Annotated in this window: 113 protein-coding genes, 1 tRNA gene and 3 pseudogenes (1 of these 117 only partly in view); 48 read left to right on the forward strand and 69 right to left on the reverse strand. The window is 73.4% G+C overall.

The window, feature by feature from the left end:
* The 4 genes from ACVCAH_RS11515 to ACVCAH_RS11530 form a co-directional block, all read right to left on the reverse strand.
* A protein-coding gene (locus tag ACVCAH_RS11515; RefSeq protein WP_447136069.1) for a hypothetical protein crosses the window boundary here: on the reverse strand, positions 1-50 show its 5' portion. The gene continues 397 nt to the left of window position 1, outside the view; 50 of the gene's 447 nt are visible here — the first part of the coding sequence; its start codon is at positions 48-50; the stop codon falls past the left edge of the window.
* A 27-nt stretch (positions 51-77) separates the two neighbouring features.
* Positions 78-563, reverse strand: a complete 486-nt coding sequence (locus tag ACVCAH_RS11520) for a hypothetical protein (protein ID WP_447136070.1) — start codon at positions 561-563, stop codon at positions 78-80.
* Positions 564-583: 20 nt separating this feature from the next.
* Positions 584-949 carry a hypothetical protein gene (locus tag ACVCAH_RS11525; protein WP_447136071.1) on the reverse strand — a complete coding sequence of 122 codons (366 nt, stop codon included), beginning with the start codon at positions 947-949 and terminating at the stop codon, positions 584-586.
* A gap of 77 nt (positions 950-1,026) precedes the next feature.
* Positions 1,027-1,371, reverse strand: a complete 345-nt coding sequence (locus ACVCAH_RS11530; RefSeq protein ID WP_447136072.1) for a hypothetical protein — start codon at positions 1,369-1,371, stop codon at positions 1,027-1,029.
* An 81-nt stretch (positions 1,372-1,452) separates the two neighbouring features.
* Between ACVCAH_RS11530 and ACVCAH_RS11535 the strand changes: the two genes are divergently transcribed.
* Positions 1,453-1,665, forward strand: coding sequence for a hypothetical protein (locus ACVCAH_RS11535; RefSeq protein ID WP_447136073.1), 213 nt, complete (start codon positions 1,453-1,455; stop codon positions 1,663-1,665).
* A gap of 19 nt (positions 1,666-1,684) precedes the next feature.
* Here the strand turns inward: ACVCAH_RS11535 and ACVCAH_RS11540 are convergent, their stop codons facing one another.
* The 6 genes from ACVCAH_RS11540 to ACVCAH_RS11565 form a co-directional block, all read right to left on the reverse strand.
* Positions 1,685-2,017 (reverse strand): hypothetical protein, encoded by a 333-nt coding sequence (locus tag ACVCAH_RS11540; RefSeq protein WP_447136074.1) that lies wholly within the window; start codon positions 2,015-2,017, stop codon positions 1,685-1,687.
* 11 nt (positions 2,018-2,028) lie between these two features.
* Positions 2,029-2,283 carry a hypothetical protein gene (locus tag ACVCAH_RS11545; protein ID WP_447136075.1) on the reverse strand — a complete coding sequence of 85 codons (255 nt, stop codon included), beginning with the start codon at positions 2,281-2,283 and terminating at the stop codon, positions 2,029-2,031.
* On the reverse strand, positions 2,280-2,426 hold the full coding sequence (locus ACVCAH_RS11550; protein WP_447136076.1) for a hypothetical protein: 147 nt from the start codon (positions 2,424-2,426) through the stop codon (positions 2,280-2,282). The genes ACVCAH_RS11545 and ACVCAH_RS11550 overlap by 4 nt, the downstream gene beginning before the upstream one ends.
* 132 nt (positions 2,427-2,558) lie before the next feature.
* Complete coding sequence (locus ACVCAH_RS11555) at positions 2,559-2,714, reverse strand: hypothetical protein (RefSeq protein WP_447136077.1); 156 nt, start codon at positions 2,712-2,714, stop codon at positions 2,559-2,561.
* A 72-nt stretch (positions 2,715-2,786) separates the two neighbouring features.
* Positions 2,787-3,083 (reverse strand): hypothetical protein, encoded by a 297-nt coding sequence (locus ACVCAH_RS11560; RefSeq protein WP_447136078.1) that lies wholly within the window; start codon positions 3,081-3,083, stop codon positions 2,787-2,789.
* Positions 3,083-3,586 carry a hypothetical protein gene (locus ACVCAH_RS11565; RefSeq protein WP_447136079.1) on the reverse strand — a complete coding sequence of 168 codons (504 nt, stop codon included), beginning with the start codon at positions 3,584-3,586 and terminating at the stop codon, positions 3,083-3,085. The genes ACVCAH_RS11560 and ACVCAH_RS11565 overlap by 1 nt, the downstream gene beginning before the upstream one ends.
* A 165-nt stretch (positions 3,587-3,751) precedes the next feature.
* On the opposite strand from ACVCAH_RS11565, the gene ACVCAH_RS11570 reads away from it, so the two are divergent.
* The 4 genes from ACVCAH_RS11570 to ACVCAH_RS11585 all read left to right on the forward strand — a co-directional run bounded on the left by ACVCAH_RS11570 (position 3,752) and on the right by ACVCAH_RS11585 (position 7,701).
* Positions 3,752-3,994, forward strand: coding sequence for a hypothetical protein (locus ACVCAH_RS11570; protein WP_447136080.1), 243 nt, complete (start codon positions 3,752-3,754; stop codon positions 3,992-3,994).
* A 122-nt stretch (positions 3,995-4,116) separates the two neighbouring features.
* Entirely contained in the window at positions 4,117-5,232 is a 1,116-nt protein-coding gene (locus ACVCAH_RS11575; RefSeq protein WP_447136081.1) for a hypothetical protein, read from the forward strand.
* Complete coding sequence (locus ACVCAH_RS11580; protein WP_447136082.1) at positions 5,220-6,614, forward strand: DnaB-like helicase C-terminal domain-containing protein; 1,395 nt, start codon at positions 5,220-5,222, stop codon at positions 6,612-6,614. The genes ACVCAH_RS11575 and ACVCAH_RS11580 overlap by 13 nt, the downstream gene beginning before the upstream one ends.
* A gap of 709 nt (positions 6,615-7,323) precedes the next feature.
* Positions 7,324-7,701: a hypothetical protein gene (locus ACVCAH_RS11585; protein ID WP_447136083.1), complete on the forward strand. Its 378-nt coding sequence runs from the start codon at positions 7,324-7,326 to the stop codon at positions 7,699-7,701.
* 533 nt (positions 7,702-8,234) lie between these two features.
* On the opposite strand, the gene ACVCAH_RS11590 is transcribed toward ACVCAH_RS11585, so the two are convergent.
* On the reverse strand, positions 8,235-8,831 hold the full coding sequence (locus ACVCAH_RS11590; RefSeq protein ID WP_447136084.1) for a hypothetical protein: 597 nt from the start codon (positions 8,829-8,831) through the stop codon (positions 8,235-8,237).
* 107 nt (positions 8,832-8,938) lie between these two features.
* Between ACVCAH_RS11590 and ACVCAH_RS11595 the strand changes: the two genes are divergently transcribed.
* From ACVCAH_RS11595 to ACVCAH_RS11625, 7 genes are all read left to right on the forward strand, one after another.
* Positions 8,939-9,346 carry a hypothetical protein gene (locus ACVCAH_RS11595; RefSeq protein WP_447136085.1) on the forward strand — a complete coding sequence of 136 codons (408 nt, stop codon included), beginning with the start codon at positions 8,939-8,941 and terminating at the stop codon, positions 9,344-9,346.
* Between the two features lie 54 nt (positions 9,347-9,400).
* Positions 9,401-10,558, forward strand: a complete 1,158-nt coding sequence (locus tag ACVCAH_RS11600) for an ATP-dependent DNA ligase (RefSeq protein ID WP_447136086.1) — start codon at positions 9,401-9,403, stop codon at positions 10,556-10,558.
* A 106-nt stretch (positions 10,559-10,664) separates the two neighbouring features.
* The gene (locus ACVCAH_RS11605; RefSeq protein WP_447136087.1) at positions 10,665-11,891 is read left to right on the forward strand and encodes an AlbA family DNA-binding domain-containing protein; all 1,227 of its coding nucleotides are present in this window, start codon (positions 10,665-10,667) and stop codon (positions 11,889-11,891) included.
* Between the two features lie 45 nt (positions 11,892-11,936).
* Entirely contained in the window at positions 11,937-12,563 is a 627-nt protein-coding gene (locus ACVCAH_RS11610) for a DUF6401 family natural product biosynthesis protein (RefSeq protein WP_447136088.1), read from the forward strand.
* Positions 12,564-12,632: 69 nt separating this feature from the next.
* Positions 12,633-12,962, forward strand: a complete 330-nt coding sequence (locus tag ACVCAH_RS11615; protein WP_447136089.1) for a type II toxin-antitoxin system RelE/ParE family toxin — start codon at positions 12,633-12,635, stop codon at positions 12,960-12,962.
* 2 nt (positions 12,963-12,964) lie between these two features.
* On the forward strand, positions 12,965-13,279 hold the full coding sequence (locus tag ACVCAH_RS11620) for a helix-turn-helix transcriptional regulator (protein WP_447136090.1): 315 nt from the start codon (positions 12,965-12,967) through the stop codon (positions 13,277-13,279).
* 29 nt (positions 13,280-13,308) lie between these two features.
* Entirely contained in the window at positions 13,309-13,605 is a 297-nt protein-coding gene (locus ACVCAH_RS11625; RefSeq protein WP_447136091.1) for a hypothetical protein, read from the forward strand.
* Positions 13,606-13,680: 75 nt separating this feature from the next.
* On the opposite strand, the gene ACVCAH_RS11630 is transcribed toward ACVCAH_RS11625, so the two are convergent.
* Positions 13,681-13,995, reverse strand: coding sequence for a hypothetical protein (locus ACVCAH_RS11630; protein WP_447136092.1), 315 nt, complete (start codon positions 13,993-13,995; stop codon positions 13,681-13,683).
* 141 nt (positions 13,996-14,136) lie between these two features.
* Here ACVCAH_RS11630 and ACVCAH_RS11635 point away from each other — a divergent pair, with 141 nt between their 5' ends.
* The 3 genes from ACVCAH_RS11635 to ACVCAH_RS11645 all read left to right on the forward strand — a co-directional run bounded on the left by ACVCAH_RS11635 (position 14,137) and on the right by ACVCAH_RS11645 (position 16,351).
* A complete protein-coding gene (locus ACVCAH_RS11635) occupies positions 14,137-14,571 on the forward strand; it encodes a winged helix-turn-helix domain-containing protein (protein ID WP_447136093.1) in 435 nt (144 codons plus the stop codon).
* A 279-nt stretch (positions 14,572-14,850) separates the two neighbouring features.
* Positions 14,851-15,657 (forward strand): hypothetical protein, encoded by an 807-nt coding sequence (locus tag ACVCAH_RS11640; protein WP_447136094.1) that lies wholly within the window; start codon positions 14,851-14,853, stop codon positions 15,655-15,657.
* A 154-nt stretch (positions 15,658-15,811) separates the two neighbouring features.
* On the forward strand, positions 15,812-16,351 hold the full coding sequence (locus ACVCAH_RS11645; RefSeq protein WP_447136095.1) for a hypothetical protein: 540 nt from the start codon (positions 15,812-15,814) through the stop codon (positions 16,349-16,351).
* Here the strand turns inward: ACVCAH_RS11645 and ACVCAH_RS11650 are convergent.
* Positions 16,322-17,848 carry a recombinase family protein gene (locus ACVCAH_RS11650; RefSeq protein ID WP_447136096.1) on the reverse strand — a complete coding sequence of 509 codons (1,527 nt, stop codon included), beginning with the start codon at positions 17,846-17,848 and terminating at the stop codon, positions 16,322-16,324. The two genes, ACVCAH_RS11645 and ACVCAH_RS11650, sit on opposite strands and share 30 nt — an antisense overlap.
* A 32-nt stretch (positions 17,849-17,880) precedes the next feature.
* Between ACVCAH_RS11650 and ACVCAH_RS11655 the strand changes: the two are divergent.
* Positions 17,881-18,069, forward strand: a pseudogene (locus ACVCAH_RS11655) (MBL fold metallo-hydrolase); the annotation flags it as partial.
* A 118-nt stretch (positions 18,070-18,187) separates the two neighbouring features.
* Here the strand turns inward: ACVCAH_RS11655 and ACVCAH_RS11660 are convergent.
* Both ACVCAH_RS11660 and ACVCAH_RS11665 read right to left on the reverse strand, forming a co-directional pair.
* Positions 18,188-18,853: a DedA family protein gene (locus ACVCAH_RS11660; protein ID WP_447136097.1), complete on the reverse strand. Its 666-nt coding sequence runs from the start codon at positions 18,851-18,853 to the stop codon at positions 18,188-18,190.
* Positions 18,854-18,954: 101 nt separating this feature from the next.
* Positions 18,955-19,650, reverse strand: coding sequence for a class I SAM-dependent methyltransferase (locus ACVCAH_RS11665; protein ID WP_447136098.1), 696 nt, complete (start codon positions 19,648-19,650; stop codon positions 18,955-18,957).
* 170 nt (positions 19,651-19,820) lie between these two features.
* Between ACVCAH_RS11665 and ACVCAH_RS11670 the strand changes: the two genes are divergently transcribed.
* Positions 19,821-20,024, forward strand: a complete 204-nt coding sequence (locus ACVCAH_RS11670) for a cold-shock protein (protein ID WP_007072071.1) — start codon at positions 19,821-19,823, stop codon at positions 20,022-20,024.
* Between the two features lie 48 nt (positions 20,025-20,072).
* Here ACVCAH_RS11670 and ACVCAH_RS11675 read toward each other — a convergent pair whose 3' ends face one another.
* The 5 genes from ACVCAH_RS11675 to ACVCAH_RS11695 form a co-directional block, all read right to left on the reverse strand.
* On the reverse strand, positions 20,073-21,395 hold the full coding sequence (locus tag ACVCAH_RS11675; RefSeq protein ID WP_447136099.1) for an MFS transporter: 1,323 nt from the start codon (positions 21,393-21,395) through the stop codon (positions 20,073-20,075).
* Positions 21,392-21,967 carry an ArsR/SmtB family transcription factor gene (locus ACVCAH_RS11680; protein WP_447136100.1) on the reverse strand — a complete coding sequence of 192 codons (576 nt, stop codon included), beginning with the start codon at positions 21,965-21,967 and terminating at the stop codon, positions 21,392-21,394. The genes ACVCAH_RS11675 and ACVCAH_RS11680 overlap by 4 nt, the downstream gene beginning before the upstream one ends.
* 107 nt (positions 21,968-22,074) lie before the next feature.
* Entirely contained in the window at positions 22,075-22,959 is an 885-nt protein-coding gene (locus ACVCAH_RS11685; protein WP_447136101.1) for a hypothetical protein, read from the reverse strand.
* 158 nt (positions 22,960-23,117) lie between these two features.
* Entirely contained in the window at positions 23,118-24,779 is a 1,662-nt protein-coding gene (locus tag ACVCAH_RS11690; protein ID WP_447136102.1) for a CocE/NonD family hydrolase, read from the reverse strand.
* A 5-nt stretch (positions 24,780-24,784) separates the two neighbouring features.
* Entirely contained in the window at positions 24,785-25,297 is a 513-nt protein-coding gene (locus tag ACVCAH_RS11695; protein ID WP_447136223.1) for a MarR family winged helix-turn-helix transcriptional regulator, read from the reverse strand.
* Positions 25,298-25,443: 146 nt separating this feature from the next.
* Between ACVCAH_RS11695 and ACVCAH_RS11700 the strand changes: the two genes are divergently transcribed.
* Complete coding sequence (locus ACVCAH_RS11700; RefSeq protein WP_447136103.1) at positions 25,444-27,570, forward strand: MMPL family transporter; 2,127 nt, start codon at positions 25,444-25,446, stop codon at positions 27,568-27,570.
* Between the two features lie 46 nt (positions 27,571-27,616).
* On the opposite strand, the gene ACVCAH_RS11705 is transcribed toward ACVCAH_RS11700, so the two are convergent.
* Positions 27,617-28,492, reverse strand: a complete 876-nt coding sequence (locus ACVCAH_RS11705) for a transglycosylase SLT domain-containing protein (RefSeq protein ID WP_447136104.1) — start codon at positions 28,490-28,492, stop codon at positions 27,617-27,619.
* A 30-nt stretch (positions 28,493-28,522) separates the two neighbouring features.
* A complete protein-coding gene (locus ACVCAH_RS11710) occupies positions 28,523-29,926 on the reverse strand; it encodes a DedA family protein (protein ID WP_447136105.1) in 1,404 nt (467 codons plus the stop codon).
* A 136-nt stretch (positions 29,927-30,062) separates the two neighbouring features.
* On the opposite strand from ACVCAH_RS11710, the gene typA reads away from it, so the two are divergent.
* A complete protein-coding gene (gene typA / locus ACVCAH_RS11715) occupies positions 30,063-31,931 on the forward strand; it encodes a translational GTPase TypA (protein ID WP_447136106.1) in 1,869 nt (622 codons plus the stop codon).
* Between the two features lie 102 nt (positions 31,932-32,033).
* On the opposite strand, the gene ACVCAH_RS11720 is transcribed toward typA, so the two are convergent.
* Positions 32,034-32,699 (reverse strand): class I SAM-dependent methyltransferase, encoded by a 666-nt coding sequence (locus tag ACVCAH_RS11720; RefSeq protein ID WP_447136107.1) that lies wholly within the window; start codon positions 32,697-32,699, stop codon positions 32,034-32,036.
* A gap of 101 nt (positions 32,700-32,800) precedes the next feature.
* On the opposite strand from ACVCAH_RS11720, the gene ACVCAH_RS11725 reads away from it, so the two are divergent.
* Together ACVCAH_RS11725 and ACVCAH_RS11730 are read left to right on the forward strand one after the other, a co-directional pair.
* Positions 32,801-33,703 (forward strand): serine hydrolase, encoded by a 903-nt coding sequence (locus tag ACVCAH_RS11725; RefSeq protein ID WP_447136108.1) that lies wholly within the window; start codon positions 32,801-32,803, stop codon positions 33,701-33,703.
* A 72-nt stretch (positions 33,704-33,775) separates the two neighbouring features.
* Positions 33,776-34,477 (forward strand): lysoplasmalogenase, encoded by a 702-nt coding sequence (locus tag ACVCAH_RS11730; RefSeq protein ID WP_447136109.1) that lies wholly within the window; start codon positions 33,776-33,778, stop codon positions 34,475-34,477.
* Here ACVCAH_RS11730 and ACVCAH_RS11735 read toward each other — a convergent pair.
* The gene (locus tag ACVCAH_RS11735) at positions 34,443-35,240 is read right to left on the reverse strand and encodes a tyrosine-protein phosphatase (protein ID WP_447136110.1); all 798 of its coding nucleotides are present in this window, start codon (positions 35,238-35,240) and stop codon (positions 34,443-34,445) included. The genes ACVCAH_RS11730 and ACVCAH_RS11735 overlap by 35 nt on opposite strands.
* Positions 35,241-35,364: 124 nt before the next feature.
* On the opposite strand from ACVCAH_RS11735, the gene ACVCAH_RS11740 reads away from it, so the two are divergent.
* Positions 35,365-36,462 carry a mandelate racemase/muconate lactonizing enzyme family protein gene (locus ACVCAH_RS11740; protein ID WP_447136111.1) on the forward strand — a complete coding sequence of 366 codons (1,098 nt, stop codon included), beginning with the start codon at positions 35,365-35,367 and terminating at the stop codon, positions 36,460-36,462.
* Positions 36,463-36,521: 59 nt separating this feature from the next.
* Positions 36,522-37,439, forward strand: a complete 918-nt coding sequence (locus tag ACVCAH_RS11745) for a C40 family peptidase (RefSeq protein ID WP_447136112.1) — start codon at positions 36,522-36,524, stop codon at positions 37,437-37,439.
* Between the two features lie 102 nt (positions 37,440-37,541).
* On the opposite strand, the gene ACVCAH_RS11750 is transcribed toward ACVCAH_RS11745, so the two are convergent.
* The 3 genes from ACVCAH_RS11750 to pnuC all read right to left on the reverse strand — a co-directional run bounded on the left by ACVCAH_RS11750 (position 37,542) and on the right by pnuC (position 40,677).
* A complete protein-coding gene (locus ACVCAH_RS11750) occupies positions 37,542-38,540 on the reverse strand; it encodes a TerC family protein (protein ID WP_447136113.1) in 999 nt (332 codons plus the stop codon).
* Positions 38,541-38,926: 386 nt separating this feature from the next.
* Entirely contained in the window at positions 38,927-40,027 is a 1,101-nt protein-coding gene (locus ACVCAH_RS11755; protein WP_447136114.1) for an AAA family ATPase, read from the reverse strand.
* Positions 40,024-40,677: a nicotinamide riboside transporter PnuC gene (gene pnuC / locus ACVCAH_RS11760; RefSeq protein WP_447136115.1), complete on the reverse strand. Its 654-nt coding sequence runs from the start codon at positions 40,675-40,677 to the stop codon at positions 40,024-40,026. Before pnuC ends, ACVCAH_RS11755 begins: the two co-directional genes overlap by 4 nt.
* Before the next feature lie 100 nt (positions 40,678-40,777).
* Here pnuC and ACVCAH_RS11765 point away from each other — a divergent pair, with 100 nt between their 5' ends.
* Positions 40,778-41,071, forward strand: a complete 294-nt coding sequence (locus ACVCAH_RS11765) for an antibiotic biosynthesis monooxygenase family protein (protein ID WP_447136116.1) — start codon at positions 40,778-40,780, stop codon at positions 41,069-41,071.
* Positions 41,072-41,208: 137 nt separating this feature from the next.
* Entirely contained in the window at positions 41,209-41,967 is a 759-nt protein-coding gene (locus ACVCAH_RS11770) for an SDR family oxidoreductase (RefSeq protein ID WP_447136117.1), read from the forward strand.
* A 31-nt stretch (positions 41,968-41,998) separates the two neighbouring features.
* Here the strand turns inward: ACVCAH_RS11770 and ACVCAH_RS11775 are convergent, their stop codons facing one another.
* The 4 genes from ACVCAH_RS11775 to uvrB all read right to left on the reverse strand — a co-directional run bounded on the left by ACVCAH_RS11775 (position 41,999) and on the right by uvrB (position 46,432).
* On the reverse strand, positions 41,999-42,856 hold the full coding sequence (locus ACVCAH_RS11775) for a helix-turn-helix domain-containing protein (protein WP_447136118.1): 858 nt from the start codon (positions 42,854-42,856) through the stop codon (positions 41,999-42,001).
* Between the two features lie 116 nt (positions 42,857-42,972).
* Positions 42,973-43,341: a VOC family protein gene (locus ACVCAH_RS11780; protein WP_447136119.1), complete on the reverse strand. Its 369-nt coding sequence runs from the start codon at positions 43,339-43,341 to the stop codon at positions 42,973-42,975.
* A gap of 24 nt (positions 43,342-43,365) precedes the next feature.
* Positions 43,366-44,277, reverse strand: a complete 912-nt coding sequence (locus tag ACVCAH_RS11785) for a helix-turn-helix domain-containing protein (RefSeq protein WP_447136120.1) — start codon at positions 44,275-44,277, stop codon at positions 43,366-43,368.
* Between the two features lie 43 nt (positions 44,278-44,320).
* On the reverse strand, positions 44,321-46,432 hold the full coding sequence (gene uvrB / locus ACVCAH_RS11790) for an excinuclease ABC subunit UvrB (RefSeq protein ID WP_447136121.1): 2,112 nt from the start codon (positions 46,430-46,432) through the stop codon (positions 44,321-44,323).
* Between the two features lie 530 nt (positions 46,433-46,962).
* Between uvrB and ACVCAH_RS11795 the strand changes: the two genes are divergently transcribed.
* Positions 46,963-48,630, forward strand: coding sequence for a hypothetical protein (locus ACVCAH_RS11795; protein ID WP_447136122.1), 1,668 nt, complete (start codon positions 46,963-46,965; stop codon positions 48,628-48,630).
* A gap of 35 nt (positions 48,631-48,665) precedes the next feature.
* Here ACVCAH_RS11795 and coaE read toward each other — a convergent pair whose 3' ends face one another.
* Together coaE and rpsA are read right to left on the reverse strand one after the other, a co-directional pair.
* Positions 48,666-49,847, reverse strand: coding sequence for a dephospho-CoA kinase (gene coaE, locus ACVCAH_RS11800; protein ID WP_447136224.1), 1,182 nt, complete (start codon positions 49,845-49,847; stop codon positions 48,666-48,668).
* A 188-nt stretch (positions 49,848-50,035) separates the two neighbouring features.
* Positions 50,036-51,526: a 30S ribosomal protein S1 gene (gene rpsA / locus ACVCAH_RS11805; RefSeq protein WP_447136123.1), complete on the reverse strand. Its 1,491-nt coding sequence runs from the start codon at positions 51,524-51,526 to the stop codon at positions 50,036-50,038.
* Positions 51,527-51,916: 390 nt separating this feature from the next.
* On the opposite strand from rpsA, the gene ACVCAH_RS11810 reads away from it, so the two are divergent.
* From ACVCAH_RS11810 to ACVCAH_RS11820, 3 genes are all read left to right on the forward strand, one after another.
* Positions 51,917-52,720 carry a class I SAM-dependent methyltransferase gene (locus ACVCAH_RS11810; protein WP_447136124.1) on the forward strand — a complete coding sequence of 268 codons (804 nt, stop codon included), beginning with the start codon at positions 51,917-51,919 and terminating at the stop codon, positions 52,718-52,720.
* 121 nt (positions 52,721-52,841) lie between these two features.
* Positions 52,842-53,063, forward strand: coding sequence for a DUF2945 domain-containing protein (locus ACVCAH_RS11815; RefSeq protein ID WP_447136125.1), 222 nt, complete (start codon positions 52,842-52,844; stop codon positions 53,061-53,063).
* Complete coding sequence (locus ACVCAH_RS11820; protein WP_447136126.1) at positions 53,050-53,478, forward strand: DUF3140 domain-containing protein; 429 nt, start codon at positions 53,050-53,052, stop codon at positions 53,476-53,478. The genes ACVCAH_RS11815 and ACVCAH_RS11820 overlap by 14 nt, the downstream gene beginning before the upstream one ends.
* Positions 53,479-53,639: 161 nt before the next feature.
* Here the strand turns inward: ACVCAH_RS11820 and polA are convergent, their stop codons facing one another.
* The 8 genes from polA to ACVCAH_RS11860 all read right to left on the reverse strand — a co-directional run bounded on the left by polA (position 53,640) and on the right by ACVCAH_RS11860 (position 63,615).
* Positions 53,640-56,339, reverse strand: a complete 2,700-nt coding sequence (gene polA / locus ACVCAH_RS11825) for a DNA polymerase I (RefSeq protein WP_447136127.1) — start codon at positions 56,337-56,339, stop codon at positions 53,640-53,642.
* A 122-nt stretch (positions 56,340-56,461) separates the two neighbouring features.
* Positions 56,462-57,175 (reverse strand): ABC transporter ATP-binding protein, encoded by a 714-nt coding sequence (locus ACVCAH_RS11830; RefSeq protein ID WP_447136128.1) that lies wholly within the window; start codon positions 57,173-57,175, stop codon positions 56,462-56,464.
* Positions 57,162-58,103: an ABC transporter ATP-binding protein gene (locus ACVCAH_RS11835; RefSeq protein WP_447136129.1), complete on the reverse strand. Its 942-nt coding sequence runs from the start codon at positions 58,101-58,103 to the stop codon at positions 57,162-57,164. Before ACVCAH_RS11835 ends, ACVCAH_RS11830 begins: the two co-directional genes overlap by 14 nt.
* Entirely contained in the window at positions 58,096-59,253 is a 1,158-nt protein-coding gene (locus ACVCAH_RS11840) for a branched-chain amino acid ABC transporter permease (RefSeq protein WP_447136130.1), read from the reverse strand. Before ACVCAH_RS11840 ends, ACVCAH_RS11835 begins: the two co-directional genes overlap by 8 nt.
* A complete protein-coding gene (locus ACVCAH_RS11845) occupies positions 59,250-60,233 on the reverse strand; it encodes a branched-chain amino acid ABC transporter permease (RefSeq protein ID WP_447136131.1) in 984 nt (327 codons plus the stop codon). The genes ACVCAH_RS11840 and ACVCAH_RS11845 overlap by 4 nt, the downstream gene beginning before the upstream one ends.
* A gap of 62 nt (positions 60,234-60,295) precedes the next feature.
* The gene (locus ACVCAH_RS11850) at positions 60,296-61,444 is read right to left on the reverse strand and encodes a branched-chain amino acid ABC transporter substrate-binding protein (protein WP_447136132.1); all 1,149 of its coding nucleotides are present in this window, start codon (positions 61,442-61,444) and stop codon (positions 60,296-60,298) included.
* A 316-nt stretch (positions 61,445-61,760) separates the two neighbouring features.
* The gene (locus ACVCAH_RS11855; protein WP_447136133.1) at positions 61,761-62,939 is read right to left on the reverse strand and encodes a hypothetical protein; all 1,179 of its coding nucleotides are present in this window, start codon (positions 62,937-62,939) and stop codon (positions 61,761-61,763) included.
* Positions 62,940-62,994: 55 nt separating this feature from the next.
* A complete protein-coding gene (locus ACVCAH_RS11860) occupies positions 62,995-63,615 on the reverse strand; it encodes an ANTAR domain-containing response regulator (RefSeq protein ID WP_447136134.1) in 621 nt (206 codons plus the stop codon).
* An 83-nt stretch (positions 63,616-63,698) separates the two neighbouring features.
* Here ACVCAH_RS11860 and ACVCAH_RS11865 point away from each other — a divergent pair.
* The 4 genes from ACVCAH_RS11865 to ACVCAH_RS11880 all read left to right on the forward strand — a co-directional run bounded on the left by ACVCAH_RS11865 (position 63,699) and on the right by ACVCAH_RS11880 (position 65,314).
* Positions 63,699-63,781: transfer RNA gene (locus ACVCAH_RS11865), tRNA-Leu, on the forward strand.
* A gap of 31 nt (positions 63,782-63,812) precedes the next feature.
* Positions 63,813-64,262 (forward strand): hypothetical protein, encoded by a 450-nt coding sequence (locus ACVCAH_RS11870; protein WP_447136135.1) that lies wholly within the window; start codon positions 63,813-63,815, stop codon positions 64,260-64,262.
* 105 nt (positions 64,263-64,367) lie between these two features.
* Positions 64,368-64,562 carry a hypothetical protein gene (locus ACVCAH_RS11875; protein WP_447136136.1) on the forward strand — a complete coding sequence of 65 codons (195 nt, stop codon included), beginning with the start codon at positions 64,368-64,370 and terminating at the stop codon, positions 64,560-64,562.
* Between the two features lie 101 nt (positions 64,563-64,663).
* Entirely contained in the window at positions 64,664-65,314 is a 651-nt protein-coding gene (locus ACVCAH_RS11880) for an NAD-dependent epimerase/dehydratase family protein (RefSeq protein ID WP_447136137.1), read from the forward strand.
* A gap of 40 nt (positions 65,315-65,354) precedes the next feature.
* Here the strand turns inward: ACVCAH_RS11880 and ACVCAH_RS11885 are convergent, their stop codons facing one another.
* The gene (locus ACVCAH_RS11885) at positions 65,355-66,533 is read right to left on the reverse strand and encodes a trans-sulfuration enzyme family protein (protein WP_447136138.1); all 1,179 of its coding nucleotides are present in this window, start codon (positions 66,531-66,533) and stop codon (positions 65,355-65,357) included.
* An 83-nt stretch (positions 66,534-66,616) separates the two neighbouring features.
* Here ACVCAH_RS11885 and ACVCAH_RS11890 point away from each other — a divergent pair, with 83 nt between their 5' ends.
* Both ACVCAH_RS11890 and ACVCAH_RS11895 read left to right on the forward strand, forming a co-directional pair.
* The gene (locus ACVCAH_RS11890; protein WP_447136139.1) at positions 66,617-67,096 is read left to right on the forward strand and encodes an Lrp/AsnC family transcriptional regulator; all 480 of its coding nucleotides are present in this window, start codon (positions 66,617-66,619) and stop codon (positions 67,094-67,096) included.
* 46 nt (positions 67,097-67,142) lie between these two features.
* Complete coding sequence (locus tag ACVCAH_RS11895; RefSeq protein WP_447136225.1) at positions 67,143-68,147, forward strand: LLM class flavin-dependent oxidoreductase; 1,005 nt, start codon at positions 67,143-67,145, stop codon at positions 68,145-68,147.
* 349 nt (positions 68,148-68,496) lie between these two features.
* Here ACVCAH_RS11895 and ACVCAH_RS11900 read toward each other — a convergent pair whose 3' ends face one another.
* The 6 genes from ACVCAH_RS11900 to ACVCAH_RS11925 form a co-directional block, all read right to left on the reverse strand.
* Positions 68,497-68,967: an RrF2 family transcriptional regulator gene (locus ACVCAH_RS11900; protein WP_447136140.1), complete on the reverse strand. Its 471-nt coding sequence runs from the start codon at positions 68,965-68,967 to the stop codon at positions 68,497-68,499.
* Between the two features lie 81 nt (positions 68,968-69,048).
* Positions 69,049-69,933, reverse strand: a complete 885-nt coding sequence (locus ACVCAH_RS11905; protein WP_447136141.1) for an acyl-CoA thioesterase — start codon at positions 69,931-69,933, stop codon at positions 69,049-69,051.
* Positions 69,930-71,378 carry a pyruvate kinase gene (gene pyk, locus ACVCAH_RS11910; RefSeq protein ID WP_447136142.1) on the reverse strand — a complete coding sequence of 483 codons (1,449 nt, stop codon included), beginning with the start codon at positions 71,376-71,378 and terminating at the stop codon, positions 69,930-69,932. The genes ACVCAH_RS11905 and pyk overlap by 4 nt, the downstream gene beginning before the upstream one ends.
* Before the next feature lie 291 nt (positions 71,379-71,669).
* Positions 71,670-72,035: a YciI family protein gene (locus tag ACVCAH_RS11915; protein WP_447136143.1), complete on the reverse strand. Its 366-nt coding sequence runs from the start codon at positions 72,033-72,035 to the stop codon at positions 71,670-71,672.
* A gap of 364 nt (positions 72,036-72,399) precedes the next feature.
* Complete coding sequence (locus ACVCAH_RS11920; RefSeq protein WP_447136144.1) at positions 72,400-73,185, reverse strand: lipase family alpha/beta hydrolase; 786 nt, start codon at positions 73,183-73,185, stop codon at positions 72,400-72,402.
* 249 nt (positions 73,186-73,434) lie between these two features.
* Positions 73,435-74,010, reverse strand: a complete 576-nt coding sequence (locus ACVCAH_RS11925; protein ID WP_447136145.1) for a TetR/AcrR family transcriptional regulator — start codon at positions 74,008-74,010, stop codon at positions 73,435-73,437.
* 217 nt (positions 74,011-74,227) lie between these two features.
* Between ACVCAH_RS11925 and ACVCAH_RS11930 the strand changes: the two genes are divergently transcribed.
* The 3 genes from ACVCAH_RS11930 (at position 74,228) to ACVCAH_RS11940 (ending at position 76,707) form a co-directional block, all read left to right on the forward strand.
* A complete protein-coding gene (locus ACVCAH_RS11930; RefSeq protein ID WP_447136146.1) occupies positions 74,228-75,688 on the forward strand; it encodes an MFS transporter in 1,461 nt (486 codons plus the stop codon).
* An 83-nt stretch (positions 75,689-75,771) separates the two neighbouring features.
* Positions 75,772-76,260 (forward strand): isochorismatase family protein, encoded by a 489-nt coding sequence (locus tag ACVCAH_RS11935; protein ID WP_447136147.1) that lies wholly within the window; start codon positions 75,772-75,774, stop codon positions 76,258-76,260.
* An 18-nt stretch (positions 76,261-76,278) separates the two neighbouring features.
* Positions 76,279-76,707 (forward strand): nitroreductase family deazaflavin-dependent oxidoreductase, encoded by a 429-nt coding sequence (locus tag ACVCAH_RS11940; RefSeq protein ID WP_447136148.1) that lies wholly within the window; start codon positions 76,279-76,281, stop codon positions 76,705-76,707.
* 25 nt (positions 76,708-76,732) lie between these two features.
* Here the strand turns inward: ACVCAH_RS11940 and ACVCAH_RS11945 are convergent, their stop codons facing one another.
* Positions 76,733-76,951 (reverse strand): winged helix-turn-helix domain-containing protein, encoded by a 219-nt coding sequence (locus ACVCAH_RS11945; protein ID WP_302921664.1) that lies wholly within the window; start codon positions 76,949-76,951, stop codon positions 76,733-76,735.
* Positions 76,952-77,201: 250 nt separating this feature from the next.
* Between ACVCAH_RS11945 and ACVCAH_RS11950 the strand changes: the two genes are divergently transcribed.
* The gene (locus ACVCAH_RS11950; RefSeq protein ID WP_447136149.1) at positions 77,202-77,456 is read left to right on the forward strand and encodes a hypothetical protein; all 255 of its coding nucleotides are present in this window, start codon (positions 77,202-77,204) and stop codon (positions 77,454-77,456) included.
* Here ACVCAH_RS11950 and ACVCAH_RS11955 read toward each other — a convergent pair.
* The 4 genes and pseudogenes from ACVCAH_RS11955 to ACVCAH_RS11970 form a co-directional block, all read right to left on the reverse strand.
* Positions 77,390-78,010 (reverse strand): hypothetical protein, encoded by a 621-nt coding sequence (locus ACVCAH_RS11955; RefSeq protein ID WP_447136150.1) that lies wholly within the window; start codon positions 78,008-78,010, stop codon positions 77,390-77,392. The genes ACVCAH_RS11950 and ACVCAH_RS11955 overlap by 67 nt on opposite strands.
* Complete coding sequence (locus tag ACVCAH_RS11960; RefSeq protein ID WP_447136151.1) at positions 78,010-79,860, reverse strand: FtsK/SpoIIIE domain-containing protein; 1,851 nt, start codon at positions 79,858-79,860, stop codon at positions 78,010-78,012. The genes ACVCAH_RS11955 and ACVCAH_RS11960 overlap by 1 nt, the downstream gene beginning before the upstream one ends.
* A gap of 177 nt (positions 79,861-80,037) precedes the next feature.
* Positions 80,038-82,731, reverse strand: a complete 2,694-nt coding sequence (locus ACVCAH_RS11965) for a hypothetical protein (RefSeq protein WP_447136152.1) — start codon at positions 82,729-82,731, stop codon at positions 80,038-80,040.
* 120 nt (positions 82,732-82,851) lie between these two features.
* A pseudogene (locus ACVCAH_RS11970) lies at positions 82,852-82,980 on the reverse strand (lipase); the annotation flags it as partial.
* A gap of 174 nt (positions 82,981-83,154) precedes the next feature.
* Here ACVCAH_RS11970 and ACVCAH_RS11975 point away from each other — a divergent pair.
* Both ACVCAH_RS11975 and ACVCAH_RS11980 read left to right on the forward strand, forming a co-directional pair.
* Entirely contained in the window at positions 83,155-84,249 is a 1,095-nt protein-coding gene (locus tag ACVCAH_RS11975; protein WP_447136153.1) for an FUSC family protein, read from the forward strand.
* Positions 84,250-84,360: 111 nt separating this feature from the next.
* A complete protein-coding gene (locus tag ACVCAH_RS11980; protein ID WP_447136154.1) occupies positions 84,361-85,896 on the forward strand; it encodes a M1 family metallopeptidase in 1,536 nt (511 codons plus the stop codon).
* A 152-nt stretch (positions 85,897-86,048) separates the two neighbouring features.
* On the opposite strand, the gene ACVCAH_RS11985 is transcribed toward ACVCAH_RS11980, so the two are convergent.
* The 4 genes from ACVCAH_RS11985 to gltB all read right to left on the reverse strand — a co-directional run bounded on the left by ACVCAH_RS11985 (position 86,049) and on the right by gltB (position 94,647).
* Positions 86,049-87,587 (reverse strand): MFS transporter, encoded by a 1,539-nt coding sequence (locus ACVCAH_RS11985; protein WP_447136155.1) that lies wholly within the window; start codon positions 87,585-87,587, stop codon positions 86,049-86,051.
* 215 nt (positions 87,588-87,802) lie between these two features.
* Complete coding sequence (locus tag ACVCAH_RS11990) at positions 87,803-88,324, reverse strand: hypothetical protein (RefSeq protein WP_447136156.1); 522 nt, start codon at positions 88,322-88,324, stop codon at positions 87,803-87,805.
* 97 nt (positions 88,325-88,421) lie between these two features.
* Complete coding sequence (locus ACVCAH_RS11995; RefSeq protein WP_447136157.1) at positions 88,422-89,930, reverse strand: glutamate synthase subunit beta; 1,509 nt, start codon at positions 89,928-89,930, stop codon at positions 88,422-88,424.
* On the reverse strand, positions 89,923-94,647 hold the full coding sequence (gltB, locus tag ACVCAH_RS12000) for a glutamate synthase large subunit (protein ID WP_447136158.1): 4,725 nt from the start codon (positions 94,645-94,647) through the stop codon (positions 89,923-89,925). The genes ACVCAH_RS11995 and gltB overlap by 8 nt, the downstream gene beginning before the upstream one ends.
* A 149-nt stretch (positions 94,648-94,796) precedes the next feature.
* Between gltB and ACVCAH_RS12005 the strand changes: the two genes are divergently transcribed.
* On the forward strand, positions 94,797-95,642 hold the full coding sequence (locus tag ACVCAH_RS12005; protein WP_447136159.1) for a GNAT family N-acetyltransferase: 846 nt from the start codon (positions 94,797-94,799) through the stop codon (positions 95,640-95,642).
* A gap of 6 nt (positions 95,643-95,648) precedes the next feature.
* Here ACVCAH_RS12005 and ACVCAH_RS12010 read toward each other — a convergent pair whose 3' ends face one another.
* Together ACVCAH_RS12010 and lgt are read right to left on the reverse strand one after the other, a co-directional pair.
* Entirely contained in the window at positions 95,649-96,836 is a 1,188-nt protein-coding gene (locus ACVCAH_RS12010) for an FAD-dependent oxidoreductase (protein ID WP_447136160.1), read from the reverse strand.
* A 10-nt stretch (positions 96,837-96,846) separates the two neighbouring features.
* Positions 96,847-98,031, reverse strand: a complete 1,185-nt coding sequence (gene lgt / locus ACVCAH_RS12015; RefSeq protein ID WP_447136161.1) for a prolipoprotein diacylglyceryl transferase — start codon at positions 98,029-98,031, stop codon at positions 96,847-96,849.
* A gap of 102 nt (positions 98,032-98,133) precedes the next feature.
* On the opposite strand from lgt, the gene ACVCAH_RS12020 reads away from it, so the two are divergent.
* Positions 98,134-98,643 carry an NUDIX hydrolase gene (locus tag ACVCAH_RS12020; RefSeq protein ID WP_447136162.1) on the forward strand — a complete coding sequence of 170 codons (510 nt, stop codon included), beginning with the start codon at positions 98,134-98,136 and terminating at the stop codon, positions 98,641-98,643.
* 292 nt (positions 98,644-98,935) lie between these two features.
* Here ACVCAH_RS12020 and trpA read toward each other — a convergent pair whose 3' ends face one another.
* From trpA to trpC, 3 genes are read right to left on the reverse strand one after another with little or no spacing between them, the layout of a single operon-like run.
* Positions 98,936-99,739 (reverse strand): tryptophan synthase subunit alpha, encoded by an 804-nt coding sequence (trpA, locus tag ACVCAH_RS12025; protein ID WP_447136226.1) that lies wholly within the window; start codon positions 99,737-99,739, stop codon positions 98,936-98,938.
* A gap of 23 nt (positions 99,740-99,762) precedes the next feature.
* A complete protein-coding gene (gene trpB / locus ACVCAH_RS12030; protein WP_447136163.1) occupies positions 99,763-100,998 on the reverse strand; it encodes a tryptophan synthase subunit beta in 1,236 nt (411 codons plus the stop codon).
* A gap of 39 nt (positions 100,999-101,037) precedes the next feature.
* Positions 101,038-101,841, reverse strand: a complete 804-nt coding sequence (trpC, locus tag ACVCAH_RS12035; RefSeq protein ID WP_447136227.1) for an indole-3-glycerol phosphate synthase TrpC — start codon at positions 101,839-101,841, stop codon at positions 101,038-101,040.
* Between the two features lie 475 nt (positions 101,842-102,316).
* Between trpC and ACVCAH_RS12040 the strand changes: the two genes are divergently transcribed.
* Entirely contained in the window at positions 102,317-102,574 is a 258-nt protein-coding gene (locus tag ACVCAH_RS12040; protein ID WP_447136164.1) for a hypothetical protein, read from the forward strand.
* Here ACVCAH_RS12040 and ACVCAH_RS12045 read toward each other — a convergent pair.
* The 5 genes and pseudogenes from ACVCAH_RS12045 to ACVCAH_RS12065 all read right to left on the reverse strand — a co-directional run bounded on the left by ACVCAH_RS12045 (position 102,567) and on the right by ACVCAH_RS12065 (position 106,515).
* Positions 102,567-103,154 carry a Trp biosynthesis-associated membrane protein gene (locus tag ACVCAH_RS12045; RefSeq protein ID WP_447136165.1) on the reverse strand — a complete coding sequence of 196 codons (588 nt, stop codon included), beginning with the start codon at positions 103,152-103,154 and terminating at the stop codon, positions 102,567-102,569. The two genes, ACVCAH_RS12040 and ACVCAH_RS12045, sit on opposite strands and share 8 nt — an antisense overlap.
* Positions 103,155-103,198: 44 nt before the next feature.
* Positions 103,199-104,752, reverse strand: coding sequence for an anthranilate synthase component I (locus ACVCAH_RS12050; protein WP_447136166.1), 1,554 nt, complete (start codon positions 104,750-104,752; stop codon positions 103,199-103,201).
* The gene (hisI, locus tag ACVCAH_RS12055; RefSeq protein WP_447136228.1) at positions 104,749-105,183 is read right to left on the reverse strand and encodes a phosphoribosyl-AMP cyclohydrolase; all 435 of its coding nucleotides are present in this window, start codon (positions 105,181-105,183) and stop codon (positions 104,749-104,751) included. The genes ACVCAH_RS12050 and hisI overlap by 4 nt, the downstream gene beginning before the upstream one ends.
* A 183-nt stretch (positions 105,184-105,366) precedes the next feature.
* Positions 105,367-105,960: pseudogene (locus tag ACVCAH_RS12060) on the reverse strand (phosphoribosyl-AMP cyclohydrolase); the annotation flags it as partial.
* Positions 105,961-106,119: 159 nt separating this feature from the next.
* Positions 106,120-106,515, reverse strand: coding sequence for a MerR family transcriptional regulator (locus ACVCAH_RS12065; RefSeq protein ID WP_447136167.1), 396 nt, complete (start codon positions 106,513-106,515; stop codon positions 106,120-106,122).
* Positions 106,516-106,632: 117 nt separating this feature from the next.
* Here ACVCAH_RS12065 and ACVCAH_RS12070 point away from each other — a divergent pair, with 117 nt between their 5' ends.
* The 3 genes from ACVCAH_RS12070 to ACVCAH_RS12080 are packed head-to-tail and all read left to right on the forward strand — an operon-like array spanning position 106,633 to position 108,826.
* Positions 106,633-107,424 (forward strand): ABC transporter ATP-binding protein, encoded by a 792-nt coding sequence (locus ACVCAH_RS12070; RefSeq protein WP_447136168.1) that lies wholly within the window; start codon positions 106,633-106,635, stop codon positions 107,422-107,424.
* Entirely contained in the window at positions 107,421-108,176 is a 756-nt protein-coding gene (locus ACVCAH_RS12075) for an ABC transporter permease (RefSeq protein ID WP_447136169.1), read from the forward strand. The genes ACVCAH_RS12070 and ACVCAH_RS12075 overlap by 4 nt, the downstream gene beginning before the upstream one ends.
* Before the next feature lie 56 nt (positions 108,177-108,232).
* Positions 108,233-108,826, forward strand: coding sequence for a TetR/AcrR family transcriptional regulator (locus ACVCAH_RS12080; protein ID WP_447136170.1), 594 nt, complete (start codon positions 108,233-108,235; stop codon positions 108,824-108,826).
* Here the strand turns inward: ACVCAH_RS12080 and ACVCAH_RS12085 are convergent.
* Positions 108,802-109,671, reverse strand: coding sequence for a sigma-70 family RNA polymerase sigma factor (locus ACVCAH_RS12085; protein ID WP_447136171.1), 870 nt, complete (start codon positions 109,669-109,671; stop codon positions 108,802-108,804). The two genes, ACVCAH_RS12080 and ACVCAH_RS12085, sit on opposite strands and share 25 nt — an antisense overlap.
* A gap of 75 nt (positions 109,672-109,746) precedes the next feature.
* Here ACVCAH_RS12085 and ACVCAH_RS12090 point away from each other — a divergent pair, with 75 nt between their 5' ends.
* Positions 109,747-110,190 (forward strand): SRPBCC family protein, encoded by a 444-nt coding sequence (locus ACVCAH_RS12090; protein ID WP_447136172.1) that lies wholly within the window; start codon positions 109,747-109,749, stop codon positions 110,188-110,190.
* 21 nt (positions 110,191-110,211) lie between these two features.
* Here ACVCAH_RS12090 and ACVCAH_RS12095 read toward each other — a convergent pair whose 3' ends face one another.
* A complete protein-coding gene (locus tag ACVCAH_RS12095; RefSeq protein WP_447136173.1) occupies positions 110,212-110,970 on the reverse strand; it encodes a DUF2470 domain-containing protein in 759 nt (252 codons plus the stop codon).
* Positions 110,971-110,995: the final 25 nt, after the last annotated feature.

Here is a 110,995-nt window from a genome sequence, read left to right on the forward strand (position 1 = left end):
GCGGCCACGTAGTACACCGCGGCGCCCTCCTGGATGTCGGCCTTGCGCATGGTCGCCTCCCCCTCGGGTTGTGGTGGTCAGCGGGCGGGCAGGGCGGCGATGGCATGCAGCTTCGCCTCCACCTGCTCCGAGGTCAGGCCGGGCGCGACCCGCCCCCGGGCGGCGTCGGCGGGGTCGTCGGACAGCACCTCGAACCGGAACGGCCGGGACGGGTCGTTGATGACGCTGGCCTCGTGGCCGTTCGGGAACCGGTACACCCAGCCGCCGTAGGTGCCGCGCACCCGGAAGCGGTCGAGGCGGGTGTTCTTCACCTGTTCGATCGCCCAGTTCACGACCGGCACGATCTCCATCAGGCCGAGGCCGGTGGCGTTGCGGACGGCAGCCGAGGCGTGGACGCGCAGCGCGTGCTCGCTGGCGGCCTTGGCGGGGTCGACGCCTTGCACGGCGGCGAGGGCACGGGCGCGCAGGTCGGCCTCGATGCGCTCCCGGTCGCTGTCGCTGACACCGGCGGCGACGATCCCGCCGATGTGGTCGCCGAGGGCCAGCAGGTCGGTGTTCTCCATGGTGGTGTCTCCTGTTCCTGTCAGTGGTGCCAGCGGGCGACGGAGTCCATCGCCATGGCGCCGAGGCGGGTGAGCCGGTACCAGCCGGCGCGGTCCTCGGCCAGCTCGATCAGCTGGTGGTCGAGCAGCCACCGGCGGGTGCGCAGGTCGGCGACCTTCCCGACGGTGACCTGCCACAGGTGGGTGAGCACCTCGGCCCGCTTCTCGGTCAGCCGCGGCATGTCCACGACGCTGACGCTGGCCGGCCGGCAGCGGATGGTGTTGCCCCACGGGTCGCGGAGGCTGAGGCGGGTGCCGTAGTTGTTGGCGACGCGCCACATGCCGTGCCAGCGGTTGAGGGTGCCGTGGTAGGTGACGACCGGGTCGGCGGTGAGGTAGCGGGTCATCGTCGGCGTCCCTTCGCTGGTGTCGTGTGGCTGGCGGCCCCGCCCCATGAGGGCCGGGGCGGGGCCGGTTGTGTCGGTCAGTTCCGGAAGCACTCGAAGTTGAAGGTGACGTCGCCGCCGTCGGCGTCGAGGACCGCGATGTCGCTCACCGAGCCGGCCCGCGCGACGACCTTCCCGATCCGCTCCACGCCGACCGCGTCCAGCTGGCGCACCATCGCGCCGCCCGGCGTGGAGTACCGCAGCGTGTACATCGGCGGGGTGCCGAGGTCGCGGCCGGTGACGTAGCCGGGGATCTGCTCGCTGCACTCAGACCAGGTGGGGCGGGTCCGGTCGGTGAGGACGGTGGCGATGCCGGTGGTGACGCCGTCGGCGGTGCGGGCGGTGTAGGCGATCAGTCGGCGGTTCGTGGCGGTGGCCTGCATCTCGACTCCCTTATTTTCGGCTACATGTAAACACTAACTCCGACTGTTGAGTGTGTCAAGGGGAACAGTTACCCTTGCCTCATGCCACGACCGACCTTCACCCCGGACGACGCGCAGCGCGCCACACTCGACGCGCTCGCCCGGCTAGCCCGTCGCCGCAAGAAGCTCGACGAGGAAGCCGACGCGCTAATGGCGAAGGCCGATGAGCAGGGCATCCCCGTCAGCTGGATCGCCGACCACGCCCAGGTGCAGCGCAAGACCGTTTATCGGCACCTCGGGCGACCGATGGCCTGAACGGCAAACGGAGACAGGCCTAGCCGACCGGGGCCCGCTGGCAGGACGGGCACCTGTCCCCCTGCCAGCCGTCCTCCTCCGCCGCCTCCCACGCATACTCGGCGGCGGCGAAATGGTCACCGTCGCCCAGCAGCTGACCGCAGCCGCCACACACGAGCACCAGACAGCGTTCGTCTTCCAGCTGCGGCCGGGGCGGGTTCGCCATCGGGTTCTGCGCGAACAGATGCCACCGCACGGCGTCGATCTCCGTCAGGGATGTGGGGTCGCCGGCCGGCCAGTGCCAGTCCTCCAGTTCACCCGCGTGGTGGACGAGGAGGATCCAGCAAAGGCCGGGAAGGGGTTTCAGCGGCACGCCGTGAGCTCCTAGTTGCCGAGGGGGACATCGGTCCAAGCGGCGATCAGGCCGGCCCCGTCACGCCAGACGTCGTACGTGCCGTTGCCGACGGCGGTGACGAACCAGCCGCGTCCGTAGCCGCGTACCTGCACGACGACGGGCTGGCTTGCGGCGAGCTGGGCGCGGATCCGGTCGGCCTGGTCGGCGTAGGCCTGCCCAGCGATGGACGGCGTCGCCCGGCGGTGGATGGCCGGCGGGACGGTGGTGAGCGTCGGCGGGGTCACCACTTGCCGCCCTCGCTGTGGACAGCGGCGCCGATGCCGGTGCGCTGAGCCGGGGGCCGCGCTTCGGTGCGCAGGGCCGCGAGGATGGTGGGGACGCAGGCCGGGCACTTCGCGCAGCTGCACCTGGTCGTAGAGTTGGCCATGACGGCCTCCTTGGGCGTCGGTGCCCGCCGGGCGTTCGCAGCGCCCGGCCTGGGCGGTGGTTCCTGCTTGGGACCAGGGCGGGGCGCGGTGCTTGTCGAGGGCTGCCGCGCCCCGCCGCATCTCTTCCGGCGTCAGCGGCTGTAGCCGAGCGAGGCGAGGATGGCCGCGCGGCGGGTGTTGCCCCGGCCGGGCCGGACGCGGATCGTGGTGTGCTTCCCGTCGACCCGGATCGTGCGGGTCGGGCGGATCTCGGCGGCGGTACGGCCGACGGTGACGCTGGCGTACATGACGACCTCCTGGTCGATCGCTGGAACGTGCCGGGATAGGGGCCCTGCCCGGGGGAAGCCGGGCAGGGCAGATCAGCTGGCCGCCGGCCGTGGCAGACAGCGGATGTACGACGTCGACGGAACCGTCATCCCCCACCGCCCGCCGTCCGCGTGCGCGATACGGGTGCCGGCCGGGAACGTGCCGTCGTGCAGCAGCGGCCCCTCGTACGGGGCCAGCGTGTCGACGCGGTGCGGCTCGCTGAGCAGCACGATCACGTCGCCCGGCTCGAGAGCGGCGCCGAGGATGTCGACGACGCCGAGGTGCCGCTCGGTGTCGGTGAGGCTGGCCGGGTCGGGAACCCGCACCGCGGGAAGGGTGGCCGTGGCCATCACGCCACCGCCTTCGCGCCGCGGTCGGTCAGGGTGGCGGAGGTGATGACCCGGCGGGCGCCCGTCCCGGTGGCGTAGTTGAGGGTGACCAGACCCTTGCGGGCCAGCGCCTGCAGCTGCACCACGGTGGCGGCCTTCGACCGGTTGATGGTGCCGCCGTTCGCGGCGGCCGCGCGGAGGACTCGCAGCGCCGGGTCGGACGGGGCGGCGAGGTGCGCGCCGGCCATGGTGGGGCGGACCTGCCGGTGGCGGCCCTGCGCGGCGAGCGCCTGCAGCGGGTTGGCGGCCGGCTGCTGCTCGGCGCGGTACATCTGGGCGTAGCCGCGGGCGACGAGCCGGGCCTCGGCCTCCGTGGTGTAGCTGCCGCAGTTGTCGTCGACGCGGAGGGTGCCCTGGTAGACGGTGACCGTGTAGGCGCCGTCGCGGACGTACTGGACGGTGATCCGGACCCGGCCGACCTGGTGGTCGATGACGTCGCCGGGGTTGAGCAGGGTGATGCTCATGTCGGGCTACCTCCCGATCGGGGCTCGGCGGGTGTTGGCGCACCTGCCGTGCCGTCTTGCTGATGCCTACGACATTAGGCGTTCCCTCTCTTGCATGTCAAGGACATTGGGCATACGATCCTAGGCGAAGTTGCTTAGGCCAAAGATCCGCACGACCATGAGGAGGTGAAGGAACTGAACGAAATCGTGCAGGCATTCCACGCCATCGACGCCGCCGAGCGGCACTACAGAGAGGTGCTACGCAAGCACCTCACGGCGGGCACCGTGCAGCAGGTCGACGTCGTGAAGGCGCTGAACCGCACCCGCGAGATGATCCGCCGCGACGCCATGACTGAAGAGGAGCGCGCCGAAATGCGGCGAGCGGACGCCGAACGCAAGCGCGCCAGACGCGCCACCAGCCAGAAATAAGACGGGGCCGGCAGGCGCGCCAACGCCTGGACTCCGGCCCCTTGACGGAGAGGTAGCTCCGCCCGCATGAACGATAGCGGCTGCGCATCCGACACCACGCACCAGACGCCGGCGGCCCGCTGATGGCCATCATCCGCGGGCGCTTCGCCACGCGCAGCTTCACCCAGGTGCCCAACCACTGGCTGCGGGACCCGCGCCTGTCCTACAAGGCCAAGGGCATCCTCGCCTACATCGCCTCCCACCGCGCTGACTACGAGCTGTCCGTCGAGCAGATGGCCGCCGAGGGACGCGAGGGCCGCGACGCGATCCAGTCGGCGCTGCGCGAGCTGGTGGCCGTCGGATATCTGGTCCGGCGGCAGCGCCGCAACCCGGACGGCACGTTGGGCGGCATCGACTACCGGATCGTCGAGTCGCCCACGGCCGGCGCAGCCGTGGCCGGGAAATCCGGTCGCGGCACTGAGCAGGGAAAACAACCTGATTCCGCAGGTCAGGCCGCAGACGGGAAACCCGGTCGCGGATCTGACCAGGGCAAACAACACGTCTCCGCAGGTCAAACCGCAGACGGCTTTGCCGGCGACGGAAAATCCGCGTCTAAGAAGACGATCTCTCAGGAGACGAAGAACAACGAAGAAGACTCTCTCTCGCCGCCGTCCGGCCCGCCGCCGCCCGATCGGCGCTCGCATCCCGGAGAGAGAGACGAGGCTTCTCCGAAGCGAGAGCCCTCGGACCTTCCCCGCCGGTTCGTCCTGCGCCACGGCGCCACCGCGGACGAGGCTGCCCGGGTCGTCGCCGATATCCGGGCCGCATACACCCCGCGCAACAACGGCTGGTGGCGCACCGTCGACCGGGAAGGCGACCTCGGAGACATCGTCGCCCAGGCGCTGGCCCGCATCCGCACCACCCCAGCCGACGCTTCGACTCCAGCTGAACAGTCGCTACAACCATCACGTTGTGGTGCCTGCGACCCGAGCCGCCTCGTCTGGGTCCGAGCCGCAAACGGCCGGATCGCGATGGCCCCATGTCCCGCCTGCCACCGACGCGGCAAACCCCTTCCGCCCGGCGCGATGATTGTCGACGGCCCGGAAGTCCAACCCGACATCACACCCCGCCCCGCAGGGCCGGCCCCAGCCTGCGGTCGACCTGCCTGCCGCAACGGCTGGTACCGGCTCGGCGTCAACCGGGTGCGCTGCCACATCTGCCCCGCCCCGCCAAAACAGGAGATCGAGTGCTCTTCCTAGACCGCCACATCGACCCCGACGCCACCCCCCTGCAGTGGCTACTCGACAACCTCGCTACCGCCGACACCTTCCACTCCCGGGTCGGCTACCTCGACCGCGCGGGCGTCACCCTCATCGCCGAACCGCTACGCGCCATGCTCGACCGCGGAGGCGAAGCACACATCGTTGTCGATGCCCGCGACGACCGGCCCCGCCGTGGCGACTTGGCGTGGGTCCTGGAGATGTTCGAGCCCTACCGCGAGCGGGCCACCATCACCTTGGTTCGCGACGTCGATGCGCTGCACGGAAAGGTGTTCGTCGTCCGTGCGGCGGACGGTCAGCACCGGGCACTGGTCGGATCCGCCAACTTCACCGCCGCCGGCCTGTCGAGGAACTGGGAAGCGTGCGTCGCGATCGAGCCGGAGGACCCGGCGCTCGATCAGGTGGTGACGTCGGCGGCCGCATGGCGCACTCACCCGGCCGCGATAGCCGTCGACCTGGGAACCCTGGCAGCCTTCGCTGAAACGAACTCGCGACCGCCGACGGGCGTCAGTCGCTCAATCCCTGAACTGCTGCTTTCCACGCTCGACAGCATCGAGGCGGCAGGTACCGGTACTGCTTCCGGCATAGCCACTGGTTTTATGGTGCTGGACAGGCTCCTTGGCGGACTTCATCCGGGACAGCTCGTTCTGGTCGCTGGCCGCCCGTCGATGGGTAAGTCGACCTTGGCACTTGACTTCGCCCGCTTCGCTGCCGTTCGCCAGGACAAGCCGACGTTGCTGATGTCGTTCGAGATGACCGAGGCAGAGGTGATGCAGCGGTTCGTGTCGGCCGAGGCGCGCGTCCCCTTGCACGTCCTCCGGGCGGGGCAACTCAGCGACGACGACTGGAGAAAGCTTGCCCGGACGATGGAAGCGGTTCAGGAGGCGCCGCTGTACGTGAACGACTCGTGCTCGTCGTCGATTCGGCATGTCGCGGTCGAGGCGCGGCGAGCCGTGGCTGAGGATGGTGTGCGCTTGTTGCTGGTGGACTACTTGCAGCTGTTGCATGTGGATCGGCGGGTGGAGTCTCGGCAGCAAGAGGTGTCGGAGATTTCGCGTGCGCTGAAGCGGCTGGCGATGGAGTTGTCGGTGCCGGTTGTGGCGGTCAGCCAGTTGAGTCGTGCGTCGGAGGCGCGCACGGACAAGCGTCCGATGTTGTCGGACCTGCGTGATTCGGGCGGGCTGGAGCAGGACGCGGACGTGGTGATTTTTGTCCACCGAGACGACTACTACGACAAGGAGTCACCTCGCGCGGGCGAGGCCGACCTTATCGTGGCAAAGCAGAGGAATGGCCCGACCGACCAAGTAATTGTCGCAGCCCAGATGCACGTATCCCGCTTTGCCGACTTGGTGATCGAGTGAAGGAGCGCCGAAGCCCCCCGTGACTGACTTCGCCACTGTGCCGCAGCCGGGCGACCCGCTCGCCCGGCTCCTCACCGCCGGTGTCAGAGGTGACCGATGACCACGGTCGCAGACATCCTCGAGGGCATGCCCGTCTGGGCCGCGCCCGCCCGGAACGTGTGCACCTACTGCGCTTCGCCCGGCCGCGAGCGCGTCCAGGTCCTGCCGCCGCCCCCGCCAGCCGGCTGCTGCCGCGTGTGCGGTGACGAGCTGGAGCCGCTGACGTGTGTGCCGGGCGTTCCGTGCGAGCCGCCGCATGATGCTTGCCCGGACTGCGGGGCCGCGGCGGAGTTGTGCACGGCGTGCGAGGGCGCCGGTGTGGGCGGCTGCGTGTTCTGCCACGGCACCGGCCGGGAGGTGCCTAACCACTGCTGCGACTGCCGGGCTGCGGCCGTGGACTGCCGCTGCGTGTACGTGGTCACGCCGCGTGGCTTGGAGACCGCCCGATGAGCGACCCTGCACCGAACTTCGAGGTGTTCAGGCGCCCGCGAAGAAATGTCCGCCGATCGTGGACAATCTGCGTCAGCGATGAACGGCTGGTAGTTCCCAACCCGGACTGCCCGAACGCCGACCAGCACACCCCATACCCGGCCGGCTACCTCGACTGGGATGGCTGGGCCATGAGGATGGCGGACAAGCACGACCAGCACCGATGCCCAGGCTGCGGGCTGTGGTCGATCTGGACGCCGAAGAGGATCAAGGAGCTACCACCGTGACGGACCTGCCTGATGTTGACCTCGCCGCCGAGGTCACCGAGTTCACCAGCCTCCTCCGCGCCCGCCTGATCGGCGCGTTCGACGAGGCCAGCCAGCCCGGCCAGTCCTCGCCGGAGACGTTGTGGAATCGGGTCCATGGCGTTGACACCATTCAGGCTGACAGCATGCAGGAGCTCGCCGACAAGGTCAGCGACATGCTGGTCGTCAAGCGCGGCGTCGGCGTCCTCGTTGCGGCGCTGCTCGCTGTGGAGCTTGCTAAGCAGACGGGCCGGTCTGCTCTTGACCACATCACCGACGTGGAGCGGACGTTGGTCGAGGGTGCGCCGTCGTGAGCTGCCTGACGGCGCAGCGACAGGCCGCCTTCGACATGGGCCGGCGTTGATCGAGCCTGACGCCGATGAGTGGCCTCCGCCGATCGACTGGCCAGAGCATGACGGGCCCCCGCCGCGGATCGTCATCGGCCACCGGTACCGGCCTCGGGTGTGCGCCGGCCCTGACTGCACACTGCCGCCCCACGTTCGCTGGCGGGTCGCGTACGGCGGCTACCTGTACGGCCAGCTTCGCCGTCTCGGTGAACCGCTCGACTTGTGCGACGTTCACGAGCGGGAGGTGGTCGACCTCTGTGGCGCCGACTGGGACGACGACGTACCCACCCCGCCGAGGCAGCGCACCGCAGAGCCTGACGCCGATCTCAGCGGCCCGGGCGGCGTCGCTTCCTGATCGCCCACACCCCGCCGGCGACGGCCAGGGCGAGGGGCAGGATGCAGCAGATGGTGGCTACGGCGACGTGCCACGGCTTAAGGGCTCCCATGGCGTGCGACGGTAACGGCTTACCTCAACCAGTGCGACCCTGCCGGCTCCGCCGTCAGTCCACGATTCGCTCCGGCTGCTGGCTGTCGCGCCGCCTCCAGCGGATTCCAGCCATGTCCGTGAACGTGACCTCGATCCTCACCGATTCGGCTAAGACATCTGCAGCCAACGGGAACTGGATGCGGCCACCGTTGGGCGCCTGCACGATCCCGTCGAATGGCAGCTGCTCCTGCGGTCCAAGCACCCCTCGGGCCATGAGCCGGGTGTGGATCTCGTTGTCGTGCTCGATGATGAGGTCTACTTCCACGTCGAGGACGGGGCCGTGCCCGTAGTTCGCGACGAACAGCGTCAGCCGGCCGAGCGTGCCGTCGGCGCCGAGGGCGAGGCCGACGTCGGAGATGACCACGGTCCTCGCCTGCTGCGCCTCGGCGTCCCGCCGCTCCGCGCGCGCGAACTCCCGATCCTGCGCCGCCTCGGCACGGTCCTGTGCGGCCTCGCGTGCGATCCGGCGCCCGGCCCTGATCTCGTACAGCAGCAGTAGTCCGGTGAAGATCGCTGCGAGCAGGCCGATCACCACCCCCGCGATGCCGCTCCAGCCTTGCATCCAGTCGGTGACCTTGGGCTCTTCGGCGGCGGCGATGATCGGAAGCATCGGCGCATGATGTCTCACGACAGTCAGTCACACTGTCGTCTGCGTGACAGGCACCCGGGGCGGCACAATCGTCACCCGACCCCTGACAGGACCGACGGAGGTCCGCCATGGCAGCATCCCCCGCCCCGCACATCTACCGCCCGCTCTACCCCGACCGGCTGCGGCTCCTCCTGCCCTACGACCCCCGCAACCGGGCATGGCTGCACGAGGAACTCGGCTGGCGGATCCGCCCCGACTACAGCAAGCAGCACCGCCGGTGGCTCATCGCCCGCAACCATTTCACCGTCCTCGTCGACGCCCTGCTCGACCGGTTCGGCCAGGTCGACGCCACGATCGAGTTCTCCACCACCCAGAAGTGCGACACCCGCTGCCGTGAGGCGACAGGCGATGACTGCGAATGTTCCTGCTTAGGCGAGCACCACGGCGGTGGGCTGTGGGATGGCTGGATCCAGGTCGGCGAGACTACGCTGATCGCCCCCGGTCGGCAGGTGCGACACATGAGGATCACCCGGTAGTGGTCGCGCGGACGATGAAGGCTTCATCGTCCTTTGCCGCGCCGATCGCATTCGTTGTATCCGATCTACATCGCGTCGTGCCGTCGCCTCGCCGACGATGAGCGAGGGGGCGGCGATGAGGAGCGTTCACAGCCCGCGCAGGCGTTGAGACTCGGGCAGCGGCGGGTCGGGGCATCTGATCCGCGTCTGCGGCCGCCTATCGCGCCGATGCTCGCCGCGCCCGTCGACCAGGTGCCCGAGAGACCGGATTTGGTGTACGAGCCGAAGTGGGACGGGTGGAGGGCAATCGCCTTCCGGGAGGCTACGACGGTCTACCTCCAGTCGCGGGCTGGGCGGAACTTGACTACCTACTTTCCGGACATCACCCGGGCGATCCGGGCGAGCATTCCACCCGGGGTGGTGCTCGACGGGGAACTGGTCGTGTGGGAGCGGGGACGGACCAACTTCGCGCAACTTCAGCGTCGGGTTACGGCTGGTCGTGGTCTCCTGCGCCTGGCGCATGAATGCCCGGCCCACTACGTGGTGTTTGACCTATTGGCCGACGTTGGTGGGCGGGTGATGCTGGACGTTCCGCTGGCGGTGCGGCGGGCACGTCTGGCGCGCCTGCTCGCAGAGGCGCCGGCCCAGGTGGCCCTTACCCCGCAGACCAGTGACATGCCGCAGGTGGATGAGTGGCTGCTGCATTGGACCGTCGCAGCGGGGATTGAAGGCGTCGTGATCAAGCGGCGGGACGGGCGGTATGAGCCTGGCCGCCGGGGTTGGGCCAAGTTCCGCACCCGCTTCGCCACTGAGGCGATCGTCGGTGGCGTGACGGGCAGCATCCGTAGCCCGGAGACGCTGCTTCTGGGTCGGTTTGACCGGCGGGATCGGCTCCGCTACACGGGCCGCAGCCATCCGCTGGCTGCCGGTCAGCGGGAGGAGCTCGGCGCGATGCTGTCTCCGCTGCGGGCTGCGCAGCGCCGTGGTGCCCTCGTGGTGCACCCGTGGCCGGAGCCGCTACCTGCGTCCTGGTCGGGTCGGTTGGACCGGCCGGAGCCGCTGCGGTACGTGCAGGTGGAGCCGACGGTGGTGGTGGAGGTAGAGGTCGACACCGCGTTCGAGCACCAGCGGTGGCGGCACCGGGTGCGGTACGCGCGGGCCCGGCCTGACATGTCGGTGTACGACGTGCCGCTGCTGCTGGGCGAGGAGGAGGGCTACTTCGGCGAACCGTGAGGGCCGCCTGTGCCCGGCTACGGTGCGCCGCGGGGTGGGGACCCTGAACGTCAGTCGCCAGCTGCACTCGGCTCGACGTCGCACTCATGTGCCACGATTGGCCGCTGTGAGCAGACCACGACGTTCCTGGGACTGGGACGACTGGGCGCAGGCCGCCGCGGATGTCGCCTCGGGTGAGGTGCACGAGCACCAGCAGTTCGAACTCAAAGCCGAGAACTACGGCAACGGTGAGAGCGCCAAGAAGGAGTTGGCCAAGGACGTCGCAGCCCTCGCCGTTGATGGCGGAACCCTGGTCATCGGTGTGAAGGAGGACAAGCCGACGGGCCGGGCTATCGCCCTCAACCCGGTCGAGCTCGCCGGGCAGGTGGAACGGATCCGTCAGGTCTGTAACGCACGGATCGACCCTCCGCTGGGGATGACGGTGACCGACGTACCCAACCCCGTCGACCAGGCAACCGGGTTGCTCATCATTGACGTTCCCCCAAGCCCGTTCGCACCTCATCAGGTCGACGGGCGGTACCTCGGCCGCGCCGACCGCACCGTGTATGTGCTGTCCGACGCCGAGGTCTTTCGGCTTTACCGACTCCGCGAGGTGACCGCAGACGCAGCCGCCAGCGAACTAGAGCGCGCGTGGCAGAAGGGGCAGGACCGGAACCTCGGTCCGTCCACCCTCACGGTGGCCATTACGCCGGCGCCGGTCTTGCAGCCCGAGATCCTCAGGGACCAGCTGGCGCGTGGGCTCCCGTGGCTTGACCCGGTCACCCAATCCGCCGAGGCTCGGCTAAGGGGGCTCAGTGGCGAGAGCCCATTGGCAAAACTCGTGTGGAGGGATGCCCACCTTCCGTTCGGGAGCCTGACCGCCACCCCTGTTCCGGACGGCTTCGCGCTCATATATGGCGGGAAGCAACCTTCCCTGCTCCTGGAAGTGTCGGAGTCCGGCGCGGTGGCGCTCGTGTCGAGCGACAACGTGGGCGAGAACCAGGGCTATCCGGATTACGGGAAGTTCCTGGACCACTTCAAGGTCTTCACGTTCACTGCTATGGCGTTGGCGGTGTTCTCCGAGGTAGCTCAGCAAGCCGGTCTGCGGGCCCCGGTGAACGTTGGCGTGCGGCTCGACGGGTTGAAGGACGCTAAACCGCAACGGGCAAACAGGTCGACGGTCTGGGATAATCGGGTTCCCTACCCTGAGGTGTGTTACCGGCGGACGACAGGGGCGACACCGGCGGAGCTGGCCGAGGACCTGGCGCCCGTGATGGATCGGTTGTTCGGGCCGCTGACCCGAGCTCTAGGGTTGGGCGACCCGCTCCGCCAGTCACCGGGCGGCGGTACCTAAAACCCGGGGTGCGGGCGGCGCGAGACATCGGTACGTTCCCTCACCATGCCCCGCATCGCGAGCCTCCTCCTGCTCTCGTCTCTGCTGCTGTTCTTCGCCGCCGGCTACGCCACCGTCGCAGCGCCCCGTTTGTCTGGCAGCCGAGCGGTCACCGCTCTGCTACTCGCGCAGAACGCCACAGCCACAGCGCTCGCGGCGGTCGCTGTCGGCACTCGTTCTTGGTGGGATCTGGTCACCGCACTGATCCTCGGGGTCGCTTCGGTAGTGCCGTGGGAGCTGCACCTGGCCACCCGCGCTGGCCGGCCGTCGCGGGTGCTGTGGCGGCAAATCAGTCGGACTTTGGCGCAACGGCGAGGAGGGCGCCGGCTATGGACCCTCACAGAGCTGAGAGCCGAGTACGCGCAGACGATCCTCGACGACGCCGAGCAGGATCCAAACCTCGCCGCGATCCTCGACGACTTAGCGGACCGCGTGGTGGACCATGTCAAGGGAGCGGACGACGGCCCTCGGCTCGGGCTGGCTGAGACGCTCACCGCGTACGCCAACGGCTACTTGGATTCACTGAGTGACCCGGGGCGGCAGCCGCTGCGGCCGGGCTATCGGGGCTATTCAACGGACATGTTGATGATCGCTGCGGTGTGTCTGGCAGCGGATCGCCTAGGAACACGCTGAGCACCGGCGGGGTGCGGCGGGGTGCGGCGGACGCTAGGCAACCTATCGCAGTTTTGCTATAGTCGGTAGGTGTCGTGGACCGTCCTCTACCACCCCGAAGCCGACAGCGAACTTCGGGCACTACCCACAACCGAACAGGTAGCAATCGGGCACGCCGTCGAGAAGCTGCAAAGCCAAGGGCCGAACCTCGGGCACCCACACTCAAGCGCCGTCAAGATCGCGAAGAACCTGCGAGAACTGCGCCCCCGGAGTGGCCGATGCCGCTGGCGGGCGTTCTACCGACAAGTAGACAGCGCCTTCGTCATCGGCGCGATCGGGCCCGAAGCCAACGTCAACCAGCGAAAATTCAGCCGGGCAGTAACCGCCGCAGAGCAGAGGATCAACGACCTAAGGGACTAGTGATGAAGCTTTCCGATCTGAAGACCGCGCAGCAGGTAATCGACGAACGCCGCCAGGACCCGGCGTTCCGCGCAGAGTGGGACCGGACAGCTTTTGCCCGCGACGTCGCCCTGCGCATCGTCCAGTACCGCACTGAACACGACCTGACCCAGACCGCCCTCGCACGCATGGTCGGCATGACCCAGTCCGTCATCGCGCGACTGGAGTCCGGCGACCAGCCACCGTCCATCGCCACCCTCGCCAAGCTGTCCAAGGGCACTGGCATGGAGTTCGACGTGAAGATCACGCGCGGCTCCGTCGAGTTCGTGGCCGCCTAAGCACCGTGAGCATGTGGAGACGAGCGCCCATGTCGGACTACCCGTACACCGCAAAACGGCGAATCGACGCCCTGATTAAGTCATTGACGGCGCTGGTCGCCAGCGACCCAGAGCAGCAAGTGCAAGGCTTCGCCGTTCCCGTCGTCGCCGCGGCGCTGGACGACATCAAGCAAGCCGTCCCCAACGACCCGGTTGTGCGGGCCCTCGTTGACCTCATGTCGGCCGACGCGATCGGGAGCGGCGATCCGGTTCGCGCTGCCGACATGCTGGTCATCGCAGAGCAGATCGATGCGGCGATCGGGAGTCGACCGGCGTTCATCGCGTAGCGCCGCGACTGCGCTGGAAACACGAAAGCCCGCCGGCCACCAAGGTCGGCGGGCTTTCACGTACCCCGGCGGCCATCAGTCCATGGAGGGCATCTGCACGCGTCGGGCCCACAGCTGCCAGCCGCCGTCGCTGACTCGCCGTTGCCATCCGTCTGGCTCTGGCCCGTGTTCGAAGAACCGGTCGATGCGCTGCTCAACCCATTCGGCGAACATGGCGCGAGATGCGTCATCGAGGCCTGGCCGGATCAGGGCGTTCACCTCCGCCACGACGTCGCTAGGGCGCATGACCAGGACGCCATTCACGTCTGGTTCGTCATCGCGGCCGAGGCCTGTCTGGTCGTCGAGGAATAGGCCGCGGGCGTTCAGGCGGAGCTCTGCTGGCGATTTCATGTGTGCAAGTCTGGTGCCCTTCGAAGTCTCTTCACCTACCCGACTCGCCGGGCGAAGCTGGTCACGGCCTTTCCTGGCGACTCAACCTGTACCAACATGGTCGGACGCTGCTACCCGCCGTGGCTGGCCCACAATCGCCCGGTGATCAGGCGGGAGCCACCGGAGGTCAGCTCATCAGAGCTCGCCGCGCTGCTCCGCGACCAGATCCTCTCCGGTGAACTCGCCCCCGGCGCCCGCTTCCACTCCGACCGCTGGCTGCAAGAAACCTACGGGGTGTCCCGCAACCTGGTTCGCACCGCAATCGCGATCCTCCGCAACGAAGGCCTGGTAGTCACACGCGGGGGTCACACTTCAAGGGTGCGGCGCGTCTACGACAAGCAGCCGATCGACCCGACCGGGGTGACCCGGCTGGAGACGCGCATGCCGACCGCGCCGGAGCGGGACCTCATGGACGGCCCCATTGAAGAGGGCATCCCCGTGTGGGTGGTGTGGCGCGACGGCCAAGCGGAGCCGGAGCTGCTGCCGGGCGACCGCTGGTACTGGAGCGGCGCAACCGGGGACAGCAGCTCAACTTAACGGCTGCTTAAGTTGCCCGGGCAGAGGGCGGCGGAGAGTTTTCGCCATCTGCCTGTCGGTACAGGTAGAAGTTGCATGCTGAGCCGGTTCAGGCATGATCGGCTACTCACCAGTCAGGATCAACTACTCAAGGTACTGGCCCCATGGTCAGAAGAGCCCCTAACAAGGGCCAGCCGGCGGTTCCACCCCATCAATGATGATAGGGGATCAACAGCAGCAACCCGGATAATACCGGCGTCAGCCCTCAGCACCACTGCAAGGTTTCTTGGGGAGGAACCGATGCGCACCCGGCAGCACGGCCGCAGGCACCACGCTCAACGCCTCCTGCTGCTGACCGGGCTCGGCATAGGCCTCGGCTTCGGCGTCTCCCTCGCCCTCACCGACGACGCCAGCGCCGCCGACGGGGAGCCTGCCACAGACACGATCGCCGTCCTCCGTAGCGCCAACCCGCTCGGGCAGACACACACCCCGCGGCTCGCCGGGGACCTCGCTGACGACACCAGCCATGCCATCGACGGGGCCGCTGCCACGACCAGCCACGCCACGAAGCGGACCACCGCCCGAGCGGACCACGTGACCCCGCCGCTGCCGGTGCTCGACCACGCCGTCGACCGCGCCACCGACCTCACCGAACCGGCGCTGGACGTCGCCGCCCAGCTGCCCCGCCTCGCCGCCATCGATGCGCCGCTCCGGATTCCCCTGAAGCGGCCCGCTGGCGGCGGCCCACAGACCGCGCCCGAGCTGACGGCGACCAGTTCCCCCACGCCGGTCTCCGTCAGCTCGGGCGCACCCGCTCACCTCCTGCCCTGGCAGCACCCCACGACCGCCCCGGACAGGACCACCGGGGCGGTCACGCCGGCCCGGACGTCCAGCCCGGCAAGTATCGCCGCCGCACCCGCCACACCGACACCGTGGCCTGGGCGCTGCGGCCAGCACCCGGACGAGACCGCGACCGTGCACACCCAGACAGCGGGCGATCACACGACCCGCTGGTCGGCCGTCGTAGACCTGTGGCAGCAGGCCACCACCCGGTACATCCACCACCTCTCCAGCCGAACCCCGCCGCCGACGCCGCCGTCCGGCTGACAGTGCGCCTTCCCCGGCGCCCGCCACCGATCAACAATGGTGTGTGGGTGCGACCGCCGCACGCCACCGGACGGCCCTGCGGCGGGGAGACGCGCACCGCGAAAGCGCCGTCTCCGATCCCCCTCCCCAGTACAACGGATTCGGAGCCACCCCCATGTACAACCAGATCGACGCCGATAGCCAGGAGATCACCCGCGTCAATAGCGAACACGCCGAGATCCTCCGGCTCCTAGCCCGGCGGCAGAAGGCCAGCGGCCACCCGTACGGGCCCATCGCCGGCACGCTCGGCGCCGCCGCCTTCGCCACGTGGGGCAGCATCCTCCGCGACGCCCAAGCTGATCCTCTGACCGTCGTCAACCGCGCCTACCTCGCGTGGCTCGCCTTCGCGATTGTGCTGGGCATCGCCGCGTCCGCCGCCACGGTCCTGTGGGCGAGCGTGCGCAGCCAGCGTCAACTCGCCGCGGATGGCGACCGCATCACCGAGTACCGCTTCCAGCATCAGGTCCGTCAGATCCGGGACCAGGTGCTCGCCGGCATCCGTGACCGCGAGCAGGCCGACCGTCGGAAGCGCTGGGAACGGTGGATGGCCGGCAACGGCACCGAACCCCATCCGGAGCCCGGGCCCGACGCGCAGGCCAGCGGCGAACTCATCCCGTTCGACCGGTCACGGGGCAGCCACCGCAGCAGCGGCTGACTCCCCGTCGCGGGGCCGGGGCAAGAACCGCACCGACGTCGGATCGAACCCCGGCCCCCGACGCTGCTTGTCGATCACCACCCGCACCCCGAACGCCTCCATGATTGCCCGCTTCTGCGGGATCGAGTACGACTCCCACCGCGCCTTCGCCTGCTCCCCCACCGACTGCACCACCAACGACAGGTGCGGCGACACCTGGTGCCGTTTCGCTTCCGCCTCCGCCGCCTCGATCTGCGGCTTCAACTTCGCGTTGATGATCCGAACCTGTTCCTTCGTCATGTCGCCCTCAGCGAACGCCACAGCCGCCGCCGCCAGCCGGGCCCGCAGCGCTTCCGCCTTGCCCAGGTACTCCGCCTGCTTCCCCGCCGACCCGGACAGCAGGCCGATCACATCCGGCCGGGACAGCAACGCCACCATGTGGGCGTCCACGAACCGGTCCACTGTTTCCTCGTTGCGGCCGACGCAGCCTCGCGCCTCGCACATGTACAGCCGGGACTTCTTGCCCCATTTCGTGTTGCCCTTCAACGCCACCCGCAGGTGCGCCCCGCACGTCCCGCACTCCCCGATGCCCCATGTCAGCAGGTGCTGCCTCGACGCCGGCCGCTCCACGGTGCGCGACGGGTCCGTCAGCAGCGCCACCACGCGGTCGTGCTTGTCCGGGTCCACGATCCGCGGCCACGCCGCTGGCAGCAGCTGCTCGTCGGGACGGCCGCGGTGGTAGATCCGCAGGCCGATGTTCGCCGGCCGGATCGCGACCTTCTTCACCGACGTCTTGCCCCACAGGGTGCCGTTCTCGTCCTGGCCCTTCGCGCGGTGCTTGCGCCGGTCCCCGGCACGGGGCGCCGGAATACCGCGGGCGTTGAGGTCGTCGGTCACGCCCTTCAACGTGTCCCCAGCGAGCAGCCGGTCCACGATCTCCCGCACCACGTTCGCCTGCTCGATGTGCTCCTCATCGCGGAACCCGACGACCTTGCCGCGGCTGTCGTACTCGTACACCCGCTGCCAGCCGTACAGCACGGCCGCGTTGGCGCGGCCTTCCTCGGCGCGTTCCCGGGCTGCGGACACGACCCGCTCGGCCTTGGTTTCGCTCTCGCCGGTGTCGACCTCGCCGGCGATGCCGGCCATCATCCGGCCCTGCGCGGTGCGCAGGTCCAGCTCCGGCCCGTTGATCGGCTTGATGATGAGCCCGAGCCGGCCGCCGAGGTCGATGCCGGCGGCGCGTTCGGCCCGGTTACGCCACAGCCGGGATGTGTGAACGCATCGGATGCGCGGCTGCATCCCGAGGGGGTTCGGGGCGGACACCGCAGCCAGCAGCTGGTCGTAGCCCTCGCGGGGTGCCGCCTTGAGGGCACTCACGTCGTTGTCGGAGAACTCGCCCGCGATCTGGGCGCCGTCCTTGTCCGACGCCTCCCTGCACTCCCGCAGCTGCCGGGTGACGCCCTTCTCCAGACCGAGTTCGTCTTCGGAGATGCGGGCGTATAGGAAGTCCTCAATCACATCCGCATCGTATGTCCCTCTGAGCGCCCCCGCTATTTCCCGGCGGGGTGGGCAACACCGACAAGGACCCGCAGCGGTTCGGCGCCCTGATCGACGACGTCGAGCGGAAGCTCTTCGACCAACTGCCCGACGAGACCTGGTTCTATCCCGGCCACGGCAAGGACAGCACCCTCGGCGCCGAACGCCCCGCCCTCCCCCAGTGGCGCACCCGCGGCTGGTAACCCAGCCCCACCCAACCCGGGGCACCACCTCAGAGATCACCCAACCGACGGCGGCGGCGCCCGCACGGACGAACCCGGTCCACGACGGGGAGGGGGCCCGCCGTGCCCGGCGCAGGGATCAAGCCTGACCGCCCGGAGCCGGGCACGGCAGGCCCCCTCCCCCAACCGCAACCCCGGTCCCGGCCAGCGACCGCAGCCGCCGCCGCGTACCCAGCAACACCAGCGTGGCGAGCAGCAGGCCGACCGCCATGGTGACCAGCATCGGGCTGGCCGGGCCGGGCAGCAGCCCGGCCAGCGACCGGGACGCGGTACCGAGCACCAGGTAGAGGCCGGCCCAGGCGGTGGCGCCGAGCGTCGCGCAGCCGAGGAACCGCCGGTACGACATCCGCAGCCCGCCCGCGGCCAGCGGCAGCAGCGCGTTGAACACCGGCAGGAAGGGGGCGACCAGCACCATCCGGCCGCCCCCGCGCCGCAGGATCCCCTCCGCCGCCGCCCAGCGCGACTCGCCGATCCAGCCGCCCACCCGGCTGTGCCGCAGCCGGTCCCCCCACCGGCGGCCAGCCAGGAAGCTCAGCGACCACCCGGCCAGGCAACCGGCCACCACGGCGGCGAAGGTGGCCAGCCCGGTGGCCGGCCGTCCCACCCCGACCGCGGCGAGGATCGCCACGTCGCCCGGAACCAGCACCCCCAGCAGCGGTACGGCGTCGAAGAGCATGACCACCCCGAGCACCCCCATGAGCAGGGTGGTGGGAAGCTCTCCGACCTGCGCCAGCCAATCCGCCATGCCCCGTACGCTATGACCGCCGCACCACCCTGGACATCGGGTTTTGCTCCCCAGCCCACCCTGAATCCCGGCTCGGGGTGGACCCTGAGGGCGGCCCGGTGTCAGCGCGGGCGCAGCACCTGCACCCGGCGCACCGGCGAGTCGACGCTGGGCTCGGTGGTCGGCACCGGATAGTCGGCCACCACGGTCAGCCGGTCCGGCGGCAGGTGACCCCGCCCGGGGTCGCCGACCAGCACGTCGGCGCCGGTGGCGGCGACCCGGCGCAGGAAGGCCAGCACCCTGGCGGCCATCGGCGCGCTGTAGAAGACGTCCCCGGCCACCAGCAGGTCCACCCCGGCGCCGTCGGAGTCGAGCAGGTCGCCGCCGGTGGCCGCGACGGTGACCCGGTTGGCCCGGGCGTTGACGGTGACGGCCGCGACCGCGTACGGGTCGATGTCGTTGGCGACCACCTGGCGGGCGCCGGCGAGCGCGGCGGCGATCGCCACCAGACCGGAGCCCGCGGCCAGATCGAGCACCCGGCGGCCGGCGGCCAGTTCCGGATGGTCGAGCAGGTACCGGGCGAGGGCCTGCCCACCGGCCCAGGCCGACGCCCAGTACGGCGGCGGCAGGCTGCGCCCGGCGTGCGCCTCCATCCGGGCCCACCAGACGATCGCGTCCTCGGCCAGGTGCAACCGCACCTCGGGGACGAACGGGGTGCGCACCAGCCGGAGCCGGTCCAGCCCACCGCCGGGGGCGAGGATTTCCCGCTCCAGGTCGGTGAGGGCGGCGTCCGCGGCTTCGCTCACCGGCGCAAGCATGCCGCAGCGGGACCGCCACCGCGCGGCTTTCGCGATGCCGACGCGGAGTTCGCCGCACCGCCTACGGCACTTCGCCCAGCAGATCAGGGTTTGGCCCGTTACTGTCGAGGAGGTACAGGGCGATCATCGGCCGACGGCCGGCGGTCAGCCGCTTCGAACAGGAGAGATGCATGGCAACCGGCACGGTTAAGTGGTTCAACTCGGAAAAGGGCTTCGGCTTCATCGAGCAGGACGGCGGGGGTCCGGACGTGTTCGTCCACTACTCGGCCATCGCGACGAGCGGCTACCGGGAGCTGAACGAGGGCCAGAAGGTCGAGTTCGAGGTGACCCAGGGGCAGAAGGGTCCGCAGGCGGACAACGTCCGCCCGATGTAGACCCGTGTCGGTGGCGGCGGCCGGTGACGGCCGCCGCCGCAGTACGCCTCACGGCTCCGCCGGCGCGGCGGGCAGGTCCCGCCGTCGCCGTAGCGGCCCGAGCAGCAGGATCAGCGGGGTGAGCGCCAGCCAGCCGGTCATCACGCCGATCGCGGTGCCGGTGCCGAGGACGCTGCCGAGCGCGCCGGCCGCCACCGCGGCCAACGGGATCGTCCCGTAGTTGAGCAGCTGCATGCTGACCGTCACCCGGCCGAGCAGGTGGTGCGGCGGGTAGGTCTGGCGGAAGCTGCTCTTGAGCACGTTCCCGACCGCCACCCCGAGGCTGACCAGCACCCCGCCGAGCGCCGGCCAGACCAGCCCGGCGCCCGGGCCGGCCAGCGGGATCAGCAGCGCGGGCGGCCCGGTGAACGCCGCCGCCAGCAGGATCGCCCGGGCCGTGCCGAGGCGGCGCCCGAGCCGGGTGGCCAGCACCGCGCCGACGATGCCGCCGAGGCTCATCACCGCGACCAGTACGCCGACCGGGCCCGGCTCGACCCGCGCCTCGCGGACCAGGTACACCACCAGGACGGCCTGGTAGCCGACCAGCCCGATGTTGCTCGCCGCGCCGAACAGCGTCAGCACCCGCAGGTACGGATCCGCGGCGACGAACCGGATCCCGGCGGCGATCTGCCGCCGCAGCGACGAGGTGTGGCCGGTGCGCTCCGGCCGCGGCTCGACCTGCCGGATGCGCAGCAGGCAGGCCGCGGAGACCAGGAAGCTCAGCGCGTCGAGCAGCAGCGCGGTGACCGCGCCGGCGAGTTGCGCCACCAGGCCCGCGATCCCCGGACCGAGCACGTAGCTGGCGGTCTGCGTGGCCTGGATCCGGGCGTTGCCCGCCGGCACCTGTTCCGGGCGCAGCAGGACCGGCAGGTAGACCTGGTCGGCGGTCTCGAAGAAGACCCGGGACACGCCGCCACCCAGGGCCACCACCAGCAGCTGCCCGACGGTGAGCACGTCCAGCAGCGCGGCGAGCGGCACGCTGAGGAACAGCGCGGCCGACACCAGGTCGCAGGCGATCATCACCGGCCGGCGGGGCAGCCGGTCCACCCAGGCCCCGACCGGCAGGCCGATCAGCAGCCAGGGCAGCCAGGCCGCCGCGGTGAGCACCGCCACCGCGAAGGTGCTCGCGTCGAGCACGGTCACCGCGACCAGGGGCAACGCCACCGCGGTGACGTTGCTGCCGACGCTGCTGACCGTCTGCGCGGCCCAGAGCAGCCGGAAGTCCCGGTGGCCCCGCAGCCCCGGTCCGGCCGCCGGGCGCCGGTCGCGGGCGTCGCCGGCCCGCACCCGCTCGTCCGGGCTGGCGGGTCGGGCCGGTGCCGGCGTGCTCACGGCGTGGCCGGGATGCCGTAGGCGAACAGGAAGACCGGCTCGCGACGGGGCCCGTCGTCGGGCACCGTCCGCTCGGCCCAGCGGGCGAGCAGGGCGTTCAGCTCGCGGCCCAGCTCGGCCAACTCCTCCGGGGTGAGATGCAGCCAGCGGTCGGTGGAGAACGGCCCGTCGCCCCAGGCGTCGTGCGCGGCCTCGTCGGCGGCGTGCCAGGCGCGGGCGAGCGCGACGTGCCGGTCGAGGTTGAGCGAGGTGGCGGCGTCGGCCACCGCCCGGGCCGCCGGGTCGGTGTCGAAGTCGGCGCTGGACCAGCGCACCCCCCGGCTGACCAGGCGCCACCACCGCTCGCGCCGGTCGCGGGCCAGTTCCGGCGCCTCGGCGACGAGGTCGGCGGCGGCGAGCACCTTGAGGTGGTGGCTGACGTTGGCCGGGGCCTGCCCGGTGCGGTCGGCGAGCAGGCCGACGGTCGACGGTCCGTGCACCTTGAGCACGTCCATCAGGCGTCGGCGCAGCGGGTGGGCGAGCGCGGCCAGCACCCGCGAGTCGGTCACCTGGCGTACGTCGGGGTTCGGCATGCCCACAGAGTGTCATCCGCAACAGCTGTTTCGCAAGGGGTATTGCGTAATGCTTCTTGCCGAACCTTCGCCGGCGCGGCGCGGAGGGTGCCGCGCCGGCGGTCGGGTCAGGCGGCCAGCCGTCGGGCCAGTTCGTCGGCGACCTGTCGGGCCAGCGTGGGTGGGATCGCCGCGGCGATCTTCTCCGGGGTCAGCCCGGCCAGCACCCCGGCGACGATCGCCGGTTCGTCGGTGAGGTCCTTGCCGGCGAGCGCGGTCAGCGCGGACTGCACGGCGCCGAGTTGGGCGCCGAGGGTCTTCAGGCTCGGGTGCGGTACGACGTAGCTGGTATCGAGGTGGTCCTCCCCCAGCGCCATCCGGGTGTAGATCTGCCCGACCGGGTTGCGGCCGTCCAGGACGGTCAGGTTGCGGTGGATGGTCTCCAGCCAGGCGTGCTCCTGCGGGGTCATGTCGTCTCCCTCGATGAGGCCGATGGTGGTCAGGTAGCGACGGAACAGCGGGGTCTGGTCCCGGCCCGCCTTGATCGCGTCGCGGAAGAAGCTGAAGTGGGTGTGCCACAGGTGGGAGTCGTCGCCGGTGCTGCGCCGGCCGAGCCGGTCCCACCGCCGGACGACCCTGCCGTCCGGGGAGTAGATGAGTTCCCGGATGTCCCGGGTGTCCGGGGCGTTGGCGGCGCACTGGCCGACGCACCAGGCGGAGAAGCTGCGCAGGTCGTGGGTGCGTCCGCCGGAGCTGACCTCGAACTGCCCGACATCGAGCGCCGCGGCGTCCAGGGTGAGGCCGTTGCGGTCCCGGGGCGACTCCACCACCGAGTAGTCGTTGGTGACCACCCGGTCGGAACCGCAGTGGTAGCCCCCGCGGTGGGCGGAGTCCCCGACGATGCCGACCTCGGCCGGTTCGAGGTCCTGGCTCCGTACCCGGTTGGGATCGACGTTGAGATGGGTGAGCAGCAGGGTGCGCACGGTCAGCAGATTGGTGGGTGCGCGCGTCATGGGTCCCCCTAGTCGGGTCGGGGGCCGGGCACGACAGTGACACCGCGTACGCGGTGAGGGGGCTCCACGCGCGGGCCCGGCCAACTGGTGCACAGCGCCGGGCGTTGCTCAACGATAACCCCGTCAATGGACAAACGCCCAGTTCAAACGGGGTCAGTTCACCGTGGAGGCAGGTGTCGACCGGAGTGGACGACGGGCAGGACGACCGCCGACGGGTGCTCCGGATCGTGCAGGATCTCCCGACGGCCGGCACGCAGCGTGACGGCGGTGCCGAGCGGTTCGCCGGTGCCGGGGTTGCGCGCGTACCGGGGGTGGGCGCCGCCGGAGACCTGCAGGCGCAACCGGTGCCCGGCCGCGAACCGGTGCGCCGTGGGCCACAGCTCCACCGGCACCCGCACGGCGCCGGCGGCGTCGACCGGATAGCGCCCCGGCTCGATGCGGACCAGCCCGTCGCAGACGTTCCAGGACCGGCCGCGCCGGTCCACGTCGCACAGTCGCACGAAGACGTCCAGGTACGACAGCTCGCTGCGCACGTGGATCTCGGTGTGCACCGGCCCGGCCACCTCGACCGGGCCGGCGAACGGCGGGCTGGTCCAGGTGAGCACGTCGGGCCGGGCCTCCACCGGGCGGTTGTCGACCGGCCCGGCGCGCTGGGCGACGAGCAGCGGGCCGCCGAGCGAGGGGGTGGGATCGGCCGGGTCGTACCAGAACCCGTCCGGCGTCGACGGCACCGGCGGATCGGTGGCCAGCGCGCCGGCCGGGTGCAGGTGCCACCGGGTCGGCGTGGCCGGCGGCGGCCAGTCGGGCAGGTCCCGCCAGCCACCGCCGACGCCGCCGACGTGCACCCGCACCGGGGCGGTCCGGCCCGCCGGGCGGCCGGCGAGGTGCTCGTCGAGCCAGTCCAGCCCGTCGCGCAGGGCCGCGACGAACAACCCCGGGCTGCCGTGCGTCCACGGCCCGACAGTCAGCCGGGGGCGGGCCCCGGCGGCGCGCAGGGCGGCGAAGTCGCGCAGCTGGGCCGGCAGGAAGATGTCGTGCCAGCCGCCGACCATCGCCACCGGCGCGCGCACCTGCCCGATCCGGTCGTCGAAGACCCGGGTCCGCCAGTAGTCGGCGGCCGGGGTGTGGTGGCGCAGCCACTCCTGGAAGAACGGCACCGTCACCCCGGTGGCGATCCGGTCCGCCTCGGCCAGCGGCAGGTGGGCCAGGGCGGCGGTCAGCCGGGGCTGCCCGCGCTTGAGTTCCCACTGCCGGGCCAGCCAGGGCACGGTCTGCGCCTGCAGCAGCTCCGCCCAGGTGAGCACGGTGTCGAGGGCGAACGAGTCCCCGGCGTAGGTGGAGTCCCGGGTGGCCGAGGCGGTCACCACGGCCACCATCGCCCGCAGCTCGTCGCCCGCGTCGGCGGCCAGGGCCCACTGCACGAAGCCCTGGTAGCTGGCGCCGAACATGCCGAACGCCCCGGTCCACCAGCGCTGGCGGCGCAGCCAGTCCAGGGTGTCCAGTCCGTCGTGGCGCTCGTGCACCAGCGGTTCGAACACCCCGCCCGAGCCGTGCGTGCCGCGGCAGGACTGGATCACCACGTGGAAGCCCCGCTCGGCGGCGAGCCGGCCGAGCAGCCGCATCGGCCCGCCCCGCCCGTACGGGGTGCGGATCAGCACGACCGGCGCGCCGGGCAGGTCGGGGGCGTAGTGGTCGGTGCGCAGCGCCACGCCGTCGCGGACCCGCACCGGGACGTCCCGGGTCAGGGTGACCCGCCGGGTACGCGCGGCCGGCAGCCGCAGCACCGCCGTGGCGACCCGGGTGGCGAGCCGGTCCAGCACCTTGGTCAGCCCGGGCGGCGGGGCGGGGCGGATCGGGCCGCCCGGACGGCGTCGCGGTGCTCGCGCAGCGAGGCGCCCATCGCGGACATGAACCGGTGCACCACCGCCAGTTCGTCGTCGGTGAACCCGGACATCACCTCGTCGGTACGCCGGCCCAGCGGCCGGAAGAAGTCCAGCGCCAGTTCGGCGCCCCGGTCGGCGTAGCGCAGGAAGACCTTGCGCCGGTCGGCGGTGTCCCGGTCGCGCCGGATGTGCCCGGCCCGTTCCAGCCGGTCGATCAGCGCGGTGACCGAGCCGGAGGAGAGGTTGAGCTGCTCGCCGAGGCGCCCGGGGGTGATCGGCTGGCCGGCCAGTTCGGCGTCCATCACCGCGATCAGCGCCTGCAGGTCGGTGGCGCCCAGCCCGTGCAGGGCGGCGAAGGCGTGCCCGACGTGCTGGGCGTCGCTGGAGTAGCGGCGCAGCTCCGCGGTGATCTCGGCGACCAGCCGCTCGCGCGGGGTCTCCCGCCGCCGGTACATGTCGTGCGCCACGTCCGCCTTCCCGCCGTCCGTCTCGAGTTGCAGCCTAACTCACCGGCCGATAATCTCGGCTATCGAGATACTTGCCAGCCGGGAGATGTGGTGCGTGGACGCCGCCCCGCCGGCCCGAAGACCGGGAGGCACCCGTGTCCCTGTTCACCCGCGTCGCCCGCGGCCGGCTGGCCGCCTGGCTCACCGTGGTCGCCGCGATCGTCGTCGGCGCGGCCGTCTTCGGCCTGCCCACGCCCGACAACCCGGCGCCCGTCTCGTCCACCGGCCTGTCGCTGCAGTGGCAGTCGACCCAGGTCGAGCGCCTGCAGGAGCAGTTGCCCTCGCGCGAGGTCCAGCCGGCGGTCGTCGTGGTCAGCCGCGTCGACGGCGCCCCGCTCACCGCGGCCGACCGCGCGGCGCTCACCGGGCGGTCGGGCGACCTCGGCCGGTTCGCCGTCGGCGGCCGGGTCAGCCCGCCGCAGGTCTCCCCGGACGGCACCGTCGCCCTCGTCGCCGTGCCGCTGTCGACCGCCGGCGGTCAGGAGGAGATCGCCAGCCGGGTCGACGACCTCCGCGCGTCTCTGGACGACTTGCCCGAGGCGCTCACCGTCGCCGTGACCGGCGGGCCCGCGTTCACCACCGACCTGGCGAAGGTCTTCGACGGCGCCGACACCACGCTGCTCGTCGTCACCGCGTCCGTGGTCGCGCTGCTGCTGCTGATCACCTACCGCAGCCCGTTCCTGTGGATCGTGCCCCTGCTCGTCGTCGCGGCGACCGAGCAGCTCACCCTGCGCGCCCTCGACACGATCGTCCCGGCGGTCGGCATCAACCTCCCCGGCGGCGCCGTCACCGGCATCGCCAGCGTCCTGGTCTTCGGCGCGGCCACCGACTACGCGCTGCTGCTCATCGCCCGCTACCGGGAGGAGCTGCGGCGCGAGGCGGACCGGTTCGTGGCGATGCGGGCCGCGCTGCGCCGCACCGCCGAGCCCATCCTGGCCAGCGGCTGCACCGTCGTCCTCGGCGTGCTCACCCTGTTGCTGTCCGAGCAGGAACTCAACCGGGCCCTCGCCGTGGCCTGCGCGACCGGCGTCGTCCTCGCCATGGCGTCGGCGCTGTTCGTCCTCCCCGCGGCGCTGGTGCTCTTCGGCCGCGGCCTGTTCTGGCCGTTCGTGCCCCGGGTCGGCGGCGCGGTCCGCGAGGGCCGGCTCTGGGGCCGGCTCGGCGCCGCCGTCGAGCGCCGCCCCGCGCCGGTCGCGGCGGCCGCGGTGCTGCTGCTGGCCGGGCTCGCCCTCGGCGGGCTCGGCATCCGCACCGGACTGTCGGAGACCGAGCAGTTCCGGGTCGAGCCCGAGGCGGTCGCCGGCGCGCAGACCCTCGCCCGGGCCTTCCCCGCCGGTACGACCCAGCCGGTCGCCGTGCTCACCACGCCCTCGGCGGTGCGGGCCGTCACCGACGCCGCCACAGGCGTCCCGGGCGTCGCCTCCGCGCGCCCCGGCGCGGCGGGCGCGGCGGTCGCCCAGGTCGACGTGGTGCTCGACACCGAACCCGGCACGGCCGCCTCGGACCGGACCATCGAGGCGTTGCGCGACGCGGTCGCCGCGGTGCCCGGCTCCGCCCCGCCCGCGGTCGACGGCGCGGACGCCTTCGCCGGGGCGGTCGTCGGTGGCACGGTCGCCGGCACCTACGACTCCGACGAGGCCAACGGCCGGGACCTGCGGCTGATCCTGCCGATCATCCTGCTGCTCGTCGGCGCCGTGCTGGTGCTGCTGCTGCGCGGCCTGCTCGCCCCGGTGCTGCTGGTGCTCACCGTGATCGCGTCGTTCTTCGCCAGCCTGGGCGCGGCCTGGCTGCTCTTCGACCACCTGCTCGGGTTCCCCGCGCTGGACAGTCAGGTGCTGCTGCTCGCCTTCGTGTTCCTGGTCGCCCTCGGGGTGGACTACAACATCTTCCTGGTCACCCGGGCCCGCGAGGACGCCCGCGCCACCGGCACCCGCGCCGGCACGCTCTCCGCGCTCCGGGTGACCGGCGGGGTGATCACCAGCGCCGGGGTGCTGCTCGCGGCGGTCTTCGCCGTGCTGGGGGTGCTGCCGCTGATCCTGCTCACCCAGATCGGGATCATCGTCTGCATCGGCGTCCTGCTCGACACCCTGCTGGTCCGGACGGTGCTCGTGCCGGCGCTCGCGCTCCTGCTCGGCGACCGGTTCTGGTGGCCGGGCCGGATCGAGCGGCCCACCGTCGAGGGCGACCCGGCGCGCGGTGAGCCGGTGGCCGCCCGGCACTGAGCCCGGCCGGGGGTCGAGGCGGCAGCGCCCCGACCCCGCCGTGGGCTCAGTAGCCCAGGCAGACGCACTCGGTCATCAGCGCCCGCACGTTGCGCACGTAGCTCGGGTTGGGGACGGCCAGCGGCTCCCCCTCCACCGCGACCGCGCCGTGGCCGTAGTTGTACGCCGCGATGACCGCGTTGAGCAGGCAGGAATCCAGTTCGGCGGTGCACAGGGCGGCATCGAGGCGGTAGTCGGCCTCGAAGTACATGTCCCCGATGTACTTGGTGAGCCAGGCCAGGTAGTTGGCGCCGAGGTAGGCGTTGTCGCGGTAGTCGCGCACGTCGTAGCTCTGCCCGAACCGCTGGTTCATCCAGTCGGCGGTGGCCGGCATCACCTGCATCAGCCCGATCCCGCCGTCGCAGGCGACGATGTTGGACTGCCAGCCGCTCTCCTGCCACGCGGTCGCCTTGACCAGGTTCAGCGGGATCCTGATGCTCGGGGCGGAGGTCGGCCAGTACGCCTTCGCCGCCGCGTCGGTCAGCGCCGTCTTGACCTGCGCCCGGGTCGCCTGGCTGCCCTGGTAGCTGGGCTCGCAGTCGTTCGACGGCGGCTTCGGCGGCGCCGGCGGCACCTTCGTCTCGGTCGGCGGCTTGGCCACCGGTCGTGGTCTGGTCGCCCGGGTCGGCGTACGGCTCGGGGTGGCGCTCGGCGACGCGGTGCGGCTGGGCGCGGCCCCCATCGCCTCGACCGCGCTCGGCTCGGCCGACGGTTCCCCGCCGGGCCCGCCCTCGGCCGGGTCGCCCGGCAGCGTGGCGGGCGCGGCCACCGGCGCGGTCGGGTTGTCCGCCCCGGCCCGCTGCCCGGCGCAGCCGGCCACCGTCCCGGCCAGCAGCGCCCCGACCAGCAGCACGGCCGCCAGCCGATCCGTGCGTCGACGCATCCCGACCCTCCCCCGTGCGGTGGCCGCACCCTAACAGGGCCGGACCGGCCGGCGGGGTCCCGGCGACAGCGCGTCCGGCTCGTCCACCGGCTCCCGGGCACCGCCCACCGCCCGGTCGCGGGTGGCCCAGGCCACCATGAACACGGTCGTCCAGGCGACCCCGAGCAGCACCGAGCCGGCGATCCCGCTGGCGGTGCTCAGCCCCAGGTAGAGGCGGGCGCCGCCGAGGCCCACCACCCCGGCCGCGGCGGCCGTCCAGGCGGCCACCGCCACCGGCCAGCGGGCCTGCCGGGACACCAGCCAGGCGAGGGTGCACAGGCTCGCGGTCACCACCGCGGTCTGGGTCGGGAACAGGACAGCCCCGCCGCCGGGACCGGCGAGGTCGGCCACCACGGCCAGCACCACCAGCGGCATGAACGCCCCGGCCGTGCCGACAACGCTGAGCAGGTCGGCCTGCCAGGGCCGGTGCCGCCAGGCCAGCACCGCGGCCAGCACCGCCACCACCACGATCAGGAACGAGCCGCGCAGCACCGAGACCACCGCGAGGGCGGCGTCCACCGCCCCCGGGGTACGCCGGTCGGCGAACCACTCGGCGATCGCCCCGTCGACCACGGCCAGCCCGCTGTGCCGTACCACCACGCCGAGCAGCCAGGCGATGGCCAGCCCGGCGACGAAGAGCAGCAGCAGCCCGGCGACCAGGTTGAGCAGCAGCGTCCAGGCCGGCCCGATACGCATGGCGAGCAGGAAGAACAGGATGCCGTACCGGGCGCTGAGCCAGCGCACCGGCGGCAGCCCGGCGGCCCGGGACAGCAGCGCCCGGGCCGGGTCCGGGTTGCGGCCCAGCCACCGCCCGGCCAGCACCACCGCGACCAGCGCGGCCAGCAGCACCAGCACCGCCCCGGTGGCCCGGCCCAGCAGCCGGGACACCGTCTCGTACGACTCGCCGGCCAGGTAGCCCACCAGCACCGACCCGCCCACCCAGGTGGCCACCCCGGCCGCGTTCCACGGCGCGAACCGCCGGTACGGCATGCCCGCCGCGCCGGCCAGCCGGGGCACCAGGGTGCGGGCGAAGGCCACCCAGCGGGCGGTGAACACCCCGCGCCCGCCGAGCCGGCCGAGCATCGCCTCCGCCCGGCTCCACCGGTGCGGGCCGACCCGGGCGCCGAGCCGGCTGGCGCGCAGCCGCGGCCCGTACCGCCGGCCGGCGCGGAAGGCGAGTGTGTCGCCGATCACCGCGGCGACCACCATCACCAGCAGCGTAGGGGCGAGCCGTAGCGTCCCCGCGTACGCTAGGAAGCCGACCAGCAGCAGGGTCGCCTCGCCCGGCACCAGCAGTCCGAAGATCACGGCGGTCTCCGCCGCGACGATCAGCGCGGCGACCAGGTAGATCAGCAGGGCCGGCAGGCCCTGCAGAGACGTCAGCAGGTCGTGCACTCGGCCCCCATGAACACGAGGGTCAGCATGCCAGCCGTCCGAGCGGCTGGGACAGGAGTTTCGCCAGAGACCCGGGCCATCTGGGGGTTGACCCCGACCGGACCCCGGCAACCGCAGACAGGAGAGTATGGAGGGTATGCAGCTTCGCACCGACCTCCGCAACGTCGCCATCATCGCCCACGTCGACCACGGCAAGACGACCCTGGTCGACGCCATGTTGCGGCAGGCCGGCGCCTACGGCGCCCGCGGCGAGACGACCGAGCGGGTCATGGACTCGATGGACCTCGAGCGGGAAAAGGGCATCACCATCCTGGCCAAGAACACCGGCGTGCGCTACCTGCCGGCGGACGGCTCCGACCCGGTCACCATCAACATCATCGACACCCCGGGGCACGCCGACTTCGGCGGCGAGGTGGAGCGCGGCCTGACCATGGTCGACGGCGTGGTGCTGCTGGTGGACGCCAGCGAGGGTCCGCTGCCGCAGACCCGGTTCGTGCTCCGCAAGGCGCTCAAGGCACGCATGCCGATCATCCTGGTGATCAACAAGGTGGACCGGCCGGACGCCCGGATCAAGGAGGTCGTGGACGACACCTACGAGCTCTTCCTCGACCTGGACGCCGACGAGGAGCAGATCGACTTCCCGATCGTCTACGCCTGCGCCCGCGACGGCATCGCCTCGCTGACCCAGCCCGCCGACGGCGCGGTGCCCGACGACAGCCACAGCCTCGAGCCGCTGTTCCGCACCCTGCTGGACACCATCCCGCCGCCCGCGTACGAGGAGGACGCGCCGCTGCAGGCGCACGTGACCAACCTCGACGCCTCGCCGTTCCTCGGCCGGCTGGCGCTGTGCCGGGTGCGCCAGGGCACCATCAGCAAGGGCCAGACCGTGGCCTGGTGCCGCACCGACGGCAGCACCCAGCGGGTGCGCATCTCCGAGATGCTGATGACCGAGGGCCTGGAGCGCAAGCCGGCCGACTCGGCCGGCCCGGGCGACATCATCGCGGTCGCCGGCATCCCCGAGATCATGATCGGCGAGACCCTGGCCGACGCGGAGAACCCGCAGCCGCTGCCGCTGATCACCGTCGACGAGCCGGCCATCTCGATGACCATCGGCACCAACACCTCGCCGCTGGTCGGCCGGGTCAAGGGCGCCAAGGTCACCGCCCGGATGGTCAAGGACCGCCTGGACAAGGAACTGGTCGGCAACGTGTCGCTGCGGGTGCTGCCCACCGAGCGGCCGGACGCCTGGGAGGTGCAGGGCCGCGGTGAGCTGGCGCTGGCCATCCTGGTCGAGCAGATGCGCCGCGAGTCCTACGAGCTGACCGTCGGCAAGCCGCAGGTGGTCACCAAGGAGATCGACGGCAAGACCTGCGAGCCGGTCGAGCGGCTGACCATCGACGCCCCGGAGGAGTACCTGGGCGCGATCACCCAGCTGCTGGCCACCCGCAAGGGCCGGATGGAGCAGCTGGTCAACCACGGCACCGGCTGGATCCGGATGGAGTGGCTGGTCCCCGCCCGCGGGCTGATCGGCTTCCGCACCGAGTTCCTCACCGAGACCCGGGGCACCGGCATCCTGCACCACGTCTTCGAGTCGTACGAGCCGTGGTTCGGCGAGCTGCGCACCCGCAACAACGGGTCGCTGGTCGCCGACCGGGCCGGCGCGGTCACCGCGTTCGCGATGACCAACCTCCAGGAGCGTGGCCAGCTCTTCGTCGAGCCGGGCACCGAGGTGTACGAGGGCATGATCGTCGGGGAGAACTCCCGCTCCGACGACATGGACGTCAACATCACCAAGGAGAAGAAGCTCACCAACATGCGCTCGTCGACCGCCGACGAGACCGAGAAGCTGATCCCGCCGCGCAAGCTGTCGCTGGAGCAGGCGCTCGAGTTCTGCCGCGAGGACGAGTGCGTCGAGGTGACCCCGGCCGCGGTCCGGATCCGCAAGGTGGTGCTCGACCAGCAGCTCCGCGGCCGGGCCGCCGCCCGCCGCAAGCACGCCGGCTGAGCAACCGCCGTACCGGCCGGGGCCGGTCCGCCACGCGCGGGCCGGCCCCGCGTCGTTTCTCCGAACGGCGGCGGCCGACAGGTGCCGGCGCCCGGCCGGCGGTCAGGTCGGCTTCACCGCGGCCAGGCCGAACACGTCCGGCACCGGCCCCGAACCGGACTCCACCACCCGGGTCACCGACAGGCCGGCCGCCAGCACGGCGCCGAGCAGGTCGGCCAGCGGCACGTGCCAGGCACCGACCCGGGCCCGCACCCCGTGCGGCGCCCACGCCCGGAAGCTGCGCTCGCGCACCGCGTACCCCTCGTCGATCACGATCCGGGCCGGGTCGGAGCGGTCGGCGAACGCCCCCACGAAGCAGGGATGCACGCCCAGGTGGACGAAGCGGCCACCGGGCGACAGCACCCGGGCGACCTCGGCGACCACCGCGGCGTAGTCCGGCACGTCGGTGTGCGCGAGCACACAGACCGCGGCCGGCACCGCCCCGTCGGCGACCGGCACCGCCGCGGCGTCGGCCACCGCGACCGGCAGCCGGCCGCGGGCGTGCCGCAGCTGCCCGGCCGACAGGTCGACACCGACCGGGTACCAGCCCAGCCGGCGCAGTTCCGCCGCGTGCGCCCCGGTGCCGCAGCAGACGTCCAGGCAGCGGCCGGGGCCCCGGCCCAGCAGCTCACCCAACCGCTGCCGGACCCGGTCCATGTAGTCGGCGGAGGTGTCGTTGACGTAGTCCTCGTACCAGTCGGCGTAGGCGTCGTATGCGGCGACCGTCATCCCCGCACAGTAGGCCGCCCCCGGCCGCCGCGCCGCCCCGGCGACCCGCGGCGGGTCGTCCCCCGCGGTCGCCGGTCCGATGATCGGCTACGGTCACCGGCATGACCTGGGATGACCTCGACGCCCGGCTGGACCGGGTGCCCGGCACCGTCTCGGCGTACGCCGGCCGGCTCGACGCGGCCGCCACCTGGACCCGGCTGCCCGACGCCACCCACTACGCGGCGAGCACCATGAAGGTCGCCGTGCTCGCCGCCCTGCACCGGGCCGCCGAGGCGGGCGCCCTCGACCTGGACGCCCCGGTCCCGGTGCGCAACGCGTTCGACTCGGCGCAGCCGGGCGCCCCCCGCTTCACCTGCGCGCAGCACTACGACAACGACGACGCGGTCTGGGCCCGGGTCGGCGGCACCGCCCCGCTGCGCTGGCTCGCCCACCGGATGATCGTGCGCTCCAGCAACCTCGCCACCAACCTGCTCATCAGCCACGTCGGCCTACCCGCCGTCGCCGAGGTCTGGGCGCTCGCCGGGGCCCGGCACGCGGTCACCGGCCGGGGCATCGAGGACTTCGCCGCCCGCGACGCCGGCATCACCAACCTGGTCACCGCCGCCGACCTGGCCGCGCTGCTCGGCGCGCTCGCCACCGGCGCCACCCAGCCCGGCCCGCTGGCCTCCCCCGCCGGCTGCGCCGACATGCTCGACGTGCTCTTCGCCCAGGAACACCGTGAGGACCTCGCCGCCGGCCTGCCCGCCGGCACCCGGATCGCGCACAAGAACGGCTGGGTCCGCGGGGTGCGCCACGGCGCCGGCGTGGTCTTCCCCGCCGACGCGCCCCCGTACGCGATCGTCGTCTGCACCACCACCGACCTCGCCGACGGCGGCCCGACCGGCGAAGGGCCCGAGGACGACGCCTGCCAGCTGATCGCCGAGGTCTCCGCCGCCGTCTGGGCCGCCCGGAACGACCTGCGCACCGACGGACCGCCCACCGGCTCACCCCGCACCGCCGGATAGCCCGCGCTCCGAGGATGGCCCCCGGCTGCCGCACCGCCTACGCTGCTGGCCACCGCCCCCGAGGAGCCACCGATGCCCCGCAGCCGCACCATCCTGACCGCCTTCGTCCTGGTGACGTGCGCGAACCTGCTGGCCAACGCCACCGACAGCGACCTCGCCGTACTGCTCACCAAGCCGCTGCTGATGCCGCTGCTGGCCGCGTACCTCTGGCGGGCCGCCGCCGACCGCGGCGCCCGGCCGACCCGGCTGGTCCTCGCCGCGCTGGCCTTCTCCACCGGCGGCGACGTCGCGCTGCTCGGCGACGGCACCGCCGCCTTCCTCACCGGCATGGCGCTCTTCCTCGCCGCCCACGTCTGCTACATCGCGGCCTTCACCCGCGGCGGCGCGGCGGCCGCGCTGCGCCGCCCGCCGCTGCTCGCCGTCGCCGTGGCGTACGCGGTGCTGACCGCCGCCGCGCTGGCCTGGATGTGGGCCGGGCTCACCGACGCCGGGCTGGCGGTGCCGGTGGCCGGCTACGCGGTCGCCCTGGCCACCATGGCGGCCACCGCGGCGGCGCACGGCTGGCGGGTCGGCCTCGGCGGCGCGCTCTTCCTCGGCTCGGACCTGCTCATCGCGACCGGCGTGGCCGAGGTGGCCACCCTGCCCGGACCGCCGATCTGGGTGATGGCGACCTACGCCGCCGGGCAGGCCCTGATCGTCACCGGGTGGGCCGCCCGCACCCCCGCCCGCCCGACGCCGCTCACTCCAGCAGGTGCGCCCGCAGCGAGTCGATGACCTCGTCGGTCAGCCCGAGCCCGTCCCGCAGGTACGCCCCGAACGAACCGTGCACCCGGCGCACCTCCCCGTACGCCGCGTCGAGGTACTCGGGGCGCACCTCCAGCACCGGCCGCACCGCCTCCACGTCCAGGGCCGGCTGCCGCTGCCGCATGGCCTCCAGGATCACCTCGCGCAGACTCGCGGTCAGCGGATTGTTCGCCAGGTAGTCGGCCCGGATCGCGGCCTCGTCCACGCCGAGCGCGTGCAGCAGCACCACGGTGAGCCAGCCGGTGCGGTCCTTCCCCGCCGAGCAGTGGTAGAGCAGCGGCAGGTTCTCCGGCCGGGCGGCAGCCTGGACCGCCTCGGCGAAGTTCGCCCGGGCCGCCGCCCCGGTGACGAACCAGCGGTAGATGGCCGCCATCGCCGCCGGCGTGCCCTGCTCCGCCAGCTGCGCGTACGCGCCCAGGTCGTGGCCGAGCAGCACCGCCGAGACGTAGGTGAAGACCGGGTGCTCCGCGTCGTGCACCGGCAGGTGCAGCACCCGCGGGTCGCCGGGCAGCCGGTCCGGCGGGGCGACCACCTGCTCCGAGAGGTCCCGCAGGTCGACCACGCAGGCCGGGCCGAGCTTGGCCAGCACCGGCAGGTCCTCGTCGGTGAGCCGGCCCAGCGCCGGGGTGCGGATCAGCACACCGGGACGCACCCGCCGGCCCTCGGCGCCGATCATGCCGCCGAGGTCACGCGCGTTCGGCGCGCCCACCAGTGCCCAGTCCCGCTCCCTCACGCCGCCGCCTCGCTTCCCTCGGCGCCGGCGCGCGGCGTCGCCGCACCGCGTTGACGATTCGCTCGGTGACCCTCGCTCATCCGGCCTCCCCTGTCGCTGCCCGTCCGCATATAGGGTGCCGCACATGACGATCGCCGCGGTACGCACCCACCGGCTCACCGCCCCCTTGCACACTCCGTTCGTCACCGCGTTGCGCCGGACCACCACCGTGCAGACCCTGGTCGTCGAGCTGGTCGACGGCGACGGCCGCTCCGGGTTCGGCGAGGCGCCGCAGGTCTGGCAGGTCACCGGCGCGTCCGTCGCCGGCGCCGAGGCCTGCGTGCGGGACCTGCTCGGGCCGATGCTCACCGGCCGGGACCCGGACGACCTGGTGGCCCGCTGCACCGAGGTCCAGCGGGCGGCGGCCGGCAACGATGCCGCCAAGGCCGCCGTCGACGTCGCGCTGCACGACCTCGCCGCCCGGCGGCTCGGCGTACCGCTGGTGCGGCTGCTCGGCGGCACCGGCCTGCGGGTGCCCACCGACGTCACGCTCGCCGCGGGCGACGCCGTGGACCTGGCGGCCGCGGCCCGGCAGCGGCAGGCCGAGGGGTTCGGGGTGCTCAAGCTCAAGGTGGGCACCGACGCCGCCGGCGACCTGGAGCGGGTCCGGGCGGTACGCGCCGCGGTGGGCGACGGGGTGCGGATCCGGCTGGACGCCAACCAGGGTTGGACGCCGCGCGAGGCGGTCCGGGTGATCCGGGGCATCGAGGACGCCGGCCTCGACGTCGAGCTGGTCGAGCAGCCGGTGCCCCGGTGGGACCTGGACGGGCTGGCCTGGGTCAGCGACCGGGTGCAGGTGCCGATCCTCGCCGACGAGTCGGTCTTCGGCGTGCGGGACCTGGTCGAGGTGATCCGCCGCCGGGCCGCCGACATGGTCAACGTCAAGCTCGCCAAGTGCGGCGGCCTGCACCCGGCCCGGACCCTGCTCGACCTGGCCGCGGCGCACGGCCTCGGCACGAGCGTCGGGTCCATGATGGAGAGCCAGGTGGGCATCGGCGCCGCCGCCAGCCTGGTCGCCGCCTACCGCACCACGGCGATCTCCGACCTGGACGCCGCCTGGTGGCTGGCCTGGTCACCGGTGCGCGGCGGGATCCGCTACGAGGGCGCGACCGTGGTGCTGCCGGACGCTCCGGGCCTCGGGATCAGCGCCGTCAATGAAGCAAAAGTGCAGTCTCCCAGTTGATGGCTGTTGGAATCTTTCATAGGGTCGCGGGAAGAGGCGGCACGAGCTGGGGGTGGACCGTGGAGCTGCAACCGGGTCGCGAGGCCGTGGTCGGGGTCGCCGTGGCGACCCTGTGGACCTCCCCCGAGGCGGTACGCCCGGTCGACCGGCCCGCCCTCGCCGCGCGCACCGACATCCCGGCCTGGATCTCCGGCATGAACACCGACCAGCAGGTCGGCGACTGCGTGCTGAGCCAGTTGCTGCTCGGTGAGCGGGTGCTGGTCACCGAGGTGCGCCCGGACGGCTGGGCGCACGTGGTCGCGGTGCAGCAGCCGGCCGCCAAGCTCGATCCGCGCGGCTACCCCGGCTGGCTGCCCGCCGACCAGCTCGCCCCGGCCGGCGCGGCGGCCGGCGCCGACCCGATGGTGGTCGACGCCACGGTCACCGCGCTACGCGCCACGCCCGGCGGCGAGGTGGTGCTGCCCGGCGTGATCCTCGGCACCCGGCTGACCCCGGCCGGGCCGCCGGTGGACGGGTGGCGCCCCGTGCACGCCCCGGGGCACGCCGACCCGCTCTGGCTGCCCGCCGCGCACGCGGTGCCGGTGCCGACCACGCCGCCGACGGCCGGCGAGGTGCTGGCCGTCGCCGCCCGGCTGCTCGACGTCGTCTACATCTGGGGCGGGGTGTCGGCGTACGGCATCGACTGCTCCGGTCTGGTGCACCTGGCCTGGCGGCGGCTCGGCGTGGTGCTGCCCCGCGACGCCGACGACCAGGCCGAGGCCACCACTCCGGTGCCACTGGGCGCGGAACGCCCCGGCGACCTCTACTTCTTCGCCCGCCCCGGTCGCAAGATCCACCACATCGGCATCGTCACCGCCGCGCCCCGCCCCGGCGACGACCGGCGGATGCTGCACGCCTGCTACCGGCGCCGGCGGGTGCTGGAGGAGCGGCTGCCCGAGGACCGCACCGCCACCCTGGTCGGCGCGCACCGGGTCTGACCCGCCCCGCACGACCGAGGGGCGCCCCCTGGCGGGAACGCCCCTCGTCTCACGTCTCAGCCGCGGCTCGACGCCCCGCGGGCGGGCCGGCCGACCGGTGGGTCAACGGCGCGCCTCGGCCAGCATCCGGCGCCGGTCCCGGGACGACTTCACCAGGCTGGCGATCGTCGCCACCAGCAGGGTGCCGAGGATGACCGTGAGGGAGAGCCAGATCGGGATGTGCGGGGCCCAGCCCACGTGCTCGCCGCCGTTGATGAACGGCAGGTTGTTGTCGGCCAGCGCCTCGAGCACCAGCTTGACGCCGATGAAGCCGAGCACCACGGCCAGCCCGTAGCTGAGGTAGATCAGCCGGTCCAGCAGGCCGCCGAGCAGGAAGTAGAGCTGCCGGAGCCCCATCAGCGCGAACACGTTCGCGGTGAAGACCAGGTACGGCTCCTGGGTGATGCCGAAGATCGCCGGGATCGAGTCGAGCGCGAAGATCAGGTCGGTGGTGCCGATCGCGATCATGACGATCAGCATCGGGGTGAACATCCGCCGGCCGTTCTCGTGCGTGGTGAGCTTCGCGCTGTCGTAGTTCTTGGAGATCGGCAGCGCCTTGCGGCTCCAGCGGATCAGCACGTTCTCGGTGAACTCGTCCTCGTCCGGCTCACCCTGCCGGGCGAGGTTGATCGCGGTGTAGATGAGGAACGCGCCGAAGATGTAGAAAACCCAGGAGAACTGGGAGATCAGCGCCGCGCCGGCGGCGATGAAACCGCCCCGCATGACCAGCGCCAGCACGATGCCGACGAGCAGCACCTTCTGCTGGTACTGCCGGGGCACCGCGAAGCGGGCCATGATGATGACGAAGACGAAGAGGTTGTCCACCGAGAGGCTGTACTCGGTGAGCCAACCGGTGTAGAACTGCCCGGCCGCGCTGGGCCCGGCGGCCAGCCAGACGCCGGCGCCGAAGATCAGGGCGAGGGCGACGTAGAAGCCGACCCAGAGGCTCGACTCGCGCACACTCGGCTCGTGCGGCCGCCGGCCGATGATCAGCAGGTCGACGAGCAGGATCGCGGTCAGTGCGACGAGGGTCCCCGCCCACACCAGTCCGGACACGTCCAACGTTCATTCCTCCGGCAGACACGCAACGTCCGGCACACCGTACGCCCCTGCGGGGCGCGGCGTGCCGGCGACGCTGACTCTGGTGACTGTCGGAGGTCTCTTCCGTCGCCGTCCCGCGAGCGGGGCGGCGACCCACGGGGCCGGGTCGCGCGACCGGGGGGCCGGCGCTCGACCGTGCTGACGACTCCGTAGCGAGGGAATACTCCCCTCCTCAACCATCATTCTCCCCCACTGCGACCAGTGACCGCACCTTGGGCGGTCAGTGTCCTCCCCCACCCCGCACCGGGAGCACTCCCAACCCCCGCAGATCGGACGGATTCGGCCGCACTCCTCGCCGTTCCTGCCGTTCGGCAGGTGGTGAGCCGGCGCACACCGCGTAAGGCGTCCTAGGAGGCTAGGTGCTCCTGGTCGGGCGCGACCAGCGGGTCGGCCAGTGGCCAGCCGGCCGCGAGCAGTTCCTCGCAGGCGGCGACCGCCCGGGCCAGCCGCCGCGGGAGCGGGCCGCTGAGCTCGACCACCGGCACCCCGCACCCGGCCAGCTCCGCCCGGAACCGCTCGGTCATCCAGGCCCGCAGGTGCTCGCCGTCGCGAAGCCCGTCGTCGTGGAAGGGCACGCCGACGTGATCGGTCAGCAGGTAGAGCGCCGGTCGCCGGGCCGCCGCGCGCACCCGGGCGAACGACGATCCGAGGTAGCGCTCCTCCCAGACGGCGGTCGCGCGGGCGTCCGTGTCGCAGAAGAGCAGGGGGCCGCAGGACCGGGCCGCCGCGTCCTCCGCCGCCTGCTGCTCCCGGACCACCTCGGCGAAGTCGTCCCGGTCCCAGCTGACGTCGAAGACGGTGGCCGCCGGGTCGCGCTCCCGCAGCCGGGCCAGCTTCCGCGCGGTCAGTTCCCGGCCGTACTCGGGAACCCAGCGGGTACGGAAGTGTGCGGCCAGGGCGGCGGTCACGGTGGTGGTGCCGGTGGACTCCGCGCCGACCACCACCACCCGCCGGACGAACCACGCCCGCACCGGCGGGCTGAGCCGGTCCCAGTGGCCCACCGGGTCCGCGCGCACCGCGGTCCCCGAGACCGGCACGCGCCGCCGCGCCGGATCCACCTCGACGGGTACGGCGTCGAAGCGCCGGGCCAGCTCCGTGCCGTACGCCTCCGACGAGAAGACGGCGTCGACCCGCTGCCCGCCCAGCGCCTCGCGGAACACCGCACAGTGCAGGTCCCAGACCGCCGGGTCGGCGTAGTCCACCGGATGGTCGTCGTAGCGGCCGACGAAGCGCACCCACGGGGTGTCCGCGTGCACCTCGCGCAGCCAGTCCAGCCGCAGCGCGAGCGGGATCGACTCCCGGCGCGACGGCGCCACCACCACGGTGACGGCCGTGCAGCGGGCGGCGGCGGCCGTGATCAGCGCGTGGTGGCCGGCGTGCGGCGGGTAGAACTTGCCCACCACCAGCCCGTGCCGGAACTCCGGCTGCGCGGGCGCCTCGTCGGTCACGCCGCCACCGGGGCCGGGCCGGGCGGCACCGGCGCCGGGGTGCCCTGGCGCCGCAGGGCCGCCCGCCACTCCCGCAGCCCGAGCACGCAGAGCCCGAGGAAGACCAGGTAGAGCACGGCCGTGAGGTAGAGGCCCTTGTAGGCGTAGAGCGGGATGTAGATCAGGTCGGCGGTGATCCACAGCCACCAGCTCTCCACCCGCTTGCGGGTCTGCCCGTACGTGGCCAGCAGGGAGAGCGCGGTGGTCAGCGCGTCCGGCAGCGGCACGGTGGAGTAGGTGGCCCGGGACAGCAGAGCCCAGAGCCCGCCGGTCAGCGCCACCCCGGCCACCGCCAGCGCCCACCACTCCCGGCCGCCGGTCCGGCTGACCGTCAGCCGGGTACGCCGCGCACCGCCGTAGCGCCACGCCCACCAGCCGTACAGGCCCAGGCCGACGTAGACGAGCTGGAGGCCGGCGTCGGCGTACAGGCCCGCCGTCCGGAACAGCAGCATCAGCAGCAGCACGTTGGCGATGCCCACCGGCCAGTTGGCGATCCGCTGCCGGGCGACCAGCCACACGTTGAGCACCCCGGTGGCGAAGCCCAGCAGCTCGGCCCGGGTGGTGCCGGTGCCCGCCACGGTGAACGCCGTGCCGGTGAGCCAGTCGATCATGCCGCTCCCCTTTCCGCGCGCCCACCCTAGAGCCGCCCGGTCACTGGGAACAGCCCCCCACGGCACGCGTCCGGCACCGCGGCGTGAAAGGCTCCCCGGCATGGTGCTTGAGGTCGCGCTCATCGACGTACTGCCGGGACAAGAGGACGAGTTCGCCGCCGCGTACGCCCAGGGGCACCCGGTGCTCGCCGGCACCCCGGGTTGCCGGTCGGTGCGGATGACCCGGGGCGTCGAGTCGCCGTCCCGCTTCGTGCTGCTGGTCGAGTGGGACTCGGTCGAGGCGCACAACGACAACTTCCGGGGCAGCGAGCGGTTCACCCGGTGGCGGGAGCTGATCGGCCCGTACTTCGCCAATCCGCCGCTGGTCGAGCATTTCGTCGACGTGCCCGCCTGAGGCTGTCGTACCCCCGTTCTAACGTCCGCCTCGCACGCGCCGGTCGCCGGGCCCGACGGGCTCGGGGGCGCCGGGCCCGGTGACCGCGCGGCGATATTCGCTGGCCCCTGACCGCCGCGGTCGGTTGACTGGCGATCATGACTGACCGGGTGGCCCTGGTGACCGGCGTGAGCCGGCGGATCGGCATCGGCGCGGCGGTCGCCCGCACGCTCGCCGCGGACGGCTGGCGGCTGCTGCTCACCGGGCTGCCCGCGTTCGACGAGGCGCAGCCCTACGGGGGCGATCCCGACGGCGTGCCGGCCCTGCTGGGCGAGCTGGGCGGCGCCGGCTACGTCCCGGCGGACCTGCTCGACCCGGCCGCGCCCGGCGGGCTGGTCGCCGAGGCGGTACGCCGGCACGGCCGGCTCGACGCGGTGGTGGCCGTGCACGCGTACTCCACGCACACCCCGCTCGGAGCGCTCGACCCCACCGAGATCGACCGGCACCTGCTGGTCAACGTACGGGCCACGCTGCTGCTCGCCGAGGCGTTCGCGGCGGCCTTCACCGGCGGATCCGGCGGACGGCTGGTGCTCTTCTCCAGCGGGCAGCGGCTCGGCCCGATGCCCGGCGAGCTGGCGTACGCGGCCAGCAAGGCGGCGGTGGAGAACCTGACCGTCCAGCTCGCCCCGTTGCTCATGCCCACCGGCATCACCGTCAACTGCGTCAATCCGGGGCCGACCGACACCGGCTACGCCCCGCCGGACGTGCACGCCGCGGTGGCGCGACTCTTCCCCGGCGGGCGCTGGGGCACCCCGGGGGACGCGGCCCGGCTGGTGCGGTTCCTCTGCTCGCCGGACGCCGGGTGGATCACCGGGCAGGTGATCGACTCCGAGGGTGGCTTCCGCCGCCACGTGTGACCCGCGGCCGGCTCGTCCGCTCGGGCCGGTCTTAACCGGTCGCGCGCCGGGCCAGCTCGGCGATGCTCTCCTCCGCCGGCAGGGCGGCGCCCAGCAGCCAGCCGGTGAGCCGCTCGTACCGGTCCACGTCCGGCGCGGCGACCAGGCGCACGTCGGTGGTCAGCGCCTCCAGCATCACGGTGCGCGGGTCGGCCGGATCCGGAAAGGAGTAGCACGAGTACGGGGTGAGGGGCTGCACCCCCCGCGCGGCGACGCCCCGGGGCACCAGCCGGATCGTCACGTTCGGCAGCTCGGCCAGGCCGACCAGGTGCCGCAGCTGCTCGCGCCACACCTCCGGCGACGCGTCGGCGGGATCGCAGGCGGGATCGCCGAGCAGCGCCGTGTAGCGGGGCGGCTCGGGGCGGCGGAGCACCTCGTGCCGGACGAGGCGGGCCCGCACGTCGGCCTCGACGTCCACGCCGGGTTCGAGCAGCCGCCCGGCCGCGATCCGCAGCCGGGCGTACGCCGGGGTCTGCAACAGCCCGGGCACCACGGCGGGTTGGTAGTCGACGATGCTGGCCGCCCCCGCCTCCAGCTCCGCGTACGTGCGCTGCCGCTCGCCCATCTCGCCCAGCGCCTTCCACCAGCCCCGGGTGGTGGCCGCGTCCCGGGCGATGACGATCAGCGCGTCCCGCTGCGGCGCCGGCACCTGGTAGACGTCCAACAGGTCGAGCACGTCGGCGAGGTCCGGCCGGCTCTGCCCCAGCTCGATGCGGGACAGCTTGGAGGTGGAGGCCCAACCCAGCCGGTCGCAGACCTGTTCCAGGGTGAGCGCCTCCCGCCGGCGCAGTTGGCGCAACTCGGCTCCGAGCCGCGCGCGTCGAATGACAGGACTCGTTGGCACCGGCATCCCCGCCTCCCCACCGTGGGAGAGTACGCAGGATGATCACCCAGCGCAATATCGTGCTCGCTCACCGCAACCGTCCCGGGGTCGGCCAACCGCCGGCCCGGCGCCCCCGCCGCAGGTCAGGGCCGGTACGTGCCGAAGGCCCAGACGTTGCCGGCCAGGTCCCGGGCCGTGTAGTCGCGGGAGCCGTAGTCGGTGTCGAACGGCTCCCGGACGATCTCGGCGCCGGCCGACCGGGCCCGGGCGCAGTGCGCGTCGACGTCGCCGACCGCCACGTAGACCGACCAGTCCTCGTCGCCCGGCCGGGGCGGCGGGCCGGGCCGCTCGCCCACCATGACCATGCCGGTGTCCAGGGTCAGCTCGGCGTGCGCCACCGAACCGTCCGGGGCGTCGTAGCGCGCGTGCACGGTGAAACCGAAGGCCGCGCAGAGCCAGTCGATGGCCGACCGGGCATCCGGGTAACGGAGGATCGGATAGATGGTTCGCATGCCCCGAGTCTGCCGCCGCCGTGGTCACACGGGATTGGACGAATGTGACCCGAGCGCGGTCGGGGTGCCCCCGGCGAACTCGCGGAAGTCACGGATCAGGTGGGACTGGTCGTAGTACCCGCAGCGGGCGGCCACCTCGGCCCAGCCGCCCGCCGACAGACCCACGGACCGGCCGAAACCATCCGGGCCGGGCAGGCCGCTCTGGCCGGGCGGGCCGAACGGCGTCGGGTCGGCGGCGAGGGCGGGGCCGGCCGCCAGGGTCGCGTAGGCCCGCTGGAACCGGAGCAGCCGGGCGCTGGTCTTCGGCGTCAGCCCGACCTCGTCGCGGAACCGGGCGGCCAGGTGCCGGCGGCTCCAGCCCAGCTCGTCGGCGAGGGCGGCGACGGCGACCCGCCCGCCGGTGTCGGCCAACCGCCGCCAGGCCCACGCCAGCCGGGGGTCGACCGGCTCGGTGGCCGCCAGCCGGGCGGCCAGCGCGGCGTCGAGCAGCGCGAACCGGGCCGGCCAGTCGCCGGCGGTGGCCACCCGGACGCGGAGCCGGTCGAGCCAGCCACCCGGCAGCTGCCCCACCCCCACCGCCCGGTTGGTCAGCTCGACCAGTGGCAGGCCGAGGACCCGCCGGGCGGCCAGCGGGGCGAGCAGCAGCTCCACCCCTTCGCCGACCCCGACCAGCCGGGTGGTGCAGGGGCCGTCGAACGTGCCGGCGACGAAGGAGTCGACCCGGTGGGCGCCCCGGGCGGCGTCGCGCGGGTCGACCACGTCCAGCGGGGCGCGCCAGCCGAGGACGACCACGACGAAGGCGCCGGCCACCTCCCGGCGGACCAGCGGCACGTCCGCGCGCTCGCGGTAGCCGACGTAGCGGTCGACGAAGGGCCGTAGCCGCGCGTCGGGCACACCGAGGACGATCTCGTCGACCGGCGCCCCGACCGCGTCCATCCCCGACCGCCCGTCCGTCACGTCGACCCGGGCCGCCCGCGTGTCACTTCACGCCGGCGGCGTCCATCCCGCGCAGCTCCTTCTTGAGGTCGGCGACCTCGTCACGGATCCGGGCGGCCAGCTCGAACTGCAGCTCCCGCGCGGCGGCCAGCATCTGGTCGTTCAGCTCCTGGATGAGCTGCGCCAGCTCGGCCCGGGCCATGCCCTCCCTCGCCGGTGCGGCGGCGCCACCCCGGCCGCGGCTGCGGGTCTCCTTGACCGGCGCCTTGCCCCGGGAGAGCTGCCGCACCGCGCCGCCGACCCGGGTGTTCTGCTCGGTGTCCTCCGCCTCGCGGTAGATGTCGTCGAGGATGTCGTGGATCTTCTTGCGCAGCGGCTCCGGACTGATCCCGTGCGCCTCGTTGTGCGCAATCTGCTTCGCCCGCCGCCGGTTGGTCTCGTCGATCGCGTCCGCCATCGACGGGGTGATCTTGTCGGCGTACATGTGCACCTGACCGGAGACGTTCCGCGCCGCCCGGCCGATGGTCTGGATCAGCGACCGGCCGCTGCGCAGGAAGCCCTCCTTGTCGGCGTCCAGGATCGCCACCAGCGACACCTCGGGCAGGTCGAGGCCCTCCCGGAGCAGGTTGATGCCGACCAGCACGTCGTAGTCGCCCTTGCGCAGCTCGCGCAGCAGCTCGACCCGGCGCAGCGTGTCCACCTCCGAGTGCAGGTAGCGCACCTGGATGCCGTTCTCGAGCAGGTAGTCGGACAGGTCCTCGGCCATCTTCTTGGTGAGCGTGGTGACCAGCACCCGCTCGTCCCGCTCGGTACGCAGCTTGATCTCGTGCATGAGGTCGTCGATCTGGCCCTTGGTCAGCTTGACGACGACCTCGGGGTCGATCAGACCGGTCGGGCGGATCACCTGCTCGACGAACTCGCCCTGGGACTGCTCCAGCTCCCACGGGCCCGGAGTGGCGGAGAGGAAGACCATCTGGCCCACCCGCTCCAGGAACTCGTCGAAGCGCAGCGGGCGGTTGTCGGCCGCGCTGGGCAACCGGAAGCCGTGGTCGATGAGCATCCGCTTGCGGGACGCGTCGCCCTCGTACATGCCGCCGATCTGCGGGATGGTCACGTGCGACTCGTCGACCACGGTGAGGAAGTCGTCGGGGAAGTAGTCGAGCAGGCAGTGCGGCGGGCTGCCGGGCAGCCGGCCGTCGATGTGCATCGAGTAGTTCTCGATGCCGGAGCAGAAGCCGACCTGCCGCATCATCTCGATGTCGTACGTGGTGCGCATCCGCAGCCGCTGGGCCTCCAGCAGCTTGCCCTGCCGCTCCAGCTCGGCCAGCCGCTCGCCCAGCTCGGTCTCGATGTCGCGGATCGCCCGCTCCATCCGCTCCGGCCCGGCCGCGTAGTGCGTGGCGGGGAAGATCAGCAGGTGGTCCACCTCGCGGACCACGTCGCCGGTGAGCGGGTTGAGGTAGTAGAGCTTCTCCACCTCGTCGCCGAACAGCTCGATCCGGACGGCGAGCTCCTCGTAGGCCGGAATGATCTCCAGCGTGTCACCGCGGACCCGGAACGTGCCGCGGTTGAAGGCCATGTCGTTGCGGGTGTACTGGATGTCGACCAGGCGGCGCAGCAGCTGGTCGCGGTCGAGCTCCTGGCCGATGGCGACGCGCACCGCGCGGTCGAGGTATTCCTCCGGGGTGCCCAGCCCGTAGATCGCCGAGACGGTCGCCACCACGATCACGTCGCGGCGGGTGAGCAGCGACATCGTCGCCGAGTGCCGCAGCCGCTCCACCTCCTCGTTGATCGAGGAGTCCTTCTCGATGTAGGTGTCGGTCTGCGGGATGTAGGCCTCGGGCTGGTAGTAGTCGTAGTAGGAGACGAAATACTCCACCGCGTTGTGCGGCAGCAGCTCGCTGAACTCCTTGGCGAGCTGCGCGCAGAGCGTCTTGTTGGGTGCGAGGACCAGCGTCGGCCGTTGCAACCGCTCGATCAGCCACGCGGTGGTGGCGCTCTTGCCGGTGCCGGTCGCGCCGAGCAGCACCGTGTTGCGGTCACCGCGCCGGACCCGGCGCTCCAGGTCGTCGATCGCGGCCGGCTGGTCGCCGGCGGGCTGGAACTCGCTGACGACCTGGAACCGGCCGTCGAGTCGGGGAATGTCGAGCGCCATGACCCCAACGGTACGCCCGGGGTCCGACACTCCGCCCCGACTACCGTTGGTCCCTGATCGGCTTCGATATTCCCATTGTGTGGCCCATCTCACCCGGCTAGGCTCTTCGTGTAGGCCGCTCGCGGCGGCCGACCGGGCAGGTGGCCAGGCCGTCATCAGCCGGCCCGCCCCCGGCACAGGGGTCGCAGCACCCGGCACTCCCGGCGTGCGCACCCGAGTGGTCGCGCGTGACGCGCAGACCGGCCGCCGCGAGCGCCCCTGCTCGTCAGCACCGCTCGTTGTCCAACCCCGGCTCATCAGCCCGGCACCTGGCCCGTCAGCCCTGTCCGCCGGCCCGGCTCCGGCGTCAGCCCTGTCCGCCGGCCCGGCACCGGCTCGTGCCCTGTTCCGCCGGCCCGGCTCCGGCTCGTCCGCCCGCCGGCCGGGCCCTGGCTCGTCACCCCGGCGCGCTCCGGGACGTCAGCCCATCCGGACCCGGTCGGCCCGCCCCGGCTCGTCACCCCGGCACGCTCCGGCCCGTTCAACTACCTGTGGAGACCTCACGACCGGCGCGTGGCAGCCGCGACGCCGACGGCAGGCCCGACGAACCCCACCACGACACGCCCCGCGGGCGCCGCGCCGGCGGCACCGGCCTGGCCGAGCCGGCCGACCAACGGACGGGCCTCCTCCGCCGTGCCACCGCGTGGCGCCGCCGTGACCCGGCGACGGCCCCCGACGACGCCAGGACGCCCGGCGCGGCCCGCCGGATCCTGAACCGCGACCAGGACGCGATCCGCCGGGTCCTGGCCGGCGAGCCGGGCCCGGTCCGCCGCGGTTCGCTCCGCCGCGGGCTCGCCCGGCGGCGCCGGACCACCCTCCTGGTGCTCGCCGTCGTCGCCGTGCTCTCCGCCGCCGCGCTGGTCGCCGGGCTGCTGAGCTGGGCGCCCGACCCGCCGGAACCAGCCCGGACGCTGACCGCGGCGGAGCACGACCGGCTCGCCGCCATGCGGGTCACCAACTACCGGGACCTGCGGTCCGGGCTGCACGTGACCGTCGGCGACGGCGCGGCGCGCACCGAGCTGGTTGGCTGGGTCGACTGGTCCCGACCGCTGGTCTACCTGGACGTGGGCGGGCCGGGCGCCGGCCCGGAGCGGGGCCTGCTCCAGGCGACCCCTACGGTGCTGCTGCTACGCCCCGACCCCGCCGCGGTGCCGACGCCCGCACCGCCGCCGCTGGTCCCCCCGACGGACCGCTGGCGGTTGCACCACCTGCCCCGCGAGCACCGCCTCGCCCGGCTGGTCGACCTGCTCTTCCACCTCGCCGCCGACCGCCCGGAGCCGGCCGGCCCGGCGCGCGACGCCGCCCGCTGGGTGGGCCGAGCCACCGTGGGAGCGGAACCGGTGGACATCCTCCAGGCCCCGCCGCCCGGCGGCCCGGCCACCGCCGAGCAACCGCGTTACTGGCTGGACCAGGCGGCCCGGCTGCACCGGCTGGAGGCCCGGCTGCCCGGCGTCGGACCGGTGGCGGTGCAGCTGAACCGCACCAACCGGCCCACTCTGCGCCCGGTCGACGCGCTGGGCGGACGGCCGGGTCTGCCCCGGGCGCTCACCGCCGCCGAGCGGGACCGACTGGACCGCCTGCCGGGCCGGCTGCGCGCCGGCGGCGGCGCCACCGTCACCCTGACCGCACCCGTGGGCACCGACACCAACCTGCGCGGCGCCGGCTGGCTGAACTGGACGCGACGCAGCGCCTACCTGACGGTCGCGGACCTGGGCACGCCGAACCGCCGGACGCTGCTGCACCACGGCACCGCCGGCACCGCCCGAACGCAGCTGCCGGCGAGCGCGGTGCCCGGCCCCGCCGAGACGCCCGGCCGGCCGCCGCTGCCGCCGCCCACCGATGGCTGGCGGGCCGGCCCGGCCCGCGCCGACGACCTCGACCTGCTGGTCGACGCGGCGCTACGGGCCGGCGGCTCAGCCGAACGGCGCGGCGACGCGCTCCGGGTGCGCGGCGACAGCTTGGACGGCCGTACGGTGGACGTCGTCGAGCTGCGCACCTCCCGGGCGCTGCTGCGCTACTGGATCGACCGTTCCGGGCTGCTGCGCCGGCTGGAGCTGCGCACCCGTCCGGGCGCCTGGGCCCAGCTCGACCTGACGCCCGGCACGGTGCCCCGATGGGCCGTACCCGCACCGAGCCGCACCCGCCCGGCCGACCGCTGACACCGCCGCGCTGGCGGCGGCGGGCGGTGGGATCGTCAGGGCCGCCAGCCGACCTGGGCGGCCCAGGCCTCGGCCCGCAGGTGTTCCTCGTCGAACCAGGGGTCCTTCGCGGTGCTGTACGTGGCGCTGTCCGGGGCGGCGGCCGCCAGGTCCCGCTTCACCTGCAGGTACTCCGCCCGCTGGTCGGGGTCGGCGCGCAGGTGGTCGCGCATCAGCAGGGCGTACCGCCAGCCCGGCGAGTCCACCGCCCGGATGTGCAGGTAGACCGGGCGGACCGGGTCGGCGCTGCCGTGCAGCCGCTTCGGCCACCGGCCGCTGCCGGGCGGGCGCGGGTTGTCCCACCACTCGCCGGGCAGCCGGGGGAACCCGGCCGCGGCCAGCCGCTCGGCGAACGAGCCGTCCGCGTCGGTGAGCGTCGGCACGGCCAGCTGGATGTCGATCACGTCCTTGGCGGCCAGTCCGGGCACCGCGGTGGAACCGATGTGGTCGATCCGCGGCTCGGCCGGGGCGAGGACGTGCCGGATCCGGGCGGCCAGCCGGGCGTACTGCTGCGGCCAGGTGGGATCGGCCTCGACCAGCTCGACCCGCGCCGGCCGGACCACCCGGCGTTCGCGCAGATTCGCCGCGAAGGGCAACAGCCGCTCGTACCAGAGCGCGTCCACCGCCGCGTGCAGGTCGGCCAGGCTGCCGTCGTTGGTCAGCAGCGCGTCCGCCGCCGCCCGGCGGCGGGCGTCGTCGGCCTGCGCGGCGATCCGCCGCTCGGCCTCCGCCCGGTCCATCCCCCGGTCGCGGGCCAGCCGTTCCAGCCGGGTCGCCACCGCCGTCTCCACCACGACCACCAGGTGGTACGTGGGCGCGAGCCCCACCTCCACCAGCAGCGGCACGTCGTTGACCACGATCGCGTCCGGCCCCGCCGCGGCGGCCAGCTCGGCGGTCCGCGCCCGGACCCGGGGGTGGGTGATCGCCTCCAACCGGCGGCGGGCCGTCTCGTCGGCGAAGACCAGCGCCCCGAGGGCCGCCCGGTCCAACGCCCCGTCGGCGTCGAGCACCCGCTCGGAGAATGCGGCGACGATCTCGGCCAGCCCCTCGGTCCCCGGCGCGACCACCTCCCGGGCGATCCGGTCGGCGTCGATCAGCACCGCGCCCCGCTCGGCCAGCCGGGCCGCGACGGCGCTCTTGCCGGAGCCGATCCCGCCGGTCAGTCCCACCATCAGCACGGCAACAGTCAACCGGATCACGGTTCCACCGCCAAACCGGCCCTCCCGGGGCGGGTGGGGCGGCACGCCCCGCGCCCCCCGAAAAATCGCGCACCAGAGTGTCCGGGGCGTGCCGGTCGGAAACGGCGAGGGCCCCGCCCCCGGCGATCTCTCGATCGCGGGGACGGGGCCCTTCGTCGTTCAGCGGGTCACTTGCCGCCGGCGAGCTTCTCCCGCAGAGCGGCGAGCGCCTCGTCGGTGGCCAGGGTGCCGGCCGGCTCCTCGGCCTGACGGCTCGGGGCCGCGGTGGTCGTGGTGGTGGTGCCACCCGTGACGGCCGGAGCCGGGTTGGCAGCGGCCTCGGCGTCGGCGGCCCGGGAGGTCTGCACCTGCTTGGTGTGGGCCTCCCAGCGCTGACGCGCCTCGGCGTACTGCGTCTCCCAGGTCTCGCGCTGCTTCTCGTACCCCTCGAGCCACTCCCCGGTCTCCGGGTCGAAGCCCTCCGGGTAGATGTAGTTGCCCTCGGCGTCGTAGGTCGCGGCCATGCCGTAGAGGGTCGGGTCGAAGTGCTCCTCGCCCTCGACGAAGCCCTCGTTGGCCTGCTTGAGCGACAGCGAGATCCGGCGGCGCTCCAGGTCGATGTCGATGACCTTGACCATGACCTCGGAGCCGACCTGGACGACCTGCTCCGGGATCTCCACGTGACGCTCGGCCAGCTCGGAGATGTGGACCAGGCCCTCGATGCCGTCGTCGACCCGGACGAAGGCGCCGAACGGCACCAGCTTGGTGACCTTACCCGGCACGATCTGCTGGATCGCGTGGGTGCGGGCGAACTGGCGCCACGGGTCCTCCTGGGTCGCCTTCAGCGACAGCGAGACCCGCTCGCGGTCCAGGTCGACGTCCAGGACCTCGACCTCGACCTCCTGGCCCACCTCGACGACCTCGGACGGGTGGTCGATGTGCTTCCAGGAGAGCTCGGAGACGTGCACCAGACCGTCCACGCCGCCGAGGTCGACGAACGCGCCGAAGTTGACGATCGAGGACACGACGCCCTTGCGGACCTGGCCCTTCTGCAGCTTGTTGAGGAACTCGGTGCGCACCTCGGACTGCGTCTGCTCCAGCCAGGCCCGGCGGGACAGCACCACGTTGTTGCGGTTCTTGTCCAGCTCGATGATCTTGGCCTCGAGCTCGCGCCCGACGTACGGCTGCAGGTCGCGCACCCGCCGCATCTCGACCAGGGACGCGGGCAGGAAGCCGCGCAGCCCGATGTCGAGAATGAGGCCGCCCTTGACCACCTCGATGACCGAGCCGCGGACGACACCGTCCTCGTCCTTGATCTTCTCGATCGTGCCCCAGGCCCGCTCGTACTGCGCCCGCTTCTTGGAGAGGATCAGACGACCCTCCTTGTCCTCCTTCTGGAGGACAAGGGCCTCGATGTGGTCACCGACCGAAACGACCTCGGCCGGGTCCACGTCGTGCTTGATCGACAACTCCCGAGAGGGGATGACACCCTCGGTCTTGTAGCCGATGTCGAGCAGGACCTCGTCCCGATCGACCTTGACGACGGTGCCTTCGACAATGTCGCCGTCGTTGAAGTACTTGATGGTCTCGTCGATCGCGGCGAGGAAAGCCTCCTCGGAACCGAGATCGTCGTGGGTGACCCGGGTGGCGCTCGAGGGGGCCTCGATGCTGCTCGTCATGTGGGCGGTTGCTCCGGTCGGATGGTGTGTCACAGCAGGCTGGTGTCGCGGTGACCTGTTCGCGCCGGCGGATTCGTCACCGGGCACACCGAAAGGTCATCGCGTGGAATCATGGATGGCTCTGCCAGTGGTCCCGGAGACCGCGCACCTGCTCCCTGCCGAGGCACACGATCCGCGAGCGCATCGTCTAGCCTACCGTGCGCATTACCACAGCGTGCAAGCCCTCCCGTCTCCTCGCCGCCTCGTGACCTGCGAAAGCCGAGAAATCACACGGAATGCACCACAGCTGTCTCGTCCGTCACAACCGACCCACCACCCCCACGGCGGACCCGGCTCGGCCACTCGGGCCCACCCGTCCGCCCGGCCGGCGCCGGGGCCTAGCGTGAGCGGGTGGATGACGACAGCCGGGTGACCCGCCGCCGGGTCGGCGACGCGGAGGCCCGCCGGGCCAACCGCCGCTGGTGGGACGCCGACGCCGACGACTACCAGGCCGAGCACGGTGACTTCCTCGGCGAGGTCGACTTCGTCTGGTGCCCGGAGGGGGTGCGCGAGGCCGACGCGCGGCTGCTCGGCGAGCTGGCCGGCCGGCGGGTGCTGGAGCTCGGCTGCGGCGCCGCCGCCGCGGCCCGCTGGCTGGCCACCCAGGGCGCCCACCCGGTCGCCCTGGACCTCTCCGCCGGCATGTTGCGGCACGCCGCGCTCGCCGCCGCCCGCACCGGCGTACGCGTGCCGCTGGTGCAGGCCGACGCGCTGGCCCTGCCCTTCGCCGACGCGGCGTTCGACACCGCCTGCACGGCGTTCGGGGCGATCCCGTTCGTGGCCGACTCGGCGGCGGTGATGCGCGAGGTGTTCCGGGTGCTGCGGCCCGGTGCCCGCTGGGTCTTCTCGGTGACCCACCCGATGCGGTGGATCTTCCTCGACGACCCGGGCGAGGGCGGGCTGACCGCGGTGCACTCGTACTTCGACCGCTCCCCGTACGTGGAGCAGGACGAGACCGGCGAGGCCAGCTACGTCGAGCAGCACCGCACCCTCGGCGACCGGATCCGGGAACTGGTGGGCGCCGGGTTCCGCCTGGTCGACCTGGTGGAACCGGAGTGGCCGGCGGGACACGAGGGGATCTGGGGGCAGTGGAGCCCGCTGCGCGGCCGGCTCTTCCCCGGCACCGCCATCTTCGTCACCGAGAAGCCCGGCTGAGCCGGGTGCCCCGTCCTGGCTGCCGGTGATCGCCGACCGGGCCGCCGGCCGTCGAGATCACCTCCCGGCGGCCCGGCGCCGGTCGCCGTTTCGCCCGGCGGGCCCCGGGTAGCCAGGCCGTATGGCCGAGAAGAGGGAATTCCGCGAGGGTGACCACGTCTCCTGGGCCAGTCACAGCGGCCGGGCGTACGGCGTGGTGAAGGAGAAGCTGATCGACCGGACGCACGTGCGCGGGCACGCCGTGAACGCGTCCCAGGAGCACCCGCAGTACCGGATCCGCAACGACGACTCGGGCCGGGACGTCGCCCACCGACCGGAGGTGCTGCGTCATGAGCCGAGGTGACGAGGGCCGGGACACCTACCGGGAGTTCACGGAGGCGGTGAACATGAAGCCCGGCGAGCTGTCGACGTGGCTGGACAGCGAGAAGTCCAAGCACGTCGGCTGGCGCAAGGGCACCAAGGGCGGCGAGTCGGTGGGGCACGAGTCGGGCCGCCGGATCATCGACCTGCTGCGCCGCAAGCGCGGCGAGCTCTCCGAGAACGACTACCGGCACATGCGCAAGGTCGTCGGATACGTACGGCGGCACATGGCGCAGCGACCGAGCGGCGACGTCAGCGAGACCCGGTGGCGGTACTCGCTGATGAACTGGGGTCACGACCCCCTCAAGGGTCCCCTTCCGCCGCCGGGTGGCCCGTCGCGGCGGGCGCTCGAGCGGCGCGGCGCCCCGCCGAAGGAGCGCCGGGGCCCGGGACGATGACCGGCGTCACCCGGTAGCCGCCCGGAAGCGGCCCCGGGCGCGGCTGTCGGGCACGCCGTCCCGCCGGCGACCAGCACCTTCCGGCAACAGCCGGCGCGGTCCTTCCGCCGGCCCGCTCCAGTGCGGCATCGGCCGGGCGGCCCGGCGGACGCCGGGGCGGGTCAGTGGTCGGCGCTGTTCCAGTCGCGGCCCTCGCCGACCGACACCTCCAGCGGCACCGACAGCGGGTACGCGCCCCCCATCTCGCGCCGCACCAGCGCCTCCAGCGCCTCCCGCTCGCCCGGGGCGACCTCGAAGACCAGCTCATCGTGCACCTGCAGCAGCATCCGCGAGCGCAGCCCGGCCTCGCGCAGCGCGGTCTCCACGTGCAGCATGGCGAGCTTGATGATGTCGGCCGCGGAGCCCTGGATCGGGGCGTTGAGCGCCATCCGCTCGGCGATCTCCCGGCGCTGCCGGTTGTCGCTGACCAGGTCGGGCAGGTAGCGCCGGCGGCCCAGGATGGTGGAGGTGTAGCCGTCGTGCCGGGCCCGGGCCACCACCTCGTGCAGGTAGTCGCGCACCCCGCCGAAGCCGGCGAAGTAGTTCTCCATCAGCCCGCGCGCCTCCTCGGTGCTGATCCCGAGCTGCTGGGAGAGGCCGAACGCGCTCAGCCCGTACGCCAGGCCGTAGTTCATCGCCTTGATCTTGCGCCGCTGGTCGGCGGTGACCTCGGCGACCGGCACCTCGAACACCGACGAGGCGGTGGCGGCGTGGAAGTCGGCCCCGGAGTTGAACGCCTCGATCAGCGCGTCGTCCGACGACAGGTGCGCCATGATCCGCATCTCGATCTGGCTGTAGTCGGCGGTGAGCAGGCACTCGTAGCCCTCCCCCACCACGAAGGCGCGGCGGATCCGCCGCCCCTCCTCGGTGCGGATCGGGATGTTCTGCAGGTTGGGCTCGGTGGAGGAGAGCCGGCCGGTGGCCGCCACCGTCTGGTTGAAGGTGGTGTGGATCCGGCCGTCGTCGGAGACCGACTTGAGCAGCCCGTCGACGGTCGACTTCAGCTTGGCCACGTCCCGGTGGCGCAGCAGGTGCTCCAGCACCGGGTGCGGATTCTGCGCGTAGAGCCACTGCAGGGCGTCGGCGTCGGTGGTGTAGCCGGTCTTGATCTTCTTGGTCTTGGGCAGGCCCAGCTCGCCGAAGAGGATCTCCTGGAGCTGCTTGGGCGAGCCCAGGTTGAACTCCCGCCCGACCGCCGCGTACGCACCCTGGGCGGCGGCCTTCACCTCGGCGGCGAAGTGCGCCTCCAGCTCCGACAGGTAGTGCGTGTCGGCGGCGATGCCGGTGCGCTCCATGCCGGCCAGCACCCGCATCAGCGGCAGCTCGACCCCGGCCATCAGCCGGGCCGACTGCTCGCCGTCGCGGGACAGCTCGGCGTCGATCGCATCGGCCAGGTCGAGGGTGGCCCGGGCCTGGAGCATCAGGTTCTGCTCGACCTCGCCCTCGTTGCCCAGCCCGTCGAGGGTGAGCTGGCCGTCGTCCGGCGCGTCGACCCGCAACTCCCGGTGCAGGTAGCGCAGCGCCAGGTCGGTCAGGTCGTAGGAGCGCTGGTCGGGGCGGGCCAGGTAGGCCGCGATCTGGGTGTCGCGGACAATGCCCTCCAGCGACCAGCCCTGCGCCGCGAAGGCAAGCACGGCGGGCTTGCTGTCGTGCAGCACCTTGGGCCGCTCGGCGTCGGCCAGCCAGCCGGCGAGCGCCGCCCCGTCGCCGGCGTCCAGCCGGGCCGGGTCGACCCAGGCCGCCGCCCCGCCGGCGGTGGCCAGCGCCAGGGCGGTCACGGTGGCGGTGTGCCGCCGGTTGGGGCCGGTGTCCAGGGTGACCGCGACCCCGACCGGGGTGCCGGCCGGGGCGTGCGCGCCCAGCCACCGCGCCAGCGCGCCCGGCTCGGTGAGCACCTCGCCGGCCAGGTCGAAGCCGGCCTCGGCCTCCGGCTCCACCGCCTCGAGGTACTGGTAGAGCCGATCGCGCAGGATCCGGAACTCCAGGGTGTCGAAGACCTGGTGCACCGCCTCGCGGTCCCAGCCGGCCCAGCGGGCGTCCTCCGGGCGCAGCGGCAGCTCCAGGTCGGAGACCAGGCAGTTGATCTCGTAGTTGCGGATCACGTCGGCAAGCCGCTCGCGCAGGCTGTCGCCGGCTTTGCCCTTGATCTCGTCGGCCCGGGCGATGACGCCCTCCACCCCGCCGTAGGCGGTGATCCACTTGGCCGCCGTCTTCGGGCCGACGCCGGGGATGCCGGGCAGGTTGTCGCTGGTCTCGCCGACCAGGGCGGCCAGGTCGCGGTAGCGCTGCGGGGGCACGCCGTACTTCGCCTCGACCGCCGCCGGGTCCATCCGGGCCAGGTCGGAGACCCCCTTGCGCGGGTAGAGCACGGTGATGTTGTCGTCGACCAGCTGGAACGCGTCCCGGTCGCCGGTGGTGATCAGCACCGACATGCCCTGGTCGCGGGCCTGGCAGGCCAGCGTGGCGATGACGTCGTCGGCCTCGTAGCCCTCTTTCTCCACCACCGGGACGCGCAGTGCAGCGAGGACCTCCTTGACCAGGCTGACCTGGCCCTTGAAGTCGGTCGGGGTCTCGCTACGGCCGGCCTTGTACTCGGCGTACCGGTCGGTGCGGAACGAGTGGCGGGAGACGTCGAAGGCGACGACGATGTGCGTCGGCTGCTCGTCGCGCAGCACGTTGATCAGCATCGAGGTGAAGCCGTAGACCGCGTTGGTCGGCTGCCCCGTCGTGGTGGAGAAGTTTTCCACCGGCAGGGCGAAGAAGGCCCGGTATGCCAGGGAGTGTCCGTCGACGAGAAGCAGGCGCGGGGTCGTAGCTGTCACGCAGGCGACTCTAGTCCGTACGTCCGACATCCCCGACCCGGCGGCACCGGCATCGGGCGGAAAAGCGCCGGCGGCCGCCCACCCCCTCGCGGGGACGGACGGCCGCCGGCGGTACGACGCGGTCAGGCCACGCCGAGGTACGCCTCCTTGACCGCCGGGTCGTGCAGCAGGTCCTGGCCGGACCCCTCCTTCACGATCCGACCGGTCTCCAGCACGTACCCCCGGTGCGCCCGGGACAGCGCCTGCTGCGCGTTCTGCTCCACCAGCAGGATCGTGGTGCCCTGCTGGTTGATCTCCGTGATGATGTCGAAGATCTGCCGGATCACCATCGGGGCCAGACCCATCGACGGCTCGTCCAGCAGCAGCAGCTTCGGCCGGCTCATCAGCGCCCGGCCGACGGCGAGCATCTGCTGCTCACCGCCGGAGAGCGTGCCGCCGGCCTGCTTGCGCCGCTCGGCCAGCCGCGGGAACAGGGTCAGCACCCGCTCCAGGTCGGCGGCGATGCCGGCGGAGTCCCGCCGGGTGTACGCCCCCATGTCCAGGTTCTCCATCACCGTCATACCGGGGAAGATCTGCCGGCCCTCCGGGGACTGGCACAGCCCCCGGACCACCCGCAGGTCGGCCCGGAGCTTGGTGATGTCCTCCCCGTTGAAGGTGATCCGACCGCCGGAGAGCGACCGGGTGCCGGAGATGGCCCGCATGGTGGTGGTCTTGCCGGCGCCGTTCGCGCCGATCAGGGCCACCACCTCACCCTCGTTGACGGTGAGGCTGATGCCGTGCAACGCCTCGATCCGGCCGTAGGCGACGGTAACGTTCTCGAGCTCAAGCAGCGTCATCGGCGGACTCCCCCAGGTACGCGGCGATCACCTTCGGGTCCCGACTGACATCGGCGGGCGCGCCGTCGGCGATCTTCCGACCGAACTCCAGCACCACGATCCGGTCGGTGACCCCCATGACCAGGCGCATGTCGTGCTCGATGAGCAGGACGGTCAGCCCCTTGTCACGGATCTTGCGGATCAGGGCGAGCAGTTCCTCCTTCTCCGCCGGGTTGAAGCCGGCGGCCGGCTCGTCCAGGCAGATCAGCTTCGGCTCGGTGGCCAGCGCCCGGGCGATCTCCAACCGGCGCTGGTAGCCGTACGGCAGGTTGCGCGCCGCGTCGTTGGCCCGGTCGGCGATGCCGACGAAGCGCAACAGCTCCATCGCCTTGGCCTCGGCCGCCCGCTCCTCGAGGATGTGCCGGGACAGGCCGAACGCCTTGGCGAACGCCCGACGCACCTCCTGCCACGACCGCTGGATGCCGGCCTCGGCCGTGACCTGCGGCACCTCGTGCGGCTTCGGCTTGAACCGGGGCAGCCGGAACAGCGCCCCGGGCACGCTGGTCTTGTGCCGGGAGTCCGTCCCGACCATGACGTTCTCCAGCGCGGACATCTCCGGGAAGAGCCGGATGTTCTGGAACGTCCGGGAGATGCCCATCCTGCTGATCTGGTGCGGCTTACGGCCGGTGACCCGCTGCCCGTGGAACCGGACCGACCCGGAGGTCGGCTTGTACACCCCGGTCATCACGTTGAACGTGGTGGTCTTGCCGGCGCCGTTCGGGCCGATCAGGCCGAGGATCTCACCCTCGTGGATCTGGAAGTTGATCCCGTCGAGGGCGACCACGCCGCCGAACCGGAGGGTGACGTTGTCGACCTCGAGCAGCACGGGCCGCGGCCCGGGCTGGGTCGGGATCTTCGGCGCCGTCGTGCCGGTGGTCTGGTCAGACATGAGCGGGCGCCTCCTCTGCCTCCGCCGCGCGGTCCTTCAACTCGCGGGCCCGCCGCCGGCTGGGGATCAGGCCCTGCGGACGCAGGATCATCACCAGCACCATGGCCAGACCGAAGGCCAGCCACCGGTAGTCGGCGATCTCCCGGAACCGCTCCGGAAGATAGGCCAGCAGCACCGCGCCGAGCGACACGCCGACCATGTTGCCGGAGCCGCCGACCACGACCATCGCCACGAAGAGGATGGACAGGTTCACGTTGAACTGCGTCGGGTCGATGAACGCGTTCCGGCTGGCGAACAGGAAGCCGGACAGGCCGCCGAGCGCCGCACCGATCGCGAACGCCCACAGCTTGAACTTGAACGGGTAGACACCCATCACCGCCGCGGCGTCCTCGTCCTCCCGGACGGCCAACCAGGCCCGGCCGACCCGGCTGTGCTCCAGCCGGCGCACCGCGAAGACCATCAACAGCACCGTCGTGATCGCCAACCAGTACCACGGCTTCGCGTCGATCAGGCCGAAGATCTGGTTCTGCGCCGACGGCGGGCCCTCCGGCCCGGGGATCGCCGAGATGCCCTGCGGGCCGTTGGTCACCCCGGTGGCGTTGCGGGCCACGATCCGGATGATCTCGCCGAAGCCGAGCGTCACGATGGCCAGGTAGTCGCCGCGCAGACGCAGCGTCGGCCAACCCAGCAGCACGCCGGAGATCAGCGTCAGCACGAGCGCGATGAACAGGCAGATCGCCCAGGTCACCGCCCAGGTGGCCGGCAGGTCGAACTCCTGCTGGATCCACTTCACCACCGGCGAGTTCACCGAGCCGAACAGCGCCACGCTGTACGCGCCGATGGCGAAGAAGCCGATGTAGCCGAGGTCGAGCAGGCCGGCGAGGCCCACCACGACGTTCAGACCGATCGCCACCAGCACGTAGATGGCGCAGACGAACAGCACACCGGCCCAGTTGTTGCCGCCGGCGATCGAGTCGGTACGCAGCCAGGTCAGGCCCGGGATGCCGAGCAGCGGCAGGTAGTAGAGGAACGCCACGAAGGCGACGAACCCGATCGCCTGCTGCCACTTCGGCAGTGCCCGCCAACGGTCGCCGACCGAGGTCAGCAGGCTGACCCGCCGGCGATCTGCGGAGCGAATCTTGTCGATCATGCGCGGGCCCTCCCGAGCGACTCACCCAGCAGGCCGGTCGGACGGAACATCAGCACCACGATCAGCACCACGAAGGCGATGACGTCCTCCCAGTTGGACGCGAAGAGGGTGGCGCCGTAGACCTCGACGATGCCGAGGAAGAGGCCGCCCACCAGCGCACCACGCAGGTTGCCGATGCCGCCGAGCACGGCCGCGGTGAACGCCTTCAGGCCCAGCACGAAACCGATGCTGTTCTGGGTGAAGCCGAACCGCATGCTCCACAGCAGGGCCGCGGCGCCGGCCATGATCCCGCCGAGCACGAAGATCAGCATGATCACGCGCTCCTGGTTGACGCCCATCAGGGCCGCCGTCTCCGGGTTCTGCGCCACCGCCCGCACGCCCCGGCCGTAGCGGGTGCGGTTGATGAACCAGTCCAGGGCGGCCATCATCACGACAGCCGACACGAAGACGATCAACTGGATGTTCGTGATCGCCGTGCCGGCGATGGTGAAGAGCGTCTCCTGCTGGATGATGGTCGGCATGCCGACGATCTGCCGGGCGCGGCCGAACATCGACGGCAGTGCCCCGCCCGCGACGTCCGGCAGCAGCAGGCCGAAGACCTCGACCAGCACCAGCGAGAGGCCGATCGCGGTGATCAGGAAGATCAGCGGCGGCGCGTTCTTACGCCGCAGGGGGCGGTAGGCGATCCGCTCGATCGCCAACGCGGTACCGCCGGAGGCGACCGCCGCGGCGACCAGACCGAGCACCAGGAAGAGCACGGCCTGCCCGATCGGCGGGTTGTTCTGCACCCCGAACGCGGTCCACACGCCCAGCACCGCGAAGGTGCCGACCATGAAAACCTCGGAGTGGGCAAAGTTGATCAGGCGCAGGACGCCGTAGACGAGCGTGTAGCCCAGGGCGATCAGGGCGTAGATCGCCCCCTTGGACAACCCGTCGACGGTGTGCTGGCCGAGATGGCCGAATAGTTCGTCGAAATTCACCGGGGTCTCCTTGCATCGAGTACGGCCGGGGCGAACACCCCGGCCGTACTCCAGTGCTGTCGTCAGCTGAGCTTGAGCTCCTGCAGCGGCTCGATCGCCGTGCCCTTGATCTGGTAGGCCCAGATGACGACCTTCGTCGGGTCGACGTCACCCTTGGCGTCGAACTTGATGTACTTCGACACGCCCTGCTTGTCGTACGCCTTCACGTAGGCCAGGATGTCGGCCCGGCTCTTCTTGCCGTCCTTGAAGGCGTCCAGGTAGATCTGCGCGGCGTCGAAGCCCTCCGCACCGTAGGAACCCGGCGCCTGGCCGTACTCCTTCTGGTAGTCGGCGGAGAAGGTGCCGCCGGCCTTGTCGGCCGGGAGGCACGGGCAGGTGATGATCGAACCCTCGGCGCCACCGGAGGCACCCTGCGGGAACGCCGGGTCGTAGAGACCGTCCGGGCCGACGAACTTGGCCTGGACACCGGCCGCGCGCATCTGCCGCACCAGCGGAGCGGCCTCACGGGTGTAACCGCCGTAGAAGACGAAGTCCGCCTGCGCCGCCTTGATCTTGGAGATGGTGGCGTCGAACTGCGACTGCCGCTCCTGGATCTTGTCGGTGGCGACGAGGGTCGGGCCGAGGGCCTTGCCCAGCTCGGCGGTGATACCCGCGCCGTAGGCGCTGCCGTCGTCGATCGCGAAGACCTTCTGCGCGTTCTGCGACTTCATGTAGACCGCCACCGCGGCAGCCTGCGTGCCGTCGTGGCCGACCACCCGGAAGAAGGACGTGTTGCCCTTCTGGGTGAGGTCGGTCCGGGTCGCCGACGGGGCCACCATCGCCAGGCCGGCGGCCTGGTAGATCGGCATGGTCGCGTCCGACTCACCGGAGAAGTGACCACCGATGACGCCGAGGAACGAGTTGTCACCGGCGATCTGGTTCGCGAACGGGGTGGCCACGGCGGGGTCACCCTGCGTGTCGAACTCCTGCATGGTGACCTTGCAGTCCGCGTTCTTCTCGTTGTGCTGCTTCACGGCGAGCTTCGCGCCGTTCAGCGACGGGATCACCAGACCCGCGTTGTCACCGGTGAACGCGCCGAAAATCGCGATCTTGCCGCCGCAGTCGCCGGACGCGGTGCCGCCCTCGCCACCAGAATCCTGGCATCCAGCTGCGGCAACCAGCGTCGCGGCGAGCGCGGCGGTGCCGAGCGCCCGTACATAGCTTCGCCTCACGGCTTCCTGACCTCCTCCAGATGCGGGCGTGACCGACCCCGACCAACGGGGACAGCATCAACCCGCAGTTCCACCCACCCCGCAGGGACGCCCCCTGCGTTACGGCTCGTGATGGCGGAGCGTACCCACACTCATACCGTCTCGGAAGGCCTAGAGCCGGGGTCTGCGAAACCGTTACGAAGACGCGCCAGATCCAACCAGTGCGCGTAACAGGTCAATCCCCTGACCGGTCCTTAGGCGGTTGGCTGTCCGCGGAGCGGGACGGCGCAAACCCCGGCAAGCCGGTCAGCACCGGTCGACCAGTGACCCGAATCGATCAGCCCGGCGCCGGCCCGGCGACCGCCCACCAGAGGGCGCCCCGGGTGCCGTCGTCCGCCGCCAGCCACCAGCGGTCCCCCGCCGCCACCAGGCTGACGTCCCGGTCCGCCCCGGCCGGCAGCTGCGTCGCGGGGACCACCTCGTGCCACGACCCGCCCCGGTCGGACGACGTCCAGACGCTGTGCCGCGCCCCGTCGGAGACCGCCGCCAGCAACCGCCCGCCGGACGCCACCAGCGCGCTCACCGACGGCACGCCACCCGGGCCGAGCTGGCCGAAACCGCCCGCCGCGACCCAGCCGCCGCCCGGTTCCTGCCACCACGCGCCGAACGACCGACCGCGCAACCCCACCGCGACCGCGGTGTCGCCGGCCAGCACCACCCGCTGCAACTCCTCGTAGTCGGCGCTACCCGGCAGGGTCGTCCGCTGCCAGGACCGCCCGTCCGGCGACGTCCAGACCGCCGGATCCCGGTCGATCCGACCCTTCGGCAGCACGCCGCCCACGGCCAGCCAGCCCTGCCGGCCGGCGACCGCGTCGAACGCCCAGCTCACCCCGCGGGCGTCGGAGGCCAGCTCCGGCGCGCCCTCGATGATCGCGAAGTCCGCCGCGTCCGGCGACACCCAGGCCGCCGCGCCGCTGGACCGGTTGCCCACGATCAACCACCCGGCCGGCCCGCCGGTCAGCCGCGACACGTTGACCGCCTTCGGCCCGCCGTACGTCTCGAACGACGCCGCCACCTCGATCAGCGCGCCGTCGCCGCGCTGCCGCCAGGTGCTCACCCGCGGATAGCCGTGCGCGCCGCCGACCTTCGCGCCCACCACGGCGGCCACCCCGTCGCGGCAGCCGACCGAATAGAGCACATTCTGCTTGCCGTAGAAGGAATCCGCGACGATCGGCAGCGTCCTCCACGACGAGCCGTCGCCGCTCGTCCAGGCCGCCGGCCGGGTCGCGCCGGCCGCGTCGGCCACCCCGCCCACCACGTACCACCGGCCGGCACAGGTGACCGCGTCGCGCAGCAGCAGCCGCCCCGGCGCGCCCGGCGGCGCCGGCAGGGTCAGCGGCTGCCAGGCCGGGCTGACCGGCTGGAGGTTGTCGCCGTCGTGCGCGGTGGACCGCTCGCAGCCGGCGAGCAGCACGGCGAGTACGCCGAGCACCGCCACCAGCCGCCGACCACGCATGGATCCGATGCTATCGATCACGGGGCCAGCGCGGTGCCCCCCGAACCGGCGTACCTCAGGAGGCCGGCTGGGCGACCTCGCCGCCGGCGGTCTCGGCGAGGATCCGCTCGGCGACCTCCTTCATGGTCATCCGGTGGTCCATCGCGGTGCGCTGGATCCACTTGAACGCCTGCGGCTCGGTCATCCCGTACGTCGTCATCAGCGCGCCCTTGGCCCGCTCGACGGTCTTGCGGATCTCCAACCGGTCGGTGAGGCCGGCGACCTCCGCCTCCAGCGCGGCGATCTCGGAGTAGCGGGAGAGCGCGATCTCGACCGCCGGCACCAGGTCGCTCTTCTGGAACGGCTTCACCAGGTAGGCCATCGCGCCGGCCGCCCGCGCCCGCTCCACCAGGTCACGCTGGCTGAACGCGGTCAGGATGATCACCGGGGCGATCCGAGCGCCGGCGATCCGCTCGGCGGCGGCCAGGCCATCCATGATCGGCATCTTGATGTCGAGGATGACCAGATCCGGCTTGAGTTCCTCGGCGAGCCGGACGGCGGTCTCGCCGTCACCGGCCTCCCCCACCACCTCGTAGCCCTCTTCGGCCAGCATCTCGGCGAGGTCCAGCCGGATGAGCGCCTCGTCCTCGGCGATCAGTACCCGCCTGCGCTCGGCATCCGTCTGCGTCTCGGCCACGAGCCCTACCCCCACCATCGATCTCGGCACGGCTACCACCCATGCTCCCGCACGAGCGTAGTCGGGTACAGTAAGCGGCACTCGCCGGGATGGTGGAACGGCATACACGGAAGTCTCAAACACTTCTGCCCGAAAGGGCTTGCGGGTTCGAATCCCGCTCCCGGCACCTTGTCATACACCTGTTCGATGATGCGAGGGTGCATCCACCCCATTTTCGAGCGCGCGCCCGCGCTCTCCACGCGCGTGGTGACAACATCCAGTCGGTAGCGCGCACCCTCTCCCTTGCCTACGCGACTGTCTGGCACTGGTGTGTCGACCGGCCCGAGCCTGCTGTCGTCGGCACCGCGCTGCGGTGCTTTCGCTGCTCCCCCGCCGTCGACAATCCGACAGATCCCGCCGCCTACGCCTACCTGCTCGGCCTCTACCTCGGAGACGGACATCTGGTCACGTCCGCCCGGGTGCCGGTCCTGCGGATCTACTGCAGTGACACCTGGCCTGATCTGATCACGGCGTGCGACGAGGCCATGCGGGAAGTGTTGGCCACGAAGGTCCAACGTGTGCAGAAGCAGGGGTGCGTAGCCGTCCAGAGCTCCGGCACACACTGGCCATGCCTGCTCCCGCAGCACGGTCCGGGCAAGAAGCACTAGCGGCCGATCGTCCTCGACGATTGGCAGCGGGAGATCCTCGTTTCGCAGCCTGGTCAATTCCTACGCGGGCTGTTCCACTCCGACGGTTGCCGGGTCAGTAACCGGGTGACCGTCCGTGGCAGGAAGTACGTCTACCCGCGCTACATGTTCGCCAACGAGTCGGCCGACATCATGGGCCTCTGCCAGTGGGCGCTGGACCTGCTCGGCATAGCCTGGCGGATGAACCGCCGCAACTCGCTCTCGGTGGCCCGCCGGGAGGCCGTGGCCGCCCTCGACCGCCACGTCGGCCCGAAGTCCTGAGGCGCAACCCGTAGTATTCGCCGGCCGGGTGCAGTCGACGGACCGGCGCGGATCGGGTACCAGACGCAGCCCGGGCAACCGGGAGGAACGAGGGCGGACCGGTGCGGGTCGTCATCTTCGGTGCCACCGGCATGGTCGGGCAGGGCGTGCTCCGCGAGTGCCTGCTCGCCGACGACGTGCGAAGCGTGCTGGTGATCGGGCGGACGCCCACCGGCCAGCAGCATCCGAAGCTGCACGAGATCCGGCACGGGGACTTCGCCGACCTCGACCCGCTCCGGGCGGAACTGGCCGGGGTGGATGCCTGCTTCTACTGCCTGGGGGTCTCCTCGCTGGGCCTGGACGAGGCGGCGTACACCCGGGTCAGCTACGACTACCCGGTGGCGGCGGCGCGGCTGTTCGCCGAGGTCAGCCCGGATGTCACGTTCGTCTATGTCTCCGGCGTCGGCACCGACCCGACCGGCCGGGGCCGGGTGATGTGGGCGCGGGTCAAGGGCCGCACCGAGAACGCCGTCCTCGACCTGCTGCCGAACGGCTGTGCGGCCCGGCCCGGCTTCATCCAGCCGACCCACGGGGTGGTGTCGAAGACCCGCTGGTACCGGCTGGGGTACGCGGTCACCCGTCCGCTCTTCCCGCTACTGCGCCGGCTGGTCCCGAATCAGGTCACCACCACCGACCGGCTCGGCCGGTCGATGCTGCGGGTGGCCCGGCAGGGCTCGCCCCGGCGGGTGCTGACCAACCGGGACCTGACCTGACCGACGGTCACCCACCGCGACGGGCGGGTCGGCGGCGCGGTCAGCCCAGTTCGGCCAGCGCCCGCGCCAGGTCGTCGCGCAGGTCCTCCGGGTCCTCCAGCCCGACCGAGATTCGCAGCAGGCCGCCGGCCGGCTTGGCCTCCCCCGCCACCGGGCGGTGGGTCAGCGAGGCCGGGTGCTGGATGAGCGTGTCCACCCCGCCCAGCGAGACCGCGTGGGTGATCAGCCGGCAGGCCCCGGCGACGGCGGCGGCTGCGGGCGCGCCGCCGCGTACCTCGAAGGCGAGCAGGCTGCCGGTGCCGCTCAACTGCCGGCCGACGAGCCCGGCGGGGTCGTGCAGCGAGGGGTGGTGCACGCGGGCGACGCCGGGGTGCTCGGCGAGCCAGCCGGCGAGCTTCTCCGCCCCGGCCTGCTGGGCGCGGACCCGCACGGGCAGGGTCTGCAGGCCGCGGTGCAGCAGGTAGCCGCCGAGCGGGTGCAGGATCGCGCCGGTGAGGGCGCGTACCTGGCGCAGCCGGGTGGCCCAGTCGGTGTCGCAGGCGAGGACGCCGGCGAGGACGTCGCCGTGGCCGCCGATGCTCTTGGTGGCGCTGTGCAGGACGAGCGCGGCGCCGTGCCGGGCGGGCTGCTGGAGCACCGGGGTGGCGACGGTGTTGTCGACGAGCAGCGGCACGTCGCCGGCGGCGTCGGCGAGCGCGGCGATGTCGAGCAGGTCGAGGGTGGGGTTGGCCGGGGTCTCGGCGACGACGAGGGCGGTGTCCGGGCGGAGCGCGGCGGCGACGTGGTCGGCGGTCGCCCAGGTGACGGTGGTGCCCAGCAGCCCGGTGGCGAGGACGTGGTCGGTGCCGCCGTAGAGGGGGCGGACGGCGACGACGTGGCGGCGCCCGTCGGAGGTGGCGGCGAGCAGGGTGGCGGTGAGGGCGGCCATCCCGCTGGCGAAGGCGACGGCCTCGGCGGTGCCTTCGAGGGTGGCCAGGGCGGTCTCGAAGCGGGCCACCGTGGGGTTCCACAGTCGCTGGTAGACGGCGCTGGCGCCGGGCGGGAGGGTGCCGCCGGTGGCCAGCGTCTCGTACGCGTCGCCGCCGGCGTCGACCGACGGCAGCGGGTTGGTGGTGGAGAGGTCGATCGGCGGGACGTGGACGCCGAGGCCGGCGAGGTCGTCGCGGCCGGCGTGCACGGCTCGGGTGTCCACGGTCGTCATGGGGGGAGCATCGAACATCACGCCGATCGGTAGCAATACTTCCGCAGATGATTCGGGAAATGCCCTTGGTGCGTCGTACTGATTCGATGGAGGATGGCTCCATGGCCCTTGTAGCGAATGATGTGCGGCGGTTCGCGGCGCTGGACGACGTCGACCGCGCGATCCTGGCCGAGTTGACCGCGGACGGCCGGCTGCCGAACAACGCCCTGGCCGAGCGGGTCGGGGTGGCGCCGTCGACCTGCCTGGCCCGTACCCGGGCGCTGCGGGAGTGCGGGGCGATCCGGGGTTTCCACGCGGAGGTGGATCCGGCGGCGGTGGGGCTGCCGCTGCAGGCGTTGGTGTCGGTACGGCTCACCGCGCACGAGCGGCCGGTGGTGGACGCGTTCCGGGCCCGCTCGGTGCGCCTGCCCGGGGTGGTGTCGGTGTTCCACGTGGCCGGTGCGGACGACTACGTGCTGCATGTGCGGGCGGCGTCGGCGGACGCGTTGCGGGATTTCGTGCTGGACCATCTGGCGGTGGATCCGGCGGTGCAGCACACCCAGACCAGCCTCATCTTCGAGCAGGCGCGCGGGGTGGGTTGAGTCGCTCCGGGGAACAAATCCGGCGGGGTGCGGGTTGGCCAGGCGTGTGATCGACGTACCGCTCTCCGTTCTTGATCTTGCTCCGGTCGCGGCCGGCGCCACCGCCGGCGAGGCCCTCCGGCACACCACCGAGCTGGCCCGGCGTACCGAGGAGCTGGGTTACCACCGGTTCTGGGTGGCCGAGCACCACAACATGCCGGCGATCGCCTCGTCGGCGCCGGCGGTGCTGCTCGCCCACCTGGCCGCGCACACCGGCACGATCCGGCTCGGTTCTGGCGGGGTGATGCTGCCCAACCACGCGCCGCTGGTGGTGGCCGAGCAGTTCGGCACCCTGGAGGCGTTGCACCCGGGCCGGATCGACCTGGGCATCGGCCGGGCGCCGGGCACCGACCAGGTGACCGCGCTGGCGCTGCGCCGGACCATGGAGGGGCTGTCGGCCGAGGGTTTCCCCCGCGAGTTGGCCGACCTGATGAACTACTTCAGCGGCGAGCGGCCCGGCCCGATCACCGCCACTCCCGGTCGGGGCCAGCAGCCGGCGATCTGGCTGCTCGGCTCCAGCGGGTTCAGCGCCCAGTTGGCCGGCCTGCTCGGGTTGCCGTTCTCCTTCGCGCACCACTTCAGCGCGCAGCACACCCTGCCCGCTCTGGCGCTGTACCGGCAGAGCTTCCGGCCGTCGCGCTGGCTGGAGCGGCCGTACGCGATGGTGGCGGTGAACGCGGTCTGCGCGGACACCGACGAGCGGGCCGAGTGGCTGGCCGGGCCGAGCGGGCTGTCGTTCCTCAAGCTGCGCTCGGGTCGCCCGGAGCCGCTGGCCACGCCGGACGAGGCGGCGGCCTACCCGTACACCGAGGTCGAGCGGGAGTTCGTCGCGCAGCGCCGGGAGGGGCAGGCGATGGGCTCGCCGGAGACGGTACGCCGGCAGTTGACCGACCTGCTGGCCCGTACCGGCGCGGACGAGCTGATGCTCACCACGCTGGTCTACGACGTCGACGACCGGGTCCGGTCGTACGAGCTGATCGCCGAGCAGGTGGCCGGCGGCCTGCGCCGCTGAAACACGATCTTCACGTCGGCGTCACCCTGGGGACGCGGAGCGTACCTAACGTTGGTGCCGGTGGTGGTACGGCATTTCCGGTCGGGACGGGTCGGGAATGCCGCGGTGTGGCGCACCGGGCCGCGGCTGTGCGGATTCCGCGGCCGCGGCCCGGTGCCTGCCGCCTGCGCCGCCGACCCCGCGTGACCGGGCCGGCGGGCTGGGCTCAGCGCAGGTGGATGTCCGGCGCCGGCGGGGTCGCGATGCCGTCGCCGAGGAAGAACCCCGGGTGCGGGGACGCCGGGGTCAAGCCTCTGCTCGGTCAATGAGACATCGCCCCGCCCGCGGGGCCCGGGAACGGGGAGCGGGATCAGGTCCAGGCGCGCGGGTCGGCGACCAGCTCGGTGATCCGCCCGGGCAGCGTGCCGCCGGCCACGTCGGCCACGGTGACCAGTTCGAGGATCTCCCGTTCGCTGGCCCGCAGGGCGATCCAGACGTCCTGCAGCGCGCGCGCCGCGCCGTGGTAGCCGAGCTCCTCCGGGCGCTGCCCGCGGACGTGCGCCAGCGGACCGTCGATCACCCGGATCACCTCGGCCAGCGAGATCTCCGCCGCCGGACGGGCCAGCCAGTAGCCGCCCTCGGGGCCGCGCTGGGCCTGCACGATGCCGCCCCGGCGCAGTTGCAGCAGGATGCTCTCCAGGAACTTCGGCGGGATCTCCTGGGCGCGGGCGATCTGTTCGGCGGTGACCGGCCGGCCCCGCCCGAGCCCGGCGCCACCGGTCACCGAGGCGAGCTCGACGACCGCTCGGAGGGCGTAGTCGACCCGGGCGGAGAGACGCATGCCGGCAAGGTTAGCCGGCCGGTCACCCCGCCCGGACGATCACCCCTCGGCCGAACGGCCGGACGCGGCGCGCGGCCCGGTTCACGCCCCGACGCGGCGCAGCAGGCCCTCCTGGACGGCGCTGGCGATCTGCCGGCCGTCGCGGGTGAACATCCGGCCGGTGGCCAGACCCCGGGCGCCCGACGCGGACGGGCTCCAGCAGTCGTAGAGGAACCACTCGTCGGCGCGGAACGGCCGGTGGAACCAGAGCGCGTGGTCCAGGCTGGCGCCCACCACCCCGCCCGGGCCCCAGACCTCGCCGTGCACGGAGAGCACCGAGTCCAGCAGGGTCAGGTCGGAGGCGTAGGCCAGCGCGCAGGCGTGCAGCAGCGGGTCGTCGGGCAGCTTGCCGTCGATGCGCATCCAGACCCGCTGGTGCGGGTCGGCGGGCCGGTCACCGGGGCGTACCCAGCCGGGCTCGCCGACGTAGCGCACGTCGATCGGGCGCGGGATCTGCCCCCAGATGCCGAGCCGCTCCGGGTAGCGGGAGAGCCGGTCGGTCATGGTCGGGACGTCGTCCGGGCCGGGCACGTCCGCCGGGAGCGGGGCGTGGTGGTCCAGCCCCTCCTCGGCCCGCTGGAACGAGGCCGACATGAAGAAGATCGGCTTGTCGTGCTGGAGCGCGACGCAGCGGCGCACCGAGAAGGAGCGGCCGTCGCGGATGTTCTCCACCTCGTAGGCGATCGGCTCGACCGGGTCGCCGGCCCGCACGAAGTAGCCGTGCAGCGAGTGCACGGTGCGCTCCGGGTCGACCGTCCGGCCGGCGGCGACCAGCGCCTGACCGGCGACCTGGCCGCCGTACACCCGCTGCGGGCCGACCGGCGGGCTGATCCCCCGGAAGCTCATCTCGCCGGTCGGGGTGAGGTCGAGGACCTCCAGCAGCTGGTCGACGGCGGCCTGGCCGACCACGGCGTCGCCGGTGGTCACTGCAGCGCCCGCGCGGACGCCACGTCGACCAGCGACCCGAGCTGGTGTACGCGCAGCGTGTTGGTCGAGCCGGGGGTGCCGGGCGGGCTGCCGGCGACGATCACCACGTAGTCGCCGGGGTTGGCCCGGTTGAGGCCGAGCAGCGCCTGGTCGACCTGGCGGAACATGTCGTCGGTGTGCTCGACGAACGGCATCAGGAAGGTCTCCACGCCCCAGGAGAGCGCCAGCTGGTTGCGCACCTCGGGCACCGGGGTGAAGGCCAGCAGCGGCAGGTCGCAGTGCAGCCGGCTGAGCCGCCGCACCGTGTCGCCGGTCTGCGAGAACGCGACCAGCGCCTTGGCGCTGATCGCCCGGGCGATCGAGGAGGCGGCGACGGTGAGCGCGCCACCGTGGGTACGCGGGTCGTGCTGCAGCCGGGGCACCCCGATCGAGCCGGACTCGGTGGTGGTGACGATCTTGGCCATCGTGCTGACGGTCAGCACCGGGTACTTGCCGACGCTGGTCTCGCCGGAGAGCATCACCGCGTCGGCGCCGTCGAGCACGGCGTTGGCGACGTCGGAGGCCTCCGCCCGGGTCGGCCGGGAATTCTCGATCATGGAGTCGAGCATCTGGGTGGCCACGATGACCGGCTTGGCGTTCTCCCGGCACAGCTGCACGGCGCGCTTCTGCACCAGCGGGACCTGGTCCAGCGGCAGCTCCACGCCGAGGTCGCCGCGGGCGACCATGACCCCGTCGAAGGCCAGCACGATCGCCTCGAGGTGGTCGACCGCCTCCGGCTTCTCGACCTTGGCCAGCACCGGCCGGTGCACCCCGACCTCGGCCATGATCCCGTGTACCAGCTTGATGTCGTCGGCGGAGCGGACGAAGGAGAGAGCGACCAGGTCGACCCCGAGGCCGAGGGCGAAGCGCAGGTCCTCGGCGTCCTTCTCGGAGAGGGCCGGCACGCTGACCGCCACGTTGGGCAGCGACACGCCCTTGTTGTTGGAGACCGGGCCGCCCTCGGTGACCAGGACGCGGATGTCGTTGCCGGTGACGTCGGTGACCTCCACGGCCACCCGGCCGTCGTCGATCAGCAGCCGGTCGCCGGGCTTGACCTCCTGCGGCAGCTTCCGGTAGGTGCAGGAGACCCGGTCCTTGCTGCCGAGCACCTCGTCACCGGTGATCACCACCGAGTCGCCGGTGCGCCACTCGTGCGGGCCCTCGGCGAACCGGCCCAGCCGGATCTTGGGCCCCTGGAGGTCGGCCAGCACCGCCACCGGCCGCCCGGCCGCGTCGGCCGCCTCGCGGACCAGCCGGTACACCGCCTCGTGGTCTTCGTGGCTGCCGTGGCTGAAGTTGAGTCTCGCCACGTTCATGCCCGCCTCGACGAGCCCCCGGATCCGTTCCGGCGACGAGGTGGCAGGACCAAGAGTGCAGACGATCTTCGCGCGGCGTGTCACGCCCATCAGGCTAGTCTCTCCTCCGGGTCGCACTTCGGGCCGACCCCTTGCGGGACTGCGGAACAAATTGTCCAACGACGCGCGATCCGCGCGCAGCCGGCGGGCGGAACCCGCGCCGGGAACGTTGAGGTGGCGGGCATCGGCGACCGCGCGCCGGGAATCGTACGCCCCCACCGCGGACCGGCACCCGGGTGCTCCCACCGGCGGCCGACTCGACGTCGGGGGTGGTGGCGGAGGGCACCGGGCACCGGCCGGGCACCGTCGCCATGACGACAGCCACCAATGGATCCGCCCCGCTCAGCTCTCCGTCTTGGCCAGCGGAAACTCCAGCGAACCGGCCGGGCAGAGGAAGGTCATCACGTCCACCCGGTAGAGCCCCGCCTGCACCGCCGGGTCGGCCTCCATGACGCTGCGCACGTCGTCGACCGAGCCGGTGCGGGCCAGGCCGAAGCCGATCGGCGGTTCCGGGTTGCGGGCCGGGCCGTCCACCGAGCCGGCGACCAGGATGATCCCCCGCCGCTGCAGCGCCTGCATGTGCTCGCCGTGCTCGGACTGCAACCGCTGGACCGTCTCCGCCGGCAGCGCCCGCCCGGCCGCGCCGGGATACAGCACGATGCACTCGTACGTGTCGAGCGCGAAGTCGACCTGCGGCACTCCGGCCATGACGCCCCCCTGCTCCGCCGGATCTCGCTAACCTGCGCCCAGCGTGCCACGCGCGGTCGCGGCCCGCGGTCGCTCGGGCCAACTGACGCCCGCTGACGGGTGACCGCGGGAGCCGGCGGCCCGTGGCGACGGACCGCCCGGGCCCGCCGGCAGGTCGGCTGACCCGGGTGCGCCGGACGACTACCGGGGACGGTCCGGTCACGGTCCGGTCATCGGAGGTCGCGGATGGACGATCGGGCGCGGACGCACTGGCGGCGGCCGCGACCTTCACCGTGCACGAGGACCACGACTGATGGGAAGCGACGGCTGACCAAGGCGGTCTGACCGGGCGGGCGGGGACAGCCCCGCCCGCCCGGCGGCCGGGCTAGACCGCGAAGCAGTTCGGGCGGACCGGGGCGTCGGCCAGCGCGCCCCGGATCACCGTGTACGTGGTGCCGTCGAGCACCAGCCCGAGGTGGCCGACCACTCGCAGCGGGCAGTACGACTGGATCAGCACGTTGGTCGAACCGTCGTTGAGCAGCGCGTTGTCCACCGGCCGGACCAGTTCGTCCTGGAGCGTCCGGACAGTGGTGTACCGGAGCGTGCCGGGGGTGTCGTCGCCGGCGTTGAGGTCGGCGAGGAAGGCCGAGCCGATGGACATCTGCTGGCAGGCGACCACGCCGGCGCAGCTGCCGAGGCCGAGGAACTTCAGGATGTTGGCCACGTAGGTGCCGTACTGGGGCGAGCCGAGGCTGACGTAGCGGGCGACGGCGCCGGTGCCGCCCAGCCGCTTGAGGTAGTAGCGGGAGACGAGCCCGCCCTCGGAGTGGCCGACGAGGTCCACTCTGGCCGCGCCGGTGGCGGCGCGGACCTGCTCGACGTACCCGGCGAAGGAGCGGGCGGAGGCGGGAATGTCGCCGAGCCCGAGGCCGGGCAACTGGTAGATGAAGACCCGGTGCCCGTCGCCGCGCAGTCGGGCGGCGAGCGGCTCGTAGGCGACGGCGACCCCGCTGAGGCCGCCGACGACGATCACCGGGTTGGCGGCGGCGGTGGCGGTGGCGGCGGGTGGGGCGTCCGCCCGGTCCGGCGCCGCGACGGCGGCGGTGGCCGGGACGAGCAGGGTGGCGGCGGTGGCGAGGGCGGCGGCGGTGGCGATCTTTCGGAGCAGCATGGCTGCACCTCCGACGGGAGGCACCCGGCGAACCGGGGAGACGGGTGGGGTGTCCGATCGACCGTGGGACGATGATGCGCGCCACAATCTAGAAACGTCAATGTATAGTTACGCGCCGGTAACCCGTTGTTCCGCGAAGCATGCAATCCGGCATTTCGCCGAGCGAATCTCCACAAGGGAGCGCGGCTTTCTCCCGCCCGGCAACGGTCTGCGCGCCGGGGACGCCGGCGGGCGGCGGGCGGCGGGCGGTCAGCCGATCGGCTGCCGGAGGCCGTCGAGGGCGATGCCGAGCACCCGGTCGCGCTGCTCCGGGGCGGTGAACTGGGCCATGGTGAGGCCGCTGATCAGCCGCAGCACGTCGTCGAAGGAGACGTCCGGCCGCACCACGCCGGCGCTCTGCGCCCGGCGCAGCATCGGCTCGCCGGCCGCGTAGATCTCGACCCGGCAGGTCCGGAAGACCTCGGAGTCGTGCACCAGTTCCTCGGCGAGCGCCCGCTTGGTGGCCACGTAGCCGACGAACCGGTGCAGCCAGGCGACCAGCGCGTCCCACGGCGGCAGGTCGGCGAGGTCGGCCGCGGAGCGGGAGAGCGCCTGGACCTCGTCGACGTAGACCGCCTCGAACAGGTCACGCCGGGTCGGGAAGTGCCGGTAGAGGGTGCCGATGCCGACCTTGGCCCGCCGGGCGACCTCCTCCAGCGAGGCGCCCGCGCCGCACTCGGCGAACACCTCGCGGGCGGCGACGACCAGCGCGTCGTAGTTTCGCCGGGCGTCGGCCCGTTTGGGGCGCCGCGCGAAGACCGCCGGCACCTGTTCACCGCTGGTCATGGCGCAGGTCACCCCTCGTTGGTTGCATCCGGAGGCATCCCTCCGCTAGCTTAATGGAGGCACCCCTCCGGAACTGACCGGAGCCGTGCCTCCGGATAGCGTACTCCGGCTCCCCGGCCCGATCCCGGCGCGCGGCGATCGACGGCCCACAGACCACCACCACGCCGGGCGGCCACCGTCGCCGGCGCCCGTACCTCAAAGTCTTGGAGTCCCAACCGTGGCAGTGACACCCCGACGCGGCTCGCGTCGGCTGACCTTCCTCGTCCTCGCCGCCGGTGCCGGGTTCTTCGCGATGCTCCAGTCGCTGATCACCCCGGTGCTGCCCACCATCCAGCACGACCTGCACACCTCACAGAACACCGTCACCTGGGTGCTGACCGCCTACCTGCTCTCGGCGGCGATCTTCACGCCGATCCTCGGCCGGGTCGGCGACATGGTCGGCAAGGGGCGGATGCTCGTCGTCTCCCTCGTCGCGCTGGCCGTCGGCTGCCTGCTCGCGGCGGTCGCACCGAGCATCGGCGTGCTGATCGTCGCCCGGGTCGTCCAGGGCATCGGCGGCGCGGTGTTCCCCCTCTCGTTCGGCATCATCCGCGACGAGTTCCCCGCCGCGCGGGTGTCCTCGGCCGTCGGCGTCATCTCCGCGATCATCGCCGCCGGCAGCGGCGTGGGCGTGGTGCTGGCCGGGCCGATCGTCGCCGCGCTCGACTACCGCTGGCTGTTCTGGATCCCGATGGTGATCGTCGGGCTGACCGCGCTGGCCGCGCACCTGCTGGTGCCCGAGTCGCCGGTGCGCACCCCGGGCCGGATCAACTGGCTCGCCACGGTGCTGCTCTCCGCCGGGCTGGTGGCGCTGCTGCTGCCGATCAGCAAGGCGACCACCTGGGGCTGGACCTCCGCCCCGGTGCTCGGCCTGCTGGCGCTCGCTGCCGCGCTGCTGGCCGGCTGGCTGGTGGCGGAGGTCCGCTCCGACAACCCGCTGATCGACATGCGGATGATGCGCCTGCCCTCGGTCTGGACGACCAACCTGGCCGCCCTGCTCTACGGCGGGTCGATGATGGCCGTCTTCGCGTTCCTGCCGCAGTTCGCGCAGACCCCCACCGTGGCCGGCTACGGCTTCGGCTCCAGCATCACCGAGGCCGGGCTGCTGATGCTGCCGATGCTGGTCACCATGTTCCTGGCCGGCGTGGTCAGCGGCCGCCTGGAGGCCCGGTTCAGCGCCAAGGCCCAGCTGGTCAGCGGCGCCGCGGTCAGCGCCGTGGCGCTCACCGTGCTGACCCTCGCGCACGACACCCGCTGGCAGGTCGCGCTCGTCGCCGGGCTCTTCGGCCTCGGCATCGGGCTGGCCTTCGCCTCGATGGCCAACCTGGTGGTGCAGAACGTCCCGGCCCGGCAGACCGGCGTGGCCTCGGGGATGAACGCCAACATCCGTACCATCGGCGGCGCGGTCGGCGCGGCGGTGGTCAGCGGCATCATCACCGCCCACCCGCAGGCCAACGGGCTGCCCCGGGAGGCCGGCTTCACCCTCGGCTTCCTGGTCCTCACCGTCCTGTCGCTGGCCGCCATGGCGGCGGCGCTGGCCGTCCCGTCCGGCCGCCGACGCCACCGGGCCGAGGCGGCGGCCGCCCCGGGCGTCCCGGCCGGCGCGGACGAGCTGGTGCCGGTCCCGGCGTCGCAGTAGCTCACCCGGGCCACGTGCCCCGGAGTCGGCCCCGGTCCCCGCGTCCCGCGAGGGGCCGGGGCCGGCGGCATATGATCATCAGCGTGACCCGCGCGCTCGTGCTGATCGACCTGATGCCCCGGATCATCGCCCTCGACCTGGCGCCGCACACCGGCGCCGAGGTCCTCGACCGGGGCCGGCGGCTCGCCGCCGCCTTCCGGGGCGCCGGCGAGCCGGTGGTGCAGGTCCGGGTCGAGCGGCCGGGCGTCGCCGAGCAGCCGCCCGGCAGCGATTTCGCCGAGGACCTGGTCGCGCCGGGCGACCTCACGGTGGTCAAGCGGACCGTGGGCGCCTTCCACGGCACCGACCTGGACGAGCAGCTGCGCCGGCGCGGGGTCGACACTGTCGTGCTCGCCGGGCTGGTGACCACGATGGGCGTCGAGTCGACCGCCCGGGCGGCCAGCGACCACGGCTACGACCTGGAGTTCGTGGCGGACGCGATGTCCGGCTTCGCCGCCGACGAGCACGACTTCGCGATCAGCCGGATCTTTCCCCGGTTTGGCGCCGTCCGGGTCACCGCCGATTACCGCTGAGACGGCTACCCTGACCCGATGGCCGAGACCATCGAGGACAGCCCCGTCGGGTGGGTCGCCAGCCACGTGCGGCGCTACCTGGCCACCGACGGCGCCGACGGCGGGAAGTACCACGGCTACGACGCCCTGCTGCTCACCACCCGGGGGCGCCGCTCCGGCACGCTGCGCCGCACCGCGCTGATCTACGGCCGCGACGGTGACCGCTACCTGCTGGTCGCCTCGAACGGCGGGGCGCAGCGGCACCCCAACTGGTACCTGAACCTGTGCGCGGACCCCGAGGTGCGGGTGCAGGTCGGCGCGGAGACGTTCGCGGCCCGGGCGCGCACCGCCACCGGCGAGGAGCGGCCCCGGCTGTGGCGGCTGATGACCGAGGTCTTCCCGACGTACGCCCGCTACCAGCAGCAGACCGACCGCGAGATCCCCGTGGTGGTCATCGAGCAGGTCTGACCGCCACTCCGGTCAGCGGCGAGCCTCACCTTTCGGCGACGAAGACACCGACGCCCGGCACGCCCACCACCAGGCCCTCGGCCTTGAGGGTCAACATCGCGTTCCGCACGACGATCGCGGAGACGCTGTGGATCTGGCAGAGCTGCGAGGTGGAGGGCAGCTTCTCTCCGGGCGACAACTCGCCCGAGGCGATCTGCTTGCGGATGTGCTCGGCAAGCTCAACCCACTTGGGGCTCGGCGGCATGGCGGTACTCCCTGGTCAGCACCGCCATTTGACCACTGCTCATCTTGTTATCGCAAGTGATAGCTTGACTGCGATAGCTTGCTATCCTAGGCTCCGAACTGACCGGCTCCCTGGTCAGCACCCGCGGAGTTGGTCCTTCCCCACCGCGCAGAGCGCCCGGGCGGCCGACCCGAACGGCCGGCCGGGCGTGCCGTGGCCTGCCCACATCGCCCCAGTCAGCAGCAAGGAGACCCCGGACAGGAGCGCACCCGTGGACGACCTCCCCCGCCACGATCGCGATGGCACACCGCCGCCGGACGGCAGCCACCCGGATCGCGCCGGCCCGGACGACGCCACCACTCCCCTGGCGTCCGACGAGGACATCGCCGACGCCGACGACATCCTGTTCTGCCATCCGCCCCGGGTGGTGACCCGCTGGCTCTGCGGCTGCGGCGAGGACTACCCGTGTCCCGACGTGCGCTTCGCCCGGCTGGTCAAGACCGCCCGGGTGAGAACCGCCCGGTGATTGCCGCCGGGAGCCGGCATCGCCGGCCTCCCCCACCGCCGCAGCGCCAGCCACCCGGCGACCAGCACGGCGGCGGGCAGCCCGGCCCACAGCCACCCGTAGCCGAGTACCTCGACTCCGGCGGCGAGCACGATGCCGACCATGACCAGCGCCCCGACTCCGGCGGCAGCCAGGTGGACGACGGCCGCCCGGGCGATCGGCGACCAGCCCGGCAGCAGCGCCGGCCGCTGGGCCAGCAGTTCGGCCTGGTGGCCGTACCGGTCCGCCTCGTCGGCGTAGCGCCGGGCCAGCTCCAGCGCGACCACCGGGTCGACCTCGGCCGGCCGCGGCTCCGGCAGCGCTGCGGAACCCACGGCCGGCGGGGTGGCGGGTGGCTGCCCGGTCGCGCGGCCGAGCTGGTCGAGGCGCTCGCCCTGGGCGGTGAGCCGGCGGTCCAGGTAGTCGGCGGTGGCGGGCAGGTTTCGCCGGCGCTCGGCGTCGCCGTCCCGCTCGGGCGCCCGGCGCTGTTCGGCCAGTTGCCGGGCCAGCGCCGCGTACTCGGCGAAGGTGGACATCAGCCCTCCCCGTCCGGCTCGTGCCCGTCACCGGTGAACGGCACGATCAACCGGGTGCGCTGGTCGTGCCGGTCGACCAGCAGCGCCCGGTCGGGCCGGGGCGAATAGGCGAGGTCGGGCACCCCGAGGTACGGCCCCAGCTCGGCGCCGGGCACGTCCAGCGCGACCAGGCAGGCGATGTCGTCGGGCTGCCGCGCGGCGCCGAGGTCGTCGGCGAGTCGGAGCAGGTCCCGCCACCAACCGAGCAGGTGTACGCCGTGGCCGGGCCCCTGGCGCAGCAGGGCCCGCAGGTCGTCGTGGCCGGTGCGGGAGGTCTCCGGGTCGGCGGTAGCCAGCGCTGCGCTCGCGGCGTCCGCACCGAACACCACCAGGTAGGTGCGGCCGGTGACCTCGGCAACCGCCTCCGCGGCAGCGTGATCGGACGCCGGGGACCGCGCGGCGAGGGCGGCGAGGTGTGTGCGCCGCCCGGCGGCGTCGAGCCGGTCGACCGGATGGCCGGCCGCCGCCAGCGTGGCGGCGGTGTCGTCGGCGGCCGGGTCGGCGGTGGCGACCAGCGGGGCGAGCAGGAACCGGGCGTCGCCCGGGGCGTGCTGCCGGGCGAGGCTCAGGGTGGCCGCGCGCAGCACCGCCGCGCCGGCGGCCGCGCCGCTGACCACGGCGAGGTGCCGGCCGGGGGTGGTGTCCATGATGAACAGCGCGGACGTACCGTCCACGTCGACGGTCCGGCCGACCAGCGCCAGCGGACGCCGCCCGCCCGGCCGCAGCCCGGCGAACGTGGCGTCGTCCTCGACCCGCGCGGTCGCGTACCCCTCGAAGACCGACGGCGGGCGCGCGCCGGCCGGGCGGGCCTGCCACAGCTCGCGGTGCAGCCGGGCCAGCTCACCGCCGGCGGCGTGCGCGTCGGGGAACCGGAGGACGGTGTCCGTACCGGCCGCGGTGCTGAGCACGGCCGAGCCGATCGGCAGGGTGTCCGCCCGGTCGTCGCCCGGGTCGAGCACCCCGCCGCCACCCGGCAGCGCCACTCGGAGCGGAAGCCGCCGGAGGACCGCCTCGGCCCGGCCCGGCAGCGCGGCGGTCGGGCTCGGACCGGCCAGCACCAGGTGCACCCCGGACGAGCCGTTCGCGCCGACCAGTTCGGCCAGCAGGTCGACAGCCTCGTCGGCCAGCGCGTCGTCCCCGGCCAGCAGCAGGTCGAACCCGTCGACCACCGCGACGATCCGGGGCAGCGGGGTGTCCCGGGGCAGGTCCGCCAGCCGGGCGACGCCGTGCCGCCGCACCGTCGCGGCGCGCCGGGGCAGCTCGCGGTGCAGGTCGCGCAGCACGGCCAGGCCGTACTCCCGGTCGGGCTCGACGCCGACCGCGCGGATGTGCGGCAACCAGCCGGGCTCCCCGGCGGTGGGCACGAGGTCGCCGAAGCCCACCCGGCCGGTGAAGTCGAGCAGGTAGAGCTGAAGGTCGGCCGGGGCGTAGCGGGCGGCCAGGCCGTGCACGACGCCGCGCAGGAAGGACGTCCGGCCGGCGCCGGCGGGCCCGGCGACCAGCCAATGCGGGGTGGCGTCGTCGAGCCCGGCGGTGACGGGTTCCGTGCCGGCCCGGCCGACCACGGTACGCAGCCCACCGGCCGCCGAGCCGGTCCAGTGCCGCTCGGGTAGCAGGTCGGCGACGCTCACCGCCACAGTCGAGGGCGCGCCGAGGCGCTCGGCGAGCGCGGCCACCTCGGCGGCCGGCGGGTCGCCGTCGAGCAGCACCGGGGCGGCAAGCCCGCTGCCGTCGGCGCTGAACGGCGCGTCGGGTGGGTCGCCGACGTGGGCGTACCGCTCGGCCAGCCGGACCTGGGTGGTGGCGGCCAACGTGGCCGGCGGATCGCCCGGCGGCGGGAACCGGCCGGTCCGACGTGTCCAGCGCCCGGCGGGCGGCGTCGAGGTGCGCCCGGGCGGCCCGGTGGGCGGCGACCGCCTGCCCGTACGCCGACGCGAGCCCGCCCATCCACCGCTCCCGTCGCCGGCGCCCCTGGTCCCTGCGAAGACCTAACTGACCTGGGGCGTCACGGTTGCGCACGGGGCCGGTGTCGGCTCGTCGGCAGTGCCACACCGGTAGACCTCCACCGGCTCGGCGGTCACCTCGGGCACCCGCTCGACCCGCATCAGGGAGATCCGCTTCTCCACCGGCTCGCCCGAGTCCGGGGTGTACCGGATCAACCCCGCCACGCCGCGGTGGCCCGCCCCGGCGTTCTGTCGCAGCACCTCGGCGTGCACGCCGATCGGGTTGATCGACGCCGGGTTCCAGCGCTGCCGGGGGTCGGCGTGGTGCAGCCGGGCGGCCAGGCTCTCCACCGCCCGGATCATCATCATCGCCGCGTCGTAGGCCAGGCTCACCCGCTCGCCGACCTGCTCCGGGCGCTCCGGCCGGCAGCGCGGCGGGTCGAGCAGGTCGTCGGCCTGGATCCAGGTCAGGAAGGTGGCCCGGGCCTCGTCGCGCCGGTCCTGGGCGGCGCGCAGCGCGGCGCAGGTGCCGAGCGCAGCCTTGGAGACGTAGGTGACCGGCAGGTTGCCCGGGGCGGCGGCCCGCAGGCCGGGGTTGGCCATGTAGCGGTTGACCGAGTCGTCACCGACCAGGTGCCGGGGCGGATTGTCCCCACACTCGCGCAGCGCCCGCAGGAAGCCGTCGAACTCCGACCAGCGGCCGGCGTAGAAGAGCAGGCCCTGGTAGCCGCACTCGGCGGTGAGCCGCCGACCGGTGCGCCACTCGTCGAGCCGGGTGATCCGGGTGCCGAAGCGCTGCCGGAGCCCCTCGACCAGGGTCTGGACGTAGAGGTCCTCCGCCAGCGAGCTGTACTCCCCGGTGGTCCAGTAGACGTGCGCCTCGTTGACCTTGAGCACCTGCGAGGCGTACGCCTCGACCATCCGCGCCTGGTCGTCGTTGGGCGCGGAAATCTGCAGGTAGAGCCGGGAGTTGGCGTCGATCCGGTCGGCGGACAGCGTCGGGGCGAGCACCGGCAGCCCGATCCGGTTGAGTTCGCGCAGCGCCCGGGCGGTGCTGGCGCGGCTGTCCACCAGGCCGACCACGCCGAGCACCGTGGGGTCGTCGCGGGCCAGCTCGGCCAGCATGGCCACCGCCCGGTCGGCGTGGCGCATCTGCCGGCCGCCGTTGGCCACCACAATCCGCAGCAGCGCCGCGCCGTCCGCCCCGGCGGACTCCTTCAGCAGCGCGTACTGCGCGGTCGCCATCCCCTCCAGCTCCTCGCGTTCGGAGACGTAGGACTCCTCGTCCGCCCGGGTCCGGTTGCCGGTGAGGGTGCCCAGGTAGACCAGGGTGAGGTAGGGCCGGCGCCGGTCGCTGCGCTGCCAGACCTCCTCGGCGGCCCGGTTCTGCGCGAAGATCCGCTCCTGGATGGTGCGCAGCCGCTGCTGGCCGGGGTCGTTGTTGAACACCTGGGCGGCGCTGTCGCTGTAGCCGACGCACTCCCCGTCGACCAGTTGCACCGACACCCGCCCGCCGCTGATCGACGGGTGGCAGCCCGGCCCCCACCGGGTGCTCACCCAGGCGCCGGCCCCGGCCAGCAGCACCAGGCAGACCGCCGCGGGCAGGAAGCGCCGGGACCACCACGGCGGCTCCGGGGCGGCGAAGGGTCGCACCCCGCCGCGCGGCGGCGGGCCGCTCTCGGTGGCGTCCGGCCGCAGCACGACCAGCCAGGCCGCCGCCCGGCGCAGCCGGCGCATCTCCGGCAGCGCCTCGGCCCATTCGTCGTACGCCTCGTCGGCCTCGTCGAGCGGGTGCGGCTCGGACAGTTCCGGCGGCGGCTGGTCGCCGGCCGCCACGACCAGCAACGGATCGTTGCGGCCGGTCTCGTTGCGGACGTCGTTGACCAGCCGGACCAGGACGTGGCCGACGGTGCCGGGTGCGACGTGGTCGACCAGCAGCACCGGGTACGCGGTGCGCCGCCAGTCGGCGGGGCGCCACAGTCGGCGCCGGTACGCCTGCCGCAGGTCCTCCAGGAACGCGTGCAGCAGCAGCTTGTTCACCTGGTCGGGCTGCTCGCCGTCGCGCCAGCCGGCGGTGAGCCGCTCGGCGAAGCCGAGGAACGTCGTCGACTGCCGGGGCGCGAGGTACTGCTGGCGCATGAACCAGCGGTAGTGCCGCCCGACCAGCGGCACCCGCCCGGAGACGGCCACCCGGAACACCGCCCCGGGCACCGCGCGGCGGACCAGCCAGAGCAGCACCTGGGAGACGATCGCGGTGGCGTCCCCGCCCGCGGGCACCGGCTCCCCGGCGGTCCGGGCGCCGCGCCGGTCGCGCAGCCGGCGCACCAGCGCCGCCCGGCCGTCCTCGGTGTCCACGCCGAAGGTGAGGCTCTGGTGCATCAGCCAGTCGGCGAGCGGATAGTGGCGGAAGCGCAGCCGGGCGGCGCCGAACGCCTCCAGGGAGAGCTGCCGGTGCAGCTCCCGCAGCAGGGTGGGCACGTCGACGCCGGCCGGCTGGGTGGCCAGGTCGAGCATGGCGTGCGGGACGCGGCGACGCTGGCCCTGGCTGAGGAAGCGGCGCAGCAGCGCCATCAGGTCGGGGGTGTCGGGGGTGCGGACCAGCCAGAGCAGCGGCAGCCGGCGGTCGCCGCGGCGTGGCCGGCGCAGCAGGCGCGCGAGCAGGGCGAGGAACTCCAGCCCGCCGGCCGGGACCCGGTCCCGGGACGGCGGTGACTGCTTCTGACCGGTCAACTCCCGCATGGATACCCCCCGATCGTGGCGGGCCGTGTCCGTCCGATCCACCCAGTGTCCCTGCCGTCGGCAAGCGACGGCGACTGGCGCTCTGCTGTGGAGCGTCGGCCGCTGTCGCGCCGACGCGTCTCAGCCGGTGACCGCGGTCAATGCCGGGAGGTAACCGTACCGGTAGCCGTCGGCATCCGGGTGGTACGCCTCGATCACCCCGCTGACGTCGCGGATCCACGGATCGGCGCCGCAGACGTCGTGCCCAGCGGAGCACGGCCCATGGCGGCTGGCCGGATTCGCCCGGCGTGAGCAGGGTACGAGTGGTCGGTGAGTCCTCATGATCGCCGGTCAGGCGTTGCCCGGTCGCGGGTCGATCGCGGTGCTGAACAGGTGAAGGGCACCGCGGCTCGGATTCGAGGTCGAAGCGGTCAGGCGGGTCGATTGCGGCTGCATCAGTTCGAAGTCGCCCTGGCGATCTCGGTGCAGGCTGGGCTCGCCGCGGTGCTGGCCTGGTCGATCGGGCACGATCTGCTGGGCAACCCCTCGCCGGTCTTCGCGCCCTCCGCCGCGGTGGGCACGATCGTCGCCGCGCTCGGCCAGCGTGCCCACCGCACCGTCGAACTGCTGCTCGGAGTCGGACTGGGTATCGCCACCACCGACGTCCTGCTGGCGGTTCTGGGCACCGGGCTCTGGCAGACCGGAGTTGTCGTCGGCGGTGCCATCCTGGCCACGCTCGTGCTGTTCGGGCGCACCGGGGCAGCCGTCGGACAGGCCGGCGGCACGGCGGTGCTGCTCGCGACCCTGTCGCCTGCGCAGCAGGACCTCGAATGGCCGCGGATCGTCGACGCGATGGTCGGCAGTGTCGTCGGCCTCGTGGTGGTCGCGTTGCTGCTGCCGATCAACCCGATGCGGATCCTCGACCGCGACGCAGCCCCGATCTTCCAGTGCCTCGCGCATCAGCTGAGGGAGGTTTCGGCGGCGCTGGCCACCCGCGATCAGCAACGGGCGGTTCGAGCGCTGGAAGCGCTCCGCGGCATGGGACCCGACCTCGATCGGATGCACCAGGCGCTCAACGGCGCCGAAGAGGTGGTCAGCCTGGCGCCGGCTCGCTGGCGGCGTCGACAGGACGTGGAACGCTTCGCGCGTGGGACCGTGCACGTGGAACGGGTCATCGAACACAGCCGAGGGTTGGCCCATCGGTCGGCGCTGGCGCTGCAGTACGACGAGCCCCTTCCCCGCGAGCTGTCCGCCGGCGTCGGCCAGCTCGCCAACGCGGTCGAGCTGCTGCGACACGAGCACCGTGCCGGGCGCCCGCCCGAAGGAACCCACCAGAAGATCCTCGACGCCGTGCACCGGGCCGGCCGGGCCCGGGCGCTCGGAGTCGACGACTTCGGAACCGCGGTGGTGACCCAACTGCGCACCGCCGCGAGCGAACTGCTCCGAGCCACCGGCTGCGACCCGACGTCGGCCAACCGGGAGGTACGGATAGCGGCCCGGGAGGGCGAGGACTCCGTCCGGGCCGACGAGCGGCGGTAGGCCGCCGGAAACGGGCGTCGACGGACAGCGGGCGGGCACGACGGGGGCGACATGTTCACATGTGTCGATTAGGTTGACCGTGCGAACACCCCGATGGAGGGAGTCCACCCCGTGCGACGAGCTCTCACGGCGGCCATCGCCGCCCTGACCGTCACCACCGCCGGCACCCTGGTCGCCGGCACCCCCGGCCACGCCGCCCTACCGGGCTGGGGTCGGCCGGTCCTGCCCACCGCCGCGCCGCAACCCGGCGGTCCGGGCCTCGGTGACAGCTACTTCCCGGACTACGGCAACGGCGGCTACGACGTCGAGCACTACGACGTCCGGCTGCGCTACGACCCGCAGACCGACCTGCTCACCGGCACCACCACCATCCTGGCCCGGGCCACCCGGGACCTGTCCCGGTTCAACCTGGACTTCCTGCTCGACGTCGACTCGGTACGGGTCAACGGCTGGCAGGCCACCGCCACCCGGGAGGGGGTGCACGAGCTGGTCGTCACGCCGCGCCGGGCGGTGACCGCCGGCCAGCAGCTCACCGTCGTGGTGCGCTACTCGGGCGTGCCGTCCGAGACGCTGGTCGGCGGCTACACCGGCTGGACCCGTACCGACGACGGGGCGATGGCGGTGAACGAGCCCGAGTCCGCCTGGTGGTGGTTCCCCAGCAACGACCACCCGACGGACAAGGCCACCTACGATATCTCCGTGTCGGTGCCGACCGGGGTCGAGGTGATCAGCAACGGCGTGCAGCCGCGGCCGCCGCTGGCCGAGGCCGACAACCGCACCCGGTGGAGTTGGCGCACCACCTCGCCGACCGCCACCTACCTGGCCTTCCTCGCCATCGGCCAGTACGACATCGTCAGCGACACCGCGCCGAACGGCCAGCCGGTGGTCAACGCGTACAGCACCACGCTGGGCGAGCTGGCTCCGGCCGCGCGGGCCAGCATCGAGCGCACGGCCGAGATCGTCGAGTGGGCCGCCGGGATCTTCGGCCCGTACCCGTTCGAGGCGCAGGGCGGCGTGGCCGGGCCGGTCGACGGCATCGGCTTCGCGCTGGAGACGCAGACCCGGTCGGTGTACGGGCCGGGCTTCTGGCGCCGGGGCGCCAACACCTACGTGGTGGTGCACGAGAACGCCCACCAGTGGTTCGGCGACTCGGTGTCGGTGGCCGACTGGAGCGACATCTGGCTGAACGAGGGCTTCGCCTCCTACGCCGAGTGGCTCTGGTCGGAGGAGCAGGGCGAGGGCACCGCGCAGGAGCTGTTCGACTTCACGTACGCCAGCTATCCGGCGGACGACGAGTTCTGGCAGGTGCCGCCGGGCGAGCCCGGCCCGAGCCGGATCTTCGACGACGCGGTCTACGACCGGGGCGCGATGGCGCTGCACCAGCTCCGGCTGGCCGTCGGCGACGACGCGTTCTTCGCCATCCTGCCGGCCTGGACGGCCGAGCACCGGCACGGCAACGCCAGCATCGAGCAGTTCCAGGCCCTCGCCGAGCGGATCTCCGGGCTGGACTTGGACGACCTGCTCACCACCTGGCTGTTCACCCCCGGCCGCCCCGACGTCCCAACCACCGCCCGCAAGTCCACCCCACCCGCCGAGCCCAAGTCCTGGCCGAAGCTCCGCGAATCCCACCACCTCCTAACCCACTGACCCCGTCCCCGCCCCCCGCCCCGCCCGGCGGGTTGATCATGAAGTTAGCGGCGCGACACGCCGGTATCGGCGCCGCTAACTTCATGATCGACAGCCTCGGGCGGAGGGGCGGGCGGAGGGCGGGCGGGCGGGCGGGGCAGGGTCGGGGTGGGTCAGCCGACGGGGTCGGTGAGGACCGGGGTCGGGGTGGAGCGGGCGCACTGGACGGGCGGGCCGGCGGGACGGGGCGCCCCGGCGAGTCCGGAGCGTCGGCGGGCCCGGCGCGGCGCGCCGGCCGCGTACTCGTCGGCCGGCGGCCGGAGTCGCGCGCCCCTCGGCCGGGCCGGCGCCGTCCGGGCGGCGGGGACGCCACCGAACGGCCGGACGGTCGGCGCCGGCACCGGCCGGACCACGGTCGACGCCGGTCGGACGACGCGGGCGGCCGTCAAGGCGACCCGACGCACCCTGGGCGTGGCCAGCGCCCGGGCGAGCCGGCGGCGCAACCGGCGATCCCGCAGCCCGTCCAGGGCCACCCCGGCCACCACGGTGGCGATCGCCGTGGCCGCGCCGGCCAGCACCAGGGTCTGCCGGGGGCCGGCGTGCTCGGAGAGCCAGCCGAGCAGCGGGGCGCCGACCGCGGCGGAGACCGAGCCGGTGACCGCCAGCGCGGCCAGCACCCGCCCGCGCATCGCGTAGTCGGTGTCGAGCTGGGCCCGGGTCCCGACGGTGGTGTCGATGACCACCGCGGCGGCGGCGACCGGCAGGATCACCGCGGCGAAACCCAGGGTGGTCGGGGCCAGGCCGGCGGCGATCTGCAAGCCGCTGGCCAGCAGTCCCGCGCCGACCAGGACGCCGTAGCCCAGGTGCCGCCGGCGGGCCGCGACGAGCGCGCCGAGCACCGTGCCCACCGCGAAGACGGTGGACAGCAGGCCGTAGCCGGCCGCGCCCCCGCCCAGCGGGCCGTCGCTCATCGCCGCCATGGTGACCTGGTAGTTGCGGCCGAGGCTGCCGAGCACGAACGACAGGGCCAGCGCGACCAGCACCACCGGCTGGCGCAGCAGGTAGCGGAAGCCGGCCCGGATGCCGCCGTCCACCGGCTCCGCGTCGGCCGCCGGCTCGCCGGTGTGCAGTTCCCGCTCCCGTACGGCGAACAGGGCCACCAGCACCGCGACGAAGCTGGCCGAGTTGACGGCGAAGAGCACGGCGGGGCCGACCGCGGCGACCACGACGGCGCCGGCGCTCATGCCGAGGATGCGACCGGCGGAGTGGGTGAGCGAGCCGAGCGCCAGCGCGTTGCCGAGGCTCTCCCGGTCCACCAGGGTCGACGTCCAGCGGCCCATCATCGGCCCCTCGATCGCCGAGACCACGCCGGTGGCCAGGGAGATCGCGTAGATCGCCGGTAGGCCGCCCGCGCCGGTGGCGGCGACCACCGCCAGCCCGGCCGCCAGCGCCGCGTGCGCCGCCTGGGCGGCGACCAGCAGCGGCTTGGCCGACAGCCGGTCGGCCAGCGCCCCACCCCAGGCGCTGAGCAGCAGCGTGGGCAGCGCCTGGAGGAGCACGGCGAGGCCCATCGAGGTCGCCGACCGGGTCTCGGCGAGCACGTACCAGTTGACCCCGAGGACCTGCATCCAGGTGCCGACGACCGAGACGAAACCCGCAGCGGCCCAGATCCGGTAGTTGCGGTGGCGCAGCGCTGCGAACGTGGCACCCACGGCCACGACCTCCCCACGACGGCGACATTGACGACGCCGACCCGCTCGGTGGTTCGGCGGTGGCCAAGTCTGGCGGCCGGCAAACCGATCCGCCGCTGTTCGTGAGGGGGTTCACCGGGAGCCGCCGCAGGCGACCACAGACCAGGCGAAACCGGGCACCCGTCCGGTCCTCGTCACGTCCCCCGATCGGCCAGGCCGCGGGGACGGACGGCGGATCAGGCGGCCGGTACCGCCGCCGGAGAGGCCGGTGTCGCGGTGGCCGCCTCGACCGCCCGGATGTGCCGGTAGGCGAACCAGAGCGGCGGGAAGGCGCCGACCGCGAAGGAGAGGTCGACCAGCGTCCAGAACCAGGGGATGTCCCGGATCGGGCCGCAGATCAGGGCCAGCGGCACGATGCCGGCGCAGGCGATCATGCCGAGCTGCACCACCCAGACGTTGCGCACCGGGTCACGCAGTGGGCCCCAGAAGGCCACCGCCAGCACCAGGTGCGCGAACGCGAGCCAGTCGGTCCCGTAGCGCATGAACGGGTAGCGGTCGCCGGTCTCGACCAGCCCGGTGTGGACCCGTTCGACCCAGCCGAACAGGGCCGGCAGGTCGTCGGCGAGCGGGTCGAGCGCCCGGAGCAGCCAGCGCACCTCGATCTCCAGCGGGAACGCGGTCACCCCGCTGAGGAACAGACCCACGACCACGACCCACAGCCAGCGGCGGACCCGCCGCAGGCGCTCCTCGCTGTCCATACCGGGCAGCGTAGCGACGATCTTCGTGCCGGCCGGTCCCCCAACCACCGGGATGGACCACGAACACCATGACCTGGCTCACCCGCTGACCGACCGGTCAGCGGGCGGCGAGGGGTTCGGCGGCGGGGTCCACCGGAGCGGGGAGGGTGCCGGGGCCGCCGAGGTAGGTGTGGATCGCGGCGGCCGCGGCGCGGCCCTCGGCGATCGCCCAGACGATGAGCGAGGCGCCCCGGTGCATGTCGCCGGCCACGAAGACCCCGTCGACCCCGGTCTGCCAGTCCGGCCGGGCGTCGACCGCGCCGCGGGCGTTGCGGGTCACCCCGAGCTGCCCGAGCAGCGGCTGCTCCTCGGTGCCGTCGAAGCCGATCGCCAGCAGCACCAGGTCCGCCGGGAGTTCCCGCTCGGTGCCCGGCACCGGGGTGACGATCCGCCGGCCGTCCCGCTTCTGGACGGTCACCTCGGCGATCCGGACCGCCCGCACCGCGCCGGTGCCGTCGTCGACGAACTCCTGCACCGCCACCGCGAAGACCCGCTCGCCGCCCTCCTCGTGCGCCGGGTACGCGCGCAGGATCCACGGCCAGGTGGGCCACGGGTCGCGCGACTCGTCCCGGGCGTGCGGCGGCTGCGGGTACAGGTCCAGCTGGTGCACGCCGGCGGCGCCCTGCCGGTGCGCCACGCCGAGGCAGTCGGCCGCGGTGTCGCCGCCGCCGATGATCACCACGTGCTTGCCGGCCGCGTCGATCGGCGTGCCGTCGGGCAGTACGGCGAGCGCGGGCCGCCCCTCGCCGGCCGCGGCGACCACCCGGTTGGCCGCGACCAGGTGTTCCATCGCCTGGTGCACGCCGCGCAGCTGCCGACCCGGCGTCGCCGGGGTGTCCCGGCCCTGCAGCGCGCCGCAGGCGAGCAGCACGGCGTCGTGCTCGGCGCGCAGCTGCTCGGCGGTCACGTCCACACCCACCTGCACGCCGGTGCGGAACCGCACCCCCTCCGCGGCGAGCTGGGCCAGCCGCCGGTCGATGTGCTCCTTCTCCAGTTTGAAGTCGGGGATGCCGTACCGAAGCAGGCCGCCGAGCGCGTCGTCGCGCTCGTACACCGTCACCGCGTGGCCGGCGCGGGCCAGCTGCTGCGCGGCCGCCAGGCCGGCGGGCCCGGAGCCGACCACGGCGACCGAACGCCCGGACGGCGCCGGCACCGGGCTCGGCGCCAGCCGGCCACGCTCGACGGCCGCGTTGGCGATCTCCACCTCGACCTGCTTGATGGTGACCGGCTCACCGCCGCCGATGCCGAGCACGCAGGCGGCCTCGCACGGCGCCGGGCAGAGCCGGCCGGTGAACTCCGGGAAGTTGTTGGTGGCGTGCAGCGAGTCCACCGCGGCGTCCCAGTTGCCGGTGCGGACCAGGTCGTTCCAGTCCGGGATCCGGTTGCCCAACGGGCAGCCGTCGTGGCAGAACGGGATGCCGCAGTCCATGCAGCGGGTGGCCTGCTCGCGGATCAGCTCCTCACCGGCGGGCGGGTAGACCTCCCGCCAGTCGCTGATCCGCACCGGCACCGGCCGGCGGGCCGGCATCCGCCGCGGGTAGCGCAGGAAACCGTTCGGGTCAGGCACGAGCCACCTCCTGGGCGACCGCCCGCTGGGCGGGCGGCACCGGCGCGGTCAGGGCAGTCATGACCGCGTCGTCGACGTCACGGCCGGCGGCTTCGGCGGCCCGCATGATCTCCAGCACCCGGCGGTAGTCCCGGGGCACCACCGCGGTGAACTCCGCCACCGCCGCCGGCCAGTGCTTGAGCAGCTCCTCGGCGACCGCCGAGTCGGTCTCGGCGAAGTGCCGCTGCACCAGCTCGTGCAGCACGGCCTGCTCCTCCTCGGACAGCGGCGCCAGGTCGACCAGCTCGGCGTTGACCCGGCGCCGGTCGAGCCGGTGGACGAAGGCGGTCCCGCCGGACATGCCGGCGGCGAAGTTGCGGCCGGTCGGCCCGAGCACCACCACGGTCCCGCCGGTCATGTACTCGCAGCCGTGGTCGCCGACGCCCTCGACGACGGCCACCGCGCCGGAGTTGCGCACCGCGAACCGCTCCCCCACCCGGCCGCGCAGGAAAAGCTCGCCGGCCGTGGCCCCGTACAGGATGGTGTTGCCCGCGATGATCTGGTCCTCGGCCCGCGCCCCCAGCGCGGCGTCGCCGTCGAGGAACGGCGCGGCGGCGTCCGGCCGGACGACGAGCCGCCCGCCGGAGAGGCCCTTGCCGACGTAGTCGTTGGCGTCGCCGTGCAGCCGCAGGGTCACCCCGCGGGGCAGGAACGCGCCGAACGACTGCCCGGCGGTGCCGCGCAGGGTGAACTCGATCGTGTCGGCGGGCAGGCCCGCGCCGCCGTAGCGGCGGGTCACCTCGCCGCCGAGCATGGCGCCGACGCTGCGGTGCTCGTTGCGCACCGCCACCTCGACCCGCACCGGCGTGACCTGTGCGGAGTCCCGCGCCTCGGCGCTGGTCGCCTCCGCCCGGGACCCCGCATCCCGCAGCGCCGGCTCGGCGAGGGCGATCAGCTCGTTGTCCAGGGCCAGGTCCAGGCCGTGGTCCTGGGCGCGGGTCCGCCGGCGGGCGGCGCCGGCCGGCAGTTCCGGCAGGTGCAGCACGGGGGTCAGGTCGAGCCCGCTGGCCTTCCAGTGCGCGATCGCCGGGGTGACGTCGAGCAGCTCGGCGTGCCCGATCGCCTCCTCGATCGACCGGAAGCCCAGCTCGGCCAGGTAGCCGCGGACCTCCTCGGCGAGGAAGAGGAAGAAGTTCTCCACGAACTCCGGCTTGCCGGTGAAGCGTTCCCGCAGCACCGGGTTCTGGGTGGCGATGCCGACCGGACAGGTGTCCAGGTGGCAGACCCGCATCATGACGCAGCCCTCGACGATCAGCGGGGCGGTGGCGAAGCCGAACTCCTCGGCGCCGAGCAGCGCCGCGACCAGCACGTCCCGGCCGGTCTTGAGCTGGCCGTCGACCTGCACGGTGACCCGGTCGCGCAGCTTGTTCAGCAGCAGTGTCTGCTGCGCCTCGGCCAGCCCCAGCTCCCACGGGGTGCCGGCGTGCTTGAGCGAGTTCAGCGGGGACGCGCCGGTGCCGCCGTCGTGACCGGAGATCAGGATGACGTCGGCCTTGAGCTTGGCCACGCCCGCCGCCACGGTGCCGACGCCGACCTCGCTGACCAGCTTCACGTGCACCCGGGCGGCCGGGTTGACGCACTTCAGGTCGTGCACCAGCTGGGCGAGGTCCTCGATGGAGTAGATGTCGTGGTGCGGCGGCGGGGAGATCAGGCCGACGCCCGGGGTGGCGTGCCGGGTACGGGCGATCCACGGCCAGACCTTGTTGCCGGGCAGCTGCCCGCCCTCGCCGGGCTTGGCGCCCTGGGCCATCTTGATCTGCAGGTCGTCGGCGTTGACCAGATATTCGCTGGTCACCCCGAACCGGCCGCTGGCGATCTGCTTCACCGCCGAGCGGCGGGCCGGGTCGTGCAGCCGCTCGACGTCCTCGCCGCCCTCGCCGGTGTTGGACTTGCCGCCGAGCCGGTTCATCGCGACGGCCAGCGTCTCGTGGGCCTCGGCCGAGATCGAGCCGTACGACATGGCGCCGGTGGCGAACCGCTTGACGATCTCGGTGGCCGGCTCGACCTCCTCGATCGGCACCGCCGGCCGCGCCCCGGTCCGCAGGGTGAACAGCCCGCGCAGCGAGCCCGCCTGCGCGGCCAGCTCGTCGACCTTCGCGGTGTACTTGCGGAAGATGTCGTACTGCCGGCTGCGGGTGGCGTGCTGGAGCAGGAAGACGGTCTCCGGGTTGAACAGGTGCAGCTCGCCCTCGCGGCGCCACTGGTACTCGCCGCCCACCTCCAGCCGGTCGGTGGCCGCGGCGCCCGGCGCCGGCCAGGCCCGCGCGTGCCGGGCGGCGACCTCGGCGTGGATGCCGTCCAGCCCGATCCCACCGATCTTGCTCGGGGTGCCCCGGAAGTAGCGCTGCACCAGCCGGGAATCCAGCCCGACGGCCTCGAACACCTGGGCGCCGCAGTACGACGACACCGTCGAGATGCCCATCTTGGACATGATCTTCAGGACGCCCTTGCCGAGCGCCTTGACGTAGTTGCGGACCGCGACGACCGGCTCGACCCCGGCCAGCGCGCCGGTGGCGATCATGTCCTCCACCGACTCGAAGGCCAGGTACGGGTTGACCGCCGCCGCGCCATAGCCGATCAGCACCGCGGCGTGATGCACCTCGCGGCAGTCGCCGGACTCGACGATCAGCGCCACCTGGGTGCGGGTCTGCTCGCGGACCAGGTGCTGGTGCACCGCGGCGGTGAGCAGCAGCGACGGGATCGGCGCCAGGTCGGCGTTGGAGTCCCGGTCGGAGAGCACCAGGATGCGTACGCCGTCCTCGATCGCCTCGGAGACGTGCCGGCAGATCTCGGTCAGCCGGGCCTTGATGCCCGCGCCGCCCTCGCGGACCCGGTAGAGCCCGGAGACCCGGACCGCCTTGAAGCCGGGCAGGTCGCCGTCCTCGTCGATGGAGAGGATCTTGGCCAGCTCGTCGTTGTCGACCACCGGGTAGGGCAGCACGATCTGCCGGCAGCTGGCCGGACCCGGGTCGAGCAGGTTGCCCTCCGGCCCGATGGTCGACGCCAGGCTGGTCACCAGCTCCTCCCGGATGGCGTCCAGCGGCGGGTTGGTGACCTGGGCGAAGAGCTGGTGGAAGTAGTCGTAGAGCAGCCGCGGCCGGGTGGACAGCGGCGAGATCGGGGTGTCCGTGCCCATCGAGCCGATCGGCTCGGCGCCGGCCCGGGCCATCGGCGCGAGCAGGATCTTCAGCTCCTCCTCGGTGTAGCCGAAGATCTGCTGCCGGCGGCGGACCGAGTCGTGGGTGTAGACGATGTGCTCGCGGGCGGGCAGGTCGGTCAGCTCGATCAGCCCGGCGTGCAGCCAGTCGCCGTACGGCCGCTCGGCGGCCAGCTCGGCCTTGATCTCCTCGTCGTGCACGATCCGGCCGGCGACGGTGTCGACCAGGAACATCCGCCCCGGCTGGAGCCGCCCCTTGGCGACCACCCGGGCCGGGTCGACGTCGAGCACGCCCGCCTCGCTGCCGAGCACCACCAGGCCGTCGTCGGTACGCCACCAGCGCCCCGGGCGCAGCCCGTTGCGGTCGAGCACCGCGCCGACGAGTTCGCCGTCGGTGAAGGCGACCGAGGCCGGCCCGTCCCACGGCTCCATCAGGCTGGCGTGGAAGCGGTAGAAGTCCCGCTTGTCCGGCCGCATGTCCGGGTCGTTCTCCCACGCCTCCGGGATCATCATCAGCACCGCGTGCGGCAGGCTCCGCCCGGCCAGGTGCAGCAGCTCCAGGACCTCGTCGAAGTTGGCCGAGTCGGAGGCGGCCGGGGTGCAGACCGGGAAGATGCGCCGGATGTTGCCGGGCAGGTTCGGGGTGCGCAGCAGCGCCTCCCGGGCCTGCATCCAGTTCCGGTTGCCGCGGATGGTGTTGATCTCGCCGTTGTGCGCGATGAAGCGGTACGGGTGCGCCAGCGGCCAGGACGGGAAGGTGTTGGTGGAGAACCGCGAGTGCACCAGCGCGATCGCGCTGACCACCCGCTCGTCGGTCAGCTCCGGGTAGAACGCGGGCAGTTGGTCGGGGGTGAGCATGCCCTTGAAGACCATGGTCCGCGCGGACAGCGACGGGAAGTACGCCGGCACGCCCCGCTCGGCGGACTCCCGCTCGGCCTGCTTGCGGACGCAGAACGCCACCCGGTCCAGCTCGACGCCGCGCAGCGGCGTACCGGCCGGGCCGGCCGGCGAGTCGGTGAGCCGGTGCGCGGCGAGGAAGAGCTGCCGGATCCGGGGCATCGCGGCGAGCGCGGTCTCGCCCAGGCCGGCCGGGTCGACCGGCACGTCCCGCCAGCCGAGCAGCTCGGCCCCCTCGACCAGGGCGTACTTCTCCACCACCCGGCGGGCGCGCGCCTCGGCGGCGTCGTCGTCGGGGAGGAAGACCAGGCCGGTGGCGTACGCGCCGGCCGGCGGCAGCGGGAAGTCCACCACGGCGCGCAGGAACGCGTCCGGCACCTGGATCATGATCCCGGCGCCGTCGCCGGTGTTCGGTTCCGCGCCGCGGGCACCCCGATGATCCAGCCGGCACAGCGCGGCGAGGCCGTTGGCGACCACCGCGTGGGAGCGCCGTCCGTGCAGGTCCGCCACGAAGGCCACCCCGCAGGCGTCGTGCTCCTGGGCGGGGTCGTAGAGCCCGGCCGCGGGGACACCCGGGCCGTACGGCGCGGCCGGCTGGGGGCTGTGAGGGTACGGAAAGGCCACCGGGCCTCCTGTCGTCGCTCAGCGTTGGATCACGGGGTCGGGACGACGTCGGCCCTTGTGGGTTTATTGAGTCTACGTTAGGGCGGGGTGCGCAAGGCCAGTGCGGATTGATCACACCTTCCAGAGTCTGGGACGTGTAGTCTCGCGCGGTGGATCCGCAGCACAAGGACCTGTTCGACCGGTTGGAACGCTTCTACGACGCGGTGCCCCGGGACGTGGCCCGGGCCGAGGAGTACGGCGGCCTGGTGCTCTTCGTCCGGGACGGGACCGGCTGGCCGTTCTACGCCCGGCCCCGGCTCGACGCCGGCGAGGCCCCCTCGCTGGCCGACGTCGCCCGGGTCCGCGAGCGGCAGCGCGAGCTGGGGCTGCCGGAAGCCTTCGAGTGGGTGCACGAGACCACGCCGGACCTGCTCGCGGTGGCCCGCTCGGCGGGGCTGAGCGTGCTGGAGGCGCCGCTGATGGTGCTCGACCCGGCCGCGCTGCCCGACCCGGCGACGCTGGCCGCCGTACCGGTGCGGCTGCTCGACCCGGACGCGCCGGACTTCGCCGCCGACGTGGCCGTCCGGCGGGCCGTCGCCGCGGTCGGCTTCTCCGCGCCCGGCACCGGCCGGGGCGACGCCGGTCCGGCCGAGCGGGAAGCCGCGGTGGCCGAGGTGGACCTGGCCGCGCTGGCCGAGGAGCGGACCCGGATCGCCGACGGCGCGCGGCTCTCCGTGCTGGCCGGCACGCCGGCAGAGGGCGCCCTGGCCAGCGGGATGGCGATGCGGGTCGACGACGTCGCCGAGATCGCCGGGGTGGCCACCCTGCCGGCCGCCCGCCGCCGGGGCCTGGGTGCCGGGGTGACCGCCACGCTGGCCCGCGAGCTGCTGGCCGCCGGCACCGACCTGGTCTTCCTCTCCGCCGGCAGCGAGGAGATCGCCCGGGTCTACCTGCGGGTCGGCTTCCGCCGGATCGGCACCGCCTGCATCGCCGAACCCGCCCCGGTGCTGCCCTGACGCAGGTCAGCTCGGCGGCCGCCAGGCGGCCGCGGTGGTGGCGGCGGTGGAGAGCAGCCGGGGGCTGATCGTGCCGAGGGCGGCGTCGCGGGCCCGCAGGGCGAGCCGGCCGCGGGCGCGCAGCACCGCCGACATCCGGCGGGCCTGCCGGACCATCGACGCCGCGCGCGGGCGGCGCACCCGGTCGTACGCGGCCAGCGCGTCGGGCAGCCGCGACTCGCGCAGCAGGGTGGCCAGGGTGGCGGCGTCCTCGAAGGCGAGGCAGGCGCCCTGGCCGAGGTGCGGCGGCATGGCGTGTGCGGCGTCGCCGAGCAGCACCACCCCGCCCGGGCCGGCCGGGAAGGCGTACCCCCGGGGCAGCGGCCGCAGCTCGCGGATCTCCTGCTGCACCAGGTCGGCCGGGTCGGTGGCGTCGAGCAGGTCGGTGACCGGCGACGGCCAGCCCGCGTACCAGCGGCGCAGCAGGGCGAGCTGGGTCTCCGGGGGCTCCGGCCGGGGCGCCCCGGCCGCGGTGGCCACCCAGTAGATGCCGCCCCGGCTGGACCCGCCCGACGAGCCGCGCTCGCCCAGCGAGGCGGAGACGAACCGGTATCCGGCGCCGAGGGTCTCGCCGCCCACCGGCACCTCGGCGGGCAGCCGCGGCGCCCGGTACCAGGGAATCACCGCCCGCCAGGCGGCGCAGCCGGAGCTGACCACGGTGGCCTCGGGCGCCAGCTGGCGGCGGAGCTCGCTGTCGGTGCCGTCGGCGGCAACCACCAGGTCGGCCTCGATCGTGTGCCGGCCGTCGCCGACCGCCGGGCGCGCGCCGGCCGCGGCGCGCACCGTCCGCACGGTCACCCCGGTGCGCAACTCGACCCTGTCGCCCAGCCCGGCGATCAGCGCGTCGTGCAGGTCCTCCCGGTGCACCACCACCGGCATCCGGTCGGCCGGGGCGGGCCGGGGCTGCACCAGCCAGTGCCCGTCCGGGCGGCGTATCCCGGCGTCGGGCAGCGGCGTGGCGATCGCCTCCAGGCCGGCGCCGAGGCCGAGGGCGCGCAGCGCGCGCACCCCGTTGGGCCACAGCACGACGGCCGTCGGCTCCGGGCGGATCCGGTCGGCCCGTTCCAGGAGGGTGACCCGCCAGCCGGAGCGGGCCAGCGCCCCGGCGACCGCGAGGCCGCCGATCCCGGCGCCGACCACCACCGCGCTCCGCATGGTTCCCCGCTCAGCTGTCGCCGTCGGCGGGGCGGGAACCCGCCGCGCCGGCCCGCTCGTCCCGCGCCGTCGCGTCCGCGGTCTCCGCGTCGTCGGGGCGATCGGTCGACCCGGTCGCGGCCCGGTCGGCCGGCTCGTCGTCCCCGTCGGCCTGGCCGTCCCGGTCGGCGGCGGGGTCGGCGGGCGCCTCGCCGGTCTCCTGCCAGGTGCGGTACTGCTCCTCGCTGACCACCCGGTAGCCCTCCGGCGCGGCCGGCTGCGCGCCGGCCTCGGTGGCGGAGAGGTCGACCTGCGAGACGTCGGACGCGGGCGGGGCCGGCGCCGCCGCCGCGCCGACCGGGACGAGGTACTCCCGGGGGCCGCGGACGCGCACGAAGTAGACCAGGGCGCCGAGGAACACCAGGGCCGCGGTCCAGACGTTGAGCCGGACGCCGAGGATGGTGTTGGCCTCGTCGGTGCGCATCAGTTCGATCCAGAACCGGCCGGCGGTGTAGCCCATCACGTAGAGCGCGAACGCCCGGCCCCGGCCGAGGCGCAGCTTGCGGTCGAGCACCAGGACCAGCACCGCGACGCCGACGTTCCAGAGCGCCTCGTAGGCGAAGGTCGGGTGGTAGAGGCCCGGCTCGAGGATGGGCCGGCCGGTGTCGTCGCGCAGCGCGTGCCCCGGGTTGTCCGGGTCCATCCGGTGGATCTCCAGCCCCCAGGGCAGGGTGGTCCGGCCGCCGTAGAGCTCGTTGTTGAACCAGTTGCCGAGCCGGCCCACCGCCTGCGCCAGCGGCAGGCCCGGCGCGAGCGCGTCGGCCACCACGGCGAACGGGACGCCGAGCTGGCGGGCGGCGATCCAGGCGCCGATCGCGCCGCCGGCCACTGCGCCCCAGATGCCGAGGCCACCCTCCCAGATGGCGAACGCCTTCATCGGGTCGCCGCCGGTGCCGAAGTACTTCTCCGGCGAGGTGATCACGTGGTAGATCCGGGCGCCGATGATGCCGGCCGGCACGGCCCAGACCGCGATGTCGAGCACCGCGCCCGGGGCGACCCCGCGCCGGCGCAGCCGGTACTCGGTGACCACGCAGGCCACCACGATGCCGAGGATGATGCACAGCGCGTACGCCCGGAGCGGGACCGGGCCGAGCTGCCAGACCGCGGTGCTGGGACTGGGCAGGGCCGCCTGGGGGGACAGCGAGGCGAGAGTCACGGATGCACACGCTACCGCTGTCGACCCCTCCGGCGGCACCCCGGTCCGTGCCGGGTGGCGGCTCGGTGACTTCTGGTTTGCGCCGACGTAGGCTCTTTGTCCATGAGCGCGCTCACCTGGGCGGTGGCCGCGGTCGTCACCGACGACGCCGGCCGGGTGCTGCTCTGCCGGCAGGGCCGGGGCGAACGCCGGTACGCGCTGCCCGGCGGGCGGCTGCACCGGGCGGAGAGCCCGGTGCACGCGGCGGTGCGCGACATCCGCGCGGAGACCGGCTGGGAGATCGAGGTGGTCGACCTGGTCGGGCTCTACCACCTCGGCGCGCCGGCGCCCGGCCCGGCGCCGCCGCCCGGGCGGGCCGGGACGCTGCCGGAGGTGCTGGTGCACGTCTTCCGGGCCCGCGGCCGGCGACCGGCGGGCGAGCCGGTGGGCGGCTGCCGGCTCTCCTGGCACGACGTGACGGACCTGCCCGAGTTGCTCACCCCCACCACCCGGGCGGCGCTCGCCGACGCGCTGGCCGGCCGCTCCGGCGTGCTGCACGACTGCGGCCCGCCGGCCGGCCGGGCACCGGAACCCCGGGCCCAGCCGGCGACGCGCGAGACGACCCCGCGGTGACGCGCGGCCCGGCGGCCCGGCGGCCCGGCGGCAAAGAGTATTCCCCGCGACCCTCATGCCGGTGAGGCATGAATATGACGGAACGGAATGACGGACGAGCCGACTGCCAGCCCCCGCGACGACGTTGGTGCCTGCGAGCGGCACCGGCCGGGGCTGAGGTCGGGGAGGGTCACCGCGAGGGCGAGCCCGGCAGCCTCGCAGCGGCTGGGGTGGCCGGCGTGACCGTCCGGGTGGCACCGCCCACCCCGCGAGGTGGCCCGGTCACAGGGATCGGTGGCGGGACGGGCGGTGGTCAGCGGGCCGGGTGGCGGACGCCCTCGGCCAGTTCGGCGCTGAGCGTCCGGAGCGCGGCCAGCCCGGCGTCGAGATCCGGCGCGTCGAGCATGCAGCGGACCAGCGCGCTGCCCACGATCACGCCGTCGGCGTACCCGCCGACCGTGCCGGCCTGCGCGCCGGTGCCCACCCCGAGGCCGACGCCGACCGGCAGGTCGGTGACCGCCCGGACCCGGGAGACCAGCACCGGCGCCGCCTCGGAGGTCTGCGTCCGGGCACCGGTGACGCCCATGAGCGCGGTGGCGTAGACGAAGCCGCGGCAGTGCTCGACGGTCATCGCCAGCCGGGCGTCGGTGGAGGACGGGGCGACCAGGAAGGTGCGGTCCAGCCCGTACGCGTCCGACGCGGCCAGCCACTCGTCGGCCTCGTCGGGGATCAGGTCGGGAGTGATCAGTCCGGTCCCGCCGGCGGCGTCCAGGTCCCGGGCGAACGCGTCGACCCCGTACCGCTCGATCGGGTTCCAGTAGGTCATGGTGACCACCGGGGCGCCGGTGGCCGCGACCGCCTCGATGATGCGCAGCGTGTCGGCGGTCCGTACGCCGCCGGCCAGCGCGATGTCGCTGGCCTTCTGGATCACCGGGCCGTCCATCACCGGGTCCGAGTACGGGATCTCCACCTCGATCACGTCGACCCCGGCCTCGACCATCGCGGTCATCGCCGCGATGCTGCCCTCGACGGTCGGGAACCCGGCCGGCATGCAGCCGACCAACAGGGCCCGCCCGTCGGCGCGCGCCTTGTCGAAGGCCACCCCGATCCTGCTCACGCCGGCGGCACCGCCCATCGCACTCACTCCTTGTCGAGGACGCCGAAGTAGTCGCCGGCGGTGTGCACGTCCTTGTCGCCCCGGCCGGAGAGGTTGACCACGATGGTGGGCTCGCGGCCCAGGTCGGCGGCGAGCTTCGGGGCGATCTTCAGGGTGCCGGCGAGGGCGTGCGCGCTCTCGATCGCCGGGATGATGCCCTCGGTGCGGCAGAGCAGCTCGAACGCGGCCATCGCCTCGTCGTCGGTGACCGGCGCGTAGCTGGCCCGGCCGGTGTCGTGCAGCCAGGCGTGCTCGGGCCCGACGCCCGGGTAGTCCAGGCCGGCGGAGATCGAGTGCGACTCGCAGGTCTGCCCGTCCGCGTCCTGGAGCACGTAGGTGCGGGTGCCGTGCAGCACGCCGGTGGAGCCGCCGGTGATGCTGGCCGCGTGCCGGCCGGTCGCCACGCCGTCGCCGCCGGCCTCGAAGCCGTACAGCCGCACCTGCGGGTCGCCGACGAAGGCGTGGAAGATGCCCAGCGCGTTCGAGCCGCCGCCGACGCAGGCGGTGACCGCGTCCGGCAGCGCGCCGGTCAGGTCGAGGCACTGCTGGCGGGCCTCGTCGCCGATGCCCCGGACGAAGTCGCGGACCAGCGCCGGGAACGGGTGTGGCCCGGCCGCCGTGCCGATCAGGTAGTGGGTGTCCTCGACGTTGGCCACCCAGTCGCGCATCGCCTCGTTCATCGCGTCCTTGAGGGTGCGCGAGCCGGCGGTGACCGGTACGACCGTGGCGCCCAGCATCCGCATCCGGGCCACGTTCAGCGCCTGCCGCTCGGTGTCGACCTGGCCCATGTAGACCACGCACTCCAGGTCGAACAGCGCGGCGGCGGTGGCGGTGGCCACCCCGTGCTGGCCGGCGCCGGTCTCGGCGATCACCCGGGTCTTGCCCATCCGCCGGGTCAGCAGCGCCTGGCCGAGCACGTTGCGCACCTTGTGCGCGCCGGTGTGGTTGAGGTCCTCGCGCTTGAGCAGCACCCGCGCGCCGGCCTTGGCGGAGAACCGCCGGGCCTCGTAGAGCAGCGACGGGGTGCCGGCGTAGTCGCGCAGCAGCGCGCCGAACTCGGCCCGGAACGACTCGTCGGCCATCGCCGTGCGGTGCGCGGCGTCCAGCTCGTCCAGCGCCGCGACCAGCGCCTCCGGCACGAACCTCCCGCCGAAGCGGCCGAAGTGGCCGGCCGGGTCGGGAAACGGACCGGTCGGGGCGGCCAAGGCGTCGGCGCTCATGCCGGCACTCCTCTCGCTGCGGGCGTCAGCCGGCGCGCCTCAGCGCACCGGACGGGGCGTGGCCGGGTGGTTGCCGGCGTTGACCAGCTCGGCCACCGCCTCCCGAGGGCTCTTCTGGGTGACCAGGCCCTCGCCGACCAGGACCGCGTCGGCACCGGCCGAGGCGTACCGGATGAGGTCGTGCGGGCCGCGCACGCCGGACTCGGCGATCTTCACGACGCTGCTGGGCAGGCCGGGCGCGATCCGCTCGAACACCGAGCGGTCGACCTCCAGGGTACGCAGATCGCGGGCGTTGACCCCGATCACCTGCGCACCGGCCTCCAGCGCCCGGTCGGCCTCCTCCTCGTCGTGCACCTCGACCAGCGCGGTCATGCCGAGCGACTCGATCCGCTCCAGCAGGCCGACCAGCACGTTCTGCTCGAGGGCCGCGACGATCAGCAGCACCAGGTCGGCGCCGTGCGCCCGGGCCTCGTGCACCTGGTAGCTGGAGACGACGAAGTCCTTGCGCAGCACCGGGACGTTGACCGCGGCGCGCACCGCGGCGAGGTCGTCCAGCGAGCCGCCGAACCAGCGCCCCTCGGTGAGCACGCTGATCGCCCGGGCGCCGCCGGCGGCGTACTCGCCGGCCAGGTCGGCCGGGTCGGCGATCTCGGCCAGCTTCCCCTTCGACGGCGAGGAGCGCTTGACCTCGGCGATCACCGCGACACCGGGCCGGCGCAGCGCCGCGTAGGCGTCCATCGGCGGCGGCGCGGCGGCGGCCAGTTCGCGGATCCGCTCCAGCGGCACCTGCTCCTGCCGCCGGGCCACGTCCTCGCGCACGCCGGCCAGGATCTCGTCGAGCACGCTTACGGACGCCGCCGGACCGGCCTCGTCCCCCTCCGCGTGCGCATGCTCAGCAGTCACCAACGGACTCCCCTCTCCGGGTGTCATGGGCCGATGCTAGGGGGTTCCACCCGACCCCGGGAGGTGGGGGTATGGCGCGGCTCACGGAACGGCCTGCGGCATAATGGCCGACTTCGGTGAAGGGGATGTCACGTAGCGCCACCGCCGGCATCGACAACCACTCATGGGCCATTGGACCACGCGGCGACGCCGGAGCACAGCCGCCGCGACCCCGCCCCGGGCGAGCCCGCCGCGACCCCGCCGGCCGCTGTGACGAAGCTCAAGGACGAACGGCCCTGTGCAGGTGGCGGCCCCGGACGCAGAGTTGACGTGTCGGTCACCACGGCGAAACGTGAACCGGCGAGCATCTTCCTCGGGCAGACTCGACGATGCGCCTGCCCCACCGTTCGCCGACGATCCTCGTGCGGAGAGATCAATGAGTACTGCCGGGCCCCACCAGACCATCGGACTGACCACCATCTCCCGTACCGTCGCCTCGCTCGCCGTCGGGGTGGTGCACACCCTGGAGCGGGCCGTGGTCGGCGAGGCGCGGATGCGGACCGCCCGGGGCAACGCCTGGGAGGCGGTCTGCGCCGACCGGGCCCGCGCCGACCAGCGCGCCGAACTGGACCGCCTGGTGGCGGAGCTGGCGGCCGCCCGGGCCGCCGCCCGCGACCGCCAGCCGGTCAGCTGACCGTCGGGTCCTCGCCCCGGTCCAGCGCGTCCCACGCCTCGGTGGTGCGCCGCCCGGTGACCGGTCCGGCCGGGCCGGGCGCCGCGGGCGCGGCCGTGCCCCGGGCCGGCCGTTCGTAGCGGGCGCCCATCGCCGGCCACCGCTGGCCGCGCAGCGCGGTGAGCAGGCCGCCGGTCGCCGCGAGCACCCCGCCGAGCAGGCAGAGCGCCGGCCACTGCCGGCTCACCTCGCCGGCGAAGTCGGCGACCAGCCCGTAGCCGCCGCCGGCCGCCACGGCGAGCCCCAGCAGGCAGAGCAGCCCGCCGAGCAGCCGCCGCAGCCGGCCCCGGGTGGCCAGCACCGCGCCGCCGCCGGCCAGCCCGACCAGGGCCAGCGCCGGCAGCCACGGGAGCAGGCCGGCGCCGGTGTGCGCGTCCCGCACCGCCGGCAGCGGCGCCGGCCGGGCGGCCAGCTCGACCGACCAGGTGCGGGTCGCCGCCCAGAGCGCCAGGCCCGCGCCGGCCAGGCAGAGCAGCACCGCGTACGTCAGCTCGCGCCGGCCCGCGGCGGGCCGGGCGGCCGGCTCGGCGCCCCCGTTCACCGGAACCGCCGGTCGTTCGGGACCCCGGGGCTCCGCCGCGCCGCTCACCGGGCGGGCCGGAGGGTCTCGGCGGCGGCGATGGCGGCGAGCACGGCGGCGGCCTTGTTCCGGGTCTCCTGGTCCTCCGCCGCCGGATCGGAGTCGGCCACCACCCCCGCGCCCGCCTGCACGTAGGCGCGGCCGGCGCGGATCAGCGCGGTCCGGATGGCGATCGCCATGTCGAGGTCCCCGCCGAAGCCGAAGTAGCCGACGGTGCCCCCGTAGAGGCCCCGCCGGACCGGCTCCAGCTCCTCGATGATCTCCATGGCCCGCACCTTGGGCGCGCCGGAGAGGGTGCCGGCCGGGAAGGTCGCGGCCAGCGCGTCGAACGCGGTGCGGTCGGCGCGCAGCGTGCCGACCACGGTCGAGACGATGTGCATGACGTGGCTGTACCGCTCGATGGTGGCGAACTCGGGCACCTCGACGGTGCCCGGGCGGCACACCCGGCCCAGGTCGTTGCGGCCCAGGTCGACCAGCATCACGTGTTCGGCCCGCTCCTTGGGGTCGGCGAGCAGCTCGGCGGCGAGCCGGGCGTCGGCGGCCGGGGTGCCGCCGCGCGGGCGGGTGCCGGCGATCGGGTGCAGCAGCGCCCGCCGCTCGCCGTCGGCCTCGACGGTCACCTTCAGGTGCGCCTCGGGCGACGAGCCGACGATGTCGAAGTCGTCGAAGCGCAGCAGGTACATGTAGGGGCTGGGATTGGTCGTGCGCAGCACCCGGTAGACGTCGAGCGGGTCGGCGTGGGTCTGCCGCTCGAACCGCTGCGCCAGCACGATCTGGAAGCACTCGCCGGCCCTGATCGCCTCCTTGGCCGCCTCCACCGCCTTCGGGTAGCCGCCCTCGGGCGTGCGGCTGTGCACCTGGCCGGCCGGCGGGCGCTCCACGGTGGAGATCATCGGCGGGATCGGCCGGGACAGCGCGGTGGTCATCGCGTCGAGCCGGCCCACCGCGTGGTGGTACGCGGCGGCGACCAGCGCGTCGCGGTCCGGCTCGTCCGGCGGCGGCAGGACCGCGTTGGCGACCAGGATCGCGGAGCCCTCGTAGTGGTCCAGCACCACCAGGTCGGTGGCGAGCATCATGCCCAGCTCGGGCAGGTGCAGGTCGTCCTCGGTCAGCTCGGGCAGCCGCTCGAACCGCCGGACCAGGTCGTAGCCGAGGTAGCCGACCATGCCCCCGGTCAGCGGCGGCATCCCGGCGGCCGGCTCCGCGGCCGGGCCGGCGAGCGCCTCGACGGTGGCGCGCAGCACCTGGACCGGGTCGCCGGTGGTGGGCAGCCCGGCCGGCGGCTGGCCCAGCCAGGCCGCCCGCCCGTCCCGCTCGACCAGGGTGGCGCTGCTGCGCACGCCGATGAACGAGTACCGCGACCAGGCCAGCCCGGCCGAGCCGACGCCCTGCTCGGCGGACTCGAGCAGGAAGGTGCCCGGGCCGCCGGCCAGCTTGCGGTAGACCCCGACCGGCGTCTCCGCGTCGGCGAGCAGCCGGCGGGTGACCGGGACGACCCGCCGGTCGGCGGCGAGCGCGGTGAAGGTCGCCGCGTCCGGGCTCACCCTGCCGTCGGTCATGACCGGTCCCCCGCCCCGGTGACCGGCAGCTCGGTGAAGAAGCAGCTGCGGTGCCCGGTGTGGCAGGCGGCGCCCACCTGCTCGACGCTGACCAGCAGCGCGTCCCCGTCGCAGTCCAGGGCGACCGCGCGGACGTACTGGTGGTGCCCGGAGGTGGCGCCTTTGACCCAGTACTCACGCCGGCTGCGCGACCAGTAGGTGGCCCGGCCGGTGGTCAGGGTGCGGTGCAACGCCTCGTCGTCCATCCAGGCGACCATCAGCACCTCGCCGGTGTCGTGCGCGCGGACCACGGCGGCGACCAGGCCGTCCGGGGTGCGGCGCAGCCGGGCCGCGATGGCCGGGTCGAGCTGGGACGGGCGGGCCGGACCGCCGTCCGCCGGCCCGGTCGGGCTGGGTGGGGCGCCGGTCACCGGCGCGTCAGGTACGGGCACAGTGACCCATTCTCCCGCACGCGGCGCGGGCACCGGCGACGACTCCCGCCGGGGGCGCGGCGGCCGGGCGGCGGGTCGGGTCAGCTGGGCGACGTAGCGGTCCAGCCGGCCGTCGACCAGCGCCTCGGCCAGGTCCGTCCCGGCCACCTCGGCGACCTCGGCGGCGTACCGGCGGACCAGCGGCAGGATGCCGGTGACCAGACGGGCCGCCGCCGCGCAGAGCTGGCCGGTGGAGCCGGGGCGCAGCCCGAGGCAGAGCAGCATGTCGTCGCGGTAGCCGGAGGGCGCGACCGGCAGGGCGAGGGCGGCGGCGAAGGCGGCCCGCCGGGACACCACCCGGACCGAGGCGTTGGCCAGCCGGAGCACCGACGGGCAGAGCCGGGCCAGGTCGGCGGCGGCCAGCCGGACACCGAGGTGGTCGCCGGCGTCCCGTGCCCCGGCGACCTTACCGAGCGTGGCGACCAGCTCCTCCAGCTGCGGCTCGCCGGCCGGCTGGCAGAGCACCGGCAGGTCGATCCGGGACCGCCAGTGCGGGTCCGCCCAGAGCAGCCGGGCCGGTGCGGCGACCGGCAGCCCGAACGCCCAGTCGGCCGGTTCGCCGAGCCGGGTCACCCAGGACCGGACGTCCTGGGCGGCCACGGAGACGTGGGTCAACCGGCCGGCGTGCTCGGCGAGGTAGGCCCGGCGGGCGGCGTACGGCGCGCCGCCGAGCAGCACGTCGACGTCGACGTCGCTGTGCGCGGTGGCCGCCCGCCGGGCATGGCTGCCGCGCAGCATGATGCCGACGACGGGCCGCTCGGCCGCCGCCCGCAGCCGGGCGGTCCAGTCCGCGAGGAACCCACTGTCCGGTGACGGAGGGTAGTCCACGAGGCCATCGTGTCGTACGCCCGATCGGGGCGCAATGCCCGTTGGCGGACCTGGTGTCCGGTCCGGGGCCTATGCCCCCTCCAGGTCCTCCTCCGCCCGCCGGTACGCGTCGATCTTGTGGTCGAGGACCTTCAGGTCCTCCGCCAGCTCGGCCATCCGCGCCAGCACCCGGGCCCGGTGCGCCTCGAACAGCGCCCGCCGGGCACCCAGCGTGCCGTCGCCCTGTCGGGCCAGGTCGGCGTAGCGGCGCATGTCCCGCACCGGCATCCCGGTCCGCCGCAGCCGGGTGAGCAGGAAGAGCCAGTTGACGTCCCCGGCGGTGTACCGGCGCCGCCCGGCCGAGTCCCGGCCGACCGGGGCGACCAGCCCCTCCTGCTCGTACCAGCGCAACGTGTAGGTGGTGAGGCCGACCCGCTCGGCCGCCTCGCCGACGGTGAGCGCGCTCTCCCGGGTGTTGATGTCCACGGTTCCAGGCTGGCAGTTCGAGCGCACTCGAAGTCAACCCGCCCCCCTGTTGCGCGCGGGGCGATATCTCATCTAGCGTTGAGTTCAACAGGTGTTGAGTTTTTGGGGAGGTGTGCGATGGACGACGCGATCGCCGTCCGCGACCTGGTCGTCGACCGGGGTGGGCGGCGGGTGCTGCACGGGATCAGCGCCACGGTGCCGCGCGGCGTGGTGACCGGGCTGCTCGGCCCCAGCGGCAGCGGCAAGACCACGTTGATGCGCGCGGTGGTCGGGGTGCAGGTGGTCACCGCCGGCACGGTCACCGTGCTGGGGCGGCCCGCCGGCTCGGCCGAGCTGCGCCGCCGGGTCGGCTACCTAACCCAGGCGCCGAGCGTCTACGCCGACCTCACGGTGCGGGAGAACGCCCGCTACTTCGCCGCCCTGCACGGGCGCGGCCGGACCCACGCCGACCGGGCGGTGGCCGACGTCGGGCTCGCCGCCGCGGCGAACCAGCTGGTCGGCACCCTCTCCGGCGGCCAGCGCAGCCGGGCCTCGCTGGCCTGCGCCCTGGTCGGCGACCCGGAGCTGGTCATCCTCGACGAGCCGACCGTCGGGCAGGACCCGGTGCTCCGGGCCGACCTCTGGGCCCAGTTCCACGAGCTGGCGGCGGCCGGCACGGCCCTGCTGGTGTCCAGCCACGTGATGGACGAGGCGGCCCGCTGCGACCGGCTGCTGCTGATCCGGGAAGGCCGGCTGATCGCCGACGACACCCCGGACGCGGTCCGGGCCGCCGCCGGGGTGGCCGACCTCGACGAGGCGTTCCTGCGGCTGATCAGGGCAACCGAGACGAGCGGGGCCGGCGTCGGGCCGGCCACCGGCAGGGACGGCACGGCGGGCCGCAGCGGCGACGCCGGACGGGAGGCGTCGTGAACCCGAGGATCCTGGCGGTCACCACCGGCCGCATCCTGCGCCAGCTGCGGCACGACCGGCGCACCGTGGCCCTGCTGGTCGCGGTGCCCGCGCTGCTGCTCACGCTGGTCTACTACATGTACGCCGACCAGCCCGCCGCGCCCGGCCAGCCGTCCACCTTCGACCGGATCGCGCTGATCATGCTCGGCTTCTTCCCGTTCATCATCATGTTCCTGGTGACCAGCATCGCGATGCTCCGCGAGCGCACCACCGGCACGCTGGAACGCCTGCTCACCACGCCGCTGGCCAAGGCCGACCTGCTCTTCGCCTACGGCATCGCCTTCGGGCTGGCCGGCGCGGTCCAGGCCACCGTGGCCTCGGCCGTGGCCTACTGGCTCTTCGACCTGGACACCGCCGGCAGCAGCGGCCTGGTGATCATGATCGCCGCGCTGAACGCGGTGCTCGCGGTCGCGCTGGGCCTGTTCTGCAGTGCCTTCGCCCGCACCGAGTTCCAGGCCGTACAGTTCATGCCGGTCGTGGTCGCCCCCCAGCTGCTGCTCTGCGGGCTCTTCGTGCCCCGGGGTGAGATGGCCGGTTGGTTGCAGGCGGTCAGCGACGTGCTGCCGCTGTCGTACGCCGTCGAGGCGTTGCAGGAGGTCGGCGCGAACGCCGAGCCGACCGGCACGATGTGGCGGGACGCGGCGGTGGTCGCCGGCGCGGCGGTGCTGGCGCTGGTGCTCGCCGCGGCCACCCTGCGGCGGCGCAGCGGCTGACGCCGGCCGCCGTGGCCGGGGCCACGGCGCGGGAACGGAACGAGTGAAGGGCGGCGATGGTACGGCGGACCGGCCGGCGACCCGGCAAGCCGGGCACCCGGGAGGCGATCCTCGACGCGGCGCGGGCCGCGTTCGCCGAGCGGGGCTTCGACGGGGCCTCCATCCGGGCCATCGCCGCCGCGGCCGGGGTGGACCCGGCCCTGGTGCACCACTACTTCGGCAGCAAGGACCAGCTCTTCCTGGCCGCCATGAACGCGCCCGTCGATCCGGGCGAGCTGATCCCCCGGATCCTCGCCGGCGACCGCGCCGGCATCGGCGAGCGGCTGGTCCGGCTCTTCCTCGGAATTTGGGACTCGCCGGCCGGCCACGCCGGCGTGGCCCTGCTGCGTTCGGCGGTGAGCAACGAGTGGACCGCCCGGCTGATGCGGGAGTTCCTGACCACCCAGGTGCTGCGCCGCGTCCTCGACCACCTCGACACGGACCCGGCCGAGCTGCCGCTGCGCGGGTCGCTGGTGGCCAGCCAGCTGATCGGCCTGGCCATGATGCGGTACGTCATCAAGCTGGAGCCGGTCGCGTCCGCGCCGGCGGAGACCCTGGTCGCGACGGTCGGCCCGACCGTCCAGCGCTACCTCACCGGGGAACTGGACTGATCGAGGACCGCGACCTGGAGTTCGCGCAGGCGTGCGGGGTCGGCCACGATCTCGATCCCGGTGATCAGCCGATCCCCGAGCGCGAAGGTCAGGACGGTGACCAGCCGGCCGTGCGGAGCGACGACGACGCCGACCGCCCCGTTCACCAGCGCCGGCTCCGCGTACCGGCTGTGGCCGGAGAACACGAGCGCGTGCTCGGCCACGGCCCGCGCACCGCGGGCCTCCCGGACCGGGCCGGCGTCCGCGCGCGCCACCACATTCGGGTCGAGCAGCGCGAGCAGGGCGTCGAAGTCCCCGTCGCGGGAGGCGGCGAGGAACGCCTCGACGACCGCGCGCTGGCGGGTGAGGTCGGGAGCGGCCGCCGGGACGACGCCCCGTACCCGCCGCCGGGCGCGGCTGGCCAGCTGCCGGGCCGCGGTCGGCGTCCGCCCCACGATCGGGGCGATCTCCGCGAAGGGCACGGCGAACATGTCGTGCAGCACGAACGCCAGCCGCTCGGCGGGCGCGAGCTGGTCGAGCACCACGAGCAGCGCCAGCCCGACCGAGTCCGCAAGCAGTGCCTCGCGCTCCGGGTCGAGCCGGTCGGCCCGGCCCGCCACCTGGTCGGGCAGGGGCTCCTCGCGCCGCGACCGGCGTGAGCGCAGCATGTTCAGGCAGACCCTGGCGGCGACCGTGGTCAGCCAGCCGTCGACGTTCTCCACGCCGCTGGTGCCCGACCGGCTGACCCGCAGCCAGGTCTCCTGTACGGCGTCGTCCGCCTCGCTCAGCAAGCCGAGCATCCGGTAGGCCAGCGCGCGCAGGTGGCCCCGGTTCTCCTCGAACCGTCGCGCAAGCAACTCGTCCATCCGTCACATTCCTCCGTCCCGCCGTTTCGTAGCACTGACCCGGCAGCGCCAGCCGACGTGACTAGAGGAGAAGACATGTCGCCCATCGTCACCACGATCGAGGTCGCCCGCCCGCCGGCCGAGGCCTTCGCGTACGTCACCGACCCCACCCGCTTCGCCGAGTGGCAGCAGGACGTCGTCAGCGTCCGGATGGCCGACGGCCGCCCACCCGCCGTCGGTTCGCGGTTCACCACCACGCGCCGCATCGGTCGCGGCGAGCAGGCGATGACCCAGGAGATCACCGAGATCAGCGCGCCGAGGAGCTGGGCCGCGCGCGGCGTGGACGGGCCGATCCGGCCGGACGCGACGATCACCGTCGAACCGCTCTCCGGCGGCGCCCGGTCGCGGATCACGATCAGCCTCGACTTCCGCGGCAGCGGGTTCGGCGAGTTGATCGTCCCGGTCGTCCGCCGGATGGCCGCGAAGGCGGGGCAGGCCAGCTTCCGCAACCTGAAGGAGCGACTCGACCGGGGCGCCTGACCAACCGGCCGCCCCGACGGGTCAGCCGCCGTCGGTGGGGTGGGTCGTGACGTGCCGGCAGAGCATCGGGTGCAGCAGCCGGACCAGCTCGGCGTGGTCGGCCACCGGGTGCGGGAAGGCAAGCCGCGCCCGGCGGCGGGCGGCGGGCCGGCCGTAGGTGACGACCAGGCCGTACCGGTCGATCCGGACCACCCGGGGCGCGACGTCGGTGCCACTGTCGGCCAGCCCGAGCTGCCGGCGGACGTAGCGGGCGACCTCGGCGGTGTGGTGGTCGGCGAGGTCGGCCAGCAGCTCCCCCTCGACCGGGTGCAGCGGATCCGGCTCGGCCTCGGCGTACGCCGCCGGGTCGATGCGGCGCACCGAGCTGCCGCGTTCCCAGCGGGCCTCGACCACCTCGAACCGGAACAGCCGGAACCGGGTGCCGACGTCGAGCAGGTCACCGGTCGGCTCCACGGCCGCAAAGTCCACCGCCGCCCGGCGGGCCTCGTCGCCGTCGAGCCGGGTGGCCCAGCCGGAGACCCAGGCTCGGCCGAGCGCCGGCGCGCCGGCGGTCGGGGGCAGGTCGAGCACGTCGAGCACCACCGCGACGTCGGCGTCACCGTCGACCGGACGCAGCACCGCGGCGAGGTCGCTGACCACCGGCACCAGCAGCAGCACCCGCCCCTCCGGGTCGGCGACGTGCCGGACGTGGTGCGGGCCGGGCCGGTGGGCCGCGTGGACGAGGCCGGGCAGCCGGCCCGCGACGAGGGTTCGGACGATCTCCGCCGGGCTGGGCCGCATGGCACGACCTCCTCAGTAGGTTAGG

It is taken from the genome of Micromonospora sp. LZ34 (genome assembly GCF_052981855.1).

Excerpts from the sequence above, each read along its gene's own strand:
- ACVCAH_RS11520 (WP_447136070.1), bottom strand. The coding sequence starts at position 563 with ATGGAGAACACCGACCTGCTGGCCCTCGGCGACCACATCGGCGGGATC.
- ACVCAH_RS11525 (WP_447136071.1), bottom strand. The coding sequence starts at position 949 with ATGACCCGCTACCTCACCGCCGACCCGGTCGTCACCTACCACGGCACC.
- ACVCAH_RS11530 (WP_447136072.1), bottom strand. The coding sequence starts at position 1,371 with ATGCAGGCCACCGCCACGAACCGCCGACTGATCGCCTACACCGCCCGC.
- ACVCAH_RS11535 (WP_447136073.1), top strand. The coding sequence starts at position 1,453 with ATGCCACGACCGACCTTCACCCCGGACGACGCGCAGCGCGCCACACTC.
- ACVCAH_RS11550 (WP_447136076.1), bottom strand. The coding sequence starts at position 2,426 with ATGGCCAACTCTACGACCAGGTGCAGCTGCGCGAAGTGCCCGGCCTGC.
- ACVCAH_RS11555 (WP_447136077.1), bottom strand. The coding sequence starts at position 2,714 with ATGTACGCCAGCGTCACCGTCGGCCGTACCGCCGCCGAGATCCGCCCG.
- ACVCAH_RS11560 (WP_447136078.1), bottom strand. The coding sequence starts at position 3,083 with ATGGCCACGGCCACCCTTCCCGCGGTGCGGGTTCCCGACCCGGCCAGC.
- ACVCAH_RS11565 (WP_447136079.1), bottom strand. The coding sequence starts at position 3,586 with ATGAGCATCACCCTGCTCAACCCCGGCGACGTCATCGACCACCAGGTC.
- ACVCAH_RS11575 (WP_447136081.1), top strand. The coding sequence starts at position 4,117 with ATGGCCATCATCCGCGGGCGCTTCGCCACGCGCAGCTTCACCCAGGTG.
- ACVCAH_RS11590 (WP_447136084.1), bottom strand. The coding sequence starts at position 8,831 with ATGCTTCCGATCATCGCCGCCGCCGAAGAGCCCAAGGTCACCGACTGG.
- ACVCAH_RS11595 (WP_447136085.1), top strand. The coding sequence starts at position 8,939 with ATGGCAGCATCCCCCGCCCCGCACATCTACCGCCCGCTCTACCCCGAC.
- ACVCAH_RS11610 (WP_447136088.1), top strand. The coding sequence starts at position 11,937 with ATGCCCCGCATCGCGAGCCTCCTCCTGCTCTCGTCTCTGCTGCTGTTC.
- ACVCAH_RS11620 (WP_447136090.1), top strand. The coding sequence starts at position 12,965 with ATGAAGCTTTCCGATCTGAAGACCGCGCAGCAGGTAATCGACGAACGC.
- ACVCAH_RS11625 (WP_447136091.1), top strand. The coding sequence starts at position 13,309 with ATGTCGGACTACCCGTACACCGCAAAACGGCGAATCGACGCCCTGATT.
- ACVCAH_RS11630 (WP_447136092.1), bottom strand. The coding sequence starts at position 13,995 with ATGAAATCGCCAGCAGAGCTCCGCCTGAACGCCCGCGGCCTATTCCTC.
- ACVCAH_RS11640 (WP_447136094.1), top strand. The coding sequence starts at position 14,851 with ATGCGCACCCGGCAGCACGGCCGCAGGCACCACGCTCAACGCCTCCTG.
- ACVCAH_RS11645 (WP_447136095.1), top strand. The coding sequence starts at position 15,812 with ATGTACAACCAGATCGACGCCGATAGCCAGGAGATCACCCGCGTCAAT.
- ACVCAH_RS11660 (WP_447136097.1), bottom strand. The coding sequence starts at position 18,853 with ATGGCGGATTGGCTGGCGCAGGTCGGAGAGCTTCCCACCACCCTGCTC.
- ACVCAH_RS11665 (WP_447136098.1), bottom strand. The coding sequence starts at position 19,650 with ATGCTTGCGCCGGTGAGCGAAGCCGCGGACGCCGCCCTCACCGACCTG.
- ACVCAH_RS11670 (WP_007072071.1), top strand. The coding sequence starts at position 19,821 with ATGGCAACCGGCACGGTTAAGTGGTTCAACTCGGAAAAGGGCTTCGGC.
- ACVCAH_RS11680 (WP_447136100.1), bottom strand. The coding sequence starts at position 21,967 with ATGCCGAACCCCGACGTACGCCAGGTGACCGACTCGCGGGTGCTGGCC.
- ACVCAH_RS11685 (WP_447136101.1), bottom strand. The coding sequence starts at position 22,959 with ATGACGCGCGCACCCACCAATCTGCTGACCGTGCGCACCCTGCTGCTC.
- ACVCAH_RS11695 (WP_447136223.1), bottom strand. The coding sequence starts at position 25,297 with ATGTACCGGCGGCGGGAGACCCCGCGCGAGCGGCTGGTCGCCGAGATC.
- ACVCAH_RS11705 (WP_447136104.1), bottom strand. The coding sequence starts at position 28,492 with ATGCGTCGACGCACGGATCGGCTGGCGGCCGTGCTGCTGGTCGGGGCG.
- typA (WP_447136106.1), top strand. The coding sequence starts at position 30,063 with ATGCAGCTTCGCACCGACCTCCGCAACGTCGCCATCATCGCCCACGTC.
- ACVCAH_RS11720 (WP_447136107.1), bottom strand. The coding sequence starts at position 32,699 with ATGACGGTCGCCGCATACGACGCCTACGCCGACTGGTACGAGGACTAC.
- ACVCAH_RS11725 (WP_447136108.1), top strand. The coding sequence starts at position 32,801 with ATGACCTGGGATGACCTCGACGCCCGGCTGGACCGGGTGCCCGGCACC.
- ACVCAH_RS11730 (WP_447136109.1), top strand. The coding sequence starts at position 33,776 with ATGCCCCGCAGCCGCACCATCCTGACCGCCTTCGTCCTGGTGACGTGC.
- ACVCAH_RS11740 (WP_447136111.1), top strand. The coding sequence starts at position 35,365 with ATGACGATCGCCGCGGTACGCACCCACCGGCTCACCGCCCCCTTGCAC.
- pnuC (WP_447136115.1), bottom strand. The coding sequence starts at position 40,677 with ATGATCGACTGGCTCACCGGCACGGCGTTCACCGTGGCGGGCACCGGC.
- ACVCAH_RS11765 (WP_447136116.1), top strand. The coding sequence starts at position 40,778 with ATGGTGCTTGAGGTCGCGCTCATCGACGTACTGCCGGGACAAGAGGAC.
- ACVCAH_RS11770 (WP_447136117.1), top strand. The coding sequence starts at position 41,209 with ATGACTGACCGGGTGGCCCTGGTGACCGGCGTGAGCCGGCGGATCGGC.
- ACVCAH_RS11775 (WP_447136118.1), bottom strand. The coding sequence starts at position 42,856 with ATGCCGGTGCCAACGAGTCCTGTCATTCGACGCGCGCGGCTCGGAGCC.
- ACVCAH_RS11780 (WP_447136119.1), bottom strand. The coding sequence starts at position 43,341 with ATGCGAACCATCTATCCGATCCTCCGTTACCCGGATGCCCGGTCGGCC.
- ACVCAH_RS11785 (WP_447136120.1), bottom strand. The coding sequence starts at position 44,277 with ATGGACGCGGTCGGGGCGCCGGTCGACGAGATCGTCCTCGGTGTGCCC.
- uvrB (WP_447136121.1), bottom strand. The coding sequence starts at position 46,432 with ATGGCGCTCGACATTCCCCGACTCGACGGCCGGTTCCAGGTCGTCAGC.
- rpsA (WP_447136123.1), bottom strand. The coding sequence starts at position 51,526 with ATGACGAGCAGCATCGAGGCCCCCTCGAGCGCCACCCGGGTCACCCAC.
- ACVCAH_RS11815 (WP_447136125.1), top strand. The coding sequence starts at position 52,842 with ATGGCCGAGAAGAGGGAATTCCGCGAGGGTGACCACGTCTCCTGGGCC.
- ACVCAH_RS11820 (WP_447136126.1), top strand. The coding sequence starts at position 53,050 with ATGAGCCGAGGTGACGAGGGCCGGGACACCTACCGGGAGTTCACGGAG.
- ACVCAH_RS11830 (WP_447136128.1), bottom strand. The coding sequence starts at position 57,175 with ATGACGCTGCTTGAGCTCGAGAACGTTACCGTCGCCTACGGCCGGATC.
- ACVCAH_RS11835 (WP_447136129.1), bottom strand. The coding sequence starts at position 58,103 with ATGTCTGACCAGACCACCGGCACGACGGCGCCGAAGATCCCGACCCAG.
- ACVCAH_RS11840 (WP_447136130.1), bottom strand. The coding sequence starts at position 59,253 with ATGATCGACAAGATTCGCTCCGCAGATCGCCGGCGGGTCAGCCTGCTG.
- ACVCAH_RS11855 (WP_447136133.1), bottom strand. The coding sequence starts at position 62,939 with ATGCGTGGTCGGCGGCTGGTGGCGGTGCTCGGCGTACTCGCCGTGCTG.
- ACVCAH_RS11885 (WP_447136138.1), bottom strand. The coding sequence starts at position 66,533 with ATGTTCGATGCTCCCCCCATGACGACCGTGGACACCCGAGCCGTGCAC.
- ACVCAH_RS11890 (WP_447136139.1), top strand. The coding sequence starts at position 66,617 with ATGGCCCTTGTAGCGAATGATGTGCGGCGGTTCGCGGCGCTGGACGAC.
- ACVCAH_RS11900 (WP_447136140.1), bottom strand. The coding sequence starts at position 68,967 with ATGCGTCTCTCCGCCCGGGTCGACTACGCCCTCCGAGCGGTCGTCGAG.
- pyk (WP_447136142.1), bottom strand. The coding sequence starts at position 71,378 with ATGGGCGTGACACGCCGCGCGAAGATCGTCTGCACTCTTGGTCCTGCC.
- ACVCAH_RS11915 (WP_447136143.1), bottom strand. The coding sequence starts at position 72,035 with ATGGCCGGAGTGCCGCAGGTCGACTTCGCGCTCGACACGTACGAGTGC.
- ACVCAH_RS11920 (WP_447136144.1), bottom strand. The coding sequence starts at position 73,185 with ATGCTGCTCCGAAAGATCGCCACCGCCGCCGCCCTCGCCACCGCCGCC.
- ACVCAH_RS11925 (WP_447136145.1), bottom strand. The coding sequence starts at position 74,010 with ATGACCAGCGGTGAACAGGTGCCGGCGGTCTTCGCGCGGCGCCCCAAA.
- ACVCAH_RS11940 (WP_447136148.1), top strand. The coding sequence starts at position 76,279 with ATGGCCGAGACCATCGAGGACAGCCCCGTCGGGTGGGTCGCCAGCCAC.
- ACVCAH_RS11945 (WP_302921664.1), bottom strand. The coding sequence starts at position 76,951 with ATGCCGCCGAGCCCCAAGTGGGTTGAGCTTGCCGAGCACATCCGCAAG.
- ACVCAH_RS11955 (WP_447136150.1), bottom strand. The coding sequence starts at position 78,010 with ATGTCCACCTTCGCCGAGTACGCGGCGCTGGCCCGGCAACTGGCCGAA.
- ACVCAH_RS11965 (WP_447136152.1), bottom strand. The coding sequence starts at position 82,731 with ATGCGGGAGTTGACCGGTCAGAAGCAGTCACCGCCGTCCCGGGACCGG.
- ACVCAH_RS11990 (WP_447136156.1), bottom strand. The coding sequence starts at position 88,324 with ATGGACAGCGAGGAGCGCCTGCGGCGGGTCCGCCGCTGGCTGTGGGTC.
- ACVCAH_RS12010 (WP_447136160.1), bottom strand. The coding sequence starts at position 96,836 with ATGCGGAGCGCGGTGGTGGTCGGCGCCGGGATCGGCGGCCTCGCGGTC.
- ACVCAH_RS12020 (WP_447136162.1), top strand. The coding sequence starts at position 98,134 with ATGAGCGCGCTCACCTGGGCGGTGGCCGCGGTCGTCACCGACGACGCC.
- trpB (WP_447136163.1), bottom strand. The coding sequence starts at position 100,998 with ATGAGCGCCGACGCCTTGGCCGCCCCGACCGGTCCGTTTCCCGACCCG.
- ACVCAH_RS12040 (WP_447136164.1), top strand. The coding sequence starts at position 102,317 with ATGAGTACTGCCGGGCCCCACCAGACCATCGGACTGACCACCATCTCC.
- ACVCAH_RS12050 (WP_447136166.1), bottom strand. The coding sequence starts at position 104,752 with ATGACCGACGGCAGGGTGAGCCCGGACGCGGCGACCTTCACCGCGCTC.
- ACVCAH_RS12070 (WP_447136168.1), top strand. The coding sequence starts at position 106,633 with ATGGACGACGCGATCGCCGTCCGCGACCTGGTCGTCGACCGGGGTGGG.
- ACVCAH_RS12080 (WP_447136170.1), top strand. The coding sequence starts at position 108,233 with ATGGTACGGCGGACCGGCCGGCGACCCGGCAAGCCGGGCACCCGGGAG.
- ACVCAH_RS12085 (WP_447136171.1), bottom strand. The coding sequence starts at position 109,671 with ATGGACGAGTTGCTTGCGCGACGGTTCGAGGAGAACCGGGGCCACCTG.
- ACVCAH_RS12090 (WP_447136172.1), top strand. The coding sequence starts at position 109,747 with ATGTCGCCCATCGTCACCACGATCGAGGTCGCCCGCCCGCCGGCCGAG.
- ACVCAH_RS12095 (WP_447136173.1), bottom strand. The coding sequence starts at position 110,970 with ATGCGGCCCAGCCCGGCGGAGATCGTCCGAACCCTCGTCGCGGGCCGG.